Annotated in this window: 108 protein-coding genes and 1 pseudogene (2 of these 109 cut by a window edge); 48 read left to right on the top strand and 61 right to left on the bottom strand. The window is 72.2% G+C overall.

All coding sequences use genetic code 11. From position 1 onward, the window contains the following. From secD to ruvC, 5 genes are all read right to left on the bottom strand, one after another. Positions 1–647: the 5' portion of a protein translocase subunit SecD gene (gene secD, locus ACGFH8_RS16665; protein WP_393367794.1), read on the bottom strand. The gene continues 1,282 nt to the left of window position 1, outside the view; only the first 647 of its 1,929 coding nucleotides appear in the window; the start codon lies at positions 645–647; its stop codon lies beyond the left edge, outside the window. 278 nt (positions 648–925) lie between these two features. Beyond that, positions 926–1,264 carry a preprotein translocase subunit YajC gene (gene yajC, locus ACGFH8_RS16660; RefSeq protein WP_393367792.1) on the bottom strand — a complete coding sequence of 113 codons (339 nt, stop codon included), beginning with the start codon at positions 1,262–1,264 and terminating at the stop codon, positions 926–928. A 140-nt stretch (positions 1,265–1,404) separates the two neighbouring features. After that, on the bottom strand, positions 1,405–2,472 hold the full coding sequence (gene ruvB, locus ACGFH8_RS16655; RefSeq protein ID WP_393367791.1) for a Holliday junction branch migration DNA helicase RuvB: 1,068 nt from the start codon (positions 2,470–2,472) through the stop codon (positions 1,405–1,407). An 85-nt stretch (positions 2,473–2,557) separates the two neighbouring features. Then, the gene (gene ruvA / locus ACGFH8_RS16650) at positions 2,558–3,160 is read right to left on the bottom strand and encodes a Holliday junction branch migration protein RuvA (RefSeq protein ID WP_393367789.1); all 603 of its coding nucleotides are present in this window, start codon (positions 3,158–3,160) and stop codon (positions 2,558–2,560) included. Next, on the bottom strand, positions 3,157–3,684 hold the full coding sequence (gene ruvC / locus ACGFH8_RS16645; RefSeq protein WP_357245262.1) for a crossover junction endodeoxyribonuclease RuvC: 528 nt from the start codon (positions 3,682–3,684) through the stop codon (positions 3,157–3,159). Before ruvC ends, ruvA begins: the two co-directional genes overlap by 4 nt. A 304-nt stretch (positions 3,685–3,988) precedes the next feature. Between ruvC and ACGFH8_RS16640 the strand changes: the two genes are divergently transcribed. Further along, on the top strand, positions 3,989–4,771 hold the full coding sequence (locus tag ACGFH8_RS16640; RefSeq protein WP_393367787.1) for a 3-hydroxybutyrate dehydrogenase: 783 nt from the start codon (positions 3,989–3,991) through the stop codon (positions 4,769–4,771). A 14-nt stretch (positions 4,772–4,785) separates the two neighbouring features. After that, positions 4,786–6,699: a helix-turn-helix domain-containing protein gene (locus ACGFH8_RS16635; protein WP_393367785.1), complete on the top strand. Its 1,914-nt coding sequence runs from the start codon at positions 4,786–4,788 to the stop codon at positions 6,697–6,699. 12 nt (positions 6,700–6,711) lie between these two features. On the opposite strand, the gene ACGFH8_RS16630 is transcribed toward ACGFH8_RS16635, so the two are convergent. From ACGFH8_RS16630 to ACGFH8_RS16600, 7 genes are all read right to left on the bottom strand, one after another. Next, complete coding sequence (locus ACGFH8_RS16630) at positions 6,712–7,320, bottom strand: TetR/AcrR family transcriptional regulator (RefSeq protein WP_393367783.1); 609 nt, start codon at positions 7,318–7,320, stop codon at positions 6,712–6,714. 11 nt (positions 7,321–7,331) lie between these two features. Further along, a complete protein-coding gene (locus tag ACGFH8_RS16625) occupies positions 7,332–8,900 on the bottom strand; it encodes an MFS transporter (RefSeq protein ID WP_393367781.1) in 1,569 nt (522 codons plus the stop codon). An 82-nt stretch (positions 8,901–8,982) separates the two neighbouring features. Further along, entirely contained in the window at positions 8,983–9,654 is a 672-nt protein-coding gene (locus ACGFH8_RS16620) for a transcriptional regulator (RefSeq protein ID WP_393367779.1), read from the bottom strand. A gap of 149 nt (positions 9,655–9,803) precedes the next feature. After that, positions 9,804–11,078 (bottom strand): FAD-dependent oxidoreductase, encoded by a 1,275-nt coding sequence (locus tag ACGFH8_RS16615; protein ID WP_393367778.1) that lies wholly within the window; start codon positions 11,076–11,078, stop codon positions 9,804–9,806. Further along, the gene (locus ACGFH8_RS16610; protein WP_393367776.1) at positions 11,071–11,601 is read right to left on the bottom strand and encodes a TetR/AcrR family transcriptional regulator; all 531 of its coding nucleotides are present in this window, start codon (positions 11,599–11,601) and stop codon (positions 11,071–11,073) included. Before ACGFH8_RS16610 ends, ACGFH8_RS16615 begins: the two co-directional genes overlap by 8 nt. Before the next feature lie 173 nt (positions 11,602–11,774). After that, entirely contained in the window at positions 11,775–13,151 is a 1,377-nt protein-coding gene (locus ACGFH8_RS16605; RefSeq protein WP_393367775.1) for a permease prefix domain 1-containing protein, read from the bottom strand. Beyond that, complete coding sequence (locus ACGFH8_RS16600) at positions 13,148–13,513, bottom strand: PadR family transcriptional regulator (RefSeq protein WP_393367774.1); 366 nt, start codon at positions 13,511–13,513, stop codon at positions 13,148–13,150. The genes ACGFH8_RS16605 and ACGFH8_RS16600 overlap by 4 nt, the downstream gene beginning before the upstream one ends. A 142-nt stretch (positions 13,514–13,655) precedes the next feature. Between ACGFH8_RS16600 and ACGFH8_RS16595 the strand changes: the two genes are divergently transcribed. After that, positions 13,656–13,943, top strand: coding sequence for a hypothetical protein (locus tag ACGFH8_RS16595; protein WP_393367772.1), 288 nt, complete (start codon positions 13,656–13,658; stop codon positions 13,941–13,943). A gap of 124 nt (positions 13,944–14,067) precedes the next feature. After that, positions 14,068–14,805 (top strand): phosphotransferase family protein, encoded by a 738-nt coding sequence (locus ACGFH8_RS16590; protein WP_393367770.1) that lies wholly within the window; start codon positions 14,068–14,070, stop codon positions 14,803–14,805. Positions 14,806–14,844: 39 nt separating this feature from the next. On the opposite strand, the gene ACGFH8_RS16585 is transcribed toward ACGFH8_RS16590, so the two are convergent. The 3 genes from ACGFH8_RS16585 to ACGFH8_RS16575 all read right to left on the bottom strand — a co-directional run bounded on the left by ACGFH8_RS16585 (position 14,845) and on the right by ACGFH8_RS16575 (position 18,170). Beyond that, complete coding sequence (locus tag ACGFH8_RS16585) at positions 14,845–15,972, bottom strand: alcohol dehydrogenase catalytic domain-containing protein (RefSeq protein ID WP_393367769.1); 1,128 nt, start codon at positions 15,970–15,972, stop codon at positions 14,845–14,847. Further along, entirely contained in the window at positions 15,969–17,432 is a 1,464-nt protein-coding gene (locus tag ACGFH8_RS16580) for an aldehyde dehydrogenase family protein (RefSeq protein WP_393367767.1), read from the bottom strand. Before ACGFH8_RS16580 ends, ACGFH8_RS16585 begins: the two co-directional genes overlap by 4 nt. 81 nt (positions 17,433–17,513) lie before the next feature. After that, a complete protein-coding gene (locus ACGFH8_RS16575; RefSeq protein WP_393367765.1) occupies positions 17,514–18,170 on the bottom strand; it encodes a TetR/AcrR family transcriptional regulator C-terminal domain-containing protein in 657 nt (218 codons plus the stop codon). Positions 18,171–18,323: 153 nt separating this feature from the next. Between ACGFH8_RS16575 and ACGFH8_RS16570 the strand changes: the two genes are divergently transcribed. Next, on the top strand, positions 18,324–19,496 hold the full coding sequence (locus tag ACGFH8_RS16570; protein ID WP_393367763.1) for an acyl-CoA dehydrogenase family protein: 1,173 nt from the start codon (positions 18,324–18,326) through the stop codon (positions 19,494–19,496). A 320-nt stretch (positions 19,497–19,816) separates the two neighbouring features. Further along, the gene (locus ACGFH8_RS16565) at positions 19,817–21,226 is read left to right on the top strand and encodes an FAD-dependent oxidoreductase (RefSeq protein ID WP_393367762.1); all 1,410 of its coding nucleotides are present in this window, start codon (positions 19,817–19,819) and stop codon (positions 21,224–21,226) included. Positions 21,227–21,389: 163 nt separating this feature from the next. Here the strand turns inward: ACGFH8_RS16565 and ACGFH8_RS16560 are convergent, their stop codons facing one another. The 5 genes from ACGFH8_RS16560 to ACGFH8_RS16540 form a co-directional block, all read right to left on the bottom strand. Further along, positions 21,390–22,427 carry an aminotransferase class V-fold PLP-dependent enzyme gene (locus ACGFH8_RS16560; RefSeq protein ID WP_393367760.1) on the bottom strand — a complete coding sequence of 346 codons (1,038 nt, stop codon included), beginning with the start codon at positions 22,425–22,427 and terminating at the stop codon, positions 21,390–21,392. A 61-nt stretch (positions 22,428–22,488) separates the two neighbouring features. Further along, entirely contained in the window at positions 22,489–23,025 is a 537-nt protein-coding gene (locus ACGFH8_RS16555; protein WP_393367758.1) for a SigE family RNA polymerase sigma factor, read from the bottom strand. Next, positions 23,025–23,633, bottom strand: coding sequence for a permease-like cell division protein FtsX (locus tag ACGFH8_RS16550; protein WP_393367756.1), 609 nt, complete (start codon positions 23,631–23,633; stop codon positions 23,025–23,027). The genes ACGFH8_RS16555 and ACGFH8_RS16550 overlap by 1 nt, the downstream gene beginning before the upstream one ends. A gap of 61 nt (positions 23,634–23,694) precedes the next feature. Next, a complete protein-coding gene (locus tag ACGFH8_RS16545; RefSeq protein WP_393367755.1) occupies positions 23,695–25,899 on the bottom strand; it encodes an FUSC family protein in 2,205 nt (734 codons plus the stop codon). 84 nt (positions 25,900–25,983) lie between these two features. Further along, complete coding sequence (locus ACGFH8_RS16540) at positions 25,984–27,810, bottom strand: alpha-galactosidase (protein WP_393367753.1); 1,827 nt, start codon at positions 27,808–27,810, stop codon at positions 25,984–25,986. A 146-nt stretch (positions 27,811–27,956) separates the two neighbouring features. On the opposite strand from ACGFH8_RS16540, the gene fxsT reads away from it, so the two are divergent. The 3 genes from fxsT to ACGFH8_RS16525 all read left to right on the top strand — a co-directional run bounded on the left by fxsT (position 27,957) and on the right by ACGFH8_RS16525 (position 32,831). After that, positions 27,957–31,055, top strand: a complete 3,099-nt coding sequence (gene fxsT, locus ACGFH8_RS16535) for an FxSxx-COOH system tetratricopeptide repeat protein (RefSeq protein WP_393367751.1) — start codon at positions 27,957–27,959, stop codon at positions 31,053–31,055. Between the two features lie 147 nt (positions 31,056–31,202). Then, positions 31,203–31,625 carry a hypothetical protein gene (locus ACGFH8_RS16530; RefSeq protein ID WP_393367749.1) on the top strand — a complete coding sequence of 141 codons (423 nt, stop codon included), beginning with the start codon at positions 31,203–31,205 and terminating at the stop codon, positions 31,623–31,625. Between the two features lie 243 nt (positions 31,626–31,868). Further along, the gene (locus ACGFH8_RS16525) at positions 31,869–32,831 is read left to right on the top strand and encodes a helix-turn-helix domain-containing protein (protein ID WP_393367747.1); all 963 of its coding nucleotides are present in this window, start codon (positions 31,869–31,871) and stop codon (positions 32,829–32,831) included. A 1,162-nt stretch (positions 32,832–33,993) separates the two neighbouring features. On the opposite strand, the gene ACGFH8_RS16520 is transcribed toward ACGFH8_RS16525, so the two are convergent. Beyond that, positions 33,994–35,382, bottom strand: a complete 1,389-nt coding sequence (locus ACGFH8_RS16520) for a cation:dicarboxylate symporter family transporter (RefSeq protein WP_393367745.1) — start codon at positions 35,380–35,382, stop codon at positions 33,994–33,996. Positions 35,383–35,481: 99 nt separating this feature from the next. Between ACGFH8_RS16520 and ACGFH8_RS16515 the strand changes: the two genes are divergently transcribed. From ACGFH8_RS16515 to ACGFH8_RS16485, 7 genes are all read left to right on the top strand, one after another. Then, complete coding sequence (locus tag ACGFH8_RS16515) at positions 35,482–37,068, top strand: ATP-binding protein (protein WP_393367743.1); 1,587 nt, start codon at positions 35,482–35,484, stop codon at positions 37,066–37,068. Then, entirely contained in the window at positions 37,065–37,760 is a 696-nt protein-coding gene (locus ACGFH8_RS16510; RefSeq protein WP_393367741.1) for a response regulator, read from the top strand. The genes ACGFH8_RS16515 and ACGFH8_RS16510 overlap by 4 nt, the downstream gene beginning before the upstream one ends. 82 nt (positions 37,761–37,842) lie before the next feature. After that, positions 37,843–38,289, top strand: a complete 447-nt coding sequence (locus tag ACGFH8_RS16505; RefSeq protein ID WP_393367740.1) for a hypothetical protein — start codon at positions 37,843–37,845, stop codon at positions 38,287–38,289. After that, entirely contained in the window at positions 38,286–38,672 is a 387-nt protein-coding gene (locus tag ACGFH8_RS16500; protein ID WP_393367738.1) for a hypothetical protein, read from the top strand. The genes ACGFH8_RS16505 and ACGFH8_RS16500 overlap by 4 nt, the downstream gene beginning before the upstream one ends. 52 nt (positions 38,673–38,724) lie before the next feature. Then, a complete protein-coding gene (locus ACGFH8_RS16495) occupies positions 38,725–39,798 on the top strand; it encodes a sensor histidine kinase (protein ID WP_393367736.1) in 1,074 nt (357 codons plus the stop codon). After that, complete coding sequence (locus ACGFH8_RS16490; protein ID WP_393367735.1) at positions 39,795–40,442, top strand: response regulator; 648 nt, start codon at positions 39,795–39,797, stop codon at positions 40,440–40,442. The genes ACGFH8_RS16495 and ACGFH8_RS16490 overlap by 4 nt, the downstream gene beginning before the upstream one ends. A gap of 97 nt (positions 40,443–40,539) precedes the next feature. After that, entirely contained in the window at positions 40,540–41,313 is a 774-nt protein-coding gene (locus ACGFH8_RS16485; protein WP_393367734.1) for a DUF2306 domain-containing protein, read from the top strand. Positions 41,314–41,491: 178 nt separating this feature from the next. Here the strand turns inward: ACGFH8_RS16485 and ACGFH8_RS16480 are convergent, their stop codons facing one another. Together ACGFH8_RS16480 and ACGFH8_RS16475 are read right to left on the bottom strand one after the other, a co-directional pair. Then, the gene (locus tag ACGFH8_RS16480; RefSeq protein ID WP_393367733.1) at positions 41,492–41,806 is read right to left on the bottom strand and encodes a helix-turn-helix domain-containing protein; all 315 of its coding nucleotides are present in this window, start codon (positions 41,804–41,806) and stop codon (positions 41,492–41,494) included. Further along, a pseudogene (locus ACGFH8_RS16475) lies at positions 41,806–42,199 on the bottom strand (type II toxin-antitoxin system RelE/ParE family toxin). Before ACGFH8_RS16475 ends, ACGFH8_RS16480 begins: the two are co-directional and overlap by 1 nt. Positions 42,200–42,475: 276 nt before the next feature. Between ACGFH8_RS16475 and abc-f the strand changes: the two are divergent. After that, on the top strand, positions 42,476–44,113 hold the full coding sequence (abc-f, locus tag ACGFH8_RS16470; RefSeq protein WP_393367731.1) for a ribosomal protection-like ABC-F family protein: 1,638 nt from the start codon (positions 42,476–42,478) through the stop codon (positions 44,111–44,113). Positions 44,114–44,157: 44 nt separating this feature from the next. Here the strand turns inward: abc-f and dnaE are convergent, their stop codons facing one another. Continuing rightward, positions 44,158–47,688 (bottom strand): DNA polymerase III subunit alpha, encoded by a 3,531-nt coding sequence (dnaE, locus tag ACGFH8_RS16465; protein ID WP_393367729.1) that lies wholly within the window; start codon positions 47,686–47,688, stop codon positions 44,158–44,160. 179 nt (positions 47,689–47,867) lie between these two features. Here dnaE and ACGFH8_RS16460 point away from each other — a divergent pair, with 179 nt between their 5' ends. The 3 genes from ACGFH8_RS16460 to ACGFH8_RS16450 all read left to right on the top strand — a co-directional run bounded on the left by ACGFH8_RS16460 (position 47,868) and on the right by ACGFH8_RS16450 (position 49,721). After that, positions 47,868–48,488, top strand: coding sequence for an L-threonylcarbamoyladenylate synthase (locus ACGFH8_RS16460; protein WP_393367727.1), 621 nt, complete (start codon positions 47,868–47,870; stop codon positions 48,486–48,488). A gap of 98 nt (positions 48,489–48,586) precedes the next feature. Next, positions 48,587–49,123, top strand: coding sequence for an RNA polymerase sigma factor (locus ACGFH8_RS16455; RefSeq protein WP_393367725.1), 537 nt, complete (start codon positions 48,587–48,589; stop codon positions 49,121–49,123). Between the two features lie 37 nt (positions 49,124–49,160). Beyond that, positions 49,161–49,721 (top strand): hypothetical protein, encoded by a 561-nt coding sequence (locus tag ACGFH8_RS16450; RefSeq protein ID WP_393367723.1) that lies wholly within the window; start codon positions 49,161–49,163, stop codon positions 49,719–49,721. 5 nt (positions 49,722–49,726) lie between these two features. Here ACGFH8_RS16450 and ACGFH8_RS16445 read toward each other — a convergent pair whose 3' ends face one another. Next, a complete protein-coding gene (locus tag ACGFH8_RS16445) occupies positions 49,727–51,271 on the bottom strand; it encodes a protein kinase (RefSeq protein ID WP_393367722.1) in 1,545 nt (514 codons plus the stop codon). Between the two features lie 120 nt (positions 51,272–51,391). Between ACGFH8_RS16445 and ACGFH8_RS16440 the strand changes: the two genes are divergently transcribed. From ACGFH8_RS16440 to ACGFH8_RS16410, 7 genes are all read left to right on the top strand, one after another. Continuing rightward, on the top strand, positions 51,392–51,991 hold the full coding sequence (locus ACGFH8_RS16440) for a hypothetical protein (RefSeq protein WP_393367720.1): 600 nt from the start codon (positions 51,392–51,394) through the stop codon (positions 51,989–51,991). Between the two features lie 128 nt (positions 51,992–52,119). Next, positions 52,120–52,461 (top strand): PadR family transcriptional regulator, encoded by a 342-nt coding sequence (locus tag ACGFH8_RS16435; RefSeq protein ID WP_393367719.1) that lies wholly within the window; start codon positions 52,120–52,122, stop codon positions 52,459–52,461. Continuing rightward, positions 52,458–53,405, top strand: coding sequence for a permease prefix domain 1-containing protein (locus ACGFH8_RS16430; protein WP_393367717.1), 948 nt, complete (start codon positions 52,458–52,460; stop codon positions 53,403–53,405). Before ACGFH8_RS16435 ends, ACGFH8_RS16430 begins: the two co-directional genes overlap by 4 nt. Before the next feature lie 122 nt (positions 53,406–53,527). After that, entirely contained in the window at positions 53,528–54,916 is a 1,389-nt protein-coding gene (locus ACGFH8_RS16425) for a sensor histidine kinase (RefSeq protein ID WP_393367715.1), read from the top strand. After that, positions 54,913–55,632 (top strand): response regulator, encoded by a 720-nt coding sequence (locus ACGFH8_RS16420; RefSeq protein ID WP_393367714.1) that lies wholly within the window; start codon positions 54,913–54,915, stop codon positions 55,630–55,632. The genes ACGFH8_RS16425 and ACGFH8_RS16420 overlap by 4 nt, the downstream gene beginning before the upstream one ends. An 80-nt stretch (positions 55,633–55,712) precedes the next feature. After that, positions 55,713–56,606, top strand: coding sequence for an ABC transporter ATP-binding protein (locus ACGFH8_RS16415; RefSeq protein WP_393367712.1), 894 nt, complete (start codon positions 55,713–55,715; stop codon positions 56,604–56,606). Next, positions 56,603–57,664 carry an ABC transporter permease gene (locus ACGFH8_RS16410; RefSeq protein WP_393367710.1) on the top strand — a complete coding sequence of 354 codons (1,062 nt, stop codon included), beginning with the start codon at positions 56,603–56,605 and terminating at the stop codon, positions 57,662–57,664. The genes ACGFH8_RS16415 and ACGFH8_RS16410 overlap by 4 nt, the downstream gene beginning before the upstream one ends. A gap of 102 nt (positions 57,665–57,766) precedes the next feature. Here ACGFH8_RS16410 and ACGFH8_RS16405 read toward each other — a convergent pair whose 3' ends face one another. Further along, positions 57,767–58,414, bottom strand: coding sequence for a DUF402 domain-containing protein (locus ACGFH8_RS16405; RefSeq protein WP_393367708.1), 648 nt, complete (start codon positions 58,412–58,414; stop codon positions 57,767–57,769). 27 nt (positions 58,415–58,441) lie between these two features. After that, positions 58,442–59,218, bottom strand: coding sequence for a GntR family transcriptional regulator (locus tag ACGFH8_RS16400; protein WP_393367707.1), 777 nt, complete (start codon positions 59,216–59,218; stop codon positions 58,442–58,444). A gap of 509 nt (positions 59,219–59,727) precedes the next feature. Between ACGFH8_RS16400 and ACGFH8_RS16395 the strand changes: the two genes are divergently transcribed. Next, positions 59,728–60,000, top strand: coding sequence for a hypothetical protein (locus ACGFH8_RS16395; RefSeq protein ID WP_393367705.1), 273 nt, complete (start codon positions 59,728–59,730; stop codon positions 59,998–60,000). A gap of 88 nt (positions 60,001–60,088) precedes the next feature. Here the strand turns inward: ACGFH8_RS16395 and ACGFH8_RS16390 are convergent, their stop codons facing one another. Further along, the gene (locus tag ACGFH8_RS16390; protein WP_393367704.1) at positions 60,089–60,841 is read right to left on the bottom strand and encodes a YebC/PmpR family DNA-binding transcriptional regulator; all 753 of its coding nucleotides are present in this window, start codon (positions 60,839–60,841) and stop codon (positions 60,089–60,091) included. A 230-nt stretch (positions 60,842–61,071) separates the two neighbouring features. Next, the gene (locus ACGFH8_RS16385) at positions 61,072–61,731 is read right to left on the bottom strand and encodes an NADPH-dependent FMN reductase (RefSeq protein ID WP_393367702.1); all 660 of its coding nucleotides are present in this window, start codon (positions 61,729–61,731) and stop codon (positions 61,072–61,074) included. Positions 61,732–61,835: 104 nt separating this feature from the next. On the opposite strand from ACGFH8_RS16385, the gene ACGFH8_RS16380 reads away from it, so the two are divergent. After that, positions 61,836–62,687 (top strand): helix-turn-helix transcriptional regulator, encoded by an 852-nt coding sequence (locus ACGFH8_RS16380; protein ID WP_393367979.1) that lies wholly within the window; start codon positions 61,836–61,838, stop codon positions 62,685–62,687. Positions 62,688–62,703: 16 nt separating this feature from the next. Here ACGFH8_RS16380 and pdxT read toward each other — a convergent pair whose 3' ends face one another. From pdxT to pgsA, 6 genes are all read right to left on the bottom strand, one after another. Next, positions 62,704–63,309 (bottom strand): pyridoxal 5'-phosphate synthase glutaminase subunit PdxT, encoded by a 606-nt coding sequence (gene pdxT / locus ACGFH8_RS16375; protein ID WP_393367701.1) that lies wholly within the window; start codon positions 63,307–63,309, stop codon positions 62,704–62,706. 2 nt (positions 63,310–63,311) lie between these two features. Continuing rightward, positions 63,312–64,229: a pyridoxal 5'-phosphate synthase lyase subunit PdxS gene (gene pdxS, locus ACGFH8_RS16370; RefSeq protein ID WP_393367699.1), complete on the bottom strand. Its 918-nt coding sequence runs from the start codon at positions 64,227–64,229 to the stop codon at positions 63,312–63,314. A 137-nt stretch (positions 64,230–64,366) separates the two neighbouring features. After that, the gene (locus ACGFH8_RS16365) at positions 64,367–64,870 is read right to left on the bottom strand and encodes a hypothetical protein (RefSeq protein WP_393367697.1); all 504 of its coding nucleotides are present in this window, start codon (positions 64,868–64,870) and stop codon (positions 64,367–64,369) included. Between the two features lie 84 nt (positions 64,871–64,954). Then, the gene (locus ACGFH8_RS16360) at positions 64,955–66,115 is read right to left on the bottom strand and encodes a glycosyltransferase family 4 protein (RefSeq protein ID WP_393367696.1); all 1,161 of its coding nucleotides are present in this window, start codon (positions 66,113–66,115) and stop codon (positions 64,955–64,957) included. Between the two features lie 58 nt (positions 66,116–66,173). Continuing rightward, positions 66,174–67,106, bottom strand: coding sequence for a phosphatidylinositol mannoside acyltransferase (locus ACGFH8_RS16355; RefSeq protein ID WP_393367694.1), 933 nt, complete (start codon positions 67,104–67,106; stop codon positions 66,174–66,176). 46 nt (positions 67,107–67,152) lie between these two features. Next, complete coding sequence (gene pgsA / locus ACGFH8_RS16350; protein ID WP_393367692.1) at positions 67,153–67,782, bottom strand: phosphatidylinositol phosphate synthase; 630 nt, start codon at positions 67,780–67,782, stop codon at positions 67,153–67,155. Between the two features lie 249 nt (positions 67,783–68,031). Between pgsA and ACGFH8_RS16345 the strand changes: the two genes are divergently transcribed. Beyond that, positions 68,032–70,185, top strand: a complete 2,154-nt coding sequence (locus ACGFH8_RS16345) for an elongation factor G-like protein EF-G2 (protein WP_393367691.1) — start codon at positions 68,032–68,034, stop codon at positions 70,183–70,185. Between the two features lie 308 nt (positions 70,186–70,493). On the opposite strand, the gene ACGFH8_RS16340 is transcribed toward ACGFH8_RS16345, so the two are convergent. Further along, positions 70,494–71,552 (bottom strand): aldo/keto reductase, encoded by a 1,059-nt coding sequence (locus tag ACGFH8_RS16340; protein ID WP_393367689.1) that lies wholly within the window; start codon positions 71,550–71,552, stop codon positions 70,494–70,496. A gap of 151 nt (positions 71,553–71,703) precedes the next feature. Beyond that, positions 71,704–72,216 (bottom strand): HIT domain-containing protein, encoded by a 513-nt coding sequence (locus ACGFH8_RS16335; protein ID WP_355028900.1) that lies wholly within the window; start codon positions 72,214–72,216, stop codon positions 71,704–71,706. Positions 72,217–72,394: 178 nt separating this feature from the next. Here ACGFH8_RS16335 and ACGFH8_RS16330 point away from each other — a divergent pair, with 178 nt between their 5' ends. Then, positions 72,395–73,123, top strand: coding sequence for a D-Ala-D-Ala carboxypeptidase family metallohydrolase (locus ACGFH8_RS16330; RefSeq protein WP_393367687.1), 729 nt, complete (start codon positions 72,395–72,397; stop codon positions 73,121–73,123). A gap of 61 nt (positions 73,124–73,184) precedes the next feature. Here the strand turns inward: ACGFH8_RS16330 and thrS are convergent, their stop codons facing one another. After that, on the bottom strand, positions 73,185–75,194 hold the full coding sequence (gene thrS, locus ACGFH8_RS16325; protein ID WP_393367686.1) for a threonine--tRNA ligase: 2,010 nt from the start codon (positions 75,192–75,194) through the stop codon (positions 73,185–73,187). 188 nt (positions 75,195–75,382) lie between these two features. Here thrS and ACGFH8_RS16320 point away from each other — a divergent pair, with 188 nt between their 5' ends. Next, on the top strand, positions 75,383–76,282 hold the full coding sequence (locus ACGFH8_RS16320) for a DUF1775 domain-containing protein (RefSeq protein ID WP_393367685.1): 900 nt from the start codon (positions 75,383–75,385) through the stop codon (positions 76,280–76,282). A gap of 308 nt (positions 76,283–76,590) precedes the next feature. On the opposite strand, the gene ACGFH8_RS16315 is transcribed toward ACGFH8_RS16320, so the two are convergent. Next, a complete protein-coding gene (locus ACGFH8_RS16315; RefSeq protein WP_393367683.1) occupies positions 76,591–77,511 on the bottom strand; it encodes an ADP-ribosylglycohydrolase family protein in 921 nt (306 codons plus the stop codon). A 73-nt stretch (positions 77,512–77,584) separates the two neighbouring features. On the opposite strand from ACGFH8_RS16315, the gene ACGFH8_RS16310 reads away from it, so the two are divergent. Then, positions 77,585–78,274 carry a response regulator transcription factor gene (locus ACGFH8_RS16310; protein WP_355028791.1) on the top strand — a complete coding sequence of 230 codons (690 nt, stop codon included), beginning with the start codon at positions 77,585–77,587 and terminating at the stop codon, positions 78,272–78,274. A 29-nt stretch (positions 78,275–78,303) separates the two neighbouring features. Further along, positions 78,304–79,707 (top strand): ATP-binding protein, encoded by a 1,404-nt coding sequence (locus ACGFH8_RS16305; protein WP_393367681.1) that lies wholly within the window; start codon positions 78,304–78,306, stop codon positions 79,705–79,707. A 223-nt stretch (positions 79,708–79,930) separates the two neighbouring features. Here ACGFH8_RS16305 and ACGFH8_RS16300 read toward each other — a convergent pair whose 3' ends face one another. Beyond that, positions 79,931–80,953: an adenosine deaminase gene (locus ACGFH8_RS16300; protein WP_393367680.1), complete on the bottom strand. Its 1,023-nt coding sequence runs from the start codon at positions 80,951–80,953 to the stop codon at positions 79,931–79,933. Next, entirely contained in the window at positions 80,950–81,744 is a 795-nt protein-coding gene (locus ACGFH8_RS16295; RefSeq protein WP_393367678.1) for a trans-aconitate 2-methyltransferase, read from the bottom strand. The genes ACGFH8_RS16300 and ACGFH8_RS16295 overlap by 4 nt, the downstream gene beginning before the upstream one ends. Positions 81,745–81,826: 82 nt before the next feature. Here ACGFH8_RS16295 and ACGFH8_RS16290 point away from each other — a divergent pair, with 82 nt between their 5' ends. Both ACGFH8_RS16290 and ACGFH8_RS16285 read left to right on the top strand, forming a co-directional pair. Then, a complete protein-coding gene (locus tag ACGFH8_RS16290) occupies positions 81,827–82,810 on the top strand; it encodes an aldo/keto reductase (protein ID WP_393367676.1) in 984 nt (327 codons plus the stop codon). Positions 82,811–82,960: 150 nt separating this feature from the next. Then, positions 82,961–83,155 carry a hypothetical protein gene (locus ACGFH8_RS16285; protein ID WP_387194818.1) on the top strand — a complete coding sequence of 65 codons (195 nt, stop codon included), beginning with the start codon at positions 82,961–82,963 and terminating at the stop codon, positions 83,153–83,155. A gap of 124 nt (positions 83,156–83,279) precedes the next feature. On the opposite strand, the gene ACGFH8_RS16280 is transcribed toward ACGFH8_RS16285, so the two are convergent. The 7 genes from ACGFH8_RS16280 to ACGFH8_RS16250 form a co-directional block, all read right to left on the bottom strand. Beyond that, a complete protein-coding gene (locus tag ACGFH8_RS16280) occupies positions 83,280–83,483 on the bottom strand; it encodes a cold-shock protein (RefSeq protein WP_030338233.1) in 204 nt (67 codons plus the stop codon). A 287-nt stretch (positions 83,484–83,770) separates the two neighbouring features. Next, positions 83,771–84,043 (bottom strand): DUF4235 domain-containing protein, encoded by a 273-nt coding sequence (locus ACGFH8_RS16275; RefSeq protein ID WP_357202603.1) that lies wholly within the window; start codon positions 84,041–84,043, stop codon positions 83,771–83,773. After that, positions 84,040–84,414 (bottom strand): DUF3618 domain-containing protein, encoded by a 375-nt coding sequence (locus tag ACGFH8_RS16270; RefSeq protein ID WP_393367674.1) that lies wholly within the window; start codon positions 84,412–84,414, stop codon positions 84,040–84,042. The genes ACGFH8_RS16275 and ACGFH8_RS16270 overlap by 4 nt, the downstream gene beginning before the upstream one ends. Further along, positions 84,411–84,845 (bottom strand): phage holin family protein, encoded by a 435-nt coding sequence (locus ACGFH8_RS16265; protein ID WP_393367672.1) that lies wholly within the window; start codon positions 84,843–84,845, stop codon positions 84,411–84,413. Before ACGFH8_RS16265 ends, ACGFH8_RS16270 begins: the two co-directional genes overlap by 4 nt. Before the next feature lie 315 nt (positions 84,846–85,160). Then, on the bottom strand, positions 85,161–86,348 hold the full coding sequence (locus ACGFH8_RS16260) for a mechanosensitive ion channel family protein (RefSeq protein WP_393367671.1): 1,188 nt from the start codon (positions 86,346–86,348) through the stop codon (positions 85,161–85,163). An 83-nt stretch (positions 86,349–86,431) separates the two neighbouring features. Then, positions 86,432–87,253 (bottom strand): DUF1206 domain-containing protein, encoded by an 822-nt coding sequence (locus tag ACGFH8_RS16255; protein WP_393367669.1) that lies wholly within the window; start codon positions 87,251–87,253, stop codon positions 86,432–86,434. Positions 87,254–87,312: 59 nt separating this feature from the next. Further along, the gene (locus ACGFH8_RS16250) at positions 87,313–87,678 is read right to left on the bottom strand and encodes a hypothetical protein (RefSeq protein WP_393367667.1); all 366 of its coding nucleotides are present in this window, start codon (positions 87,676–87,678) and stop codon (positions 87,313–87,315) included. Between the two features lie 97 nt (positions 87,679–87,775). Here ACGFH8_RS16250 and ACGFH8_RS16245 point away from each other — a divergent pair, with 97 nt between their 5' ends. Further along, positions 87,776–89,002, top strand: coding sequence for a cysteine desulfurase-like protein (locus ACGFH8_RS16245; protein ID WP_393367665.1), 1,227 nt, complete (start codon positions 87,776–87,778; stop codon positions 89,000–89,002). Next, positions 88,999–89,286 carry a GNAT family N-acetyltransferase gene (locus ACGFH8_RS16240; RefSeq protein ID WP_393367663.1) on the top strand — a complete coding sequence of 96 codons (288 nt, stop codon included), beginning with the start codon at positions 88,999–89,001 and terminating at the stop codon, positions 89,284–89,286. Before ACGFH8_RS16245 ends, ACGFH8_RS16240 begins: the two co-directional genes overlap by 4 nt. Positions 89,287–89,295: 9 nt before the next feature. Here the strand turns inward: ACGFH8_RS16240 and ACGFH8_RS16235 are convergent, their stop codons facing one another. After that, positions 89,296–90,786, bottom strand: coding sequence for a glycoside hydrolase family 3 protein (locus ACGFH8_RS16235; protein WP_393367661.1), 1,491 nt, complete (start codon positions 90,784–90,786; stop codon positions 89,296–89,298). Further along, on the bottom strand, positions 90,783–90,923 hold the full coding sequence (locus ACGFH8_RS16230) for a hypothetical protein (RefSeq protein ID WP_393367660.1): 141 nt from the start codon (positions 90,921–90,923) through the stop codon (positions 90,783–90,785). Before ACGFH8_RS16230 ends, ACGFH8_RS16235 begins: the two co-directional genes overlap by 4 nt. Positions 90,924–91,002: 79 nt before the next feature. Here ACGFH8_RS16230 and ACGFH8_RS16225 point away from each other — a divergent pair, with 79 nt between their 5' ends. From ACGFH8_RS16225 to ACGFH8_RS16210, 4 genes are all read left to right on the top strand, one after another. Further along, the gene (locus ACGFH8_RS16225) at positions 91,003–91,128 is read left to right on the top strand and encodes a hypothetical protein (protein ID WP_334628212.1); all 126 of its coding nucleotides are present in this window, start codon (positions 91,003–91,005) and stop codon (positions 91,126–91,128) included. Positions 91,129–91,227: 99 nt separating this feature from the next. Continuing rightward, complete coding sequence (locus tag ACGFH8_RS16220) at positions 91,228–92,178, top strand: TIGR03557 family F420-dependent LLM class oxidoreductase (RefSeq protein WP_393367658.1); 951 nt, start codon at positions 91,228–91,230, stop codon at positions 92,176–92,178. A 105-nt stretch (positions 92,179–92,283) separates the two neighbouring features. After that, on the top strand, positions 92,284–93,915 hold the full coding sequence (locus ACGFH8_RS16215) for a RecQ family ATP-dependent DNA helicase (protein ID WP_393367656.1): 1,632 nt from the start codon (positions 92,284–92,286) through the stop codon (positions 93,913–93,915). Between the two features lie 87 nt (positions 93,916–94,002). Then, positions 94,003–94,506, top strand: coding sequence for a hypothetical protein (locus ACGFH8_RS16210; RefSeq protein WP_387175506.1), 504 nt, complete (start codon positions 94,003–94,005; stop codon positions 94,504–94,506). Here the strand turns inward: ACGFH8_RS16210 and ACGFH8_RS16205 are convergent. Next, positions 94,496–96,085 (bottom strand): MFS transporter, encoded by a 1,590-nt coding sequence (locus ACGFH8_RS16205; RefSeq protein WP_393367654.1) that lies wholly within the window; start codon positions 96,083–96,085, stop codon positions 94,496–94,498. The two genes, ACGFH8_RS16210 and ACGFH8_RS16205, sit on opposite strands and share 11 nt — an antisense overlap. A gap of 82 nt (positions 96,086–96,167) precedes the next feature. Between ACGFH8_RS16205 and ACGFH8_RS16200 the strand changes: the two genes are divergently transcribed. Then, positions 96,168–96,929 (top strand): TetR/AcrR family transcriptional regulator, encoded by a 762-nt coding sequence (locus ACGFH8_RS16200; RefSeq protein ID WP_393367652.1) that lies wholly within the window; start codon positions 96,168–96,170, stop codon positions 96,927–96,929. 9 nt (positions 96,930–96,938) lie between these two features. Further along, entirely contained in the window at positions 96,939–97,694 is a 756-nt protein-coding gene (locus tag ACGFH8_RS16195; protein WP_393367650.1) for a helix-turn-helix domain-containing protein, read from the top strand. A gap of 145 nt (positions 97,695–97,839) precedes the next feature. On the opposite strand, the gene ACGFH8_RS16190 is transcribed toward ACGFH8_RS16195, so the two are convergent. Genes ACGFH8_RS16190 through ACGFH8_RS16155 form a run of 8 tightly spaced genes read right to left on the bottom strand, consistent with a single transcriptional unit; the run spans position 97,840 to position 106,438 of the window. Then, positions 97,840–98,823, bottom strand: coding sequence for a DNA topoisomerase IB (locus ACGFH8_RS16190; protein WP_393367649.1), 984 nt, complete (start codon positions 98,821–98,823; stop codon positions 97,840–97,842). Further along, positions 98,807–99,760, bottom strand: coding sequence for a glycosyltransferase family 9 protein (locus tag ACGFH8_RS16185; RefSeq protein ID WP_393367647.1), 954 nt, complete (start codon positions 99,758–99,760; stop codon positions 98,807–98,809). The genes ACGFH8_RS16190 and ACGFH8_RS16185 overlap by 17 nt, the downstream gene beginning before the upstream one ends. Then, entirely contained in the window at positions 99,757–100,458 is a 702-nt protein-coding gene (locus ACGFH8_RS16180) for an SDR family oxidoreductase (RefSeq protein WP_393367645.1), read from the bottom strand. Before ACGFH8_RS16180 ends, ACGFH8_RS16185 begins: the two co-directional genes overlap by 4 nt. After that, the gene (locus ACGFH8_RS16175) at positions 100,455–101,879 is read right to left on the bottom strand and encodes a PfkB family carbohydrate kinase (protein ID WP_393367643.1); all 1,425 of its coding nucleotides are present in this window, start codon (positions 101,877–101,879) and stop codon (positions 100,455–100,457) included. Before ACGFH8_RS16175 ends, ACGFH8_RS16180 begins: the two co-directional genes overlap by 4 nt. A gap of 17 nt (positions 101,880–101,896) precedes the next feature. Continuing rightward, the gene (locus ACGFH8_RS16170) at positions 101,897–102,577 is read right to left on the bottom strand and encodes an SIS domain-containing protein (protein WP_393367977.1); all 681 of its coding nucleotides are present in this window, start codon (positions 102,575–102,577) and stop codon (positions 101,897–101,899) included. Beyond that, positions 102,574–103,791: a glycosyltransferase gene (locus ACGFH8_RS16165; protein ID WP_393367641.1), complete on the bottom strand. Its 1,218-nt coding sequence runs from the start codon at positions 103,789–103,791 to the stop codon at positions 102,574–102,576. Before ACGFH8_RS16165 ends, ACGFH8_RS16170 begins: the two co-directional genes overlap by 4 nt. Continuing rightward, positions 103,776–104,750: a glycosyltransferase gene (locus ACGFH8_RS16160; RefSeq protein WP_393367640.1), complete on the bottom strand. Its 975-nt coding sequence runs from the start codon at positions 104,748–104,750 to the stop codon at positions 103,776–103,778. The genes ACGFH8_RS16165 and ACGFH8_RS16160 overlap by 16 nt, the downstream gene beginning before the upstream one ends. Next, entirely contained in the window at positions 104,747–106,438 is a 1,692-nt protein-coding gene (locus ACGFH8_RS16155; protein WP_393367638.1) for an HAD-IIIA family hydrolase, read from the bottom strand. The genes ACGFH8_RS16160 and ACGFH8_RS16155 overlap by 4 nt, the downstream gene beginning before the upstream one ends. Positions 106,439–106,593: 155 nt before the next feature. Here ACGFH8_RS16155 and ACGFH8_RS16150 point away from each other — a divergent pair, with 155 nt between their 5' ends. From ACGFH8_RS16150 to ACGFH8_RS16140, 3 genes are all read left to right on the top strand, one after another. Continuing rightward, complete coding sequence (locus ACGFH8_RS16150; protein WP_393367636.1) at positions 106,594–107,040, top strand: SRPBCC family protein; 447 nt, start codon at positions 106,594–106,596, stop codon at positions 107,038–107,040. Then, entirely contained in the window at positions 107,037–108,038 is a 1,002-nt protein-coding gene (locus tag ACGFH8_RS16145) for an SDR family oxidoreductase (protein ID WP_393367635.1), read from the top strand. Before ACGFH8_RS16150 ends, ACGFH8_RS16145 begins: the two co-directional genes overlap by 4 nt. Before the next feature lie 295 nt (positions 108,039–108,333). Next, positions 108,334–109,101 (top strand): polyprenol monophosphomannose synthase, encoded by a 768-nt coding sequence (locus ACGFH8_RS16140; protein WP_393367633.1) that lies wholly within the window; start codon positions 108,334–108,336, stop codon positions 109,099–109,101. Positions 109,102–109,301: 200 nt separating this feature from the next. Here ACGFH8_RS16140 and ACGFH8_RS16135 read toward each other — a convergent pair whose 3' ends face one another. Continuing rightward, positions 109,302–110,909 carry a phytoene desaturase family protein gene (locus ACGFH8_RS16135; RefSeq protein WP_393367631.1) on the bottom strand — a complete coding sequence of 536 codons (1,608 nt, stop codon included), beginning with the start codon at positions 110,907–110,909 and terminating at the stop codon, positions 109,302–109,304. A 72-nt stretch (positions 110,910–110,981) separates the two neighbouring features. Here ACGFH8_RS16135 and ACGFH8_RS16130 point away from each other — a divergent pair, with 72 nt between their 5' ends. Beyond that, the gene (locus ACGFH8_RS16130; RefSeq protein ID WP_393367629.1) at positions 110,982–112,415 is read left to right on the top strand and encodes an aldehyde dehydrogenase family protein; all 1,434 of its coding nucleotides are present in this window, start codon (positions 110,982–110,984) and stop codon (positions 112,413–112,415) included. A gap of 93 nt (positions 112,416–112,508) precedes the next feature. Here ACGFH8_RS16130 and ACGFH8_RS16125 read toward each other — a convergent pair whose 3' ends face one another. After that, positions 112,509–112,838: the 3' portion of a ChaB family protein gene (locus ACGFH8_RS16125; protein WP_393367627.1), read on the bottom strand. Its footprint extends 72 nt past the window's final position; the window shows 330 of its 402 coding nt (coding positions 73–402); its start codon lies off the right edge, out of view — the gene reads right to left on this strand; its stop codon occupies positions 112,509–112,511.

The raw sequence follows: 112,838 nt of genomic DNA, 5'->3' as shown, positions 1-112,838 counted from the left end.
TCCGCGCTGGCACTGGCGCTGGGCGCGGCACTCGCCGAGGGCGAGGCGGACGCGGAGGGAGTGGGCGTGGCGCTGGGCGCCGGGGCCATCCCACCCTGACCGCCGCTGGGCGACGAGGTCACCTTCGGCGCGCCGCTGCCCGACGGGGTCGGGGTCGCGCCGGCGGACGGAGTCGCCCCGCCGGAGGGGGTCACGCTGCCAGGCGGGGCGGCCGTGGCCGGTGGCGGCACGGCCGCCGTACCGCTGCCGTCGGCGCCCTTGAGCACCTTGCGGAAGCGCAGCTCGGCGGCGTTGCCCACGTTGTCCAGGTTGCGGTTCTCACCGGGCAGGGAGATGACGATGTTCCGGTTGCCCTCGGTGACCACCTCGGCCTCGGCCACGCCGAACGCGTTGACCCGGCTCTCGATGATCTGACGAGCCTCCTCGAGATTCTCCGCCGTCGGGGCCTTGCCGCCGATGCTGTTTCTCGCCTCCAACGTCACCCGGGTGCCGCCGATCAGGTCCAGACCGAGCCGAGGCTCGAGCCGGTCCTGGAAGCTGCCCTTGGCGCCGCCGGAGAAGAACACCAGAAGATAGAGGACGACGAAGATGAACCCGAGCACGGCGAGCTGCCGCCCGGGGCGCATCTGTCCCTGAGGTGGTGCCACGGCTGTCCTGTCTCCCTGTGCGGTCGCGCCGCTGTGCGCAGCGGCGGCGGTGTCGGGCCGGGGGTCCCGGCTGACGGGTCTGACCTGGGCCGACGAGATGCCGACACGTGGCCCGGACACGCCAGCGTGGAACGCCGCTGGTCACGGGAACGTGCCGACGCCCGGCGTCGACCCAACTATCCAGTTTTACTGCCTGGTCCGCTGCCCCGTCGGGCGCGGTGGCCCGGAGGTCGGCCGACCGGCCGTACGCCGGACCCGCCATTCCCCGGGAGCAGGGGTCATTCCTTGATGGTGTCGGCGTCCTCGCTGACCGGCTCGCTCGGCAGCTCCGCGCGGGTGGTCACCCGGGCGATGGCGGCGCGGGCGTAGCGGGTCTGCACGCCCGGGGCGACCTCGATCAGGACGGTGTCGTCCTCGATGCCGGTGACCGTGCCGTAGAGCCCGCCGATGGTGACGACCTCGTCGCCCGGGCCGAGCCCGGACTGCATCGACTCGGCCTCACGGCGGCGCTTCTGCTGGGGTCGGATCATCATGAAATACATGACACCGAAGAGCAGGACGATCATCAGGATCGGCGTGATGCCGCCGCCTGAGGGGCCCGCTGCTATGTAGTTCACGGTTACTGACCTTCCCACTGGCCACCGGCCCGGCGCTTGGGGCGCCGGAGCGGAGGCGGAATCTCACGTCCTGTACAGACCGCGGCGAAGTCTAAACCCTGCGCCTGAGAACGCCGAATGCGGCACAGATCACGTTCCTATCACGGCTGATCGGTATCCATCGAGAACAGATCGGGCACAGGCGGACTATCCATGCCAAAGGTACCATTCGGCGGAGTACGCCCCAGATGCCGCCAGGCGGCCTCCGTGGCCACCCGCCCCCGCGGCGTACGGGCCAACAGACCGGCGCGGACCAGGAACGGCTCGCAGACCTCCTCGACCGTGTCCGGCTGCTCCCCCACCGCCACGGCAAGGGTGGACAGACCCACCGGGCCACCCCGGAACGAGTCGACCAACGCGGTCAGCACCGCACGGTCCAGCCGGTCCAACCCGAGCGCGTCCACGTCGTACACGATCAACGCGGCACGGGCGGTGTCGACATCGACCACGCCGTCGGCCCGCACCTCGGCGTAGTCGCGGACCCGGCGCAGCAGCCGGTTGGCGATCCGCGGCGTGCCCCGGGACCGACCGGCGATCTCGGTCGCGCCCTCGGGGGTGATCGGCACACCGAGGATCCGCGCCGACCGGTGCAGCAGCGTCTCCAGATCCGCCGGGGCGTAGAAGTCGAGGTGGGCGACGAACCCGAACCGGTCCCGCATCGGCCCGGTCAACAGACCCGAACGGGTAGTCGCGCCGACCAGGGTGAACGGCTCGACGTCCAGCGGGATCGCCGTCGCCCCCGGCCCCTTGCCGACCACCACGTCGACCCGGAAGTCCTCCATCGCGCTGTAGAGCAGCTCCTCGGCCGGACGCGCGATGCGGTGGATCTCGTCGATGAAGAGCACGTCCCCCTCGGCGAGACTGGTCAGGATCGCCGCCAGGTCGCCGGAACGCTCGATCGCCGGGCCGCTCGTCACCCGGATACCCGCGCCCAACTCGGCGGCGACGATGTTGGCCAGACTCGTCTTGCCCAGGCCGGGTGGACCGGAGAGCAGGATGTGATCCGGCGGCGAACCCCGCCGCATCGCGCCCTGCAACAACAGGTCGAGCTGATCACGCACCCGGTTCTGGGCGATGAACTCGGCCAACCGCCTCGGCCGGACCGTGGCCTCCGCGTCCCGGTCGGCGTCACTGACGTACGCCGAGACAAGCCCGTCGGTCTCGCTCACCGTGCCCTCTTCACTCGCGACCGCGGGGCTCGCGACCCCGACGCACTCCTCGCGCGCACCGCGCCACCCTCCGCCGCCGGGGCGCTCATCGGGTCCGACCCAGCAGGCGGATGGCCTGCTTGAGCAGGACCGGCACCGGCGGCGTCTCACCCTCGATCGTCTCGGCCACCGCGGCCACCGCCTGATCGGCCTGGCCGGCCGTCCAACCCAGGCCGACCAGCGCCTGCCGGACCTGGTCGGGCCAGCTGCCGCGGGTCACCCCGGCCACCCCGTCGGCGCCGATCGGCACCGGGCCGATCCGGTCGCGCAGCTCCAGCACCAGGCGCTCGGCGCCCTTCTTGCCGATCCCGGGCACCCGGGTCAGGGCTGCCGTGTCGGCGTTGGCGATCGCCTTGCGCACCGCGTCCGGGCTGTGCACGGCAAGCACCGCCTGCGCCAGTCGCGGCCCCACCCCGCTGGCGGTCTGGAGCAACTCGAACAGCGACTTGGCGTCGTCGTCGGCGAAGCCGTAGAGGGTGAGCGAGTCTTCCCGCACGATCAGGCTGGTGGCGAGCCGGGCGACCTGGCCGACCCGCAGCTCCGCGAGGGTGCCGGGGGCGCAGTGCACCGCGAGGCCGACACCGCCGACCTCGATCACGGCCTGGTCCGGACCCGTCGCGGTCACCGTGCCGCGCACGCTGGCGATCATCGTGCTCCTCCTCGTCGTGCCCGGTCGGCTGCCGCGGCCAGCTTCGAGCGGGTCCCGCCGCGCCACACGTGGCAGATGGCCAGGGCCAGCGCGTCGGCGGCGTCGGCCGGCTTCGGCGGCTCGGCCAGCCGCAACAGCCGGGTGACCATCGCGGTCATCTGCGCCTTGTCCGCCTGACCGGAACCGGTCACGGCCGCCTTCACCTCGCTCGGCGTGTACGTCTGCACCGGCAGCCCGGCACGCGCCCCGGCCAGCACCGCAATGCCGCTGGCCTGCGCGGTGCCCATCACCGTACGCACGTTGTGCTGGCTGAACACCCGCTCGACGGCGACGCTCTCCGGCTGGTGCTCGGCGACCAACTTGTTCAGCGACCGGTCCAGGTGCAACAGGCGCAGCGCCAGGTCGTCGGCCGGGTCGGTGTAGACCACGTAGTAGGCGATCAGAGTGCAGGGACGCCCCGGCACACCCTCGACCACGCCCACCCCGCACCGGGTCAGCCCCGGGTCGACCCCCAGCACCCGCACGCCGCCCCCTCCCCAGCCGTCAGCAGTACGTGTGTTCGACACCCTAACCGGCGCTCTTCCCACCAGCCCCACGGGACACGCCCTCCCGCCCCGCGCTCGACCGGCCGGGAGCGGGGTTCCGGAGCGCCAGCCGCAAGGTCACGCTCGATCCGGGATGTAGTGGCAACGAAGCACCAGGAGACAACTACGTCCTGGATGCTGCGCGATCTTGCGGCGGGGGGCGGGTGGGCCACACAGCTTTGGGACGGAGTATGTGTCGCTGGCCCATGTGCCGGGGAGCACACAGCTCGTAACTTCTTGCGCCATGACGGCAGAACCCGTGGCGGTCCCCCACGTCGTGCAGATCGACCTCGCCGGTCGGACCGCCCTGGTCACCGGGGGTGGTAGCGGCATCGGGCGGGCGTGTGCCAGGCGGCTGGGGGCGGCCGGCGCCACGGTGCTCGTGGTGGATCGCGACCTTGCGGCGGCCAGGGCGGTGGCCGCCGAGGTCGGTGGCCGGGCCGAGGGTGTGGACCTGTCCGACGCCGCGGCGGTGGACCGCCTCGACGTGGACGTGGACATCGTGGTGAACAACGCCGGGCTCCAGCACGTCGCACCGCTCCAGGACTTTCCCGTCGAGCGCTTCGAGTACATCCACCGGGTGATGGTGGAGGCGCCGTTCCTGCTGATCCGCCGGGCGCTGCCGCACATGTACGCCCGGGGCTGGGGTCGGATCGTCAACATCTCCTCGGTGCACGGGCTGCGCGCGTCGCCGTACAAGGCGGCCTACGTCTCGGCCAAGCACGCCCTGGAGGGGCTGTCGAAGGTGGTGGCGCTGGAGGGCGCCGCGCACGGGGTGACCGCCAACTGCATCAACCCGGCGTACGTACGCACCGCGCTCGTGGAGAGCCAGATCGCCGACCAGGCGGCCAGTCACGGCATCGACGAGGCCGAGGTGATCGAGAAGATCATGCTGGCTCGGGCCGCGATCAAGCGACTGATCGAGCCGGAGGAGGTCGCCGAGCTGTTGGCGTACCTCTGCTCGCCGCCGGCGGCGTTCATCACCGGCGCGTCGATCGCCCTCGACGGGGGCTGGACGGCCAACTAGTGGGGCTGAGCACAATGTCGACCATGTCATCGCCGGTGGAGTTCCTGGAGCTGCTCGCCCGTGAGGCCGCGGCGGTCGAGTTCGAGGGACCGCTGGTGGCCGCGCGGGCCGCGGGGCTGCCGCCGGAGCGGCTGGCCGAGCTGGAGCAGGCCAGGTCGGTGGCGTTGCGGGTCCGCGCGCTGTTGGAGCGTCGCCGCCGCCGGGAGACCGAGCTGTCCGGCCTGTACGACACGGTCAGCGACCTGGCCGGGCTGCGCGACCTGGACGACGTGTTGCGGGCGATCGCGCACCGGGCCCGCAACCTCCTCGGCGCGGACGTGGCCTACATGACGCTCAACGACGACGAGCGCGGCGACACCTACATGCGGGTGACCGACGGGTCGGTCTCGGCCCGCTTCCAGCGGCTGCGGCTGCCGATGGGCGCCGGCCTGGGCGGTCTGGTGGCCCAGTCCGGCGCGCCGTACGTGACCGCCAACTACGGGGAGGACGCGCGCTTCCACCACACCGGTGAGATCGACGCCGGGGTCGGCGAGGAGGGCCTGGTGGCGATCCTCGGGGTGCCGCTGCGGCTCGGTTCCACCTCGATCGGCGTGCTCTACGCGGCCAACCGTTCGGCCCGGCCGTTCGTCCGGGAGGAGGTGGCGCTGCTGGTGTCGCTCGCCGCGCACGCCGCGGTGGCGATCGACACCGCCCGACTGTTGACCGAGACCCGTTCGGCGTTGGCCGAGTTGTCGGCGGCGAACACCACCATCCGGGCGCACAGCAGCTCGGTGGAGCGGGCCGCCGCGGCACACGACCGGATGACGGCGCTGGTGCTGCGCGGCGGCGGCGTGGAGGACGTGGCGGCGGCGGTGACCGAGGTGCTGGGTGGGGCGCTGCTGGCGTTGGACGCCGAGGGTCGCCGGCTGGCCCGGGTGGGTGAGATCGAGGAGCCGGACCGCGCGGACATCGTCGAGGCGGTGGCCGCGTCGCGGACCGAGGGGCGCAGCGTACGCCGGGGTCCGCTCTGGTACGCGGCGGTGGTGGCGGGCGCGGAGAATCTGGGCGCGCTGGTGCTGCGTCCGGACGACGAGTTGGTCGACGCCGACCAGCGCATCCTGGAACGGGCCGCGCTGGTGACCGCGCTGCTGCTGCTGTTCCGCCGGACGGTCGCCGAGGCGGAGGGGCGGGTCCGGGGCGAGTTGCTGGACGACCTGATCGCCCGTCCGCTGCGCGACACCGACGCGTTGCGCGGCCGGGCCCGACGGCTCGGGGTGGACCTGGACGCACCGCACGTGCTGGTGGCGGTGGGCGATGACGCGATCGCCGCGACCGGTTCGGCCCGGCAGCGGGTGCTCTCCTGGGCCACCACGTACGCCTCGGCGCGCGGCGGGCTCGCCGCGGCGCGCGACGGTCGGGTGGTGCTCATGCTGCCGGGGCTGGACGCGGGCGGCAGTGCCCGTGCGGTCGCCCGGGACCTGTCCCGGGTGACCGGCCGTCCGGTGACCGCCGGGGCGAGCGGCCCGTCGAACGGGCCGGCGGCGCTTGCCGGGACGTTCCACGAGGCGGACCGCTGCCTGACGGCGCTGGGCGCGTTGGGCCGGGCCGGCCAGGGGGCGAGCACCGCCGAGCTGGGCTTCGTCGGGCTGCTGCTGGGCGCCGTCGGTGACCGGGGCGAGACGGACGTGGCCCAGTTCCTCCGCACCACGGTCGGGCCGGTGGTCGACTACGACGCCCGGCGGGGCACGGCTCTGGTGCGGACGTTGGAGGCGTACTTCGGGGTGGGTGGCAGTCTGGCCCGCGCCGCCGAGCAGTTGCACGTGCACGTGAACACGGTGACCCAGCGGTTGGAGCGGGTCGGGCAACTGCTCGGCGCGGACTGGCAGCGGCCCGAGCGGGCGTTGGAGGTGCAGCTCGCGCTGCGTCTGCACCGGCTGCGCGCCGGCTGAGCCGCGTCACGTTCAGCGGACCTGGATGCCCTCCAGCACGGCGTCGACGACCCGCTCGGGCAGGGTCTGCTCGTCCAGCTCCGGATTCCACTGCAGCACCCGTTGGATCAGCATCGGCCCGGTGAGCAGCGCCATCGTCACCTCGACGTCGATGTCGGCCCGGAGCACTCCCTCGTCGATGCCGCGCCGCAGCACCTCGCGCATCAGCTGCCGGCGGGGCGAGATGATGTTCTGGTAGAGCTGGAACTGGTCCGCACTGCGGTTCACGGCGGGCGCCAGGCAGGGCATGATCTTCGCCGCGCGCGGGTCGACGTTCTTGCCGATCGCGCCGACAAGCAGCACCAGGTCCTCGCGGACGGAGTGTCCGGTCGGCTGGGCCAGGACGCCCTTGAGCCGACGGAGCGCGTCCAGCAGCAGGGCGTCCTTGCCCGCCCAGCGGCGGTAGATGGTGGCCTTGCCGACCCCGGCGCGGGCGGCGATCGCCTCGATCGAGAGCGCCTCGATGGTGCTGCCCTCGGCGAGCAGGTCGAGGGTGGCCTCGATGATCGCCTCGTCGGCGCGGATGCTCCGCGGTCGCCCAGGCGACCGCGGAGCATCGGCGGTGGACGTCATGTCCGACATTCTTCCCGCACCTACGCCGTACCGGCCAACTCGGGCTCGGCGACCGGGGCCGCCGGGGCGACGCTGGTTTCCTCCCGACCCGGCATCCAGCGCAGCACCACGATGATCCCGAGTGCGGCGATCACCGCGGAGAGCCCGGCCGCCCAGTGCATGGCGGTGACGAAGGCGTCGTTGGCCGCCGAGATCAGCGTCGGCGCCGCCGGGCCGAGCTGGCCCGCCGCCGCGTACGCGCCGGAGATCGACTCGTTGGCCGCGTCGCGGGCCTGCGGAGGCAGGCCGGTCAGCGCGTCGCCGATGTCGCTGCGGTAGACCGCGGAGAGCACCGAGCCGAGGACGGCCACGCCGAGCGCGCCGGCCACCTGGCGGATGGTGTTGCTGACCGCGGAGCCGACGCCGGCCTTCTCCCGGGGCAGCGCCGACATGATCGACTCGGTGGCGGGCGGCATGATGTTCGCCATTCCGGCGCCCTGGATGAGGAAGACGAGCAGCACGATCCAGATCGGGGTGGAGGCGCCGATGAAGACGAAGGCGCCGAGTGACACCACGGTCAGCGCCAGCCCGACGGTGGCGACGGCCTTGCCGCCGTAGCGGCGGACCATCGCGGCGCTGCGCGGCGCGAAGATCAGCTGGGCGCCGGCGAAGGGCAGGAAGAGCAGACCGGTCTGCAGCGGGCTGTAGTCGCGCACGAGTTGCAGGTAGAACGAGCCGAAGAACATCGAGCCCATGGCGGCGAAGAACACCAGGCCGACGATCGCGACCGGCGCGGCGAAGCGGGGCACCCGGAACAGCCGGACGTCCAGCGACGGGTGGTCGCTGCGCCGCTCGTGCTGCACGAACCAGGCGAGCACCGCGATGCCGACCAGGATCGAACCCCAGGCCAGCGGGCGGTCGAAGCCGTGCTCGCCGCCGTCGATGATGCCGTAGGAGAGGGCGACCAGGCCGACCACGGAGAGCAGGACGCCGAGCACGTCGATCCGGCCCGGTCGCGGGTCACGCGACTCCGGGACCAGCAGTCCCACCAGCACCACGCCGGCGACGACCACCGGCACGTTGATCAGGAAGACCGAGCCCCACCAGAAGTGCTCCAGCAGCGCGCCGCCGAGGATCGGGCCGATGGCCACGGCGAGACCGACGGCGCCGGCCCAGACACCGATGGCCCGACCGCGCTCGCGCGGGTCGAAGACGTTGGAGATGATCGAGAGCGTCACCGGCATGATGGCCGCGCCGCCGACCCCCATCAGGGCGCGGGCCGCGATGAGCTGTCCGGGGCTCTGGGCGTACGCGGACAGCAGCGACGCCAGGCCGAACAGCACCAGACCGATCATCAGGAAGCGCTTGCGGCCGGCACGGTCGCCGAGCACCCCGAAGGTGAACAGCAGGCCGGCGAAGACGAGCGTGTAGGAGTTGATGGACCACTCCAGCTCGCCCTGGCTGGCGCCGAGGCCGTGCACCGGGTCGGCCAGGGTGCGCAGGGCGACGTTCAGGATCGTGTTGTCGAGAACGACCACGAGGAGGCTGATCACCAGCACCCCCAGGATCGCCCACCTCCTCGGGTGGCCGGTGTTGTTGTGCAGCTCCATGCCTGGTTTTCCCCCCACGCTTTTCCCGCGCCGCAATACGATACGGGTCAGACTCGTAACGCGAGTCAGCCTACGGCGCGCATTAACGATACGGCACCGATCCGTATCGTATGTGGTGGGCGTCACGCCCGGGAGCGGCGGCCAGACAGGCGGTGACGGCGCTCGGCAGCGAGTCGAGACGCCGCGCCGGCGCGGTGAGTGGCTCGATCCAACCCGGCCCCGCGCCGTACACCCGCAGGCGGGGGAAGTCCCGGGCAAAACGCACCAGACGGTACGCGCGGCCGGTGACCGGCGTCTGCGACCAGAGCACCACTGTGTGCGGGCTGGCCCGGTACACCGCACGGGTCAGCGCCGGCCAGGGCAGCGCGGGACCGAGATGCAGACAGCCACGACCCTGCTCGCGCAGCGCGGCGGCGAGCGCGTGCAGACCGAGGCAGTGCGCCTCCTGCTCGGCGCCGGCCACCAGCACCCCGCCGGTGGGCAGCGACCGGCCCGGCTCCCGGCGGTACACGTCCAACCCGACCCGGACGCCCTCGCAGAGAGCGTGCTCGACGGCGACCTCGGCGGCGGTACGCCCCGGCAGCCGGGCCAGCAACGGACGACAGACCTGCTCCCAGAGCGCCGGCACGCCCCAGGCCTCGGCCAACTCCAGCATCAGCGTGGCGACGGCGTTGCCGTCCAGGTCCTCGGCAGCCAGCGAGACCTGCTTGTGCGCGATCTCCACGGTCTCCGCCGGCATCGGCTCGGTCAGCACCAGACGTACCCCCGGATAGACGTTCCCTACCCGGGGGTTCGCTGAAACGGGGCGCGGTGGATGCGCCGGCGCGGGATTTACCGACGGCGGGTCGCCGGCCGGTGGCCTCCGCGACGGCGCTGCCCCGGCTGCCGAGCGGGATCGGCTGGTCAGACGGCGGCGGCCCGCTCCCAGTGGCGGGGAGCGCTGATCCTGGCCCAGCTCGGGCCGAAGGTCATCCGGCGCAGCGGTGCCACGACGTCGCAGAGGCTGAACCAGCCCCGGGTCAAGCCCACGTTCACCGGGTTGCTCATCATGCCCTGCTGGAGGGTCCGCAGAGCCAGGTCGACGGCTTGGAAGCCGTACTCGCGCATCTCGGTCTCGTACTCGCCGATCGCGTCCAGCAGCGGCAGGTGGCCGGTGCCGGCCAGCGACAACTGGCGGGTGAGCAGGGCGGCGTCGCGCAGTGCGGTGTTGGCGCCGTTACCGCCGGCCGGCGGCATGCCGTGCACGGCGTCGCCGAGCACGGTGACCCGTGCGGGCGCCCAGGGCGCGGGACGGTCGGACGCCTGGAACGGGAACGCGCTCACGTCCTCCGGTGGGCACGCGGCGATCAGGTGGCGGAGCGCGGGGTGCCAGTCCGTGATCAGCCCGGCGATGTAGGCCTTCAACTGTGTGCCGTCGAGGCGCTCCGGACGTGAGGGGAACAGTTCGGTACTCGCGACGAACGCGCACAGCAGGTAGTCGTCCCCCACCGGCTGCTGGCGTTCGAACACGGAGGTGAACAGGAAGTGCGGCGCACCGGTCAGGACGAGGTTCATGCCGTGGGCCAGCCGGACGGGCAACCAGGCTCGGGTGTCGTCGTCCAGCGGCAACTTGAGCCCGACGCCCACCGCACCGGTGTCCCGCTGGGTGGCGGCCGGCAGGTACTGCGCGCGTACCCGGGAGTTGATCCCGTCGGCGCCCACCAGGACGTCGCAGGTGACGGACGTCCCGTCGGCGAAGTGCGCGGTGGGGCGACCGTCCGCGGCGAGCTCGTAGCTGTCGAATGTCTTGTCGTAGTGGACGGTGTCGTCGAGTCCGTCGAGGAGAACGCCGCGCAGCGTCTGACGGTCGACCGGGTAGGCCCGTTCCGCGGGGTCGGGATCCTCGGGATACATGAGCGCGTCCTCGACGAGGACCAGCGTGCGCAGGTCCGTGCCCAGGAAACCGAAACCGCCGCCGGGGCGGCCCGTGGTGTCGGTGAACGCCTGCCACTGTCGGTCGGGCAGGCAGGCGCGCAGCGACCGGCTGCCCGCCGGGTTGATCGCGAGCCGGTAGCGGTCCGCCCGGTCGTCGCGGCGCCGGTCCCGCTCGTACACCGCGACGGTGATGCCGTGTTTGCGTAGACCCTGGGCGAGCGCGAGGCCGCCGATGCCACCGCCGACGATGAGTACGTCAGTCATGCGTGAGCCTTTCTGGTGAGAGGAGGTCGCACAGTTGGTTGACAACCGACTCGGCCTTCTCCGGACGCAGGCGAATGCCCTTGACGGTGGCGATCACCAGCTCGACGCTGGCAGCGACGTCGAGGTTCACCGACCAGACCTGGTGCTCGATGCCTTCGGTGAAGATCGCCGCCAGCGCGTCGCGCCAACCCTGTTCGTCGCGCTCGATGTCGGCCCCGGTGGACCCGTCACGTCGCGCGCGGAGATCGAGTTCATCGAGCACGACGAACAACTCGGGTCGTTCCGCGACGGCCGCGGCGATCTCGCTGAGGTGGCGCCGCAACCGGGCGGCGGGTTCCAGATCGTTGTGCATCGTCGCCTCGAATTGGCTTGTCACGTGCTCGAGCACCGCGGCGATCAGATCGGCCTTGGTCCGGAAGTAGTGGTGCAGGGTGGAGTGGTCAATGCCCGCCGCAGCGGCGATCGGTCGCAGCCGGAACCCCTCGAAGCCGCTCTCGGCGATCGCCGAGAAGGCCGCGTGCACCAGGGCCTGCCGGCGGTCGAGCTGTTCAGTCATCCCTCAGCCCATCCCCAACCAAGTGGTTGGTTGATAGTTCAGCATCTGTGTCACCACGTGTCAACCACATGGTTGGTGGGCACCGTCCGAACCGGGTCGGACGGTGCCCGGGTCGGACCGGCGTACAAAGTCGAGCGCGACTAGGCGTAGTTGAACAACGGCGGGAAGACGAGGACCACGATCCAGGCCCACGCCGCGTACACCGGCAGGTAGCCGGTCTGCCACCGTTCGAGCGTGGCGAACGGCGTACGCCGACGGATGAAGGTCAGCAGGAGCCACGCCGACCACGCGAGGTTGACCAGCAGGATCACGTTCTCGCCGAGCGCGGCCGCCCGGTTGGGTGTGCTGCCGTACTCGTCGGTGATGCGCCCGGTGATCTCCAGCAGCACCAGCACGTCGATGGCCAACGCACTGACCACGAGCGCGAGTTGGAGTTTGTCGAACGGACCGGCCGGGGCCAGCGGATCACGGGCCGAGAGGGAGTAGAGCAGCAGCCCCAGCACCACGACCAGCAACAGGTCGAACAGGATCAGCGCCTCGCGCTCGACGTCGATGCCGTGGCTGGTCCAGACCACGGCGACGAGGAAGGCGAGCAGGGCGGCCGTGAAGAGCGGCGTGAACAGCCGGGTCAGCACCGGCGCGATGTTCTCGACGACGCTCTGCTTGGCCTCGACCAGCCACCCGGCCACCACGACCGCGGCCGCGGCGCCGCTGGGCAGGAGCCACTGCGAGACGAACACCTCCGGGACGATTCCGATGGCCGCGAAGGTGTTGAACAGGAACGCCGCGAGCACGCCGCCCCCGAGGGCCATCAGCACGAAGTAGATGAACCACTCGCCGGTGAAGCGGATGAAGTCCATGCGTCGACGAGACGAGCGCCAGTCGTCGGCGACGTAGGCCAGACCGACCACGAGCCAGAGGGCGATGGGCAGGTGGACGCCGGTGACGACCACGGACTGCGAGTCGTCCGCCACCGAGTAGGCGTTGGCCGCCACGGCGCCGAGGGCGAACAGCGCCACCAGCACCGCGATCACCGCCGGTCGGGCCTGCCGGCGCCAGGCCAGGAACGCCGCCAGCCAGGGCAGCGCGAACAGGGTGGCGTTCCGGGCGTAGAACGAGCCGTCGTCGTCGAAGCTCAGCCCGAACAGCGCGGGCGCCTTGACGGACACCACCGCGCCCGCCGCGCAGCCGAGCATGACCCACAGGGTGCGGCGGGAGCGCGTGCCGGCGACCGGGCTGTCGGAGTCGCCGGTCAGCACCAACTGCTTCCACAAACGGTCCGAATGCTCCCGGGCGAACTCGCGGGAGAGGTCGTCGAGGCTGCCCATCCGTTTCACCGCGACCAGGAACGCCTCGTCCGGGCTCAGGCCAGCGGTGATGAGCTCGTCCACGGAGCCGCGAAGGTGGTCTTCCAGCTCGTCGGCGTCCACCGCGTGCAGCTCCCTGCGGCGCAGCACGTACTGACGCCACTGCGCGAACTGCGCTTCCAGCTCCTCCGGCCCGTCGTGTGTCGTCATGCGAGGCCCCCCAGCGGGTGCGCCGTCAGCGGAGCGCGGTCGTGCCAGATCTCCTTGAGCGCGCCCACGACCGTGTCCCACTGCCGGCGCTGCTCGGCCAGCTCGGCCAGACCCCGGTCGGTGATGCGGTAGTACTTGCGCCTGCGCTCACCGGCGACCGCCTGCCAGCTCGACTCGAGATAGGCGAGGCGCTCGAGCCGGTGCAGCAACGGGTAGAGCAGCCCCTCGGTCCAGTCCAGCTCACCCCCGGACAGCTCGTTGATCCGTCGGAGGATGGCGTAGCCGTAGCTGTCACCCTCGGCCAGGATGCCGAGCACCATCGGTGTCGCCGAGGCGGCGACCAGATCCTTGGCGACCTTCATGAAGCCTCCCACCCCTAACCCTAGAAGTACGATGCATCGTACTGCTAGGTATCGCGTCGGCGGTAACGGGTGGTGTCCGAATCGCCGGCACCGGCGGCTGCGGTGCCCCGAACGGGCGCGGTCCGGGTTAGCCTTGGCGCATATGGCTACCTTTCGCAGCGCCTCAGTGCTCCTCTCCGCAGACGGCACCCGCACTCCCGGGACCGCCGCGCTCTTCGCCGAGCCCGCCCGCAAGGGCGGAACTCCGCCGTGGGCAGGCGACTTCCGACCCGCCAACAGCGCCGGCAACGGCCCCAAGAACGCGATCGGAAAGACCTTCACCCTGGAGCTGCCCGACGGCAGCACCGGCAAAGTCGTGGTCCAGGGCCTCAAGAGCGGCAAGGGCGGCGTCGTCCTGGCGCTGATGGGCGAGGACGCACCACCCTTCTGACCTGTCGCTCGGGCGCCCAGGGTTGTCCCCCGTCCGGGGTCGGCCCGGGGCGCCTGACCACCCAGGTTCTGTCGCCCCGAAAAACCGCTGGGGCTGTCGATGGGTCGGACGCGACAATGGCGCTGTGCCGGAGGTCAAAGTCGTCGTCGCCCATCAGGAACGCGCGACCCTGCGCGTCGGCGACGTCTTCCTGAAGATCGACGCTGACCCGGGGCGTACCGACGTCGAGGTCGAGGCGATGGCGCTGGCGCCGGTCCCCACCCCCGACGTCCTCTGGCACCGGCCGCCCGTGCTCGCGCTCGCCGCCCTGCCCGGTGCGGCGCTCGGTCGCCTCGGCGAGCCGTCGACCGCGTCGCCGGCGGCGTGGGCCGCGTCCGGCGCCGCCGTGCGCACGCTGCACGACGCGCCGCTGCCGCCCTGGCCGGGCCGCAGCCTCGACGAGTTGGCCGCGCGGCTCGACGCCGAGTGCGAGTGGCTCGTCAGCAACCGCGTTCTTCCCACCGACCTGGTCACCCGCAACCGACACGTCGCCGAGGCGGCGCTCCGCCCGTGGACCCCGGTCTTCGCGCACGGTGACCTGCAGATCGCCCACGTGTTCGTCGACGGTGACGAGATCACCGGCGTGCTCGACTGGTCCGAGGCCGGCGCCGGCGACGCCCTCTTCGACCTCGCCACGTTGACGCTCGGGCACGAGGAGCACCTCGGCGACGTCCTGGCCGGCTACGGTGCCGACGTCGACGTCGACGTGATCCGGGCGTGGTGGTCGATGCGCAGCCTGCTGGGCATCCGTTGGCTTGTCGAACACGGTTTCGACCCCTCGTCGCCAGGCTGCGAGGTCGACGTGCTGCGGGCGCGGATGTGACACGCGTCAGGCTGAGCTGCCGCGGCCGACCCACCCGCCTCAGTCCAGTGTGACCACCCAGCGGGCACCCTCGCCGCGTGCCAGCCGGGCGAACGCCGTGGGCGCCTCGTCGAGCGGGAACGTGCCGCTGACCAGCACACGCAGATCCAGCGCACCGTCGGCCAGCCCGGCGGCCAGCACCGGCACCTCCCGCTCCGGGTCGGACGAGCCGTACACCGAGGAGCGCAGGGTGCGGGCGGAGTGGAAGATGTCCAGCGCGCCGAGGCTGACCATGTCGTCCTTGGCGCCCATGCCGACCACCGTCACCACTCCCCCGCGCCGGGTCAGCCGCCAGGCAGCGCGGATGGTGGCGGCGCGGCCGACGCACTCGAAGGCGTGATCGACGCCCCGACCCTCGGTGCGCGCCCGTACCTCCTTGGAGAGCCGGTCGTCGGAGAGCAGGAAGTCGGTCGCGCCGGCGGCGAGCGCCAGGTCCCGTTTGGCCTCGGCGACGTCGACCGCGAGGATCGTCGTGGCGCCGGCCCGGCGGGCGGCGCTGAGCACGGCGAGCCCGACCCCGCCGAGCCCGATCACCGCGACCGACTCACCGGGCGCGACCCGGGCCGTGTTGTGGACCGCGCCGACACCGGTGAGCACCGCGCAGCCGAGCAGCGCGGCCCGCTCCGGAGGCAGGCCGGCGGGGATCGGGATGACGGCGTTCTCGGGCACCACCACCGCTTCGGCGAGCGCGCCGAGGCCGAGGGTCAGGTGCAGCGGTTGGCCGTCGTCGGTCTCGCCGCGCGGCACCGTCGGGGCCGTGGTGTCGGCGCAGAGCCACGGCTCGCCGTTGCGGCACCACCAGCAGGCCCGACAGGCCGGCGCCCAGTTGAGCACCACCGGGGTGCCGACCCGCAGGCCGCTGCCGGGCCCGACCTCGGCGATCACGCCGGTCGCCTCGTGCCCGAGCACCAGCGGGAACCTCGCGGCGATGGTGCCGTTCACCATGGACAGGTCGGAGTGGCAGACGCCGGCGGCTCGGATCGTCACCCGCACCTCGCCGGGTCCGGGCGCGGGCAGGCGTACCCGCTCGATGCGCAGCTCGGCACCGGCACCGCGCGCGACGAGCGCGCGGACGGTGACCGGCTCGCCGCCGCCCGGCACGGCCGGGGACCGCTCGGGGGCGCTCATCGCTGGATCGCCTTCAGCTCGCAGAACTCGGCGAGCCCGTGCACGCCCAGCTCCCGGCCCAGGCCGGACTGCTTGTAGCCGCCGAACGGGGCGAGCGGATTGAACGGGGCGCCGTTGATGTCGACCGCGCCGGTGCGCAGCCGCCGGGCCACCGCGAGCGCGGCCTCGGTGTCGGCCGACCAGACCGCACCGGCCAGCCCGTAGCGCGAGTTGTTGGCGATGGCGACCGCCTCGTCGGTGTCGTCGAACGGGAGGACGGCGAGGACCGGGCCGAAGACCTCCTCCTGGGCGAGCGCGCTGTCGGGGTGCACGTCGGCGAAGACGGTCGGGGCGACGAAGTGCCCCCGGGCCGGCACCGGGGCGTCCGGGCCGCCGGCGACCAGCCGGGCGCCGTCGGCGAGGGCTCGGTCGACGTGGCCGCGTACCCGCTCGACCTGGGCGGCGGAGACCAGCGGGCCGAGCCGCGTGGCCGGATCGAACGGATCGCCGAGCCGGTAGCCGGCCACCGCCGTGGCGACCAGGTCGAGTGCTTCGGCGTACCGGTCGCGGTGCACGAGCATCCGGGTCCACGCGGTGCAGGTCTGCCCGGAGTTGAGCAGGGCGTTGCCGACGCCCACCTTCACCGCGCCGGCCAGGTCGGCGTCGCGCAGGATCACGTTCGCGGACTTGCCGCCCAACTCCAGCGCCACCCGGGCGATCCGGTCGGCGGCGACCCGCATGATCCGGGCGCCGGTGGCGGTGGAGCCGGTGAACGAGACCAGGTCGACGTCGGGGTGCCCGGCCAGTGCCTCGCCGACCGCCGGCCCGGTGCCGGGGACCAGGTTGAGCACCCCCGGCGGCAAGCCGGCCTCGGTGACCGCGTCGAACAGCAGGTACGCGGTCAACGGGGTCAGCTCGCTGGGCTTGAGCACCACAGTGCAGCCGGCGGCCAGCGCGGGCGCCAGCTTCGCCAGCACCTGGTGCAGCGGATAGTTCCACGGGGTGATCGCGCCGACCACGCCGATCGGCTCGCGGACGACGAGTGAGTTGCCGATGCTCTCCTCGACGGGTGGTCGGGCGGCGAGCGCGACGTGGTCACGCAGCACTGTCAACGGCAGCCCGACCTGGACCCGGGTGGCGAACCGGAGCGGCGAGCCCAGCTCCACGGCGATGGTGCGGGCGAGGTCGTCGACGCGGGCGGCGAGCGCGGTGTGCAGCCGGTCGAGGTGGGCGGAACGCTCGGCGGGAGCGGTGGCCGCCCAGCCGGGGAAGGCGGCACGGGCCGCGGCGACGGCGCGATCCACGTCGGCCGGGGTGCCGGCGGGAACCTGCCCGACCGGCTCACCGGTGCTCGGATTCTCCACGTCGAGCACGTCGAGCACGTCGGTGCCGGCGGGAGAGGTCCACTCGCCGCCGATGTGCAGGTGACGCCGGAGGCGCAGGGTGTCGGGTAGCTGCGACGGCGGGGCGGCGAGGTCCATGGCGTCCCTTCGGGGGGTGGTCGACGGGCGATGGCGACGGGGTCGCGACGGGCGATGAAACTAGCGCTGGGAGTTTGGACGCTACCCGTTGGGTCGCCCGGACTCCACCGTGGCGACGCTGCGGGCGTACTCGGCGGCCAGACCGTGCAGCAGCGCGTCCAGGCCGAGGGCGAAGGCGCCCTCGTCCACGCTCTGCTGGTGCTCGGCGAGCCGGTGCGCCTGCCGCAGGTGCGGGTAGTGCGCGGCGTACAGCTCCGGGTCCTCGACGAAGCCCCGGGCGAACGAGCCGAGCGCCGACCCGGCCACGAAGTACCGCAGGGCGGCCCCGATGTGGGTGGCGCGGGCGGGCGGCCAGCCGGCGCGTACCAGACCGCCGTAGACGGCGTCGGCCATGGTCAGCGCGGCCGGTCGACGGCCCGGCCCCTGCGCCAGGTACGGCACGATGTTCGGGTGCGCGGTGAGCGCCCGCCGGTACGACCAGGCCCAGTCGCGCAGCGCGGCGGCCCAGTCCCGGCTGGCGAAGCCGCTGGTGTCGACGGCGCCGGTGACCGTGTCGGCGACCGCGTCGAGGATCTCGTCCTTGGTGGCGAAGTGGTTGTAGAGCGAGGGGCCCTGCACTCCCAGGGCGGCGGCGAGTCGGCGGGTGGAGAGCGCGCCGAGCCCGTCGGCGTCGATGAGCGCGAGCGCCGTCTCGACGATCCGGTCGCGGGTGAGCAGCGGCCGTAGAGGTCGGGGCACGTCGGACCTCCTCGGTGTGCGGCGTCCCTCCCCGTGGGAACCGCCTGTTCACGCACCCTATCGGGGACCACGGGCGGGCAGGGGTCTGGACGAATGAAAACTTACACCGCTAGTTTAAGGGTGACCGGCAGCTCCGACGCCAGGAGGACCACAGTGGATTTTTCGCTTACCGACGAGGAGCGGGCGGTGCGGGACACCGTCCGGTCGTTCATCAGCCGCGAGGTGATGCCCCTGGAAGCCGAGGTGCTCCGCCGGGAGCGGGCGCACCAACCGGGTCTGGACCACTCCGAGGTGCGCGAGCTGCAACTCAAGGCCCGCAAGTTCGGCTTCTGGGGCCTGGCCACCCCCGAGGAGTACGGCGGAATGAACCTGCCGGCCGTACTCCAGTCGTTGATCTGGACGGAACTGGGCCGCACGTTCGTGCCGTTCCGCTTCGGCGGCGAGGCCGACAACATCCTGTTCCACGCCACCGAGGAGCAGAAGCGGGAGTTCCTCGTCCCGACCATCGAGGGCGAGCGGCGCTCCTGCTTCGCCATCACCGAGCCGGGGGCCGGCTCGGACGCCGCGAACATCCGGCTCTCCGCGCGCCGCGACGGCGACGACTGGGTCCTGGACGGCGAGAAGACCTTCATCACCGGCGGCCACGACGCGGACTTCGCCATCGTGGTCGCGGTCACCGACCGGGAGAAGGGCGCCCGCAACGGTGGGGCCACCGCCTTCCTGGTGGACCGGACGATGGGTTGGCGCTCGGAGTTCATCCAGACGATGGGCGAGGGCGGGCCCGCGTCGCTCATCTTCGACGGCGTCCGCGTGCCGCACCGCAACATCCTCGGCGAGATCGGGCAGGGCTTCACGCTGGGCATGGAGTGGATCGGCAAGGGCCGCTACACCATCCCGTCGCACGCCATCGGCATCGCCGAGCGGGTCCTGCAGATGGCCATCGACTACGCCAACACCCGGGAGACCTTCGGCGCGAAGATCGGCACCAACCAGGCCATCCAATGGATGATCGCCGACTCGGAGACCGAGCTGGAGGCGGCCCGGTGGCTGGTGCTGCGCTCGGCGTGGACCGTCGATCAGGGCCTGGATCCCCGGCACGCGTCGTCGATGGGCAAGCTCTACGGCGCCGGCATGGTCAACCGGGTGGTCGACCGGGTGCTGCAGATCCACGGCGGCATGGGCTACACCCGTGAGCTGCCCATCGAGCGCTGGTACCGGCAGGTCCGGCTCTACCGGATCTTCGAGGGCACCGACGAGATGCAGCGACTGATCATCTCGCGGGACCTGCTGCGCGGGTACACCAAGATCGGCGGCCACCTGGCGTGAATCGGCCCCCGGCCCATCACCTTTCCCGCCGGCCGCAACACCTGATCGGCCAGGTCTACCGGTCGTCCTTTCGGCGCTCCGACCGATGGGGAATCGTGACCGGTAAACGACTGAGACGTCGGTCACCCTGCGGTCGGTGAGACCGCGACACGTGCCCTGATCAGGGTTTTCACCTGACAGAAATCCATTCGTGGGCCGTTCGGAAATGGCGGTACGGCCGGCGGGACATCGACTGTCAGCTAGCCGTCCGCTAATTCGCTTTCGCGGCGGTGGTGCCATGCCGCTCACTGTTGACATCCAATTGATGAACGGAGTCAACCGTGTCCACCACCAATGAGACCGGGCCGGCAATCGTCCTCGGCGGCAGCATCGGCGGCCTGCTCGCCGCACGGGTGCTCAGCGAGTCGTACGCGAAGGTGACCGTCTTTGATCGCGACGAGCTGCCGACCGAGGCCGCCGACCGCAGGGGCGTGCCGCAGAGCGGACACTCGCACGGCCTGCTCGCCCGGGGACGCCAGGTCCTCGACGAGCTCTTCCCCGGCCTGACCGCCGACCTCGTTGCCCAGGGGGCCGCCGCCATCGACATCCAGCGGGACTGCCTCTGGGTCAACGACGGCCACCGCATCCCCCGGGTCGCCTCGGGGCTGGAGGGGCTCTGCGTCAGCCGGCGCGCCCTGGAGGCGTACGTCCGGGACCGGGTCCGGGCACTGCCCAACGTGGAGATCCGCGACCGGTGTGAGGCGTTGGGGCTGCTGGCCGACGACGGCACGGTCACCGGCGCGCGCATCCTGCCCCGGGGTGGCGCGGAGGAGCACCACGACGCCGACCTGGTCGTCGACGCGACCGGTCGCGGCAACCGCGGCCCCACCTGGCTCACCGAACTGGGCTACCAACCGCCCGTCGAGGACCGCGTGGACCCGCGGACCGTGTACGTCTCCCGCGACTACCGCCGTGTCCCGGGCGACACCAACTGGTCCGCGTTCATCAGCAGCCCGTCGCCGGCCGCACCGTACGGCGGGGTGGCCATCGCGGCGGAGGGCGACCGGTGGATGGTCACCCTGCTGGGCATCGGCCCGGAGCAGGCCCCGCCCACCGACGGTGAGGGTTATCTCGCCTTCGCCGGGCGACTGCCCGCCTCGGAGCTGCACGCGCTGCTGAGCCGGGCGGAGCCGCTCGGCCCGCCCAAGCGGATGCGGCTGCCCACCAGCGTGCGCCGTCGCTACGAGCACCTCACCCGCCTGCCGGAGGGCTTCATCGCGGTGGCCGACGCGATGTGCAGCTTCAACCCGGCGTACGGGCAGGGCATGACGGTCGCCGCGGTGGAGGCCATGGTGCTGCGTGACTGCCTGCGGCAGGGCCGGCGAAACCTGCCCCGCCGTTTCTTCGCCGGGGCGGCGAAGGTGGTGGACGTGCCGTGGGACATGGCCGTCGGCGCGGACCTGCGCCACCCCACGGTCGTTGGGCCGCGCAGCCGCCGGACCCGCTTCCTCAACGGGTACGTCACGCGGCTGCACGTCGCCGCCGCGCGGCACCCCGCCGTCGGACAGCGCTTCCTGAGCGTCGCGAACCTGATGACGCCGCCGCCGGGGCTCTTCGCGCCGGGGATCGTGGCGCGGGTGCTCCTCTCCGGCCGGCCCGGCACGCCTCAGCTGGTCCGTCCGGTGCCGACGACGCGTGTCGAGGAGCCGGCGGACCGGGTCGAGGAATTGGCGGTCTCGTCCTCTCGGTAACACCGGCGTCGGTCACCGTCGGCCAGGGCTACGGCAGGGGCTCCGGCATCGGGACACAGGGCCGGCCCCGCAGCGGGCCGGCCCGAAGGCGGCCGGGCCGCGACCCTCCGCGGGCGCGGCCGGCCCTCCCATCCGGAAACCGTGCGGGATCTCGTCTGCCGTCTCAGCCGGTCAGAGCCGTCAGGGCGGCATCCACGTCGGCCTCGGTGGAGTACACGTGGAAGGAGGCGCGGACCCGCCCGGCGCGGACCGCCGCGCGGATGCCGGCTGCCGCGAGGCGCTGCTCGGCGTCCGGCACGTCCACGCTGACGATGGCGCTCTCCCCCGGCGGCCGGCCCAGCCCGGCCAGGAACCGGTTGGCCAACGCCACGTCGTGCTCCCGGATCGCCGGCACGCCGATCTCGGCGACCAGCTCCAGGGCGGGCGCCGCGCCGACCCAGCTGAACCAGGCCGGCGAGATGTCGAACCGGCGGGCGTCGTCGGCCAGCCGCAGCGGCGGACCGTAGTAGGAGGCGTGCGGGTCGCGGCCCGCGTACCAGCCGGCGGCGTCCGGGCGCAGCCGGTCGCGCAACGCCGGGGCCAGATAGGCGAACGCGGTGCCGCGCGGGTTCATCAACCACTTGTAGCCACCCACGGCCACCACGTCGGCCCGGCTCCCGTCGAACGGCAGCCAGCCGCACGCCTGGGTCGCGTCCACCACCACCAACGCGCCGTGCGCGCGGGCCGCGGCCACGATCTCGTCGTACGCCGCCACCGCCCCGTCGGCCGACTGCACCAGGCTGAACGCGACCACGTCGGTGTCGGCGTCGATGGCCTCGACCAGGGCGTCCAGCGGCACCGTACGGACCGTGATCCCGCGCTCCTCCTGCACCAGCCACGGAAACAGGTTCGAGGTGAACTCGACCTCGGGGACGACCACCGTCGCCCCGGCCGGCAGTGCCGCCGCGACCGGCGCGAGGATCTGCGACACGGCCGCGCCCACCGCGACGTCACCGGCCGGCACCCCGATCAGGTCGGCGAACGCGGCACGCGACCGGTTCACCGCCTCGCCCCAGCCCTCCCACGACGTACGGCCGACCCGCCACGCGCCCAGCGCGTCCTGTAGTGCCGTCCACGCCGGCTCGGGCGGCAACCCGTAGGACGCGGTGTTCAACCAGCCGGGCTCCGGCTGCCACAGCTTCTGCGCCTGCTCGATCTCCATCTCGTCGACGCTAGGCGAGGCGGCGTCGGACGGGCACGGCCAATCGGCGACCGGCGGCCTGTCAGACCCGGACGAAGTCCTGGCCGAGTACCGCCCGCAACCTGGTCAGCGCGCGGGCGTTCTGCGTCTTGACCACCGAGACGGAGACGCCGAGGGTGCTGGCGACGGCTTCGACGCTCTGGTCCTCCCAGTGCCGGAGCACGACGATGGCCTGGTCGCGGAGGGGCAGGGTGGCAAGCGCCCGCAGCAGGGTGACGTGCAACTCCGCGGTGTCGTCGGGCCGTTGGGGCGACGCCTCGGGCAACTCGGCCAGCACGAGCTCGGTGGCGCTGCGCCGCTTCGCCTGGTCGAACACGACGTTCATGAGGACGCGCCGGCCGTACGCGTCGAGGTTCGCGGTGTGCCGGATCCGGCCCCAGTTCGCGTACATCTTCGCGAGGGTGGTCTGGGTCAGGTCCTGCGCCAGGTGCCAGTCGCGGCACATCAGGTACGCGGTCCGTCGCAGTCTCGGTGCGGTGGTCTCGACGAAGGCGGTGAACTCCGCCTGCCGGGCGGTCTGCTCGCGCCGTCGGGCCGCGCCCCAGCGGACACCCGCCATCAGTCGACCGCCGACGCGTTCGTGCCGGCCGGGCAGTCGATGCCGATGATCTCGTCAACCCCGGGCATGCGTTCGACCGGGACGCTCAGCTTGGTGAACTGCTCCCGCGCGACGAGGGTGATCCGGTACGACTCCGGAAATTGACGGGCCTCGACGCTGGCGACAAGATCGGGCGCGTCCGCGTACATCTTCTGGAACGTCGCCAGCGCCTCCTCGCGACTCTTGAACACCACGACACGGACCGCCGGATCCGCGTCCAACGCACGTTTGACCTCGTCGCGCTGCTGATCGGTGACGTTGTCGGCAAGGAAGACCACAGCGTCGGTCACGGTCGTCCGGGCGGGAAACTCGCACACCCTGTTCACCAGCATGCCGAACGCCGCCGGCACGACCGTCGGTTCCGGGGCCTGTTGCTGCGGTGCCGCCACGTTCACCGCCCCGACCGCCGCGAGGGCGGCCACTGCTGCCGCGCCCGCCATCACCAGGCGCTGTCGGCGCCGGCGCAGGCCGGTGCCCGCGACCATCGCCGCGCCGGCCAGGTCTGTCGACGGCAGTGCGGGCTCGTCGACGATCGCCCGGTCGAAGAGCACCCGCAGGTTCTGATCCATGATTCACTCCCGTGGTCCGGTGGACTCCCACACTCCATGACTGGTTGGGGCACCGGATCGGTCACACAGGAGTCTCGTCGCCCGCCGGTGGACGGATTCGGGCGAGGCTGGCCGCGAGGCCGGTGAGCCACCTGTCGACCTCCACGAGATGCCGGACCGACCGCGAGTCCTTTCCGCCGAGCAGTGGGCGGACCCGGTCCAGTTCGTCGGCGCAACCGCCGGTCGGGTCGGACGTCGGGCCCGCGGCCCGGTCGTGTGCCACCTCGCGGGCGACGTCGTCGTACGCCGAGCGCAGGCGCGCGGCGGAGTCCCGCAGCAGGGTCGCCGCCGCCGGCCAGCCGGCGAGGCAGCCGGGCGGGTTGCGGCGCAGCAGCGACTCCGCGCCGGGCACCACGTGGTGCCCGGCGCTCAGGACGGCGTCCCAGTTCACCTGCTGTCGGTGCGGATGGTGCCGCTCCGAGTGGTACTGGCAGTACGACGAGTCGACGAGGATCATTCGGCGTCGGACCCGGTCGAGGGCACGGTCGGGAGCCGGAGCGCCGCCGAGGATCGCCAGCACGGTCTGCTCGACGGCGTCCGCGCTGGCCCCCAGATAGCCTGTCGCGTTGTGCCGCAGGTCGTGGCTCGCGCCACGCGGCCACATCGCCACCCCGGCGAGCACGCCGATCACCGCGCCGAGCAGCACGTCGACGAGGCGGGTCTCGGCGAGCCGCCACCCTTCGGTGCTGAGCTGGGCGAAGACGACGGTCAGCAGCAGGGTGAACAGCGCCTGCTGCCACACCGGACCGAGCAGGCGACCGACGCCGAAGGCCAGCAGCAGGGTGACCGGCAGGACGACGGCGTACACGATCGGCGTGTCGACGACGAGCATCAGCCCGCCGCTGATCACGGCGCCGACGATCGTGCCCAGCACGGCCGGCCGCAGGGCGGTGCGGGTGTCGGCGGCCGAGGTACGCAGGACGGTCAGGGTGGCCAGCAGCACCCAGAAACCGTGGGTCAGGTTCAGCACCCCGGCGGCGACCCGGGCGATGGTGAGCGCCACGGCCACCCGGAGGGAGCTGTGCAGGTGGGCTGAGCGGGGTGCCAGGTGGGAGCGGAACTGCCACCAGTACAGCCGCCACGGGCTGTGCCCCGCGTACGCGAAGAGCCCCGTCCGGGCGTCCTCGCCCTCGGGCCGCGACCCGGTGGCGACCCGGACGCCGACGGCGAAGACCCGGGTCTGGTCGGCGAGGGCCAGCGCCGTCGCGTCCCGGCACAACCGGGACACGTCCGGCGGGTGGTGGCCGTCGCCCTCCGCGGCGAGGTACGCCGTCTCGGCTCGCCCGATCGCGGCGTCCAGGTCGTCGAGACCCACCGCCTGGGCACCCGGTGTCAGGGTCCGGCCGGCGGCGCGGGTCGTGTCCGCGCACGAGCGCAGCAGACGCGCCACCGCCGGGTCCCCACGCGGTGCGGGCGGGGCGTCCGCCGCCAACCGGTCCGCCTCGGCGAGCGCCTCGCGGAGCGCGGACGCGCAGATCCGCAACGCCCGATCCTGTGCGCCCGCCGCGCTCGGTGCCCACTCCGGCGGGTTGCGGCCCAGTGCGATGGCGGCCACCAGGCCGTACGCGCGCTCGCGCCGCGGGTCCCGACCACCCGGACCGGCGTGTGGGTCGGTAGACCTCTCGGCGGCGACGTCGAGGAACGCCGCGACGCCGTCCGCCGCGACGGCGAGGCGCTGCCGGTAGGTGACCGGCACCGGATCGGGCCAGAGGAGCACCTCCGCCGCGGCGAGCAGCACGACGGCGAGCGTGACGCCGCCGAGTCGCTCCGGCAGGGTGCCCGGCTGGTACGGCGGGAAGGACGCCAGGATGTAGAAGAGTTGGAACGCGCTGGCCAACCCCACCAGGCGCGGGTTGCCCACCCCGGCGAACGCCACGACGAACCCGACGACAAGCATCCCGCTGGCCGCCGCCCACGTGCTCCACGCCAACAACGAGCCCACGGTGATCAGCGCCCAGGCGGCCGGCAGTGCCGTGACGAGGATCCGCGCCCGTTGCGGCGCCGGCCCGGGCAACTGCGCGAACGACCCGGCGGCGATCGTGCCGAACAGGCCGTAGGTGGCGAGCACCGAACTGCCCGCGCCGTAGCGGCAACCGTAGAAGACGACGGACGCGACGAGGGTCAGCCGTGCCGCCCGCCGCAGGACGGCATCGCCCGGGTCACGGCGGCGGAGCCGGCCGAGGACGCCGGTCGCCCGTACGCCTGCTCCCCCGGTTCGTCGCGGCACCCCTCATTCTCGCCCCGGACCCGCTGGTGGCGGCGGGTTTCGCGGACGATTCCCCGCGTGGTGGGGGCACGCCGCCGGTGAGCGCTACACGGTGGTGCGCCGCCATTGTTGGCTGGCGCCGGTGCCGCAGGTCCACTGCACGGCCTGGGCGCCGTCGGCCGTGGCGGCGTTCAGCACGTCCAGGCACTTCCCGCTGTGGCGGGCGACGAGCCGGACGTAGCCGGTGCCGAGATCCTCGACGCGCCACTGCTGGTTGGTGCCGCCGTTGCAGGCCCACTGGATGACCCGGACGCCGTCGGCGGTGGCACTCGCGCCGCCGTACACGTCGAGGCACTTGCCGCTGCTGAGGCTCGTCACAGTGGAGTAGCCGCCACCGGTGTCGGCGAACCGCCACCGCTGGTTGGCCTGCCCGTTCGCGCCCCACTGCACCACGTTCGCGCCGTCCGAGGTGGACGCGTTGGAGACGTCGAGGAGCTTGCCGCTGTGCCGGGCGGCCACCGTGTAGGTGGTCGGCGTGGGGGTGGTGGTCAACGGCGCCAACCGGTACAGCCCGCTCCCGTGTGCGGGAAGGGACCGGGTGAGCGTCCCGGTGGCGGTGCCGAGGCCGGCACCGGACCACAGGTCGGTGACGGTGGCGGAGCCGATGCCCAGGTCGGCCAGGTTCACCGAGACGTTCGCGGTGGCGCTCTCACGGTTGAACAGGGCCACGTACCTGTGGTCGGTGCCCGGCACGTCGGCGGTCCACACCTGCCGGGTGCCGCCGACGAGCTGCCGGTTGTTGGCGCTGTTCTGGTCGACGGCGAGCACCGCCGCGTTCGTCATCAACGCCAGCTCGGCGGCACGGTTCTCGACCAGGTTGCCGCCCCACATCAGCGGCGCCCGGTTGATCGCCCAGAGGGTCATGAGGGTCCGCTGCTCGTCGGCGGTGAGCCCGGAGTAGCGAGGTGAGCCGACCGGGCCGTACTTCGACAGCCGCCCGATCGGGATCATGTCCGGATCAGGCCAGGCACCGGTCGTCCGGTACGGCGTCCAGTTGCGCAACTGGTCGAAGAGCGCGTCGAGCGACGACCAGTTGTCCCACAGGTCGTTGACGATGCGCCACATGTGCGCGTTGTCCCGCACGTGCCCGCCGCTGGCCAGCGGTGTCGCGCCGGGCGAGAGGCTCAGCACCATCGGCCGACCGCTGTGCTGGATCGCGGTCCGGTAACCCTCGACCTCGGCCTGCCGGTAGGTCGGGGCCGCGATGTCGTCCACCTTCACGAAGTCGACACCCCACTCGGCCAAGAGTTGGAAGACCGAGTCCAGGTACGCCTGCGCGCAGGCGTTCGACATGTTCAGGCCCCACATCAGGTTGAGCCAGTTCGCGGTGGTGCTGTTGTTGATCTGGTTGGCTCGGCAGTTGGTGCCGAGGATCGGCACGTTGTCGGCGACCGCCTGGCGGGGAATGCCGCGCATCAGGTGGACGCCGAACTTCAACCCCTGGGCGTGCACGTAGTCGGCGAGGGGCTTGAACCCGTTGCTGCCCGCGGCCGAGGGAAACCGTGTGGTGTCCGGCAGTAACCGCCCGTTGGCGTCCATCCGCAGCCGGGGGTTGAGGTTGGCGTCCTGGTTGGGGCTGTTGTTGTGCTGGCCCGGGTAGTACCAGGCCCAGTCGATGACGACGTACTGCCAGCCGTGCTGGCGCAGGTTGTCGCGCATGTAGTCGGCGTTGGCCCGGACGTCGGACTCGGTGACGCGCCAGTTGAACGAGTCGTAGCTGTTCCAGCCCATCGGCGGGGTGTCCGCCGTGCCGTTGTCCCACGCCGCTGCCGGCTTCCCGGAGATGACGGTGAGGCCGACGGCGAGCAGCACGACGAGAGCCGTGAGCCCGGCCATCCGACGTGCGGTGGAACGCGCGAGGACGAGCGTCATCGGACCTCCCGGACAGGCAGTGGTGGTTGTCGATGTTAACGTTCACACCTGGCCTGTCAAGCGCAGGGCGCTCCAGGCACCGCGGTGTCGGCACAGCGACAGCTGGGCGATGGGTTCGCTGATCGTGTTGTGGTAGGTCTGTTGGCGTGACAACAGAAGCCAGTGCCGCAACCGGGGAAAAGCTGTTCATTTCCTACGCCGGCCCCGACCGGGCCTGGGCGGAGTGGGTTGCCTGGCACCTGGAACACGCCGGGTACGCGGTCGAACTGGACCTGTGGGACTGGGCCGCCGGCGACAACTCGGTGATGCGCATCAACCAGGCGTTGGAGCGGGCCGACCGCATGGTGGCGCTGCTCTCCGAGGCCTACTTCGAACACCAGCGGTTCACCACCGATGAGTGGACGTCGGTCATGTCCGGGCGCGACCGGCAGGGCCGGCTGATTCCGCTGCGCCTTGGAGACGTCACTCTCCCCACGGTGTTGCGCCCGCTCATCGCGCCGAGCCTGGCCGAAAGGTCGGCCGAGGATGCGCACCGGGTCCTGCTCAAGGCGGTGCAGGGAGCACAGCGGCCCACGACCGAGCCCGGGTTTCCCGGCGCGCAGGTGCCCCGGCAGCGACCGGCAGCCGAGGCACCCCGGCTGCCCGGGGGCCATCAGCCCACGCTGTGGCAGGTCCCGAGTCGCAACGCGGACTTCGTCGGGCGGGACCGTGACATCGACGCCGTCCGTCGAGAACTCCGGCCGGGCCGACCCGTGGTGGTCCAGTCGGGCGTTCCGCTCGGTGGGGTCGGCAAGACCCAGGTCGCGGTGGAGTACGTCCACCGGTTCGCCGCCCAGTACGACCTCGTGGCGTGGATCAACGCCGAGGAGCCGCAGCTGGTGCCGGCGCAGCTCACCGCGCTCGCCGCCGAACTGGGGCTGGTCGTCGAGCATGATGAGGCGGGGGCACTGCCCGCGTTGCGGCGGCACTTGCAGCAGCCGAAACGGTGGCTGCTGGTGTTCGACAACGCGGAGACCGCGGAGGCAGTCCAGCCCTGGGTCCAGGCTGGCGTCGGCCACGTCCTCATCACCTCGCGGTCCCGCGACTGGTCCGAGTTCGCGCGGGTGAACCTTGAGCTGCTGACACGGCGAGAGTCGGTGACGCTCCTGCGCAATCGAGTCCCGGAGTTGTCGGCCGAGGACGCCAACCTGGTCGCCGACAAGCTGGGTGACCTTCCGTTGGCCTTGGTCCAGGCGGCCAGCGTGCTGTCCACGATGCCAGCCGAGCTGTACCTGCAGGCGCTGGACACCGATGCCGACGAGGTGCTCAACGAGGGACTGCCCCGGTCCTATCCGCGGTCGCTCGCGGCGGCCCTGCGCGTCTCGATCAACGGGCTCGCCGATCGCGGTGAGGCTCTGGCCCTGCTTCACCTCTGTTGCGTCCTCGCGTCCGAGCCCATCCCGATGGCGTTGCTCAGCGCGGCACCCGGTGCCGTTGAAGAGTCACTGCGTTCGGTGGTGGTCAGCCCGATGCGGCTGTACCGGACCGCGACACAGCTCGGCGACCTGGTCCGCCTGTCACAACGCGGCATCCAGGTGCATCGCCTGGTGCAGACGCTCGTTCTCAGTCAGCTCGATGCGTCCACGCGTGCCGACCTCCGCCGTCAGGCGGGCAGCCTGTTGGCTGCCAGCCACCCCGGCGACCCGGCCTCCGCCTCGACGTGGCCAGCCTGGTCCAAGATCATGCCGCACCTGCTGGCCCTCGATCTGGGTGAAACCGAGGAGGACGAACTCCGCGATGCGGCCTGCGACGCGATGCTCTATCTGCTCTACAGCGGCAACACTGACGCGGGTTTCGGCCTCGCCCGCGATCTCTACGACAGATGGCGACAGAAGTTGGGACCGGATAGCCGCCACACCCTCGTGGCCGCCTCCGAACTCGCACACGCCCTTCACAACCAAGGGCGCGACCGGGAAGCTCTCGACCTGACCGAGGACACCCTGGCCCGCCGGCGCAGGACCCTTGGCCCCAACGACCCTGCCACCCTGCGCTCCGCCAGTGACTACACAGTCGTCATAGCTGCCCTCGGAAGATTGAACGAGAGCATCGACAGAGCCGAGGACCTGCTGGCTCGCCGTACCGAGGTTCTCGGTGCCGACCACCAGGACACACTGACCACTCGTGGCCAATTCGCCGCGATACGGGGCGAGACTGGAAACCTGAGCGCCGCCGCTTCCGGGCTCGATGAACTGCTCACCGACCAACTGCGCGTCCTCGGCCCCAACCACCCCGACACACTCAGCACCCGCAGCAACATCGCCACCTGGAAAGGCAGAGCCGGCGACCACCACATCGCCATCACCGACTTCGATGAACTCCTCACCGACCAACTGCGCGTCCTCGGCCCCAACCACCCCTCCACACTCAACACCCGCGGCAACCTCGCCGGCTGGAAAGGCGAAACCGGCGACCACCACACCGCCATCACCGACTTGGAGGAACTGCTCACCGACCAACTGCGCGTCCTCGGCCCCAACCACCCCTCCACACTCAACACCCGCGGCCACCTCGCCGGCTGGAAGGGCGAAGCCGGAGACCACCACACCGCCATCACCGACCTGGAGGAACTCCTCACCGACCAACTGCGCGTCCTCGGCCCCAACCACCCCGACACACTCAACACCCGCAGCAACATCGCCATCGGGAAAGGCAGAGCCGGCGACCACCACACCGCCATCACCGACCTGGAGGAACTACTCACCGACCAACTGCGCGTCCTCGGCCCCGACCACCCCTCCACACTCAACACCCGCGGCAACCTCGCCACCGGGAAAGGCGAAGCCGGAGACCACCACACCGCCATCACCGACTACGAACAACTACTCACCGACCAACTGCGCGTCCTCGGCCCCAACCACCCCGACACACTCAACACCCGCGGCAACCTCGCCGGCTGGAAGAGCGAAGCCGGAGACCACCACACCGCCATCACCGACTACGAACAACTACTCACCGACCAACTGCGCGTCCTCGGCCCCGACCACCCCGACACCCTCAGGACTCGCGGCAATCTGGCGCACATCCTGCTAGGCCGAGGTGCAGTGCTGGCAGCACGAACCCAGATCACCGCGAGGCTCGAAGTAGAGAGGCGCCTGTTCGGGCGGGGCGACCGCCGAACACAGCAGACACAGGAACGACTCAACGAGATCAAACGTCGCATGGGCGGCCGAGCGGGCCCATCAGGTGTCAAACGCAAAAAGCGCTGACGAGGACGTCTGGTACGACGATTCACTCCTCGACATCTGAGCAGACATCGGTCTACGTCACCTGACGGCTCGGACGTCCCTGCGGCGCGCCGTCGATGCCCTGACCGCGTCCGAGTCACGCCGACCGAGGATGGGTAGGTAGGACCGATGACCTACTTCGCCGACCTGACGCCGTACACCTACTTCGAGCGGCAGGAGGACGAGCCGGGGGTAGCCGACGAGCCGTGGCCGGACCTGCCGCTGCTCAACGTCGGCTGGCTGGACGCCGCGCATCCGTTCCCGACCGGCGCTCCCCCGGACGGGTTGATGCCAGCCCTGACCGACCTGGCCAAGACGCGTGTCCGCCAGACCCGCGGATACCACTTCTGCGAGATCTGCATCCGGGACATCGGCGGGGACGCCAGAGAAGCCATTCGGCAGAGCGCGATCGCCCGCGAGAGCGCCGAGTTCCAGGTCCAGGGCGACGGCGTCGTGTACGCCGCACCTCAGCTCCTGCTCCACTACGTCGCCGCCCACGAATACCTGCCACCAGCCGAATTCTGTAGGGCGGCCCTGGCGGGAACAATCTGACGCGGGTCGGCCCGTCACCCGAGACGTTGGACGCGGACCTTCGGATGCTCGTTCCGGTGGCGAGGTCGCGGTGCTCCTCGGGGACCTCCAGGTCTCTGAGGAACTCGGCGAGGGCCGAGAGCCTGAGTCGGGGTTAAGGTGATCTTCTCATCTCGGTCGGCGGCGCTGCCGTCACCGCGTCGCCGACATCGACGGAAATCGAGGTAACCAGTGCTCACCGTAGGCTCGGCGGACACGACCTCGGTGCCCGCGAGTGAGCGATTCGGTTACTGGCACGACCTGGTGGCGCGCGAGTCGGTCCCGATGCAGATCCACAGCGCCCACGCGGCAAACTTCCAGGCCCGGGCCGAGGTCATCAGTCTGGGTGAGATCGTGCTGTCGTCCTGGCAGTACCCGTCCCTGGACATGCAGCGGACCAGCACGTTCATCCGCCGCAGCGACCCGGAGATGTACGAGTTCGCGCTGCCCTTGTCCGGGCACGGCGGGGTGGAACAGGAGCGGCGGACGAACCTCTTCACACCGGGGAAGTTCACCGTCGTCGACACGTCGCGACCGCATCAGTCGTCGCACCAGGGGCGGTCGCGGCACGAGGGCCTGTTGACGACGCTGACGGTCCTCGTGCCGCATGGTCTCGTACCGCTGCATCCCAACAAGATCGCGCAGCTCCTCGCCACGGACATCTCTGCCGCCGAGGGGATGGGCGCACTGCTCAGCAACTTCGTACGGCAGGTGTTGACCCACCCGGAGCAGTACCAGGAGAGCGACCTTCCACTCCTGGACACCATCGCCCGGGACCTCATCTCCGCGACGCTGGCCCAGCGTTTGGACCTCAGCGAAGCCCTACCGACCGAGGTACGCGGGCACAGCCTGCGCGCACGCGTCAAGGCGTTCATCGACGAGCACCTCGGCGACCCGGCCCTCTCCCCCGGCACTGTGGCGGCCGCGCACCACGTCTCGCTCCGCAGCCTGCACCGGGCGTTCGAGGCCGAGGAGCAGACCGTCGCCGAGATCATCCGGACGAGGCGCCTGGACCGGTGCGCGCGCGACCTGCGCGATCCCCTGCAACGCGGGCGGCCCATCCACAGCATCGCCGCCCGCTGGGGCTTCCCCTCCCAGGCCCACTTCAGCAGGGCCTTCACCGCCGCCTTCGGCATGTCTCCGCAAGCTTTCCGCAACGACCCCTCAACGCCCGACCGGCGTCGCTGACGAGACCCGCCGCAGGCATCAGGTGCAGCCCGACGAGGGCGGCGATGGTCGCGGCACTCGCCCCGGAGATCATGGGCGGGACCAACGAAGCACAGGCAGTAGGCCAGGTCGCTGGGGTTGCTGATGCTGCGGCGGATCAGCAGCCAGTGGCGGTATCTGTCGACTGTGCCGGGAGCAGAGGCCACCGCCCAGTCGTAGAGGCGTAGCCTTTTGGCGCCATCGCAGCTGCGCCGCTTCCACGCCAGGGCCGGCGCGTTTGCGGCGAGGACCTTACCGGTCGTCGCGGCCGGGGACGTGGTTGGCAGCCAGAATCGACTGGGTGTCCAACACCACCGCGCTCGGGTCCGACCGACGAGGCGGTACCGCCAATGAGCACTCAACCTATTGCCCGTAGCCATGAGCACACGTACGGTAACGGCAACGTCGGCCGGGGCGACTCCCCCCGTGGTCGCCCCGACCGACCTGCAGAGGCGTCAAAGTCGCGTGTGCGAGCAGGCAACCGCGAGGACATAGCCGAGCTGATGCCCGAATGCGCCGGGAAGAGTCAGAGAGCAGTCCGCAGCTCAGCGTGAGTCGATACCGGCTGGTGCGGTTGAGTGCGTGACGGCGAGCCGGCCACTCCTCATGATCGGGTTCATCAGCCTGCCGTCAGCCCGCGCGGCGAGGTTGTCCGCCCGCGCGAGTCGGCGCAGGGCGGCAAGGATGTGTCTTTCTCGACGGAGGTGGTGTGGGGGTCGATGAATCGGTCGCGCACGGCCCTTAAGAAGCACTTCCATCGCCGTCGCCGCCGGCACCTCTGACGGCGACGGTGCCTGTAGGTCAGCGGGGTGAGGGCACGCAGGGCAGCACCAAGTGGGAGGTCCAAGGCCGCGCAGAACGCCCGCACCTTGGGCAGCCCCGGATGGTCGAGCCAGTCATCCGAGAGCCACCGGAAGATGGTGGAGCGTCCGACGCTCACGATCTCGCTGATTTGTGCCCGATCTGTGCCGACCGATCTTGGCCGGCGGGTTCCCCCGGGTAAAGATCGTGCTGGTGGAGCTGAGGGGATTTGAACCCTGACCCCGCCAAAGCTGATTTCGACGCTCAGGTTGGCGACGTACAACACCTGCCTCCTGCCCGGGAGATGCGCTGACACACCCCCCGGGCCTGGCAAGGCCGTGATTCAGGCCGACACTCCCGCCGTCGCGGGCTTCTCCTCATCCGTACGCCGCGCCGTCGCATCGTCGTCGTCGTGTTCGTCCAGCATCGTGGCCTCGTCGAACGGGTCGTCGCCGCGCAGCACGCCGACGGCTCGCTCCCGGTCGAACTCGCCTGTCCAGGTGCCCACCAGCACGGTCGCCACCGCGTTGCCCGCGAAGTTGGTAAGCGCCCGTGCCTCCGACATGAACCTGTCGATGCCGACGATCAGGCCGACCCCGTCAACGAGGTCGGGTCGGTGCGACTGGAGACCACCGGCAAGCGTCGCGATGCCCGCGCCGGTCACGCCCGCCGCGCCCTTCGACGCAATGATCATGAACAGCAGCAGCGAGATCTGCTCGCCGATGGAGAGCGGGTTGCCCAGCGCGTCGGCGATGAACAGCGACGCCATGGTCAGGTAGATCGCCGTGCCGTCCAGGTTGAACGAGTATCCGGTCGGCACCGTGATGCCCACGACCGGCTTGCTCACGCCGAAGTGTTCCATCTTCGCGATCAGTCGCGGCAGCGCCGACTCCGACGAGGAGGTCGACAGGATCAGCAGGAACTCCCGGCCGAGGTAGCGCAGCAGCGAGAAGATCGAGATCCGGGCCACGAACCAGAGCAGCGCGCCCAGGAACACCAGCACGAAGATCAGGCAGGTCGCGTAGAAGCCCAGCATGATCTGGGCGAGGCTCTTGAGGGCGTCCACGCCTGTCGCGCCGACCACTGCGGCCATGGCACCGAACGCCCCGACCGGCGCCAACCACATGATCATGGCGAGGACCTTGAAGACGACCCGCTGGATGACGGCGATCGCGCCGAGCACCGGCTCACCGCGCCGGCCCATCGCCTGGACTGCGAAACCGACGAGCAGGGCCACCAGCAGCGTCTGGAGCACCTCCCCCTCAGTGAGCGCGGAGAGCATCGTGGTCGGGATGATCCCGAGCAGGAACTCCGTCGTACCGGCGGCCTCGTCGCCGGCGGCGGCCTTGCCCGCGCCCGCGAGGTCAGCGCCCAGGTTGAGGCCGGAGCCGGGGTGGATGAGGTTGCCGACGACCAGGCCGATGGCGAGCGCGACCGTCGACATGGTGAGGAAGTAGCCCAGCGCGAGGCCGCCGACCTTGCCGACCTTCGCGGCCTGCCGGACCGAGCCGACGCCGAGCACGATCGTGCAGAAGATGACCGGGCTGATCATCATCTTGATCAGGTTGACGAAGCCGGTGCCGATCGGCTTGAGTTCCTTGCCGAAATCGGGGGCGACCAGGCCAACCACGATGCCGGCGAGCACGGCCACGATGACGGCGAGATACAGGTAACGGGTACGGTCCCGGCGGACCGCCGGTGCCGGTGTGGTGGCGGATGCGGTGGTGTCCATGTCGACAATGTGAACCGTGTCTCACCCGTTGACAGCCTTGCGGTCATTCTGTTCACCGCGAACCCGAGACGGCGGCGGCGCGACGAGGAGGTGGTGACGGTGGCCCGACGGCAGTGGAGCATCGCGGGGCAACTCTTCGCCCTCCAGGCGATGGTGGTGACGCTGCTCGTGCTGGCCGGCGCGGCGGGCGCCGTCTGGCTGGCCCGCGTCGACTCCCACCAGGCCGCGCAGGAGGAGGTGCTCGCGGTGGCGCAGACCGTGGCCAACTCCCCCGACGTCCGCGCGGCCCTCACGACCGCCGACCCGGCGAGCGTCCTCCAGCCGTACGCCGAATCGACCCGGAAGGCGACGGACACCGACTTCGTGGTGGTGATGGCCCCCGACCGCACCCGTTTCTCGCACCCCACCCGAAGGCTGATCGGCGAGCCTTTCGTCGGTGACATCGGGCCCGCCCTGGCGGGCCGCCCGTTCACCACCACGAACGTCGGGACGCTCGGCGAGTCGGTGCGCGCGGTGGTCCCGGTGTACGACGAGCAGAGGCGCATCGTCGGCCTGGTCTCGGTGGGCATCACCACCCGCGCCATCAACCGTAAGCTGCTGCGCCAGCTTCCCGTGCTGCTGGGCGTCGCCGCGCCGGCTCTCGCGCTCGCCGCGACCGGCTCCTGGCTGCTCAGCCGCCGACTGCGCCGCCAGACCCACGGCCTGGGCCCGGCGCAGATGACCCGGATGTACGAGTACTACGACGCGGTTCTGCACTCCGTACGCGAGGGTCTCGTCGTGCTGACCACGGACCGGCGGGTCGCGTTGATCAACGACGAGGGTCGCCGGTTGGTGGGGCTCGACGTGGACGCGCCGGTGATCGACCAGCCGGTCGCCGGGATCGACCTGCCGCCCGCGGTGGCCGACCTGCTCGGCTCCGGGCGCGACGCCCTCGACGAGCCCGTCCTCGCCGGTGACCGGGTGCTTGTCGCCAACCAGCGGACCACCCGCTTCGAAGGCGCGGTGCTCGGCACCGTGTTGACCCTGCGCGACCAGACCGAGCTGCGCACCCTGGCCAGCGAGTTGGACTCGGTCCGCGCGCTGACCGAGGCGTTGCAGGCGCAGACCCACGAGTCGGCCAACCGGCTGCACACCGTGCTGACGCTCGTGGAGCTGGGCCGCGCCGACGAGGCCGTACGACTCGGCACCCGGGACCTGGCCCTCGCCCAGCAATTGACCGACCGGGTCGTCGGCGCGGTGACCGAGCCGGCGATGGCGGCACTGCTGCTCGGCAAGTCGGCACAGGCCGCCGAGCGCGGGGTGGACCTGGTCATCGAGCCGGACTGCCGCCTCGACGACAGCCCACTGCCCACGAACGACCTGCTCACCGTCGTCGGCAACCTGGTCGACAACGCCCTGGAGGCGGTCGCCGGCACGCCCCCGCCGCGCACGGTACGGGTCTTCGTCGGCGCCGTCGACGACGAGCTGCTGGTACGGGTGGCCGACAGCGGCCCCGGGCTGGCCGCGGACCGGGTGGCGGACGCGTTCCGGCGCGGCTGGTCCACGAAGAGCACCGGACGGGGGCTCGGTCTGGCGCTGATCGGGCAGGTGGTCCGCCGCCACGGTGGCCGCTACGAGGTGGCCCGCGCGGACGACGGCGGCAGCCTGTTCACGATCTACCTGCCGGTCGGTGGTGCCCCGCGATGACCGACATCCGGGTGCTTGTCGTCGAGGACGAGCCGCTGCTGGCCGAGGCGCACTCCGCGTACACCGAACGGGTTCCTGGTTTCGTGGTGGTCGGGGTGGCGCACACCGCGCGGGCGGCGATGGCGGCGCTGCGCGCGGGTGGCGGCGGCGACGTGGACCTCGTACTCCTGGATTTTCGGTTGCCCGACCTGCACGGCCTGGACGTCTGCCGGGCGCTGCGCGCGGCCGGCAGCAGCGTCGACGTGCTCGCGGTGACCAGCGCCCGGGACCTGGCGGTGGTGCGGACCGCGGTGTCCCTCGGGGTGACCCACTACCTGCTCAAACCGTTCACCTTCGCGGCGTTCCGCGACAAGCTGGAACGCTACGCCGACTACCGCGCGCAGGCGCTCGCCGACGGGGAGGTCGCCGCCCAGCACGAGGTGGACCGGATGTTCGCCACCCTGCGCGGCACCGCCGGGCACAGCCTGCCCAAGGGCCTCGACGCGCAGACCCTCAATCGGGTACGCGCCGCGCTCACCGACGGGACCGACCCGCGGGTGGGACTGTCCGCGACCGAGGTGAGCGCGGCGACCGGCATCTCCCGGGTGACCGCCCGCCGCTACCTGGAATACCTGGTGACCGTCGACCGGGCGGTCCGCAGCCCTCGCTACGGCACCCCCGGCCGCCCCGAGGTCGAATACCGGCCCCGGTGAGCGGCCGGCTACGCAGATTTGCGTAGAGCCGAGCCCTCCGTGGGCTGACGTCGATCCCGCCTGGGCGGCGGATAGTCGAGCCGTGACCGATCAATCCATGGCAAAGACGGATCGTCGCCGCTGGGCCGTCGCGGCCTGTGCGGCGCTGGTCGTGGCGGCGATCGGCGACGCCGGTCCCGAGATTGTGGAGTCCCGCAGCCTGATAGCCGGTTACGACGGCCCGGGGCCGCTGATCTACCTGGGGGTGGCCGCCCTGGTGGCGGCCGTCAGGTGGCGGTTCCTGCCGTTGCTGGCGGTGGTGACGGGCGCCTTGTTCCTGCTCGGCGGATTCTCCGACGCCTCCTTCGTGGACCGGCTCGGTACCCCGGCGGAACCCGTTCAGTTCTGCGCGGGATGGCTCCAGGTGGCCGGATTCGCCGCGGCTGTCGCGTTCGGGGTCGCCGCCGTCTGGTGGCACAGACCCGTGCCGGCCCGGACGGCTGATCCAGACGAACGACAGGACACGGATACGGAAGGACCTCGACGGTGAGCGCGATCGTGGCGAGAGTGGCGGCGGCATCGAGAAGCACACGGTTGTCGCTGTGTGGGCTGGTGGTGGGCATCCTGGGACTGCTCATCCAGTGGATCGCCGACCCCGACACGTTCCCCCTGTTCCCGCCGGGGATCGTCTTCATCGTGGTGTGCGGCGCGCTGGTGTTCACCGTCCGGCGCTGGTGGGCACCGGTGTTCGCGGTGTTGATCTCGCTGTGGATCGTCCTCGGCGGGTGGGCGGCCGGCCAACTGACGCCGAATTTCCGGTCGGACAATGCGGGGACTGTCGCGGGCAACGTGGTGATGACACTCGGGCTGGCGTTCGCCGCGGTCACGGGGATCATGGCGATGCTCGGAGCGTGGCGGGCTCGTGGGAGGTGACGAACACGACGGGCGACCCGGGCTCCGGCGGTTCCGATGTCTGACGGACCTGATGTGGACGGTCGGGGCGGCGGCGGTGCTCGTCGCCGGCACGATCGGTGCGGCCAGCGGGCAGGGCACCGCGGATGCGGACCTGGACTTCTGGGGGATTTCGCTGGTCTCGGCGGCGGCACTGGCGACGGTGGGATCGCGCCGAGCGCCGCTCTGGGCACTTGCCGGAGCCATGCTGAGCGTCAGCGCATACCTGCTGGCCGGCTACCCGTACGGGCCGGTGCAGTTGTGCATGGTGGTCGCCATGTTCGAGGTGGCCAGACGCCGGCCGCTGCGACTGTCAGCCCCCGCCTGCGGGATCGCGGCGCTTGCCGCCTCGGCAACTGTGCTGCTGCGCGCGATGCCGCACCTGCACCAGCCCGTCGTGCTCGCCATGGGATGGACTGGTTGGGTGGTGCTGCCGTGGTCGCTGGGCGCGCTGGCGCACCTCACGACGGTGGCCCGGGAGCGGGCCAGACGTGATCTCGTCGCCCGGGCAGCCGCGGCCGAGCGGGTACGGCTGGCCGGCGAGGTGCACGACGTCGCCGGACACGGCTTCGCGCTGATCGCGATGCACGCCGGGATCGCGCTGTTGGTGCTCGACGAGCGCCCCGACCAGGCGCGCGCCTCGTTGCAGGCGATCAAGGCCACCAGCGGCGTGTCGTTGGCCGGTCTTCGCGGCATGCTCGACGCGTTCCATCCGCCTGACGGGGAGGCGGGGCTGGCCGGTGTCGCCGCCCTCGTCGGCGAGATCCGCGCGGCCGGTCTGCCGGTGGAGGTGACGATGACCGAGGTGACGCTGACCGACGAGGTCGACGCGGTGGCGTACCGGGTGGTGCAGGAATCGTTGACGAACGTGCTGCGGCATGCCGGACCGACCACGGCGGATGTCCACGTGACACCGGCCGACGGCGACGTGTTGGTGCGGGTCGGTGACCGTGGGCGCGGTGCCGCCGAGGGTGCCCCGACGGGGGGACGGGGGTTGGTGGGGCTGCGCCGCAGAGTCGAGGCTGTCGGCGGTCGATTCACCGCCGGCCCGCGGACCGGCGGTGGTTTCCAGGTCACGGCGTGGCTACCGGTGGGAGGTGCCGGATGATTCGGGTGGTCCTGGCCGACGACGAGGAACTGGTGCGGCTGGGTCTGCGGGTGCTCATCGACCGGGAGGACGACCTGGCTGTGGTGGGTGAGGCAGCGTCCGGGCACGACGCGCTGCGGGTGGTACGCCACGTGCGGCCGGACGTCCTGCTGCTGGACGTCCGAATGCCCGGCCTGGACGGCCTGGCGACGCTACGGGCGATCGCGGCCGAGCCTGACCTCGCGTGTACCCGGGTGATCGTGGTGACCACCTTCGAGATCGACAGGTACATCTTCGAGGCGCTGCAGGCCGGGGCCGCTGGCTTCGTGCTGAAGGACACCGAACCGGCGGACCTGGTTCGGGCGGTCCGGGTGGCGGCGGCCGGCGAGGCGCTGCTGTCGCCGTCGGTAACCCGGCGGGTGGTGTCGCTGTTCAGCCAACCAGGCGGCGGCGTCACCCGCATCGACATGCTGACCGACCGGGAGCGGGAGGTCGTCGCCTGGGTGACCACCGGTCGCACCAACGAGGAGATCGCCCGAGAACTCTCGCTGAGTCCGGCAACCGTACGCACCCACGCCAGTCGGGCGATGATGAAACTGAACGCCCGTACCCGGGCCCAACTCGTCGTCGTCGGCATCCGCGCCGGCCTCACCGTGGACCGCTGACGCCGGCAGGGCCGGCCCCTGGCCGTACGCCGCTCGACGTACGCGTCGGCCGTCGTGGGGCGGACGCGGGAAACGGCGTCGTCGGACACGCTGAGGCATGCAGAAACGAATGCCCTGGCTGATGCTCGCCGCCGCCGTCGTCTTCAGCCTGGTGCTCGTGTACCCGTACCTGGCCCTGGACATCCAGAAAAGCCGCATCGACGTCAGCGGGGCCCTGCGCTACGGCGTGCTCGTCACGCACATCTTCACCGCCGCGGTCGCGCTGGTCCTCGGCCCGCTCCAATTCTCACCGAAGGTACGCGCCCGTCCACGGATCCACAGGTCCATCGGCCGCTGCTACCTCGCCGTCGGAGTTGTGCCGTCCGGCCTCACCGCGATCCCGGTCGCGGTGTGGTCCGGTCGCCTCCTGACACAGGTCAGTCTCAGCACCGCCGCCGCCCTGTGGCTGATCACCGGCGGTCTCGGGTACCGGGCCGCCCGACGGCGGGACTTCGCCGCCCACCGGGACTGGATGATGCGCAACTATGCGCTGACCTTCCTCGCCGTCACGGCCCGCATTTTCGTACCCCTGCTCCTGCTGGTGCAGATCCCGTTCGGCCGGGTCGCCGCGGGCGAGATCGGCACACAGGCACCCTCGATGATTCCCCTCGGCCAGACCCTGGCCTGGATCGTCAACCTGGCCGTGATCGAGGCCGTCATCCGAACTCGGCGACGTCGGAAGTGGAAGGATCGAGGACAACCCGATATGCAGGAGGTGAGCCGTGACGTCGAGCAATGCAGAACGGATGCCCGAGTGGCCGACGGCCGAGCACGTACCCGCCGAGGATTTGGCCCGTCGTCAGGGCATCCGGCCGGTCGCCTCCGTGGATGACCTGGCCCGTCCGGGCCTGTTCGGGTCGGACGAGGAACTGGACGAGTTCCTCGTCGATCTCTACACCTCTCGGCGGGCCGGCGCCGCATGAGCTTTGTCGTTCTGGACACGGACGTCGCGTCAGCAATCCTCCAAGGGCGGCTACCTGAGCGTCTGGACGCACCTGATTATCGCCGGATCAAGCGATCTGGCGAAGATCATCGCCGTAGTCGAAGATGATCCGCATGCGGGCCCCGAGCGCCCGTGCGTATCGGCTCAGCGTCGCGACCTCGTTGGCCTCTAGGTCGCCGTTCTCGATCTGACTGACTCGACCGGGTGTGACACCCATCAGCTCGGCCACCTGCCGCTGGGTCAGGCCCAGCCGCTTCCGCTCTTCGGCAAGGTGGAACGCGCTGACCCATGCCTCGGTGCGGGCCCGCTCCGCATCGAGTGCTTCATCGTCTCCATCGTGCAGCTCAGCCCGAATGTCGTCCCAGTCATGGAAGTCGCTCATCAGCCCTCCCTCCGTTTCCTCTCGAAGGCCAGCCAACCCTCGTACGCGATCTCAGCGACCGGGATCGCTTTCTCGTACCATCGAATCCAATCTCCCGCCTTGTTACCGGCCACCAGCAGCACGGCCTGGGACCAGGGATCGAAGACGAACAGGACCCGTACGGCAACGTCCCTTCCGGACCTTCGGCCGGAGTTCCTTGAGATTGCTGATGGTTGAACCCCTGAGGGTGTCAACCAGTGGACGCCCCAGGCCCGGACCGGTCTCCGCAAGCATGTCGATCGCCACGTCGACCGACCGGTACGTCGCCGGGTCGGTCTGCCGCAAAGATCGCAACCAGTCGCGGACATCGGTTGTCGCCCTGATCGCCCAGCGACGCGGCGGCTCATGAGAAATGGGACAACTATAGCCTGGGCTATACACGGAGCGGGTGCGCCTCTTTCCGGTGGCGGACGGAAGATCCGTTGTTAGACTGTGCGGAGTTGGGTTAGCGGTACGACCAGGGAGACCAGACATGGCGGGTGACGACGACATCTCCGGGTGAGACCGGACATGTTCGGCCACCGGTTCGGCGCGCGCAGGCGCAGCCGCCGTGGCCATGCCGTCGTTCCACAGGTCCCCGTGTCGTCGGGCGGCTTAGGCGCGCCCACCCCACCCTTTGAGGTCACTCGCATGTCTGATGCGTTCATCGTCTGCTCGAACCTGTCCTTCTCCTGGCCGGACGACACTCCGGTCTTCGCGGAGCTGTCCTTCACCGTCCCCGGCGGTCGCACCGGCCTGGTCGCGCCCAACGGCGCCGGCAAGAGCACCCTGCTGCGACTGATCGCCGGGGAACTCACGCCCAGCGGCGGCAGTGTCACCGTCGACGGCGTGCTCGGCTATCTCCCGCAGACGCTGCCGCTGGTCGGCGACCTGACCGTGGCGCAGGTGCTCGGCGTCGCCGAGCGGATCGCGGCGCTGCACGCCATCGAGGCCGGCGACGCCGCCGAGGCGCACTTCGCCACCATCGGCGACGACTGGGACATCGAGGAGCGCACCCGCTCCGAGTTGGACCGGCTCGGCCTCGGCGAGCTGTCCCTCGACCGGCGGCTGCACACCCTCAGCGGCGGCCAGGTGATCTCCCTCGGCCTGGCGGCGCAACTGCTGCGCCGGCCGGACGTGCTGCTGCTCGACGAACCGACGAACAACCTGGACGTGGAGGCGCGGCACAAGCTCTACGACGTGCTCACCGACTGGTCGGGGTGCCTGCTGCTGGTCAGCCACGACCGGGAGTTGCTGGACCGGATGGACCGCATCGCCGAGCTGGAACGAGGCGAGATCACCTGGTACGGGGGCAACTTCACCGCGTACACCGAGGCGGTGCAGGCGGCGCGGGAGGTGGCCGAGAGCAACCTGCGCAACGCCGAGCAGGAGGTCAAGCGGGAGAAGCGGGAGATGCAGCAGGCCCGGGAGCGGGCCGACCGGCGGGCCAGCAACGCCTCCAAGAACCTGAAGAACGCCGGGCTGCCGAAGATCTTCGCCGGCACCATGAAGCGCAACGCGCAGGAGTCCGCCGGAAAGTCTCACGAGACACACTCCGCCCGGCTCGGTCAGGCCAAGGCCCGCCTCGACGAGGCCGGCCGGGCGGTCCGCGACGAGGACAGCATCACCGTCGACCTGCCGGACACCACGGTCCCGGGCGGGCGCACGGTCTTCTCCGGCCAGGGCATGCGGGCCCGCTTCGACGACCGGGACCTGTTCGGCGGCGACGGCGCCGACCTGGTGATCCGGGGACCCGAGCGGATCGCGCTCACCGGGGCGAACGGCGTCGGCAAGTCGACCCTGCTGCGCCTCGTCAACGGCGACCTCGCGCCGTCCGACGGCGAGATCAAGCGGGCGGACGGGCGGATCGCGTACCTGTCGCAGCGGCTGGACCTGCTCGACCTGGACCGGACGGTGGCGGAGAACTTCGCCGCGTACGCGCCGAGCCTGCCGGACGCGCGGCGGATGAACCTGCTGGCCCGGTTCCTGTTCCGGGGCTCGCGGGTGAACCTGCCCGTCGGGGTGCTCTCCGGCGGTGAGCGGCTGCGCGCCACGCTCGCCTGTGTGCTGTGCGCCGAGCCGGCGCCGCAACTGCTGCTGCTCGACGAGCCGACGAACAACCTGGACCTGGTCAGCGTCGCCCAACTGGAGAGCGCGCTGTCCGCGTACCAGGGGGCGTTTGTCGTGGTCAGCCACGACGAGCGGTTCCTCGCCGAGATCGGCGTGCAGCGCTGGTTGCGGCTGGCCGACGGCCAGTTGCGCGAGATCAGCGCCCCCGACCGGGGCTGAGCCGGAAGGCCCGGCCGGCTTCCGCCGGCCGGGCCGTGGCGCGGTCAGCTCACGTTTGCCGGGCCGAGGACGCTCTTCAGGTCACCCATCAGCGCGGTCGTCGCCGCCACCCGGAACGGGCCCAGCCGCAGGGTGGTGGTGCGCCCACCGTTCTGGAGTTTGACGTGCACCTCGGTGTCGCCGGGGTGCAGCACCAGGGTTTCCTTGAGCTTCTCCACGAGCGGTGGTGTGCACCGGTGCACCGGGATGGTGAGGGTGACCGGCTTGTTCGTGGCGCTGGTGCTGACGTCCGGCATGGACATGTCCATCGCCATGATCCGTGGGGTGTCGTCGCGGCGGTCGACCCGGCCCTTGACCACGACGATGGCGTCCTCGGCGATGTACTGCCCGATCACCTCGTAGGTGTTGGGGAAGAACAGCGTCTCCACCCCACCGGCCAGGTCTTCCAGGGTGGCCGAGGCCCAGGCGCGGCCCTGCTTGGTGACCCGGCGCTGCACCCCGGACAGGATGCCGGCGAGGGTGACGACCGCCCCGTCGGGCACCGCGCCGTCCTCGGCGAGGGAGGCGATCGTGGTGTCGGCCGCCGCGCCGAGGATGTGTTCCAGGCCGAACAGCGGGTGGTCGGAGACGTACAGGCCGAGCATCTCGCGCTCGAACGCCAACTTGTCGCGCTTGTCCCACTCGCTGTCGCCGATGGTCGGCATCACCGTGGTGCTGCCGGTGTCGGCGTCGCCGAAGCCGGCGCCGAAGAGGTCGTACTGGCCGACCGCCTCCTTGCGCTTCACGTCGGCGTACGCGTCGATGGCGTCCGCGTGCACCGCGAGCAGGCCCTTGCGGGGGTGGTCGAGGGAGTCGAACGCGCCGGCCTTGATCAGCGATTCGATCGTCTTCTTGTTGCAGACCACCGCGTCGACCTTGGACAGGAAGTCGTAGAAGTCGGCGTAGTCGCCCTTCTCCTCCCGGCACCGCATGATCGAGGCGACCACGTTCGCGCCGACGTTGCGCACCGCGGCCAGGCCGAAGCGGATGTCCCTGCCGACCGGGGTGAACGGCCCGGCCGAGGTGTTCACGTCCGGTGGCAGCACCTGGATGCGCATCCGGCGGCACTCGGACAGGTAGAGCGCCATCTTGTCCTTGTCGTCGCCGACGGACGTGAGCAGCCCCGCCATGTACTCGGCCGGGTAGTGCGCCTTCAGGTACGCGGTCCAGTAGGAGACCAGCCCGTACGCGGCGGAGTGCGCCTTGTTGAAGGCGTAGCCGGCGAACGGCACCAGGACGTCCCACACCGCCTGGATCGCCTCGTCGGAGTAGCCGCGCTCGCGGCAGCCGTCCCGGAACGGGATGAACTCCTTGTCGAGGATCTCCTTCTTCTTCTTACCCATGGCCCGGCGCAGCAGGTCCGCCTGACCGAGGGTGTAGCCGGCGAGGATCTGCGCGGCGCGCTGCACCTGCTCCTGGTAGACGATCAGGCCGTGGGTCGGCGCCAGGATCTCCCGCAGCGGCTCCTCCAGCTCCGGGTGGATCGGGGTGATCTCCTGGAGGCCGTTCTTGCGCAGCGCGTAGTTGGTGTGCGAGTCGACGCCCATCGGGCCGGGCCGGTACAGCGCCAGGACGGCAGAGATGTCCTCGAAGTTGTCCGGCTTCATCAGCCGCAGCAGCGAGCGCATCGGCCCACCGTCGAGCTGGAACACGCCCAGGGTGTCACCGCGGGCCAGCAGCTCGTACGCGGCCGGGTCGTCCAGCGGCAGGCCCAGCAGGTCGAGCTTGAGCCCGTGGTTGAGCTCGATGTTCTTGACGGCGTCGTCGATGATCGTCAGGTTGCGCAGGCCGAGGAAGTCCATCTTCAGCAGCCCGAGCGACTCGCAGGTCGGGTAGTCGAACTGCGTGATGATCGCCCCGTCGGCGTCGCGGCGCGTCAACGGGATGTGCTCGATGATCGGCTCGGCGGACATGATGACGCCGGCGGCGTGCACACCTGTCTGCCGGATCAGCCCCTCGATGCCCTTGGCCGTGTCGATCACCTTGCGGACGTCCGGGTCGGAGTCGTACAGGCCGCGGATCTCGCCGGCCTCGGCGTAGCGGGGGTGCTTGGTGTCGAAGATGCCGGTGAGCGGGATGTCCTTGCCCATCACGGCCGGCGGCATCGCCTTGGTGATCCGGTCGCCGACCGCGTACGGGAAACCGAGCACCCGGGCGGAGTCCTTGATCGCGGCCTTCGCCTTGATCGTGCCGAAGGTCGCGATCTGGGCGACCTTGTCCTCACCCCACTTGTCGGTAACGTACTTGATCACCTCACCGCGCCGGCGCTCGTCGAAGTCGATGTCGACATCCGGCATCGAGACGCGCTCGGGGTTGAGGAACCGCTCGAAGATCAGGCCGTGCTGGATCGGGTCCAGGTCGGTGATGCCCAGCGCGTACGCGACGAGGGAGCCGGCGGCCGAACCACGACCCGGACCGACCGAGATGCCCTGGCTCTTGGCCCACTGGATGAAGTCGGCGACCACGAGGAAGTACGACGGAAAGCCCATCTGGTTGATGACGCCCAGCTCGTACTCGGCCTGGACGACGTGCCCCTCCGGGATGCCGTTCGGGTAGCGGCGGGCCAGGCCGGCGAACGTCTCCTTGCGGAACCAGGACTCCTCGGTCTCCCCGTCGGGCACCGGGAAACGCGGCATCAGGTTGTGGAACTCGAACATGCCCTTCGGGTCGACCTTCTCGGCCACCAGCAGGGTGTTGCGGCAACCCTCCTGCCACAGCTCCGACGAGTCCACCGCGCGCATCTGGTCGGCGCTCTTGACGAAGTAGCCGCCACCCTCGAAGCGGAACCGGTTGGGGTCGTCGATGTTGCTGCCGGTCTGCACGCAGAGCAGCACGTCGTGGGCGGTGGCCTGCGCCTCGTGGGTGTAGTGCGAGTCGTTGGTGACCACCGGCGGGATGTCCAGCTTGCGGGCGATCTCGGTGAGCCCCTCGCGGACCCGGCTCTCGATGGAGAGGCCGTGATCCATGATCTCCAGGAAGTAGTTGTCCTTGCCGAAGATGTCCTGGTAGCTCGCCGCGACCTTGAGCGCCTCGTCGAACTGGCCCAGCCGCAGCCGGGTCTGCACCGCGCCGGACGGGCAGCCGGTGGTGGCCATGATCCCCTCGGCGTGCTCGGCGATCAGCTCCATGTCCATCCGGGGCCACTTGACGTAGTGCCCCTCCATGGACGCCCGCGAGTTGAGGGTGAACAGGTTCTTCAGGCCGCGCGCGTTCTTCGCCCACATGGTCTTGTGGGTGATCGCGCCGTTACCCGAGACGTCGTCGCTCTTCTGCTCCGGCCGACCCCACTTGACCCGCGCCTTGTGGTAGCGCGACTCCGGCGCCACGTACGCCTCGACGCCCAGGATCGGCGTGATCCCGGCGGCCATCGCCTGGTTGTAGAAGTCGTTCGCGCCGTGCATGTTGCCGTGGTCGGTGATCGCCACCGCCGGCATGCCCAACCGGTTGGCCTCGGCGAACAGGTCCTTGAGGCGGGCCGCTCCGTCGAGCATCGAGTATTCGGTGTGCACGTGCAGATGCGCGAACGAATCGGCCATGCCTGGCGCCCCCCGGCGGTGTGGATCTTGGTGGTCGGAGCCGACCGGGACCTACCCTACCGAGGTGATCTCGACGGCTCCACCGTCCGCGCCGACGGCCGTGGCCCTCGTCTCGTCAGCCGGGCAGTCCACCGAGCCCGCGTCTCCGCGGGACGGCAAATGAGCCTAGGCTCATCAGCATGGCGAGGTACTACGACGTGCACCCGGAGAACCCGCAGCCCCGGATCATCGGCCAGGTCGCCGACCTGATCCGCGGCGGTGGGCTGGTCGCCTACCCGACGGACTCCTGCTACGCGCTCGGCGTCCAGCTGGGCAACGCGGACGGGCTGGACCGGATCCGCCAGATCCGCCACCTCGACGACCGGCACCACTTCACGCTCGTCTGCCGGGACTTCGCGCAGCTCGGCCAGTTCGTCCAGATCAGCAACTCGGTCTTCCGCCTGGTCAAGGCGTCCACCCCGGGCAGCTACACCTTCATCCTGCCGGCCACCAAGGAGGTGCCCCGCCGGATGCTGCACCCGAAGAAGCGCACCGTCGGGGTGCGCGTACCCCGACACACAGTCACCCAGGCGCTGCTGGCCGAGCTGGGCGAGCCGCTGGTGTCGAGCACCCTGGTCCTGCCCGGCGACGACGAGCCGATGACCCAGGGGTGGGAGATCAAGGAACGGCTCGACCACCAGCTCGACGCGGTGCTCGACGCCGGCGACTGCGGCAAGGAGCCGACGACGGTGATCGACCTGTCCGGCCCGGAGCCGGAGATCCTGCGCCGGGGCGCCGGCGACGTGTCCCGCTTCGAGTAGCGCACGGGACCGCGTCGGGTGCCGGACCGAACGGGGGCGCACCGGCGTCACCGGTCGTACGCTCGGGGATCGGCACCGGCGAGCATTGGACACCCGGCATGCCCGACGCGGACGACATCGACGCCCTGGCCCGGTCCGCCGCGCACGGCGACCCGGCGGCGCTGGACGCCCTGCTGCTCGCGGTACGCCCCGAGGTGCTGCGGCTGTGCGCCCGGTTCCTGCCCAACCGGGAGGACGCCGAGGAGGCCTGCCAGGACACCCTGCTGGCGCTGGCCAACGGCATCACCCGGTTCGAGGGGCGCTCCTCGTTCCGCACCTGGCTGCACCGGCTGACCGCCAACCGGGCCCGCTCGACGTACCGCACGCTGCGCCGCCGCTGGCGCGTCGAGGCCGGCGGCGTACCCGTGCCCGAGCAGGCCGACCCGCGACGGACGAGCGTGGTCGCGGGCACCCGCCTCGACCTGCTCGACGCCTTCGACGCCGTCCGCCCCGACCTGGCCGAGGTGGTGGCCCTGCGCGACGTCCTCGGGCTGAGCTACCCCGAGATCGCGGCGCTGCTCGACGTGCCGGTGGGCACGGTGAAGTCCCGGCTGCACCTGGCCCGCCGACAGGTCCGGCAACGACTCGGCGGCTGAGCCAGCCATCGGCGATCGCGACCGGAGAGGGGGCCGCATGATCTCGCTGCGCCGTACCGTCGCCAGCGCCGTCACCGCCGTCGCGGCGACCGTGGCGGTCACCGCCTGCGGCACCGACGCGGTCTCGCCGTTGCCCGCCCAGCCCCGCGGTCCGTCCTCGCCAGCGGCGTCGGTGTCGGCGGGCACGACGACGCCGACGACGCCGGTGGCAACCGGCCGCACCGGGTCGCCCACCCGGCCGCCGTCGAGCGCCGGGCGGCCCGTGCCGCCGCCGCCCATCCCGACCAGGACAAGGGGTACGCCCCGCACGACTCCCCCGCCGACCGACGTGACGCCCGCCTGCCAGGGTGCGGTCCGCTACGACCTGCCGCTCGCCGAGACCGAGATCGAGTTGCTGAAATCGCTCTGCTTCGCCACCGGTGCGGTGCTGCGGATCCAGGGCATCGGGCCGGGCCTCGTCACCGTGGACCACCCCGAGCTGGTCTCCCAGCAGTACGAGGCGGGCGTGGTGGACATCCGCTTCGTGCGACCCGGCACCGTCGCCGTGACGATCCCCCAGGAGGGCCGGGAGCACACCATCACCGTGGTGGTCCGCTAGTGCGCCTACCGCAGGCGTACGCCGGCGAGCAGGGTGTCCACGAAGTCGGGTCCACTCTCCGCCGGCGGGGCGATCTGCACGTACACCAGGGCGGGTCGACCGGGGTGCAGGGCGGCCGACTCGACGATCTGCGGCCGACCCCGGTCGCAGCGGTACGCCACCACGGTCCACTCGACGCCGGCCTGCCGGGTGGCACGGGCCGGCGCTTGCGTGCAGTCGTCGTGCGTCCGCTCGGCCAGGAACCCGGCGGGTGTGGCGCGGGCCGCCGTGCTGGCGGAGAGGCCCACGAACGCGCCGGGCAGCCGGGGATCGGCGGCCCAGCGGCGGGGCTGCGGCGACATCACCAGCGCCGGTTCCGGTTCGCCGTCGGCACCGTACTGACCGGCCCAGGTCGCACCCGCGGCGGACCAGCCGGGCGGCACCGTCACGGTCAGCGGCCCGGTCGTGTACGTGCCGCCGACCGGGCGATCCGGCCCGACGCCACCCGGCTCGGCGGCCACCAGGCCCAGGACGGCGGTGGCCACTACGGCGGCCCCGGCCAGCCGCGACCGGTAGGAGCGGTGGCCCCGCGGCCGGGGTGCCGGCGGCTGCCGCACGGGACCCACCGCGGCAGGTCGTCCCACCGGGCCGCTCGCGCGGGCCGGCGCGGCAGGTCGTCCCACCGGGCCGCTCGCGCGCGCCAACGCGGCGTGCAGGGCCGCGGCGTCGGGATAGCGGTCGGCCGGGTGGTGGGCGGTGGCCTGGGCGAGCACCGCCGCGACCGCCGGCGGCACGTCCTCCCGCAGTCGCATCTCCGGAGCGTGCCGCGGCGGGTCGGGTCCGGCCGCAACACGCGGCGGGTCCGGCCTGGCCGCAACACGCGGCGGGTCGGGCCTGGCCGCAACACGCGGTCGGTCGGTTCCGGCGGCGGCACTCGGCGGGTCGGTGCCCAGGAGCCGGATGCCGAGTCGGCCGAGCCCGTACACGTCGGCGCGGGTGTCGACCACCGCGCCCGGGTCGTCCTGTTCGGGGGCCATGTAGCCGGGGGTGCCGGCGCGGGCGGTGAGGCCGGAGGCGGCGGCGAGCGCCTTGGCCAGGCCGAGGTCGGCGATCAGCACCCGTTCGGCGTCGGCGGGGTCGGCGGAGCGGAACAGGATGTTTCCCGGGGTGAGATCGCGGTGCACGACGCCGTGCCGGTGCAGCACGGCGACTCCGGCGCAGATCTCGCCGAGCAGCCGCAACGCGGCAGGCGTGGGGATCTCACCGGCGGCCAGGCGGTCCCGCAGGCTCCCGCCGTCGGCCCAGGCCAGGACGGCGTACGGCCGACCGTCGGGCAACTCACCGAGAGCGTGCACCCGGATCAGCCGCTCGTGCTCCAGCCGGCGCAGCAACCGGGCCTCGTCCAGGAACCGTTCCCGGACCCGCAGGTCGTGGCTCCAGTTCTCGGCCAGCACCTTGATCGCCACGTGCCCGTGGAGCAGCGGATCGTAGCCCAGCCAGACGGTCGCGAACGAGCCGACGCCGAGCAGTCGCTCGACGGCGTACGGGCCGATCCGCTGCGGAGCCGTCACCGCGTCACCCCCGGCCGGCGTTTCTCTGGAGAGTAGACCGGGTCGGTCGCGAACCCGACGAACCGTTGGCCCGGGCGCGGTGACTAACAGGGCAGGAGACCCACCACCGAAGGAGCCATCATGAACCGTCCCACGATCCTGCTCACCAGCGCCGCGTTGGCGTTCGGGACGCTCGTCGGCGTGACCGCCGCCGGCCCGGCGGCGGCAGCGCCCCGCACCGGCGGCACCGCACCCGCCTCGGCGCGCGGCCCGCTCGCCGCCGCTGTCGAGCACAGCCACCCGCAGGTGCTCAGCGTCGCCGGCGCCGGTGTGTACCGGATCGGCGCCAGCCTGAGCACGCTCACCGCGAACGGGCACATCGGCTGGACCGCTCCTGCCTGTGGCGGGGTGGTGCACGCGGGCTCGACCGGTTCCTGGGCCGGCGTGTTCGTGCTGGCCTTCCGCGACGGCCGGCTGGTGGAGGTGGGTACGGCCACCGCCCCGCCGCGGTCCCCCGCCGGGGCGGCGGTCGGCATGTCCTTCGCCGAGTTGGAGGAGATCTACGGCCGGCGGGGTTCGTTGATCCGCAACGACGCGGGGGACGCCGAGGCGTACCTCGTGCGGGTGGGCTCGCGGGTGGAGTTGTTCACCGGGCACCCGATCCGGCCGGGCGTGGGCTACTTCCAGGTCGGTCCGGCCAGCTTCGTCGAGCGGAACTTCCGGCAGGGTCCGGCCTGCTGAGCAGCGTCACCGTCGGGGCGTCCGGTTCGTCGCCGGGCGCCCCGCGTGCTGCCCGGCGCACCGGTCTGCGACCGACACGATGATGTCTCGCTAGACAACACTGTGTGGCACACAGTATGGTGTGACACATGGTTAGCGAGGACGTTCTACGGACGCACCTACAGGAGTTGCGTCGAGGCACCGTCGTGGTGGCCAGCCTGGTCGCGCTGCGCCGACCGAACTACGGCTACGCACTGCTGCAACGGCTCACCGACCACGGCTTCCCGGTCGACGCCAACACGCTCTACCCGCTGCTGCGCCGCCTGGAGGACCAGGGGCTGCTGACCAGCGAGTGGAACACCGCGGAGAGCCGACCGCGCAAGTTCTACCGGACCAGCGACGAGGGCGAGTCGATGCTGAGCCGGATGCTCGACGACCTCGCCGCCGTGCAGGCCTCCATCACCGGGCTGATCCAAGGAGTGGACCGATGAACACCCTGACCAACCGCTACCTCGCCGCCACCCTGCGCTCGGTGCCCGCCCAGCGCCGCGACGAGATCGCCACCGAGCTGCGGGCCTCCATCGACGACATGATCGAGGGCCGCACCGACGGCGGCGCGGACCCCGTCACCGCCGAGCGGGAGGTGCTCACCGAACTGGGCAACCCGGACGTGCTGGCCGCCCGGTACGCCGACCGCCAGCTTCAGCTCATCGGCCCGACCTACTACCTGCTCTGGCTGCGGCTGCTGAAGCTGCTGCTCAGCTTCATCCCGGCACTCGCCGGCACCGTCGTCACCGTCGTCGAAGCCGCCGAGGGCAAGGGCTTCGGGGCCATCGGACCCGGCCTCGTCGTCGCCCTGCACGTGACAGTGCACATCTGCTTCTGGCTCACCCTGGTCTTCGTCCTCATCGAGCGCTCCCAGTCGGGTGTGGACGTGCCGGAGTGGAACCTCGACGATCTGCCCGACACCCCGGTGCGCCGGGGCATCCCGCTCGCCGACACCATCGCGTCGGTGATCATGTCGGTGGCGACCATCGGGTACGTCTTCCTGCAGCACTTCCAGTCCTGGGTGCCCAGCACCGACGGCGACAACGTTCCGATCCTCGACCCGGACCTGTGGTCGTTCTGGCTGCCGGCGCTGATCGTCGTGCTGGTCGCCAGCGTGATCTTCGAGGTCGTCAAGTACCGGATCGGGCGCTGGACCTGGGCCCTGTTCGGCACCAAGGTCCTGCTCGACCTGGCGTTCACGGTGCCGCTGGCGTGGCTGGCGCTCACCGACCGGCTGCTCAACCCGGCCCTGGGCCTGCGCCTGACCTGGTTGGCCGAGGCGGACAACCGGGAGTCCCTCGGCCTGGCCATCGCGGTGGGTGCGGTAGCGGTCGTGGTCTGGGACCTGGTCGACACCGCGATCAAGACCCGCCGTCAGACGGCGTGACCGACGCCCGACACCGGTGGCCCGCCGCGTACCTCGCGTCGGGCCACCGCCCGTTGGCCCGGTCCGACGGCACCGGTCCGCCCACTCGCCGGCCGTGGCGGGCGGCGTGGCATCGTTCCCGGATGACCGTGGCACCGCGAGACGAATGGCGCCGTCCGGCTCCGACCGCCCGGCAGCGCCGCCACGACCTCTGGATCGGTCTGGGGATGAGCGCGCTGGCGCTGGTCAGCCTCACCCTGGCCCGCAGCACCGGGGCGTTCCTGCTGGGCCCGCCGCCGTCCGGGGCGGAGCAACTGTTCTGGGCCGTCGCGGTGACGCTGCCGCTGATCTGGCGGCGGCGCTGGCCGGTGGCGATCCTGCTGATCGTCTCGATGGCGTTCATCGCCGCGCAGGCACGATCGGCCCCGGAGACCCAGTGCTCCGCCTGGGCGTTGTTCTGCGCCCTCTACACCGTCGGCGCCTGGGGGCAGGACCGTCGACGGGCCCGCCGGGCGCGGATCGGCGTGATCGCCACGATGTTCACCTGGCTGGGGATCTACTACGCGACGATGATCGACCACATTCCACCCGGGACCTTCGACGACGCGGTCGGGCCGGTGCCACCCGTGCTCGCCGCGATGGTCACCGGCGCCCTGCTCAACGTGCTGGTCTTCGGCTTCGCGTGGTTCTTCGGTGAGACCGCCTGGGTGGCCGCGTGCCGCGAACACGAGCTGCGCACCCAGGCCGAGGACCTGCGTCGGTCGCAGACCGAGTCCCGGGAACGGGCGGTGCTCGGCGAACGGGTCCGGATCGCCCGGGAGCTGCACGACGTGGTCGCCCACCACGTGTCGGTGATGGGAGTGCAGGCGTCCGCCTGCCGCCGGGTGTTCGACCGCGACCCCGGCAAGGCCCGCACCGCGCTCACCGCCATCGAGCAGAGCGCCCGCACCGCCGTCGACGAGCTACGCCGGATGCTGGGCGTGCTGCGGACCACCGGCACCGTCGGCGCCGGGCCGCCGGCCGGCGGCGGCGTCGACCGGATCGGCGAGCTTGTCGAACGGGCTCGGGCCGCGGGCCTGACGGCAACCCTCGGGGTGTACGGCGACCCGGTCGCGCTGCCCGAATCGGTCTCCCAGGCGGTGTACCGGGTGACGCAGGAGGCGGTGACGAACACCCTGAAGCACGCCGGTGCGGACCTGCTGGACGTGCGGGTCCGCTACCTGGCCCGGGAGGTGGAGGTGGACGTGACCGACAACGGACGAGCCAGCGGCCGGGTCGCCGCCGTCGGGCTGGGCCTGATCGGGATGCGCGAACGGGTCGCCGCACACGACGGCGACCTGGAGGCCGGGCCGCGGGCCGGCGGCGGATGGCGGGTACGCGCCCGCTTCCCGCTGGCGACGGCCGACCCGCCCGGCGACGCGCGACGGGAACCGCACCACGAGCGGGAACCGCACCACGAGCCGGAACCGCACCACGAGCCGGAACCGCGCTACGAACGCCAGCCGGCCGTCGACGCGAAGCTCCCGGCATGAGCGCCGCCCCAACCCACGAGACGTCGGATCCGGGTCAGAGGATCCGGGTGCTACTTGCCGACGACCAGCATCTCGTCCGCACCGGCTTCCGGGTCATCCTGGAGGTGGAGGACGACATCGAGGTGGTCGGCGAGGCCGCCGACGGCGAACGAGCCGTCGTCATGACCCGGGCCACCCGCCCCGACGTCGTACTCATGGACGTGGAGATGCCCGGGATGGACGGCCTGGAGGCCACCCGGCAGCTCACCGCCGACGGGCCCGGTGGGCCCGCGGTGCTGATCCTCACGACCTTCGACCGCGACGACTACCTGTTCGCCGCCCTGCGGGCCGGGGCCAGCGGTTTCCTGTTGAAGAACGGCACACCGGAGGAGCTGATCGAGGCGATCCGGGTGCTGGCCAGGGGCGATGGCCTGCTCGCCCCGGAGATCACCCGCCGGGTGATCTCCACGTTCGCCCGTCCCGGAGACCCGGCGGGCACCGCCCACCGGGGGCCGGAGGCGGACGCCGCGCTGGCCGGGCTGACTCCACGGGAACGGGAGGTGCTGGTGCTGCTCGCCGCCGGGTCGAGCAACGCGGAGATCGCCGCGGCCATCCACCTGGGCGAGGCGACCGTGAAGACACACGTCAGTCGGGTGCTGGCCAAACTCGGCCTGCGCGACCGGGTGCAGGCGGTGGTGTTCGCGTACGAGAACGGGGTGGTCCGGCCCGGCGGGTGACCACCATCCGTCGCACGGCGGACCGCCCGCTCACCCATCGGGCGGACGGCGGGGCGGGGTATTCGATCTAGCGTGGGACCGTGACCAGATCGCTTCGCCTCGACGGCATCGACCGCAGCTTCGGCGACCGGCAGGTGCTCAGAAATGTGTCCTTCGAGGTGGTCGCCGGCCGGATGACCGGCTTCGTGGGCGCCAACGGCGCCGGCAAGACCACCGCCATGCGCATCATCCTGGGTGTGCTCGCCCCCGACGCCGGTGAGGTGAGCTGGGGTGGCGCCCCGCTGACCCGCCAGGACCGGCGACGCTTCGGCTACATGCCGGAGGAGCGGGGCCTCTACCCGAAGATGACGACCCGGGAGCAGGTGACGTACCTGGGCCGGCTGCACGGCCTGGACGCACCCGCCGCCCGGCGGGCCACCGACGCTCTGCTGGACCGGGTCGGCCTCGGTGAACGCGGCGACGACCTGCTGGAGACGCTGTCGCTGGGCAACCAGCAACGCGCGCAGATCGCGGCCGCGCTCGTGCACGACCCCGAGGTGCTGGTGCTCGACGAGCCGTTCTCCGGCCTCGACCCCCTCGCTGTCGACACCGTCGTCACCGTGCTGCGGGAGCGGGCCTCGGCCGGTGCGCCGGTGCTCTTCTCCAGCCACCAGCTCGACGTCGTGGAACGCCTCTGCGATGACCTGGTGATCATCGCGGACGGGGTGATCCGGGCCGCCGGCGGCCGCCAGCAGCTACGCGACTCGTACACCGTGCCCCGCTACGAGTTGGTGGTGGCGAACGACGCCGGTTGGGTACGCGACCAACCCGGGGTGACAGTGGTCGAGCTGGACGGCCCGCGCGTGGTCTTCGACCTGCCGGCCGGCGCCGACGAACAGCCCGTGCTGCAGGCGGCCCTCGCGCGCGGTCCGGTGCGCGCCTTCGGCCCGGTCAGCCCCTCGCTCACCGAGATCTTCCGAGAGGTCACCCAGTGAACATCACCCAGGCCACCCGGCTGGTCGCCGAACGGGAGATCCGCGTCAAGCTGCGCGACCGCACCTTCCTGTTCGGCACACTCTTCTTCCTACTGATCGCGGCGGCGGGCACCATCCTGCCGCCGCTGCTCTCCGGCGGGCCGTCCACGGTGGCGGTGACCGAGAGCGCGGCCGGTCCCCTGCGCGCCGCCGGCCTGGAGGTCCGGGTGGTCGCCGACGACCGGGCCGCCGAGCAGGCCGTCCGCGACAACGACGTGGACGCCGCGGTGGTCGCCGGACCGGCGGTGCTGGCCATGGAGGAAGCCCCCGACGACGTGGTGAAGGCCCTGAGCAGCCAGCCCACCGTACGGCTGCTCGACCCGGACGCGGTGGACCCGGTGGTGGCGTTCCTGGTGCCGTTCGTCTTCGCGTTCGTCTTCTTCATCACCTCGCAGACGTTCGGGGTGCAGATCGCGCAGAGCGTCATCGAGGAGAAGCAGACCCGGATCGTGGAGATCCTGGTCGCCGCCGTGCCGGTACGCGCGTTGCTGGCCGGAAAGGTGGTGGCCGGCGCCATCCTGGCGTTCGCGCAGATCGCGTTGATCGCGGTGGTGGCGGTGATCGGGCTCCAGATGGGCGACAGTGGCGGTCTGCTCAGCCTGCTCGCCCCGGCGATCGGCTGGTTCGTGCCGTTCTTCCTCGTCGGTTTCGTGCTGCTCGCGGCGATGTGGGCGGCGGCCGGCGCGCTGGCCAACCGGCAGGAGGACATCGCGGCGGTGTCGACGCCCGTGCAGTTCGCCGTGATGCTGCCGTTCTTCGCGGTGATCTTCCTGAACGACAACGACACCGCGATGCGGGTGCTGTCCTACCTGCCGTTCTCGTCGCCCACGGCCATGCCGCTGCGGCTGTTCACGGGTGACGCCGCCGGGTGGGAGCCGGTCGTCTCGCTCGTCATCCTGCTGCTCGCCGCCGGCGCGTTCCTGCTCGCCGGCGCCCGGGTGTACGAGGGCTCGCTGCTGCGCACCAACGGCCGGACCTCCCTGCGGACCGCGTGGCGGGAGCGGGAGACGATCGGCTGAGCCGTCAGCCCCGGCGGGCGTCGGTGTCCTGGTCGGACGCCGACGCCCGTTTCGGGCTCAGCGGGCCGGCGGCACCTGGTCGCAGCGGGCCGGGAGACCTGGTCAGCGGGTGGGCGGCACCTGGTCCCAGCCGGCCGGCAGTGGGGGCGCCGACCAGGACGGGTCGGGCTGCCACGTCGCCCACGCCGGGTCCCACCAGCGCTCCCCCGCGTCGAGCAACGCCGCGATCCGGTCACCCTCGGCCTGGATGGCATCCCCCATGCCCGGGTAGCGCCCCTCGACGAGGCGCTCGGCGAAGATCTCCACGTCCTTCCAGACGTAGGCGTCGGCGTCCGCGCCCCACCACAGGTCCAGCTCGTGGTCGAGAGTGTCCACCCCGATCGGCGTACGCCGGAACGGGTCCTGGAGGTTGAAGTACCAGCCGGCGAAGTCACGCCCGGGGCCGGTCCAGAACACGTCGACCGAGTGCGCCTCGCCGGGGCGTTGCAGCATCAGCTTGCCGTGCCCCGACCACGAGCGGTGCCCGGCGGTCTCCCACGGGTGGCGGCCACACGGGAAGACGCCTGTCGTCGGGAAGCCGAACTCCGCCCCCGGCGGGAGGTAGAGGGCGAGCAGGTCGGGCGAGTCCTCGACGCAGATCGTCGGACAGCCGAACCACACCTCGCCGCGCAGGATCTCACGCCGGACGACCACGTCACCCGGCGCGAACCGCTGTGCCACCAACTCCCCCACCTCCACGTTCGCCGGCACCGCCTGGTCAACTCGGCAGCGCGACGCTTAACTGAGATCAATCCAGTAGTCCAAGTCGACCAGGTCGGCACGCCTCACAATGTGTGCCACCTCGACCACCCGCTCACCGACGTACGTCTGTCGAGTGATCACTACTACGTGAACCCCGGCAGGAATGCGTAGGGCTTCAGCCTCATCAGACGAAGGCAGCCTCCATCGTGGACGTTCACGGACGCCCGTGATGGTGTGCCCGAGGCTGTAGAGCTGCGACGTATTGCCGCCCGGCCATGGCTCGTTATCAGGATCGGCAACCGGAGTGCCAGCGACCATGTCGAGCAGTAGGCATGAGACGGACATCTGCTGCGGCGCACCATGAGTGCGGAAGCGGAGATGACGTTCGAGAAGCATCGTGCCTGGCTCTACGCCGAACAACTCTGCTACCGCCTCGGTAGCCGGCACCTCGCGGAAGTCCTTGTCCAGGCTGTACGCAGCCCAGTCGACCTGCTGATCAGCGGTGAAGGACGTACCAAGCTCACCACTACGAACCTGCTCAAGCTCCTTGCGATACCGCTCAGAAGCGAGTCTCCGCACAGGCATCACCGGCCTGGCGTAGGTTCCACGTCCCACTTCGGTCAGAACCAAGCCTTCGGACCGCAGCAGCGCCAGGGCTTCACGAACGGTTCCCCGTGCGACTGAGAACTCAGCCATCAGGGTCGATTCACTGGGCAGCAAGGAGCCAGGTGGGATCACGCCAGCCTCGATGCGGCGGCGCAGTTCGTCGGCAACCAGCCGGTATCGGCGGGGTGGTACGTGCGGGGTAGGCACGCCCGTCACCGTACTCCCGATCTTCTTGAGCCCTCACTTGCCACGACACGAACAGTACCTGTCTAGACAGGCTGCATAGACAGGCTTACCGTTGCGAGTGTGGCCGGCACGCAGAGTGATCTAGGGGTAGGCACTCCGTGCCGGCCACCCAGGGACTCTCGGGAGGCAGAACCGTGCGCCGTTGGAAGTGGTTTCAGAGACCTGATGAGCCGATCGACGTCGTTGAGCGCTCCGCCTATCAGCCCGTAGCGTGCGTTTCTCCCGCGCCACGGGAGAAGCCGGACGAAGTCAGCACCAGGCGGCAAGTGCTCAAGCGTCGCAACCAGCGAGACGGGCGGCACGATGCTTGAGGAATATCGACCCGAACCGCCCTTCACCGTGATCATGGCAGGGTTCATCGTTGACCTTCACAACCGCGGACGTTGCCCGAGCTGCACGCCCGTCGGCTTCTGCCCCAGGCTGAGCGAAGCAGGCAGGACCTTGAAGATCTGGCGTGCAAGGAAGGCCGGATGAAGGCCGGTGACCTCCTACGGCTCGACCGGGCGACAAGCGTTCAGTTCATGATCCCCATCACCGTCCGAGTCATCAGGAAACTCGACTGGATCACCTACGACGGTTGGTGCTGGATCGACTGCTACCAGCTCGACGACAAGGGCGACGCGATAGCCCGACGCTCCCTTTTCCTGATGCCTGAGCACGCGACATACGTGCCACCTCCACCACCGAGGCAAACCCCCGTCGGGCGCAAACCTCTAGCCAGGAAACCGCTCAAGGTTGGCTAGACACAGGCGGGCCCCAGCCTCGGTGTGAGGCTGGGGCCCGCTGCTGCATTTCCCGGAGCTCAGCCGTACCTTGCTCGCCTCGACCGCCTCAGGCGTCGACCGCCGCCATCACGTCGTCGCTGACGTCGAAGTTGGCGTAGACGTTCTGCACGTCGTCGCAGTCCTCGAGGACGTCGATCAGCTTGAAGATCTTGCGGGCGCCCTCCTCGTCCAGCGGGATGTTCATGCTGGGGACGAGAGACGACTCGGCCGACTCGTACTCGATGCCGGCGTCCTGGAGCGCGGTCCGCACCGGGATCAGGTCGGTCGGCTCGGAGACCACCTCGTACGCCTCACCGAGGTCGTTGACCTCCTCGGCGCCGGCGTCGAGGACGGCAAGCATCACGTCGTCCTCGCTGGTGCCCTCCTTGGGCACGATCACCACGCCCTTGCGGGAGAACATGTACGACACCGAGCCGGCGTCGGCGAGCGAGCCGCCGTTGCGGGTCAGCGCGGTGCGCACCTCGGTGGCCGCCCGGTTGCGGTTGTCGGTGAGGCACTCGATGAGCATGGCCACGCCGTTCGGGCCGTACCCCTCATACATGATCGTCTGCCAGTCGGCGCCGCCGGCTTCCAGGCCGGAGCCACGCTTGACGGCGCGGTCGATGTTGTCGTTCGGCACCGAACTCTTCTTCGCCTTCTGGATCGCGTCGAAGAGTGTCGGGTTGCCGGTGGGGTCGCCGCCGCCGATCCGCGCGGCCACCTCGACGTTCTTGATCAGCTTGGCGAACATCTTGCCGCGCTTGGCGTCGATGACGGCCTTCTTGTGCTTGGTCGTCGCCCACTTTGAGTGGCCGGACATCTTCTACCTCCGTTGCTAGCCGCCGGCTGCATCGACCGCACCGCTCGCGCCCCGCTCCCGCCGGCGCACGCGGAGGTGCCGGTCAGCTCTGGTGGAAGCCGTGGCGGGCAGATGGCCCTGCCGAATCCCCGCAATCCTACCGACGTCCCCCGGGTCGCTGTCATGCACCGCGCGCGACGACCTCCCCACGCCCGCCCGAAACGGGCATACGCGGGGAAAACACTGTCAGATCAGCCCACCAGCTCCGCGGTGCCGACCGCCACCCCTGCCGGGTCGACCGGGCGCAGCGCTCGGGACCAGGTCACGACCTCGGCGAGCATGGTGGACAACTCCGCCTCCCGGCCGTCACCCGGCGCGAAGCGGCCGGCGGTGGGGTCACCCGGGTCGGCACCTGTGAAGTCGAAGTCGGTGAAGATCGACAGTGCCACTCCGGTCGGCACCACAAGCGTCCGTACCTCGGTCAGAATCGTCCGCAGGTGGTCGGCTGCCCGGTTGCCACCCTGCACGCCGTAGCTCAGCACCCCGGCCACCTTGTCGGTCCACTCCGCGTACAGGTAGTCGATCCCGTTCTTGAGCGCGGCCGGGATCGAGCGGTTGTAGTCCGGGGTCACGAAGACGAAGGCGTCGCAGGCGTCCACCACCGCCGCCCACCGCCGGGTGTGCGGGTGCCGGTAGTCGCCGAACAGCGCCGGCACCGGCTCGTCGAGCAGCGGCAACTCCTGCTCCGCGAGGTCGACAAGCGTGCAGACGGCGTCCCCGGCGCGTACCGCCTCGTGCCGCTCGGCCACCTCCATCGCCCACCTGGCGATCGCCGCGCCCCGCCGGCCGGGACGGGTGCTGCCCACGATCAGGCCGATCCGCAGCGGTCCTGTGCTCTGTGCGTCAGTCATGACCACGATCCTGTGGCCGACGGGACGGGCCGGGGAGACCGCCGCGAGGATGGCCCTGCCAGGGCCACCCACCGGCCGGTGCCGGCTGCCAGACTGAGTCGGTGATGGACGGAGAGCTGGGCGCGTTCCTGCGCAGTCGCCGCGGGGCGCGGCGGCCGGCCGACGTCGGCCTCGCCGAGGGCCCCCGCCGACGCACCCCCGGCCTGCGCCGGGCCGAGCTGGCGACGGTGGCGCAGGTGAGCGTCGAATACCTGACCCGGTTGGAGCAGGGCCGCGACACCCGGCCGTCGCCGGAGATCCTCGCCGCGCTCGCCGACGCGCTGCGCCTGGACAGCGCCGACCGCGACCACCTGCGCCAGCTCGCCTCGGCCCAACACGCCCGACAGCTCTGCGCGGGTGACCGTCCGACGGTCTCCCGCACCGTCCGGCCAACGGTCCGCGCGATGCTCGACGCGCTGCGCGACACCCCGGCGTACGTGCTCAACCGGCTCGGCGACGTGCTGGCCTGGAACGAGCCGTTCGACGTGCTCGCCCGCCCACTCGGCCTGCTGGACGGGTCGCGACCGAACCTCATCTGGTTCGTGCTGACCGACGAGCGGGCCCGTGAGCACTATCCGCAGTGGTCGGCGCTGGCCGACCAGCAGGTCGCGGAGCTGTACCTGCTGCGCCGCGGCGATCCGGCCAGCGACGTCTTCGCCGAGCGGCTGGCCCGCACGGTGGGTGCGCCGTTCGTCGACAGGTGGCGGCGGCGACCGGTCACCGCCGCGCGGGGCGGCCCGCTGACGGTACGCCACCCGGCGGTGGGGCTGTTGCGCCTCGACGTCGAGACCCTGGAGCTGGCCGAGGCCGATCCGCAGCGACTCGTGGTGCAGTTGCCCGCCGACGCCGCCACGGCGGCCGCGCTCGACCAGCTCGCGGGACGCCGCCCGGGGCACCTGCGGGCGGTCGCCGGCTGAGCGACGGGTCCCCCGGTCAGGAGGTGGCCCGCACCAGGTCCACGAAGTACGCGTGCACGCGCAGGTCGCCTGTCAACTCGGGGTGGAACGAGGTGGCCAACAGGTTGCCCTGCCGCACCGCCACGATCCGGTCGGCGGCCGGGCCGTCGGTCACAGTGCCGATCACCTCGACTCCGGCGCCGACCCGTTCCACCCAGGGCGCGCGGATGAACACCGCGTGGAACGGCTCGCCCTCGACTCCGGTGATGGTCACCGGCGCCTCGAACGAGTCGACCTGCCGGCCGAACGCGTTGCGCCGGACGGTCATGTCGATGCCGGCGAAGCCACGCTGGTCGGGTCGGCCGTCGAGCACCTCGGTCGCCAGCATGATCATGCCCGCGCAGGAGCCGTAGACCGGCATGCCGCCGGCGATGCGCTTGTCGATCGGCTCGCGCATCTCGAAGATGTCGGCGAGCTTGCTGATGGTGGTGGACTCGCCGCCGGGGACGACCAGGCCGTCCACCGCGTCCAGTTCCGCCGGACGACGGACCGGGCGGGCGTCCGCGCCGGCCGCCGCCAGTGCCGCCACGTGCTCGCGGACGTCCCCCTGCAGCGCGAGGACTCCGATGGTGGGCGCGCCCATGCCTACCAACCGCGCTCGGCCAGGCGGTGCGGCTGCGGGATCTCGTCGACGTTGATGCCGACCATGGCCTCGCCGAGACCACGGGAGACCTTCGCCAGCACGTCCGGGTCGTCGTGGAAGGTGGTGGCCTTGACGATCGCGGCGGCCCGCTGCGCCGGGTTACCCGCCTTGAAGATGCCGGAGCCCACGAACACGCCCTCCGCGCCGAGCTGCATCATCATCGCCGCGTCGGCCGGGGTGGCGATCCCGCCTGCGGTGAACAGCACGACCGGCAGCTTGCCGCTCTCGGCGACCTCCTTGACCAGCTCGTACGGGGCCTGCAACTCCTTGGCCGCGACGTACAGCTCGTCGGCCGGCAGCGAGGACAGCCGGGCGATCTCCTGACGGATCCTGCGCATGTGGGTGGTGGCGTTGGAGACGTCGCCGGTGCCCGCCTCACCCTTGGAACGGATCATGGCCGCCCCCTCGGTGATCCGCCGCAGCGCCTCACCCAGGTTCGTCGCGCCACAGACGAAGGGCACCGTGAACGCCCACTTGTCGATGTGGTTCGCGTAGTCGGCCGGGGTCAGCACCTCGGACTCGTCGACGTAGTCCACGCCCAACGACTGGAGGATCCGCGCCTCCACGAAGTGGCCGATGCGGGCCTTGGCCATCACCGGGATGGAGACCGCCTCGATGATTCCGTCGATCATGTCGGGGTCGCTCATCCGGGAGACGCCGCCCTGCGCGCGGATGTCGGCGGGCACCCGCTCCAGGGCCATCACCGCGACCGCGCCGGCGTCCTCGGCGATCTTGGCCTGCTCGGCGTTGACCACATCCATGATCACGCCGCCCTTGAGCATCTCGGCCATGCCGCGCTTGACGCGCGCGCTGCCGACGACGGGGGCCGGACCGGTGTTCGGGGCGGTGTTCTCGGGCACGGGTCATCGCTCCTTGGACGTGCGCTGGGGGTGACAGCGAAAATGCTACGCGCGGGTCAACGCCGGACCGACAGCCAATCAGACCCCCGGTGGCCTGCCCTGTGGCCCTGGTCACCGGCTCCCGGCGACCGCCCGGGTCAGCTCGCGGGGACGTCCGCCGGCACCGTGAGGGTCGGGTCGTCGATGTCGAAGTAGCGCGGCCACTCCTGACCCCGTCCCATCCGCAACACCCGCACCAACGGTCGGCTACGCGCCGAGCGGGCGTCGCGGACCAGGTCGGTGTGCACCTGCCGGGACAGCGCGAGCCGACGACTGGCGGCGATGACCGCCCCACAGTCCGGATCGCCCGGATCCAACTGGACGCCCCGCAACTGCCGGGTCAGGTCGTTCTCCGCCGCCTCCCGCTCGTCCGGGCTGGCGTCCAGGGCGATCCGGGCGGCCGCGTACAGCTCGACGCCGAACCGCCGCTCGGCCAACACGGCGGCCGCCGCGGCCCGACGCAGCAGGTGCGCGTCGAGGGCCCGGGCCGCCAGTTCCGCACGGCCCTGCAGCCGCTCCACCCGGCCGGCGGTCCAGACAAGGTACGCCGAGACCAGCCCCACGACCACGATCGCGGCCACCACCCACCACATGTGCGGCATCGTAGTGCTGCTCCGTTTCGCCTCCGATTGGGCGCGGCACCACCGGTCACCCCGGTCGTCGTCCGCACCATGCGTCCCACCGGCTCAGCCCAGCCCCACCCACTCCTGGTCGATGACCCGCCCGTCGGTTGCCTCGATCGCCGCTGCGTATACCTCCACAACGCGTCGAGCAACCACCGGCCAGTCGAAATTCGCCACCACCTGATCGCCGCACTCGGTCAACGCGGCCCGCCCGGCGGGGTCGTCCAGCAGCTCGGTCACCGCGTCGCGCAACCCCACCGGGTCACCCGTGGGAAAGAGCCGGCCGGCGCGCCCACCGTCGAGCACCCGCCGGAACGCGTCCAGGTCGCTGGCGATCACCGTCGTACCCGCCGCCAACGCCTCGGTGAGGATCATGCCGAACGACTCGCCACCGGTGTTCGGCGCCACGTAGAGGTGCACACTGCGCAGCATCCGCGCCTTGTCCGGTTCGGTGACCAGCCCGAGGAACGTGATCCGCTCGTGCAGGTCGGCCGGGAACTGGTCGTACAGGTCGTCGGGGTCCCCCGGGCCGGCGACGAGCAACCGCAGCCCGGGCCGGGTGGCGGCCAACGCCACGAACGCGTCGCGCAACACCGGGAAGCCCTTGCGCGCCTCGGTGAACCGGCCCAGGAAACCCAGGGTGCCGCCGCTGCCCGGGGCGCACTCCCCCGGCCAGCCCGGCAACGGCTCGGCGTCGGCGAACTTCGCCACCGCCACCCCGTTGGGGATCTCCACCGCCCCGCCGTCCATGTGCTCGACCTGCACCTTGCGGGCCAGCGCACTGACCGCGATCCGGGCGGTGATCCGCTCCAGCACGATCTGCAACACGCCCTGCGCGGCGGCCAGCACCCGGGAACGGGTCATCGCGGTGTGGAAGGTCGCCACCACCGGGCCGCGCGCGGAGAGCACGGCCAGCAGGGACAGGCTCAGCGTGAGCGGCTCGTGCACGTGCAGCACGTCGAAGTCGCCGTTGATGATCCAACGCCGGACCCGAGCGGTGGAGACCGGGCCGAACGCGATCCGGGCCACCGAACCGTTGTACGGCAGCGGCACGGCACGACCGGCGGACACCACGTACGCCGGCAACGGCGAATCCTCGTCGGCCGGCGCGAGCACGCTGACCTCGTGGCCGAGCGCGATCAACGCCTCGGCCAGGTCCATCACGTGGTTCTGCACCCCGCCGGGGACATCGAAGGAGTACGGGCACACGATGCCGATCCGCATGCGTCAGCGCCCCCCGCCCACGACTGCGGCACACCGTCCCACCGTGCCCACCACCTCCTCAGGCCGGACCGGCGGCCGAGGATGGCAGCGCCGTGCCGTCCGCCGACCCCCGCTGGTCCAGCCACATCCGCTGCAACATGTGCCAGTCTTCCGGATGCCGGGCGATACCCGCCGCCAGACCGTCGGCGATCAGCTGGGTCAGCGACCGGACCCGCTGGTCCAGGGGCCCCGCCTCGGGCCCCGGCACCGGCAGCGGGCCGGCGAGCGACGCGCACGCCGCATCCGATTCGTACCACATCGAGGCCACGTAGAGGGGCGCACCGCTGTGCAACGCGAGCAGCGCCGGCCCGGCGGGCATCCGGGTCCTACCGCCGAAGAAGTCCACCTCCACCCCCCGGGCGGAGAGGTCCCGGTCGGCGAGCAACGGCACCACGGCACCGGCACGAACGCGCTCCAGCAGCACGTCGAACGCCGGACGTGGCCCGCCGTGGGTGGGCAGGATCTCCATGCCCACGCTCCCCCGGAAGGCCACGAAACGCTTGTACACGCCCTCCGGCTTGAGCCGCTCCATCACCGTGGTGATCGGCCAGCCGTTGGCCGCCACCCAGGCGCCCGCGGCGTCGTAGTTGCCGGCGTGCGGCAGCGCCACCACCGCGCCCCGGCCGGCTGCCACGTCGGCGGCGAGCAACTCCGCGCCGTCGAGCCGGAAGCCGGACAGGATCTGCGCGCGGCTCAGGGAGGGCAGCCGGAACGCCTCCATCCAGTACCTGGCGTACGAGCGCAGCCCTCGCTTGACGAGATCGTCCAGCTCGGCCTCGGACAGCTCCGGGCCGACCACCCTGCGCAGGTTCGCGCGCAGTCGGGCCGTACCCCCTCCGGCGCGGCGGTGCGCGCGGTCCGCGCCCGCCTGGAACGCCGCCGCCACCAGCGGCCGGGGTAGCGCGCGGACCACCCGCCAGCCGGCGACGTAGCCAAGCTCGGTGAGGTTCACGCGGCCCGGCCGCCGGTCGTCCGACGCCGGGTCGTCGGCCCGCCCCTCACGCCTGGCCGTTCGGCTGGAGCTGCTGGGCCTGGCGGTAGACGTGCGCCATCCGCTGCCCCACCGTGAAGATCGACACCGCGGCGAGCAGCCAGAGCGCGATCTCCAGCGCGGGCTTCACGTCCAGGCCGGTGAGGATCCCGCCGACGCCGACGATCAGCAGCCGTTCGGTGCGCTCGGCGATGCCCACGTTGCAGGTCATGCCGAGCCCCTCGGCGCGCGCCTTGACGTAGGACACCAGACTGCCGGCGGCCAGGCAGATCAACGCGGCGGCTACACCGGAGTGGTCGCCCTGGGTGGCCAGCCAGTACGCGACCGCGCCGAAGACGGCACTGTCGGCGACCCGGTCCATGCTCGAGTCGAGGAACGCCCCGAACCTGGTGGACCCGCCGCTCATCCGGGCCATCGTCCCGTCGAGCAGGTCGGTGAGCGCGAAAACGGTCACGATCAACGCGCCCGCGACCAGATGGCCGCGGGCACCGAAGCCGAGCGCGCCGACGAGCACACCAACGGTGCCCGCGACGGTGACGGCATTGGGGGTCACGCCCGCGCGCAGCAGGGCGCGGGCAATCGGCTCGACGACGCGGGTCATCCCCGCGCGGGCCGACACTTGGAAGATCTTCGCCATGGCGGTCCCCACGATAACGGTCCGCCCAGGTCCGGCGATACGGCCGCCCCTCCGACCCGCCCGGGAGAGGCTTGTGCCTACCCGACAACGGGTGTGAGATCGAGCTGGAGGGTGAGCCAGCTCACCCGCTCACCCGTCCCGTTCCCGCTGAGCACGAGACCACCGGAGGATACTGCCGCGCACTCGCCCCGGGCCGCTTACCGTCGCGCGGCGGTCGCCACCCACCACCGGCTGAGGGAGGTGCGCCCCATGGCGCAGAAGCACGAGAAGGGTTCCACCGGCGGCGCGCCGGTGGTGACCGAGCCCGAACAGGTTCGCAACGTGGTGCTCGTCGGGCACTCCGGGGCGGGCAAGACGACACTCGTCGAGGCCCTGCTCGCGGCGACCGGCACGATCAGCCGGGCCGGCGCCGTCGTCGACGGCACGACGGTCGGCGACCACGACCCCGCCGCCGTCCGCCAACAACGGTCGGTCAGCCTGTCCTGCGCTCCGCTGCTGCACAACGGCATCAAGGTCAACCTGCTGGACACCCCCGGGTACGCCGACTTCGTCGGTGAGCTGCGCGCCGGGCTGCGGGCCGCCGACGCCGCCCTCTTCGTCGTCTCCGCGGCCGGCGGCATGGACGCGGCCACCGTCGCCCTCTGGGAGGAGTGCGCGGCTGTCGACCTGCCCCGCGCCGTCGCGGTCTCCCGCCTGGACCAGCCCCGCGCCGACGTCGACGAGACGGTGGCGCTCTGCCAGCGCCTCTTCGGCGACAACGTGATGCCCCTCTACCTGCCGATGCTCGGCGACGACGGGGTGTCCACCGAGGGTCTGCTCGGCCTGATCACCCGTCGCGTCTTCGACTACTCCGCCGGGCTGCCCGCCGACGTCCGCGACCCGGACCCGGAGCACCAGCGGGCCATCGACGAGTCCCGCGACGAGCTGATCGAGGGGATCATCGCCGAGAGCGAGGACGAGACCCTCATGGACCGCTACCTCGACGGTGAGGAGATCAGCGACGAGGTGCTCATCGACGACCTGGAGAGGGCCGTCGCCCGGGGGCACTTCTACCCGGTGGTGCCGGTCTGCGCCCAGACCGGTGTCGGGCTGGACGTGCTGCTGGAGGTGCTGACCGCCGCGTTCCCGTCGCCGCTGGAGCACGAGCTGCCGGCGGTCGCCGGCGTGGACGGCTCCCCCCGCCCGCCGCTGACCTGCGACCCGGCCGGGCCGCTCGTCGCCGAGGTCGTCAAGACCACAGTCGACCGGCACGTCGGCCGGGTCTCGCTGGTCCGGGTCTTCTCCGGCACGCTGCGCCCCGACCAGACCGTGCACATCTCCGGGCACGGCATGACCGAACGCGGCCACCCCGACCACGACGCCGACGAGCGGGTCGGGCACATCTACACCCCGCTGGGCGCCACCCTGCGGGAGGTGCCGCTCTGCGTGGCCGGCGACATCTGCGCGATCACCAAGTCGGGCACCGCCGAGACCGGCGACACCATCTCAGCCAAGGACGACCCACTGCTGATCGCCCCCTGGGAGATGCCGGAGCCGCTGCTGCCGGTGGCGGTCGTCGCCCGCAGCCGCGCCGACGAGGACGCCCTGGCCCGCAACCTCGCCCGCCTGGTCGCCGGCGACCCCACGCTGCGCCTGGAGCGCAACCCGGAGACCCACCAGCTGGTGCTCTGGTGCATGGGCGAGGCGCACGCAGACGTGGTGCTCGACCGGCTGCGCGCCGGCGGCGTCGAGCTGGACACCGAACCGGTGAAGGTTTCCCTGCGCGAGACGCTCACCGTGCCCGCGAACGGGCACGGCCGGCACGTCAAGCAGTCCGGCGGGCACGGCCAGTACGCGGTCTGCGACATCGAGGTCGAGCCCCTGCCCGCGGGCAGCGGCAACGAGTTCGTCGACCGGGTCGTCGGCGGCGCGGTGCCACACAACTACATCCCGTCCGTGGAGAAGGGCGTCCGGGCCCAACTGGAGCGCGGCCTGGTCGCCGGCCACCCGGTGGTGGACCTGCGGGTGACACTTGTCGACGGCAAGGCCCACAGCGTCGACTCCTCCGACGCGGCCTTCCAGACCGCCGGTGCGCTGGCCCTGCGGGACGCCGCCGACCGTGGTCAGCCCGCGCTCCTGGAGCCGATCGACGAGGTCACCATCCGGGTGCCGGACGGCTCGGTGGGCGCCGTGCTGGGCGACCTGTCCGGCCGCCGCGGTCGGGTGCTCGGCACCGAAGCGGACCCGGACACCGAGGGCCGCACCCTCGTCCGCGCCGAGGTGCCGGCGACCGAGTTGCTGCGCTACGCCGTCGAGCTGCGTTCCATGACGGCCGGCACCGGCACCTTCCGCCGCCAGTTCGTCCGCCACGACCCCATGCCGGCCCACCTGGCCGACCAGATCCGCAAGGAACACACCCCCTGAGCCTCGCCCCGCCGCGCCCGGTCCTCGCGAGGCACCACAACTCGTGATCGACAGGGCCGGGCGAGGCGGGTGGCCTGCCATGTTCGCGTCCTGTAGAGCTGCCCCAGATCTGGGGCGGCTCTACCGGCGCGCCGAGACCCGACCGGGCCACCGCCCAGGCACACCGCAGCTCCACACGCCACCACCCGACCAGGCCACCGCCCCACAAACGGGGCAGCTCTACAGCAGGCCCGCACCGACCTGGTTGGGGTGAGCACCCGGGTCGGGACGCGACGGCAGCGCGGACCGGACGGGTGCCACTGCCCCGCTCAGGGGTGGGTGGTGGGATGGGTGGGAGGGGGCCAGTGGGGGCGGTCGGCGTCGCGGAGGGCCGCGGTGCGCAGGGCCGCCAACTGGCGCTCCACCTCGACGAACTGGTCCGCCGGCAACGGCCCCCGGTGCAGCGCGGCGGCGTTCTCCTCGACCTGGGCGACCGTACGACAGCCGGGGATCGGGATGGTGCGGCCGCTGCGCGCCCAGATCCAGCCCAGCGCCCCCTGGGCGAGGGTGCGCCCATCGGCGGTGAGCGCCGCGCGGACCGCGCCGACCCGGCGCAGCCACTCCGGCGCGGGCCGGCCACCGCGGAACCACTCCAACCAGCCGGGGGCCGACCCGCGGACGTCGTCGCGGGGCAGCACCGAGCCGGCCGAGTACTTGCCGGTGAGCAGCCCCATCCCCAGTGGGCCGCGGTTGACGCTGGCCAGGTCGTACTTGCCGCAGACGGCGAGCAGCTCGGGGGCGTCGCGCAGCACCGACAGCGTGTGCTGCACGGCGGTGGCACCGGCGGCGCCGTGACCGAACGCGGTGGCCCGGTCGACACGGTCGGTGCTCCACCCGTACGCCCGGATCAGCCCCTCGGCGACCAGGTCCTCGCAGGTGCCGACGAGCGCCTGCGCCCTCGGCACCGACAGGTCGGCCAGGTGTAGCTGGTAGAGGTCGATCCGATCGGTGCCCAACCGGCGCAGCGAGTCCGTCACGGCCCGACGCAGGTACGCGGGCGACGCGTCCTCCCCGGTGGCCTGTCGCCTCGCCTCGTCGAAGGTGTAACCCCACTTGGTGGCGATCACGGCCTCGTCCCGGCGGCCCGCGAGCGCTCGGCCGAGGACCCGCTCGCCGTGCCCGGCGCCGTACGTGTCGGCGGTGTCGAACAGGGTGATGCCCTCCTCGAGCGCCCGGTGGACCGCCCGTACCGACTCGTCGTCGTCAACCGCGCCCCAGCCCAGCGGTTGGGCGCCCTCCGCCCAGGGCCCGCCGATCGCCCAGCACCCCATGCCGAGGGCGCTGACCTCGATGCCGCTGCGCCCCAACGTCCGTGTCGTGACTGCCATCGGCCGATCGTGCCACCTTCACCCGGTCGGGACGTGCTGCTCCCCCACGTACACCGGGTGGAGAGCTGGCCGGAGCCGACCCCGCTGCTGCGCGCAGACTGACCGTGCCCCGCGCGGACGCCGCGTGGCGGGACGCCCGCGTGGCCGGTGGTCAGGACGGCCAGGCGCGGGCGAGCAGGTCGCGGGTGTCGCCGAGCAGTTGCGGCAGGACCTTCGTGCGGCCGATCACCGGCATGAAGTTCGCGTCGCCGCCCCAGCGCGGGACCACGTGTTGGTGCAGGTGCGCGGCGATGCCGGCGCCGGCCACCCCGCCCTGGTTCATGCCCAGGTTGAAGCCGTGCGCGTTGCTCACCTTGCGGATCACCCGCATCGCGGTCTGGGTGTACGACGCCAGCTCGGTGGTCTCCGGCACGTCCAGGTCGGTGTAGTCGGCGACGTGCCGGTAGGGGCAGACCAGCAGGTGCCCCGGATTGTACGGATAGAGGTTGAGCACCACGAACACGTGCTCGCCACGGGCCACCACCAGGCTGTCCTCCGGCGGCAGCTTGGGCGCCCGGCAGAAGGGGCAGCCGGTGGGCTTCTCGTAGCCCTCGGCCGGACGGTCCTCGCCGGAGATGTAGGTCATCCGGTGCGGCGTCCAGAGCCGCTCCAGGCCGTCCGCCATGCCATCCGTGTCCGTGTGCCGTTCCGCCCCTGTCACGAGCCGATCCTACGGAGCCAGCCCGTGCAGCCGCGACACCCGTCGCCGGGAAAACTCTTGGTGCACATTCTTGACGGATCAATGTCCAAACCTGAAGATTCCATGCATCCATAACCGCGCATGTATCGATGGAGGGTCACCCATGATCCGTCGGCTCGGCCGGCTCCTCGCGGCACTCGCCCTGACCGCCGCCACCACAGTGGCCGGCATCACCCTCACCGCCGGCGCCGCACAGGCGGACGGCTGCTACACCTGGGGTCGCACCCTGTCCCAGGGGGCGTCCGGCGACGACGTCCGACAACTCCAGATCCGGGTCGCCGGCTACCCCGGCTACGGCGCGGTGCTCACCATCGACGGCGCGTTCGGCCCCGCCACCCGCTCGGCGGTGATCCGCTTCCAGCAGGCGTACGGGCTACCGGCGGACGGCATCGCCGGCCCGCAGACGTTCAACCGGCTCTACGCCCTGCAGGACGACGACTGCACACCTGCCAACTTCAGCTACCCCGAGCTGAACAGGTGCAACAGCGACTGGTCCGGCGGCGCGGTCGCGGCGAGCACCGCACGGGCCAACGCGCTCGTCTCGATGTGGAAGCTCCAGGCCCTGCGGCACGCCCTCGGGGACGTGGCCATCTCGATCAGCAGCAGCTTCCGCAGCTACGCCTGCAACAGCGCGGTGGGCGGGGCGTCCAACAGTCGACACCTGTACGGGGACGCGGTGGACCTGGTCGGGTCACCGTCGTTCTGCCGGCTGGCCCAGCAGGCCCGCTACCACGGCTTCGGGCAGATCCTCGGCCCCGGCTACCCGGACCACAACGACCACACCCACGTGGCCGCCGTCGGCGGCTGGTCGGCCCCGAACTGCGGCATCTGACCGCCAGCGCGGCCCCGCGTCGCGGTTGCCGGGCGCGGCCCTCGGGCCGCGCCCGGTTCCGTTACTCCGCGGCGGCGGAGGGGCCGATGTTCGTGCGCGAGCTGACCACGTCCAGGATGTGGGTCACCGCCTCGGCGGTCGGCACCCCGTTGCGCTGCGAGCCGTCGCGGTAGCGGAAGGACACCGTGCCGGCGGCCACGTCGTCGTCTCCGACGATCACCATGAACGGGATCTTCTGCTGCTGCGCCGTACGGATCTTCTTCTGCATCCGGTCGTCGCCCGCGTCCACCTGGGCCCGGATCCCCTCGGCGCGCAGCGCCGCGACGAAGCCGTGCAGGTAGTCGGTGTGGTCCTCGCGGATCGGGATGCCGACCACCTGCACCGGGGCCAGCCAGGCCGGGAACGCGCCCGCGTAGTGCTCGGTGAGCACCCCGAAGAACCGCTCGATCGACCCGAACAGCGCCCGGTGGATCATCACGGGCCGCTGGCGGGTGCCGTCGGCGGCCTGGTACTCCAGACCGAACCGCTCCGGCTGGTTGAAGTCGACCTGAAGGGTGGACAACTGCCACGTCCGGCCGATCGCGTCCCGCGCCTGCACGGAGATCTTCGGCCCGTAGAACGCCGCGCCGCCCGGGTCGGGCACCAGGTCCAGGCCGGAGGTCTCGGCGGCGGTGCGCAGCGCCTCGGTCGCCTCGGCCCAGTCCTCGTCCGCACCGATGAACTTGGGCGAGTCGTCGCGGGTCGACAGCTCCAGGTAGAAGTCGTCCAGGCCGTAGTCGCGCAGCAGGTCCAGCACGAAGCTGAGCAGCGTGGTCAGCTCACCGGCCATCTGCTCGCGGGTGCAGTAGATGTGCGAGTCGTCCTGGGTCAGGCCGCGCACCCGGGTCAGGCCGTGCACGACGCCGGACTTCTCGTACCGGTAGACCGTGCCGAACTCGAACATCCGCAGCGGCAGCTCCCGGTACGACCGCCCGCGCGCCCTGAAGATCAGGTTGTGCATCGGGCAGTTCATGGCCTTGAGGTAGTAGTCCGCGCCCTCCAACTGCATGGGCGGGAACATGGTGTCCGCGTAGTACGGCAGGTGACCGGAGGTCTGGAACAGCTGCGCCTTGGTGATGTGCGGGGTGTTGACGAACTCGTACCCCGCCTCCTCGTGCCGACGCCGCGAGTAGTGCTCCATCTCGCGGCGGATGATGCCGCCCTTGGGGTGGAAGACCGCGAGGCCGGAGCCGATCTCGTCGGGGAAGCTGAACAGGTCCAGGTCCGCGCCGAGCTTGCGGTGGTCGCGCCGGGCGGCCTCCTCCAACAGCTTCAGGTACGCCTTGAGCTCGTCGCGGGTCGGCCACGCGGTGCCGTACACCCGCTGCAGTTGGGGGTTCTTCTCCGACCCGCGCCAGTACGCGGCGGCGGAGCGCATCAGCTTGAACGCGCCGATCAGTCGGGTGGTCGGCAGGTGCGGGCCCCGGCAGAGGTCCGACCAGCAGACCTTGTCCTCCTTGGCGTCGAGGTTGTCGTAGATGGTCAGCTCGCCGCCGCCGACCTCCATCACCTCGTCGGTGTCCAGGCCCTCGCCCTTGACCTCGATCAACTCCAGCTTGAACGGCTCGTCGGCCAGCTCGGAGCGCGCCTCGTCCAGGCTGCCGAAGCGGCGGCGACGGAACCGCTGCCCGCTCTTGACGATCTCCTGCATGCGCTTCTCGATCTTGCTGAGGTCATCGGGCTGGAACGGCTTGGCGACGTCGAAGTCGTAGTAGAAGCCGTTCTCGATGGGCGGGCCGATGCCCAGCTTGGCCTCGGGAAAGACGTCCTGCACGGCCTGGGCGAGCACGTGCGCGGTGGAGTGACGCAGCACGTTGAGCCCGTCGGGTGAGTCCAGGCTGACCGGCTCGACGGTGGTCTCCTCGGCCGGCGCCCAGTCCAGGTCGCGCAACTGACCCTGCGGGTCACGGACCACGACGATCGCCTTGGGGCCGTTCGCGGGCAGTCCGGCCGCGGCCACCGCGTCGGCCGCCGTGGTCCCGGCGGCGACGACGACGGGGTCGGCCACGGCGGGGGTACGGGGTGCGGACACGGTGACTCCTCCAAGCGGTACGAAACGGTGCCGATCCTCGGCTCCTGCCGATGCTATCGGTCGCGCTGTCCCCGACCGGGAACGGCACCTTCCTCACGGCCGCGTTGAACCTTTCGCACCTCGGAGCCGAACTAGAAGGTGTGGTCGGAAACCGGTGCCGGTCGCGTCGACAGGGATGGGGACACAAGATGGCGAGCACGCACGGTGGTGGACGTCGGCGGCGGATCGCGGCGGTGACCGCGCTGACCGCCGCCGGACTGCTGCTCTGGCCCGGCGCGGCGCGGGCGGCGGACGTGACGACCACCCCGACGGAGGCCCGGCAGGGCGACGCCGTACGCCTGGAGTTCACCGTCCCCGAGGAGCGGGCCGGCACGAAGACCAACCAGATCGAGGTCCGGTTGCCGGCCGACGCGCCGATCGCCGAGGTCTACCCGATGTCGGTGAACGGTTGGGCGCCCCGGATCAGCTCCCGCACGCTGGACGAGCCGGTGGCGGGCATCCACTCTTCCGGGGTGAGCACGGTGACCACCGCGGTGACCTGGGTCCGGGTCGGCGAGAGCGACCCCGGCCCGGCCCGGCTGGCGCTGTCCATGGGGCCGATGCCGCAGGCGGAGCGGCTCACCTTCGAGGTCGTCCAGACGTACGCCGACGGCACGGTGGTCCGCTGGGCGGACGCCGCCGGCCCGCACCGTGCCCCGGCGATCACCCTGCTGCCGGCGGCGCCCGGCGCGGCGGGTCCGGCCGCCCACGGCGGGCACGGCGGCCCGGCGGCCGGTGCGCCAGCCGTCGCGGACAACGGTGTCGACGCCCCGCCGGCCGCCGACGCGGGCGAGGAGTCCGGCAACGCCGACGGGATGCTGGCCGCCGGCCTGCTGGCCGGGCTGGGCGGCGGCGCGGCGATCGGTTGGCTGGTCAGCCGGTGGCGCCGACGCGACCCGGACGAGGCCACGGCCCTCGCCGAGATGACCGGCGGCCCGGACGAGGACGCCACCCTCGCCGAGATCACCGGCCGCACGAACGACACCGCCGCGCCCACCGACCCCCGGTCCGCCGATCCCCAGGCCGCTGTGCCCGCAACGTCGCGGTGATCGACTCGGGTTCCCGGAAACCGCGGCATCCAGGCCGCACGGACAGCCCGATTTAGCGGTGATCCACTCGACTTTCCGGAAACCGCGGCATCCAGGCCGCACGGACGCCCCGATTTGCAGGAAGCCGAGTTGACCATGGGCAGGCCAGCTCACGCAGACGCCGGCCAGCCCGCACGCGTCGCGCCGCCCGCCCGCACGCGCAGGGCAGCCCGCACGCGCAGGGCAGCCCGCACGCGCAGGGCAGCCCGCACGCGCAGGGCAGCCCGCACGCGCAGGGCAGCCCGCACGCGCAGGGGTAACCCGGGCGGTCAGGGGAGCCAGGTGGGTAGCGGCTCGCGGGCGGACAGCCACGCCTCGGGCACGCCGCCGGGGGTGCCGACACCCGTGTACGCGGCCACGATCGCTCCGACGATCGCGGCGGTGGTGTCCATGTCACCGCCGGCCAGGACGCATCTGCGGATCGCCGCCGGGTAGTCGTCGAGGTGGGTGGCGGCCACCCAGAGGGTGAACCCGACGGTGTCCTGGGCGGTCACCCGGGAGCCGTTGCCGAGTTCCGCCACCACCCGGTCCACTGGTCGGCCGAGCAGCCCGGCCGCCCGGTTCACGCTCCGGTGCACCTCGGTGCCCGGGTCGAGCGTGGCGGCGATGCCGGCGAGCAGGCGCTCCGGAGCCGGCCGGTGCCCGTCGAGGCGGCCCCGGGCGGCCAGGGCGGCGGCGACGGCCACCGCGACGGCGCCGGCGATCCCCTCGGGGTGCGCGTGGGTCACCTCGGCCGAGGCGCGGGCCTGGGCGGCGGCACGTGCGGTCGAGTCGGCGAAGTACGCGCCCAGCGGGCCGACCCGCATCGCCGCGCCGTTGCCGCAGGAGCCCTGGCCGTCGAAGGCGGACGCGGCGGCCAGCGGCCACGGGGTGCCGGTACGGATCAGCTCCAGGATCGCCGTCGCACCGGCCCCGTAGCCCCGGTGCGGAGCACACCGCTCGGCGAAGGCCAGGGCCAGCCGGTCGGGGTCGATGCCGCCGGAGTGGGCCAGCTCGGCGAGGACCGAGCAGGCCATCTCGGTGTCGTCGGTCCACTCCCAGGGGGCCGGCGGCAGTGCGCCCGCGGCGAGATCCGAGGGCGCTGCCCGCGGCAGGAAGTACTGCGCGCCGAGCGCGTCGCCGGTGGAGAGGCCGGCGAGGCTGTCCCGGGCGAGCGACAGACGGGCATCGACGAACAGGGTGAACGACATCGTCGTACCAGCTTGCCCGCTCGCCAGGCACGTCGCAATGCGATCAACTTGCCAGGCCAAGTACGGTCTTGTCGTGGCCTCCGTGCTCCTGGTCGAAGACGATCACGTCGTACGCGGCGCGATGCTGCGGTCCCTCACCGACCGGGGGCATGCCGTGCACGCCGTGGGTACGGCGTTGGACGCCCTGCGTCGGGTCGCGGCGGAGACACCCGACCTGGTGGTGCTGGACCTCGGCCTGCCCGACCTGGACGGCTCGGACGCGCTGCGGATGCTGCGGGGCATCACCGACATCCCGATCATCATCGCGACCGCCCGGGACGACGAGCAGTCGGTGGTCAAACTGCTGCGCGCCGGCGCCGACGACTACATGGTCAAGCCGTTCACCGGGGCGCACCTGGACGCGCGGATCACGACGGTGCTGCGACGGGCCGGACGGGCCAGTCGTACGGTGCAGCCCGCGGTGCACAGTGTGGGCGGGCTCCGGGTGGACGTGGGTGAGCGCAGCGCCCAGCTCGACGGGGAGCCGCTGGCGCTGACCCGTAAGGAATTCGACCTGCTGGCCTATCTCGCCGCACGACCCGGGCGGGTAGTGTCCCGCCGGGAACTCTTGGAGGAGGTATGGCGGCAGCCATCGGTCGGCGAGGATCAGACCATCGACGTTCACCTGTACTGGCTCCGCAGAAAGATGGGCGAGTCCGCGGCGAAGCCGCGCTACCTGCGCACCGTGCGGGGGGTCGGATTCCGGCTGGTGGCACCGGACTGAGGACGGCGCTGGCCCTGCTCACGGCCGGCATGTGCAGTCTCGTCGCGCTCGCGTTCCTGATCCCGCTCGGGCTCAGCCTGCGGGAGCAGAGCCGGGACGAGGCGATCGCCGACGCGGCCCGACGCAGCGCGTTGGTCACCGGCGCGCTGGCGGTGAGCACCGATCCGGCGGTCGTCGAGCGGGCCGTGGTGGCGAGCGCCGAGGGTGCGCCGACCCGGCCCGTGGTGCACGGTCTGGGTCTGGACGAGTCCGCCGGTCGAGCCACCGGTGGCGACCTGGACCGGGTCCGGGCCGACCGGCGGTCGCGGGTCGTCGACGTGGACGGGGGCGTGCTCCGGCTGGACCCGGTCGTGCTCGGTGACCGGACGGCAGTGGTCGAGGTGTTCCTCCCGGACTCGACGCTCGGCGAGGGCGCCGGTGGCACCTGGCTGCTGCTGTTCGCGGTCGGCGCGGCGATGGCCGGCGCGGCGGTGCTGGTGGTCGATCGGGTCGCCGCCCGCGCGGTGGACTCGACCCGGGGTCTGGTCCGGGCCGCGCTGTCCATCGGCGACGGCGACCTGGGCGTACGCGTCGAGCCGACCGGTCCGCGCGAGCTGGCCGAGGCCGGGTACGCCTTCAACCGGATGGCCGACCGGCTGGACGCGGCCCGCACCGACGAGCGGGAGCTGGTGGCGGATCTGTCGCATCGACTGCGTACCCCGTTGACGGTGCTGCGGTTGGACGCGGAGGCGTTGGAGTCCGACGACACGAGCGTGGGGTCGTTCAGCCCGGCGGAGCTGGACCGGCTTCGCGGCATCCGGCGGATCCGGCAGGCGATCGTCACCCTGGAGGGTGAGATCGACGTGTTGATCAAGACGACCCGTAAGTCGGTGGCGCTCGAGGCCGGGCCGGCGATGTGTGACGTCAGCGAGGTGGTCCGGGACCGGATGGTGTTCTGGGCGGCCCTGGCCGGCGACCAGAACCGGCCGCACCGGGTGAACGGCGCGCAACTGCGCATCCCCGCGCCGGTGCCACGGGCCGAGTTGGCCGCCGCGCTGGACGCGGTGATCGGCAACGTATTCCGGTACACGCCGCAGGGCACCGCGTTCGAGGTGGCCGTGTCCCGGCGCGACGGGTACGTGGCGATCCGGATCGACGACGCCGGCCCCGGCATCGCCAACCCGGACCGGGCGCTGCGCCGGGGCACCAGTGACCAGGGCTCGACCGGGCTCGGCCTGGACATCGCCAAGCGGGTGGCGTTGCAGGCCAACGGGTCGGTGAGCATCGACCGGGCCCGGTTGGGCGGGGCGAGCGTGGTGATGCTGCTCGCCGATCCGGAGGCGACGCCGCGGCAGGTCAGCCGCTTCGGTCTGGTCGGCCGGATGGCACGCGACGCCCGCGACACCAAGGGCGCCGGGCGTCGCTGGCCGCGCCAGCGCCCCACCGACGACTGACCGGGTTGTGGCCCGTCGCAAGTCTTCCTTAGATCGCGGTTAACGAGCGGGCTGGACCGGCCGCGAGCTGACAGGATCAGAACGCGAACCCACCAGTTTCACCGGTCGAGCGCCTTCGCGCACCCACGGCCGGTGAAGCCGCGCGCGCGGCGGGAGTCACAGGTCCCCCCACACCCACGCTCCCGCCGCGCGCCCCGCTCCTCCGGACCCGCCCCTCGCTCGCTCAGCCGGCGGTGGCGAGGTACGCGTCGATTTCGGCCGTGATCCGCTGCTTGCCCTCGGCGTCGAGGAAGGACGCGGTCACCGCGTTGCGGGCCAGCCCGGCCAGACCCTCGGGGCCGACCCCGAGCAGGCGGGCCGCCACCGCGTACTCGTCGTTGAGGGTGGTGCCGAACATCGGCGGGTCGTCGGAGTTGATGGTGACCAGCAGCCCGGCCTCGACAAGCCGGGGCAGCGGGTGCTCGTCGAGGGTGGCCACCGCCCGGGTCCGGACGTTCGACGTCGGGCAGATCTCCATGCCGATCTGCCGCTCGGCCAGGTAGGCGAGCAGCTCCGGGTCCTGCGCGGCGGAGATGCCGTGCCCGATCCGCTCGGCGCCCAGCTCGTGCAGCGCGTCCCAGACGGTCTGCGGTCCGGTGGTCTCCCCGGCGTGCGGCACCGAGCGCAGCCCGGCGGCGCGGGCCTGGTCGAAGTAGGGCCGGAACTGCGGTCGGGGTACGCCGATCTCCGGGCCGCCCAGACCGAAGCTGACCAGCCCGTCCGGGCGCTCGTCCAGGGCGATGCGCAGCGTCTCCTCGGCCGCGGGCAGGCCCGCCTCGCCGGGGATGTCGAAGCACCAGCGCAGCTCGATGCCGAAGTCGGCCGCCGCGCGCTTGCGGGCGTCCTCGATGGCCTCGCAGAACGCCGGCGCGGGGATGCCCCGTCGCACGTGCGAGTACGGGGTGATCGTCAGCTCCGCGTACCGGACCTGTTGGCGGGCCAGCTCCCGGGCCACCTCGTGGGTCAGGATCCAGACGTCCTCCGGGTCGCGGATGAGGTCGACGACGCTCAGGTAGATCTCGATGAAGTGCGCGAAGTCGCGGAACTCGAAGTAGGCGGCGAGGGCCTCCGGGTCGGCCGGCACGGGGGTGCGTCCCTCGTGGCGGGCGGCCAGCTCGGCGACGATCCGGGGCGAGGCGGAGCCGACGTGGTGCACGTGCAGCTCCACCTTGGGCAGGCCGGCGATGAAGGCGGACGGGTCGGTCACGGACTCTCCTCTGCACGGTCGCCGGTGCGGGCGACGACGAAGACGCGGCGGAACGGGAAGTACACCTGACCCTGCCGGACCGGGTAGGCGGCGGTGAGGCGTACCCCCAGCTCGGCCCGGAAGGCCGACCAGCCGGCGGCGTCCAGCGCGGCCCGGACCGGACGCAGCGCGGTGCCTTCCATCCAGGCCAGCACCGGGTGGTCGCCGGTGGGCCGGGCGGGCAGCAGGTGCACGTAGGTAGTCTCCCAGGCGTCCGCCGCGCAGCCGGCGGCGGTCAGCAGTGCCGCGTAGTCGGCCGGGTCGTCGACCGGGTCGGCGCGCAGCAGCGGGGCGACCACGGCCCGCCAGGCCGGCAGGCCGGCGACCTCGCGCAACGCGCGGTGGGAGGGTGCGGCGAAGTTGCCGGGGACCTGCAGGGCGAGCCACGCGCCGGCGGGCAGTTCGGTTGCCCAGCGACGGAGCAGCTCCTGGTGGCCGGGCACCCACTGGAGCGCGGCGTTGCTGACCACCACGTCCTCGTCGCCGGTGGGATGCCAGTCGCGCAGGTCGGCGACGGCGAAGTCGACAGGAGCACCGAGGGCGGTGGCCCGGTCGATCATGTCGGGCGAGGAGTCCAGGCCGCGCACCCGGCTCGTCGGCCAGCGTTCGGCGAGGGTGGCGGTGAGCTGGCCGGGGCCGCAGCCGAGGTCGACCACCGCGCGGGGCCGGTCGGCGGGGATCCGCGCGACCAGGTCGTGGAACGGCCGGGCTCGCTCGTCGCCGTAGCGCAGGTAGGTCGTCGGATCCCACATCTCTGCCTCCCAAACCGTACGTCCGTCTTGCTACCGTACGGCTCGCGTGGCAGGCCGGCAACCCGATCACTAGGCTCGGGGCATGGAACAGCGCAGCTTCAACCGGCTCGGCCGGACCGTCGGGGCGGTCGGCCTGGGCGCCTGGCAACTCGGCGCAGACTGGGGCACCGTCAGCGAGGCCGACGCGATGGCGGTGCTCGCCGCCGCCGTGGAGGACGGGGTCACCTTCCTCGACACCGCCGACGTGTACGGCGACGGCCGCAGCGAGCAGCTGATCGGCCGCTTCCTGCGTACCCGACCCGACGCCGGGCTGACCGTCGCCACCAAGATGGGCCGTCGCGTCGAGCAGCGGCCGGAGGCGTACACCCTGGACAACTTCCGGCAGTGGACCGACAGGTCCCGGGCCAACCTGGGCATGGAAACCCTGGACCTGGTCCAGCTGCACTGCCCACCCACCGCCGTCTTCTCCTCCGACGAGGTCTTCGACGGCCTGGACACCCTCGTCGCCGAGAAGGCCGTCGCCGGGTACGGGGTCAGCGTCGAGACCTGCGACCAGGCGCTCACCGCGATCGCCCGGCCGGGGGTGGCGAGCGTACAGATCATCCTCAACGCGGTCCGCCACAAGCCCCTGGAGCGTGTCCTTCCGGCGGCCGCCGCCGCGGGGGTGGGCATCATCGCCCGGGTGCCGCTGGCCAGCGGCCTGCTCTCCGGCCGCTACGACGAGCACACCGAGTTCCCCGCCGACGACCACCGCAACTACAACAGGCACGGCGCGGCCTTCGACGTCGGGGAGACGTTCTCCGGGGTCGACTACGAGCGGGGCCTGGCCGCCGTACGCCGGCTGGCGCCGCTCGTCGACGCGGACCGCACGATGGCCCAGTTCGCCCTGCGCTGGGTGCTGGACCAGGCGGGCGTCACAGTCGTCATCCCCGGCGCCCGCGACGCGGAGCAGGCCCGGCGCAACGCCCAGGCGGCGGCCCTGTCGCCGCTCACCGACGGCCAACTGGCCGCCGTACGCGAGATCTACGACGAGCTGATCCGCCCGCAGGTGCACGACAGGTGGTGACCGGCACGCCCGGGGCGCTCGCGCCGCGCCGCCCCGAGCAGCGATGCTAGGGCGTGTGTCGAAGCCTTCGGTCCGGCGCAGGCCGGCCAGGGGCTTTGACACGCGCCCTAGACGACGGCGTGCCGCTCCGGGCGGCGGAGAGGGGATGCGATGAGGGGCTGGCTTTCGCTCACCCTCGGCCTGTTGGCCGTGGTGATCGGTGCGGTGTGGACGGTGCAGGGCCTCGGCTACGTCAGCGGCAGCGTCATGACCGACGAGAAGATCTGGGCGGTGATCGGCCCGCTCGTGGCGTTGGCCGGGCTCGTGGTGCTCTGGCTCGGCCTACGCTCGCGCCGCCGGAACTGACCCGCCGGTCCACACTGGCACCGGCCCCACCACGGGCAAAGCCCCGTATCCCGAAAGGGATACGGGGCTTCGCAACGACCCGGACCGAATCGTCCCACCGGCCGGCCGGAGCCGACCGTCTCACTCAGATGGGACGGACCTGCTCGGCCTGCGGGCCCTTCTGACCCTGTGCAATCTCGAACTCCACCCGCTGGTTCTCCTCCAGCGAGCGGTAGCCGCTGGTCTGGATGGCCGAGAAGTGGACGAACACGTCAGCACCCCCACCATCGACGGTGATGAAGCCGAAGCCCTTGTCAGCGTTGAACCACTTCACGGTTCCCTGAGCCATGTGTATCTCCTTCTAAAACTGGTGGCCGTGCACGCCGTGCGGCCAATTGGCCGTTTTCGAGCAGCGGCGTCTGAGGCGGCCCCACGAAGGAGACTTCTCTCAACCCACGCCGTCTCGCAACAGCGTGGAACAGCAAATCACGGAGGCAAAAAGTCTGTCACGACCTCTGCGACGAATTTCTCCGACATGTGACCTGACGGATGCCTCAGTTCCGCTGGGCGGCGTCGGAAGCCATGCGAAAGCCCCCTTCCCATGGATGCGGGAAGAGGGCTGACGTCGTCGGGTGGTCAGTCCGGCCAGCTGCCGGTCATCCGGCGGACGCCGACCGCCCCGCCTCGGTCCACAGCGGCCCGGACGACCGCGAAGATGGCCCCCTGCAACGCCGCGGCGGCCAGGATCTCGCCCCAGCCGCGATCCTCGTCGGTGGCGTTGGGCGCCTCACCGTCGCCCGCGGTGACCTTCCAGACCTGCCGGAAGATCGCCCCGGCCACCGTCCCCGCGGCGATACCCAACAACACGCCGACGGGCCGGTACGCGACCCTGCCGATTTTCTTGCTCACCTACGCCTCCCCCGCACGATCATCAACACCACCACTGTCGCCACCGCACCGGCGGCGACAACCGCCCACGGTACCGGGTTGCGGCGTACCAACTCGCCCTTGTCGTGCGCCTGCGCGCGCACCAACCCGCCCTTCTCGTAGGCCTGCGCCCGCGCCATCCCGGCGCCCCGCACGGCCTGCCCGCGAACCCGGGCGACGGTCTGCGCCGCCTGCTCGCGCATCCGCTCCTTCGCCTGCTCGGCGGACTCCCTGAGACGGGCCTTGACGTCGGCCTTGGCGGCCAACGCCTCCATCGTCTCGCCCAACTCGACACGGGTGCGACGGATCTCCTCGCGGAGGGCCTCCGTGTCGCCGGTCCCGTTGCCCGTCATTGCCGCCCCCTGTCCTTCACCGCGGCGGTGACGGTGTCCATGTCGGCCCGGAGGCTGCGGACCGTGGCCGCCGGCACCGGCGGGACGGCCCGACTGACCTGTTTCTTGCCCACCAGGGCGAGAACGCCGGCCACCAGGAAGCAGGCCACCGCCACGATCAGCGCGGCGGCCCAGGCGGGCAGCACCAGGTCGAGCAGCAGGATCGCCGTGGCGACGAGCGCGCCCAGGCCGAAGAACGCCAGCGCGCCGCCGCCGCCGAACAGACCGATCCCGATGCCCGCGTGCTTGCCCTTCTGGGTCAACTCCGCCCGGGCCAGCGTCAGTTCGTCCCGGATCAGGCGAGAGACCTGCTCGGTGGCCCGCTGTACCAACTCTGCGGTGGAGGGCTCGCTCCCGTTGTGGGATGTGCGGGCGTTCGCCACGTCAGCCATGCTGTCCTCCTTTCCCTATCACCGCGCTGTATGCCCGGAGTTGCCGCCCGTCAATCCTAAAACGCGACGAGCGGCCCACCGTTCCCGTTGTCCGAACGCCGCGCCGACAGACCCACTCGGCAGGCGTCAGAGATGTCCGGCAGCACATCCCCCACCCAAGCCCGAACAAACCTCTCAACCCGCCCGAGCCCACCCGGCACCCGCGTTGATCATGAGGTTAGCGGCACGACACGCCGATGGCGGCGGCAATAACCTCATGATCAACGCGGGTTACCCCGGGGGGAGGGGGGTGGGGATGGGGGTGGGGTGGGTGGGTTAGGTGCGGGCTTCTTCGGGGCCTACGAAGGCTTCGCTGCGGGCGTCGCCGTCGTCGCTGCCGCCGAAGACGCGGGCGTCGTCGGGCGCCTCGGTCTCGGACGGACGGCGTGCCGGCCGCCGCGGCTGCACCCACTGCCAGGGCAGGTTGCTGTTGGCGTCGCCCAGCTCGGTACGCAGTCGGGGCATCGCCGTCGGGCGGTTGTCCCGGATCCAGGCGACCAGGTGCTCCCGGACGAGACAGCGCAGGTCCCACAGGCTGCCCGCGTCGGCGGCGCTGACCAGAGCCCGCAACCGGACCGTCCCGCCGGTGGCGTCGGTGACCTGCAGGACGCAGACCCGCCCGTCCCACAGCTCGGTGCCCTCGACCAGGCGGCGCAACTCCTCGCGCATGGTCTGCACCGGCACCGCCCAGTCCACGTCGAACTCTGCGGTGCCGAGCACCGCCGCCTCCGTACGGGTCCAGTTCTGGAAGGGCTTGCTGGTGAAGTACGAGGTGGGCAGGATCAACCGGCGGTCGTCCCAGATCTGGACCACGACGTAGCTGAGGGTCAGCTCCTCGATCCGACCCCACTCCCCCTCCACGACGACCACGTCGTCGAGCCGGACGGCGTCGCTGAAGGCGAGCTGGAGACCGGCGAAGACGTTGCCGAGCAGGCTCTGCGCGGCGAGCGCGGCCACCACACCGACCACACCGGCCGAGGTCAGCACACCGGCGCCGATCCCACGCACGCTGGGGAACGTCATCAGCATCACACCGACGGTGAGGATGACGATCACCGCGATGGTCAGTCGGCGCAGCATCACCACCTGGGTCCGGACCCGGCGGGCGTGCCGGTTGTCCGGTACGTCGACCCGGAACCGGGCCAGCGCGGTGTCCTCCACGACGACCAGCAGGGAGGCGACCAACCAGGCGGTGGTGGCGATGACGCCGAGGACGAGCAGGTGCAGCAGCAGCCGCCGCCAGCTCTCGCCGACCGCGTACCCGGTGCTGAAGCGGACGGCGAACTGCACGGCGACGACCACGCCGGCGACCTGGAACGGGCGGTGCGCGTGGTCGGTCAATTCGGTCAACAGCAGTGATCGGCGGCCGAACCGCCGGGTGAGTCGGTGGACGATCTCCACCAGGAACAGGGCGACCGCCGCCGCGACGAACGCGGCGACGGCCGTTTCGAGGTAGTTCCGCACGGCTTCGATGCTCCCCTTCGACAAGGCGTCGGGCACTCTGGGCAAAAGCCCAAGAGTGCCCGACGGCCCGCGTATCGACCAGCTCAGACCTTGCGGTACCGGGACTGGAGGAAGCAGTAGACGCCGAAGCAAGCGATGCCCAGAGCGACAAGGGTCAGCAGGAACACGCCGTACGACTGCTCGCGCAGCGCGTGCAGGGCGGCGTCCAGACCACGGGCCTTCTCCGGGTCGTAGTTCACCGCCGCCACGATGACCAGCAGACCGGAGATGCCGTACGCGACACCCTTGGCGATGTAGCCGGCCATGCCCAGCCGGCGGGCGAGCTGGCGGGTCTTCGGGCTCATCTCGCCCTTCTTCAGGTGCTTCTCGAACCGCTTGACCGCCCCGTAGATGACCAGGCCGACACCGATCGCGGCGAGCACCAGCCCGGCCAGGCCGACAAGCCAGCGACCACCGCTGGAGGTCATCAGCTTGCCGGTCAGGGCCTCCTGCTGGTCGGCGCTGTTGGAGCCGGCGTCCTTGAACACCTTGAAGGCGGTCCAGGCGAAGTAGAGGTAGACGGTGGTCCGGCCCGCCGAGGCGAGCCGTTCGGTGACCCGCTCCTTGCCGCGCTCGGCGCGGTGCCCGACCGCCGCCTCCAGCGCCTGCCAGATCGCCATGGCGAGCAGGCCGACCGCGACGGCGATCACCAGGAACTTGCCGAGGGGCTGTGCGGAGAGGGTACGCAGCGCGCCGGACTGGTCGCCGTCGTCGGACGACGTGCCGAACGCGATCTGCAACGCCAACCAGGCGAAGAGGAGGTGGACGATGCCGTAGCCGATGAAGCCGGCCCGGGCGAGGAGTTCCAGCCACCGGCTGTCCGCCGTACGGGAGGCGGTGGCTTCGGCGCTACGGGTGAGTGACATGGCGTCACAATCTCCGATTTCGGAGATTCCCAAACGTCAGCCACCGCCGCCCGCCCAGGTCAGCTGCCCGGGTTGCGCGATACGCGGATCTTGACCTGCTGGTCGGTGACGCTGTCCAGGGTGACCGCGAAGCCGCCGGCCTCGGCGGCCTGCTGCCCCATGGTGAGGCTGAGCTGCTCCCCGGCGACCTCGACGGTCACCTGGTCACCGTCGGCGCCGACCAGCTTGGCCTCGACGCCCAGGATGGTGGCGCTCGCGTCGACACCCCGCTCGAAGGTGACCGTGCAGGCGTCCAGCCCGCAGTCGGTGGAGGCGCCCTGGGAGCTGCACCCGGCGAGCACGGCGAGGCCGAGCGCCAGACCGGCGAAGAGACCGGCGGCGCGACGGACGGGGGGAATGGGCATGGTGGCGGGTCGGTTCGTCACCTCGCCAAGAGTACGAGACGGCGGCGACGGCCCCGTCCGTTGGTGATCCACCCGCCGGCCGAGGAGGGCAGCGGGAGCACCGGCTAGGGTCCGGGACATGCCGTTCGACATCGCCCGCACCCGGGCCGCCTACCCCGCCCTGACCGAGGGATTCGTGCACTTCGACGGGGCCGGGGGCACCCAGACCGCCATCGGTGTGATCGACGCGGTCACCGATGCCATGCGGACGGCCGTCGGCAACCGCAGCGCCGCGTTCGTACCGGGTCGTCGGTCGTTGGAGCTGGTGGCCGGAGCCCGCGCGGCGGTGGCCGACCTGCTCGACGCCGACCCGGCCGGGGTGGTGCTGGGCCCGAGCGCCACCGCGCTGACGTACACCCTGGCCCGCACGCTCGGCGCGACCTGGCGCCCGGGTGACGAGGTGGTGGTGTCCCGGCTCGACCACGACGCGAACATCCGGCCGTGGGTGCAGGCCGCCGAGGCGGCCGGCGCGACGGTGCGCTGGGCCGAGGTCGACAGGCACACCGGCGAGCTGCCCGCGGCCCAGTACGCGGACCTGGTCGGCGAGCGGACCCGCCTGGTCGCGGTGACCGCCGGCAGCAACGCCATCGGCACCGTGCCGGACGTGCCGGCGATCGCCAAGACCGCGCACGCGGTCGGCGCGCTGGTCTGCGTCGACGGGGTGCACTCGGTGCCGCACGGGCCGACCGACCTGGCCTCGCTCGGCGCCGACGTGCTGGTCACCAGCGCGTACAAGTGGTCCGGGCCGCACCTGGCGGCGATGGTGGCCGACCCGGCCCGGTGGGCGGCGTTGCGCCCGGCGAAGCTGGTGCCGTCCTCCGACGCCGTGCCGGACCGGTTCGAGTACGGCACCCCGAGCTTTGCGCTGCTGGCCGGCGTGACCGCCGCGGTGGACCACCTGGCCGGGCTGGACCCGGACGCGGTCGGGGACCGGCGGGCGCGGGTGCGCGCCGGGCTGGCCGCCGCGCAGGCGCACGAGGAGGCGCTGCTGGACCGGCTGCTCGCCGGGCTGGCGCGGCGGCCCGCGATCACCGTGTACGGCTCGCCGGCGCGGCGCTGCCCCACCGTGTCGTTCCGGGTCGCCGGGATGTCGCCGGCGGCCACCCAGCAGGCGCTTGGCGACGCCGGGTTCTGCCTCTCCGTCGGCGACTACTACGCCTACGAGTACTTCCAGGTGATGGGTCTGCGCGACAGCGGCGGCGCGGTGCGGGCCAGCATCTACCACTACAACACCGCCGACGAGGTGGACCTGTTGCTCGCCGAACTGGACGCGGTGGTCGACGGTGCGGGGAGAATGGCCGGATGAGCACCCTGGTCGAGGACAACCCGGCGAAGCACCGCTTCGAGATCCTGGTGGACGACGCGCTGGCCGGCTTCACCGCGTACCTGATGCGCGGGGAGGTCCTGGTCTTCACGCACACCGAGGTGGACCGGAGCTTCCAGGGCAAGGGCGTGGGCAGCACGCTGATGCGGGGCACCCTGGACCAGGTCCGCGCCCAGGGCGCCACGGTGGTGCCGCAGTGCCCGTTCATGGCCGCGTTCATCGACAAGCACCCCGAGTACGCCGACCTGGTGGCCGACCTGCCGTAGGCGCTCGGCTCAGCGGGCCCCGGTCAACACCTCGGCGGCGGCCCGACCACTGGCCCGGGTCGCGCCGTGGGTGGCCAGGTGCACCGCACCGGTGACCACCTCGGGCACGCCCAGCTCGACCACGACCGCGTCCGGCCGGGTCGCGAGAGCCCGTCGCACGGCGGCGCGCATCCAGTCGTGGCGGTGCAGATCCCGGACCACCAGGACCAGGGGGCGGGCCTCCGCTCCGGCACCCGGGTCGGCCGGCACGTCGGGTTCGGCGTAGCGGACCGTGCTGGTGCCGGGCAGCAGCTCGCCCAAAGGCGCGCCGATGCCCCACGGGGTCTCCGCGCCGATGGCGATGTTGCGCAGCGGCTCGAACTCGACGACGTGCGCCGCGCGGGTCAACGGCAGCGCGTCCGGCGCGGTCCCGGTGGCGGTGACCCGGACGGCCCGACGGGCGGCGACGAGCCCGACGTCGGCGGCGCCGCGTGCGCCGGCCGGACCGCTGGTGCGTGCGGCCGTCGTCCAGGCGGCGAGTTGGCCGACGCGCTTGGCCGCCTCGGCGAGGCGCTCCTCGGGCAGCGCACCGGCTACGACGGCCGCCACGATGGCGTCACGCAGTTCGAGGGCCGCCTGCTCGTCGGCCCGTTCGCCGCCGATACAGATCGCGTCGGCCCCGGCGGCGAGGGCGCGGACGGTCGCCCCGGCGAAGCCGTACCGGTCGGCGACCGCGCGCATCTCCATCGCGTCGGTGACCACCACGCCGGAGAAGCCCAGCTCGTCGCGGAGCAGCCCACCCAGGATGCGCTGGCTCAGGGTGGCCGGCAGGTGCGGGTCGAGCGCCGGCACCAGCAGGTGGCCGGTCATCACCGCCTGCACCCCGGCGGCCACGGCGGCGCGGAACGGGGCCAGTTCGCAGGCGTCCAGCCGGGCCCGGTCGGCGGTGATCCGGGGCAGGTCGTGGTGGGAGTCGACGCGGGTGTCGCCGTGCCCGGGGAAGTGCTTGGCGCAGGCCGCCACGCCGCCGGCCTGGAGCCCGCGAACCCAGGCGGCGGTGTGCCGCGCGACCAACGCCGGGTCGGCGCCGAACGAGCGGACGCCGATCACCGGGTTGGCGGGGTTGGAGTTGACGTCGGCGTCCGGGGCGTAGTTGAGGGTGACCCCCGCCGCGGCCAGCTCGACGCCGAGGTCCCGGGCGACCGCCTCGGTCAGCTCGGGGTCGTCGACCACCCCGAGGGCGAAGTTGCCGGGCCGGGAGCTGCCGTGGGCCGATTCGAGTCGGGTGACGTCGCCGGCCTCCTCGTCGATCGCCACGATGACGTCCGGACGTTCGGCGCGCAGCGTCGCGGTGAGTGCCGCCACCTGCTCGGGGTCGACGACGTTGCGGGCGAAGAGCACCACCGAGCCGAGGCCCTCGCCGAGCCAGCGGCACACCCAGGGTGGCGGGGTGGTGCCGACGAACCCGGGTTGGAGGACGGCGGCGGCGAGGGCCGGGAGGTGCCCGGTGGGTGTGGTCACGCCACCGCCTCCTGGCGCTCGACGTCGATCACCGGCGTCGGTGCGCCCCCGTCGGCCCACTGGTTGCGCTCGCTCATGCGGCCCCCGTACCCCATCTCTCCCGCGCCCTCGGCGCACCGCCACCGGCAGGCGGTCATGCCATGGTCACACCGGGCGATTCAATAGTCAATAAACCTTACAGTTGCCTGGCGGCCCGCTCCCCGGGAGAGTGCGGGGATGGACCCCGCCCTGCTGGCCGACGCGACGAGCCCGGCCGACATCCCCGGCGTACGCCTGCTCGGCCTGGTGGTCGGCGCCCTGCTGCTGCTCGCCGCGATCCGGGCGATGTTCGGCAAGCGCTGAGCGTCCCGCACCGATCCCGGCCCGGCGCGCCGTGTGTGGCCGACCGCGACCGGGGTACGGCATTCCCCATCAGCAGGTCCGCGTGCCGAAGGGGAAACCATGAAGATCGGATATTTTCTGTCCAGTGAGGAGTTCACGCCGGCCGAGCTGCTGGAGCAGGCGCGCGGTGCCGAACGGGCCGGCTTCGAGGCGCTGTGGATCTCCGACCACTACCACCCCTGGGTGGACGCACAGGGCCAGAGCCCGTTCGTCTGGTCGATGATCGGCGCTCTCAGCCAGGTCTGTTCACTACCGGTGACGACCGCCGTGACCTGCCCGACGGTACGGATCCACCCGGCCGTGATCGCCCAGGCGGCGGCGACGAGCGCGGTGCTGCACGGCGGGCGCTTCGTGCTCGGCGTCGGCACCGGCGAGGCCCTCAACGAGCACATCTTCGGCGACGCCTGGCCGTCGGCCGACGTCCGGTTGGAGATGCTGGAGGAGGCCGTCGGGGTGCTGCGGGAGCTGTGGGGCGGCGGCTTCGTCAGCCACCGCGGCACGCACTACACAGTGGAGAACGCCCGGATCTACACGCTGCCCGACACCCCGCCGTCGATCTACGTCTCCGGCTTCGGCCCGAAGGCCATCGACCTGGCCGCCCGGATCGGCGACGGCTACGTGAGCACCATGCCCGACGGCGACATGGTCCGCCGCTTCCGCGAGAACGGCGGCGGCGACAAACCGTGCCAGGCCGGCTTCAAGGCGGCGTACGCCGACAGCGAGGACGAGGCCGTCCGCATCGCGTACGAGCGCTGGCCCAACGCCGGGGTGCCCGGTGAGCTGTCCCAGGTGCTGCCCTCGCCGCGGCACTTCGAGCAGGCCGCCGAGCTGGTCACGCCGGACATGGTCAAGGAGGCGTTCGTCTGCGGCAACGGCGTCGACGCGCACCTGGAGATGATCGACAAGTACGCCAAGGCCGGCTTCGACGAGGTCTACGTCGCCAACACCGGCCCGCACTACCAGGGCCTGTTCGACCTCTACCAGCGCGAGGTGCTGCCCCGGCTGCGCTGAGTCCGGGATCAGCCGAGCCGGCTACCCGGGAACATGGCCGATGCCCCGCCCATGACCGTCCGAATGTGTTTCGGCGGTCATGGGCTCGGGTACCTCCGGCCCTCGATGAAACTGTCCACGCATTCGATGACGTTGCGCCGCGCCGCCCGCAGCCTTTTCGGCTGGAAGGCGCTGCGGCCCAACCAACTGGCCGCCATGCGCGCGGTGATGAAGCGACGTGACGCTCTGGTGGTGTTGCCCACCGGCGCCGGCAAGTCGGCCATCTACCAGATCCCGGCCAGCCTGATCCCCGGCCCGACCGTGGTGATCTCCCCGCTGCTGGCTCTCCAGCAGGACCAGATCGCCTCGCTCAACGAGCGGCAGCGCCCGGAGCTGCGGGCGGTGCGGATCAGCTCGAACGAGTCGCCAAACCAACAGGCCCAGGCGATCACCGAGGTCCGCGAGGGCCGGGCGGAGTTCCTGTTCATCACGCCTGAGCAGCTGAGCAACCCGGAGCGGATGGCGGAGGTCGCGGCGCTGAAACCGGCGCTCGTGGCGATCGACGAGGCGCACTGCATCTCGGCCTGGGGGCACGACTTCCGGCCCGACTACCTGGCGCTCGGGCACCTGATCGACGGCATCGGCCGGCCGCCGGTGGTCGCGCTGACCGCCACCGCGTCCCCGCCGGTACGCGACGACATCATCGCCCGGCTGCGGCTGCGCGACCCGGAGGTGGTGGTCTCCGGGCTGGACCGGCCCAACCTGTTCATCGAGGTGGCGCACTGCCCCGCCGAGGACTACCGGTGGCGGCGGCTGATGACCCTGCTGCGCGACGAGGGACGGCCGGGGATCATCTACGTGCCGACCCGCCGCGCGGCCGAGGAGTTGGCCACCCGGCTGACCGACGCCGGCTTCCCGGCGCAGTTCTACCACGGTGGGATGCCGGCCGGCGCGCGCGCGGACCTGCACGAGGCGTTCCTCGCCGACCAGGTCCCCATCATGGTGGCGACCTCGGCGTTCGGCATGGGCATCGACAAGCCGAATATCGCCTGGGTGGTGCACATGGCACTGCCCGACTCACCGGACAGCTACTTCCAGGAGATCGGCCGGGCCGGCCGCGACGGGCAACCGGCCCGGGTGCTGCTGCTCTGGCGGGCCGAGGACGTCGGCCTGCAACGCTTCTTCAGCGGCGGCCTGCCGGACGCGGACGAGCTGCGGGACCTGGCCGCGCTGCTGCGGCGCAAGCCGGCCACCAAGACCGAGCTGCGCGAGACCACCGGCCTCGGGCCGCGCAAGCTGGGCCAGTATCTCTCCCTGCTGGAGCAGATCGGCGCGGCCGAGCCGCGGGCCCGGCAGCGCATTGGCGCACCGCGCTACTCCCCCGACCCGACCGAGGCCGCCGCGGCGGCGTTGGCCGAGGCGGAGCGGCAGCAGACGGTGACCCGCTCCCGCACCGACATGATGCGGGCCTTCGCCGAGACCAACTCCTGTCGGATGCAGACCCTGCTGGCCTACTTCGGTGAGCAGATGACCGAGGTCTGCGGGCACTGCGACAACTGCCACGCCGGCACCAGCGTCGCCGACCAGGGCGCGGTCGGGCCGTTCCCGGTGCACAGCCACGTGCGCCACCCGGAGTGGGGGCCCGGCATGGTGCTCTCCTACGAGGAGGACAAGATGACGGTCCTCTTCGAGGAGGTCGGGTACAAGACGTTGTCGGTGCGCGTGGTGTCCGAACAGGGCCTGCTGACCCTGGACTAGCCTGACCCGGGCACCGGTTCCGGGCCCGGTGGATCGACAAGCAGAGCATCGATTGACCAAGCAGAGCAGGGCGGAAGGGGCGTTGTCGTGATCGAGCAGCCGGCGTACACCGGGTTCGGTTTCTCCGACGGGGAGTGGGGGTTGCTTGTCGGCCTGCCGCAGTCGGTGCTGACCGCGGCGAGCGCCGCCGAGTCCGACGGCACCCGCCGGACCATGGCGGAGAACGCGGCCGGGCTGGAGACCATCGCCGCCGGCCGGGAGTCGGCCAGCCCGCTGGTCGCCGCCGTGGCCGGCGAGATCGTCACCCGGGTCGGTGACCCGGACACGGGCGAGGAGTTGCCGGCCATCGCGCCCGCCGACCCGGGGGCGTACATCGACGACGTACTGCTGCGGGCCGGCGAGGCCGGCGCGTTGCTGGCCGCGCGGGTCGACGAGGGTGAGGCCGGCGCGTACAAGCACTGGCTCGTGAAGATCGCCGAGCAGGTGGTGGGCGCCGCGTCCAGCGGTGGGCTGCTGGGCATCGGCGGCGAGTCGGTCAGCGACTCCGAGCGGCGCTTCCGCGACCGGCTCGCGCACGTGCTCACCGACTGACCGACGACAACGAGGCATCGGCCGGACCGGCCGGCTCGGCGGCGAGCGCCGTGGGGTCGGCCGGCTGGACGCCGCGCAGCGTGACCAGGGCGGTCACCGCGCCCGCCACCATCGCCACCATCGCGGCCATCGCGGCCAGGTGCATCCCGTCGGTGAACGCGAACCGGGCCGCGTGCAACACCACGTCGCGCAGGTCGGCGGGGAGCCCCTCGGCCACCGCCAGCGCACCGCCCAACGTCTCCCGCGCCGTGTCGCGGGCGTCCGCCGGCAGCCCGGCGGGCAGCCCGTCCAGGACCTCACGCCGGTAGACCGCCGCGCCCACGCTGCCGAGGATCGCCATGCCCAGCGCGCCGCCCAGTTCGCTGCTGGACTCGGTGAGCGCCGACGCGACACCCGCCTGCTCGGGCGGCGCCGCGCCGAGGACCAGCTCGGTGACGAGCGACATCACCATCACCAGGCCACCCGCGTAGACGCTCGCGCCGACGAGCAGCACCCACAGCGCCGAGTCCGGCGTGACCTGGGTCAGCAGCACGAAACCGAGCACGGCGATCGCGAACCCCGCGCCGATCAGGTACGCCCGCTCGACCCGCCGGGCGAGCACGGCGGCGGCCGGCGCGACCCCGCCCACGGCGAGCGACGGCACCAGGCTCCACAGTGCCGCGCGCAGCGGGCTCAGGCCGAGCACCAACTGGAGGTGCTGGGTGGTGAAGATGGCGAAGCCGACGATGGCGAACATCGCCAGCAGGTTGACCGCGAGCGACCCGGCGAAGCCAGGGCGGCGGAACAACCCAAGGTCGATCATCGGGTACGCCCGGGTCCGCTGCCGGTGCAGGAACAGCGCGCCCACCAGCAGGCCGGCCACGATGACGAGCACCCGCGGCGCGGTGACGCCGTCGCGGGCCATCTCCTTGATGCCGTAGATCACCGGCAGTAGCGCGCCGAGCGACAGCGCGGCGCTCAGCAGGTCGAACCGCCCGGTGCTCGGGTGGCGGAACTCGGGCACCAGGAGCGGGACGAGCAGGAGCAGCATCAGCATCGCCGGGATGTTGATCAGGAAGATCGAGCCCCACCAGAAGTGCTCCAGCAGGATGCCGCTGAGCACCGGCCCGATCGCGATGCCGCCGGTGAGGGTGGCGGTCCAGATGCCGATCGCGGTGCCGCGCTGCTTGACGTCGTGGAACATGTTGCGCACCAGGGCGAGCGTGGAGGGCATCAGGGTGGCCCCGCCGACGCCGAGCACGGCGCGCGCGGCGATGAGCGTGGCCGCGCTGTCGGCGTACGCGGCGAGCAGTGACGCCGCCCCGAACGCGGTGGCGCCGATGAGCAGGAGCCGGCGGCGGCCGATGCGGTCACCGAGAGCGCCCATGGTGATGAGCAGCCCGGCCAGCACGAAGCCGTAGATGTCGAAGATCCAGAGCTGCTGGGTGCCGGTGGGCCGCAACTCCGCGCTGATGAACGGGACGGCGAAGTAGAGCACCGACACATCCATCGAGACCAGGAGCAGCGGCAACATCAGCACCGTGAGCCCGATCCACTCCCGCCGACCCGCCCGCGGCACCGGTGTGGTGGTGATCGTCATGATCAGTTTCCCCTCTGCGTATGTCGTACGCTGTTATGCGTAGACCATACGCAGAACTAGGATGGCAAGGCAAGGAGGACATGTGGCGGCGAAGACAGACGAGAGCGATCCGGTGCTCCCACCGGCCATCGAGAGCGCGTGGGGGCTGCGGGAACGACCACCCAAGGGCCCTCGGCCGGGAATGAGCGTGCCCGCCATCGTGGACGCCGCCGTCCGGGTGGCCGACGCCGACGGCCTGGCTGCCGTCTCGATGAGCCGGGTGGCGAAGGAGCTGGGCGCCGCGACCATGGCCCTCTACCGGTACGTCGGCTCGAAGGACGAGCTGCTGCTCCTCATGGTCGACGCCGGTTACGGCCCGTCGCCCGGCCCGCCCCCGCCGGAGACCGACTGGCGCGCCGGGCTGACCCGGTGGGCCTGGGCCGAACACGACGTGCTGCGGCAACGATTCTGGCTGCTGCACGTGCCCATCACCGGCCCGCCGATCACCCCGCAGCAGCTCGGCTGGATGGAGGACGGGCTGCGCTGCCTCGACGGCACCGCGCTCACCGAGGGCGAGAAGATGTCGACGCTGCTGTTGCTCACCGGGTACGTCCGCAACGAGGCCACCCTCGCGTCCCAGATCGCCGAGGGCAGTCGGGCGACAGGCGCCGACCCGAGCGAGATGATGCCGGCGTACGGCCGGCTGGTGGCCCGACTCATCGACTCGACTCGCTTCCCGGCACTACAACGGGTGCTGGCCGCCGGGGTGCTCAACCAGGACGACGACCCCGACGACGAGTTCGTCTTCGGCCTGGATCGGATCCTCGACGGCGTCGAGGCGCTGATCCAGCGTCGAGCGGACTGAGGGAGTCCGATGCTGCCGAGAGACACCATCGACACCACCGTCCTGCCACCGGGCGAACGGTTCGGCATGTGGCTGGACCTGGTGGCGCGCACCTCGGCACCGCTGCGCATCCGGTCCGCGCACAACGGCGACCGCAGCGAGATCCTGGCCGGCGAGTTCACCTTCTACGACGCGTCCCGGCCGCACGACGTGTGCCGCCACGCGACCGAGCCGGAGCGGGACCAGGCCACCTCGATCATCACGATGATCCCGCACGCGGCGCTGCCGCTGCCACCACAGCGGATGGCCGCCCTCTACGGCGGCCGGATGTCCGGCAGCGAGGGCATCGGGGCGCTGCTGGCGCAGTTTCTGCTCCAGGTGACCGGGCACCCCGAGCAGTACCACGCCGCCGACGCCAGCCGGCTCGGCGCGGTGGGGCTCGACCTGGCCACCACGATGCTCGGCCGGCACCTCGTCGCCGACGCCCACCACATCTCGGTGCGGTCCCTGCACCGGTTGTTCGAGGCCGAGGACACCACTGTGGCGTCGTACGTCCGGGATCTGCGGCTGGCCCGGTGCCGGCGCGACCTGACCGACCCGGCGCTGCGCAGTCTGCCCGTGCAGGCCGTCGCGGCGCGGTGGGGGTTTCCCGACAAGGCGCACTTCAGCCGGGCGTTCCGGGCCACGTACGGCATCACCCCACAGGAACACCGCGACGGTGGCTCGGATTTGGCGCGGATCCTCAACCGCCAGGCATCCACGGTCAACTCGCTGCCGGCAGACTGACACCAACGCGGCCGGCCGACGCCAGGTGGGCCGCCAACGGGGGCCGTGGCGAGGCGCCCGCCGCGTGAGCGGCGGGCGGCCGCCCGGTGATGCCGAGGCTCCGGCCCCGTCGCGCGCATCCCCCCAAAATCGCCGACGGGGTCGGTCAGGCTTTCTCCAGCAACTCCAGGACCACCCGCTCGGCCTCCTCACGGGGCGCCCCCGGACCCACCGACGCCACCACTCCGTCGTGGTACAGGTCGACCACCCGCGGGTCCACGTACGACGCCCGAGCCACCGTCGGGGTGTTGCCCAGCAGCTCGGCCACCTCGCGCATCACGGCGACCACCGCCTTGCGCCGGGCCGTCACCGAGCGGCCCGGGCCGGCGGTGGCCAACTCGGTGGCAGCGAGCACCGTGGCGTGCCAGGTGCGGAAGTCCTTGGCGGTCATCTCCCCGCCGCTGGCGTCCCGCAGGTAGCCGTTGACCTCGTCGCTGCGCACGTCGCGCCAATCCCGGCCGTCCCAGTAGCCGAACAGCCGATCCGCCCGTCGCCGACGACGGCGCAGATTGGCCAACACCTGGCACAGCTCCGGGTCCTCGATCCGGCGTACCTGTTCGATGCCACCCTTGGCCGGAAACACCAGGACCACGCAGCCGCGTCGGGACCGGGCGTGCTCGGGGCGCAACGTGGACACCCCGTACGTCGGGTCGTCGCCCGCCGCGTACTGGTCGCTGCCGACCCGGAACATGCCCATGTCCAACAGTCGGGCCACCGTGGCCAGCACCCGGTCCCGGCCCAGCCCACGGCCGTCCAGGTCACGGCCCACCCGCTCGCGCAGCACCGGCAGCCGTCGGGCCACCTCCAGCATGCGGTCGAACTTCGCCTCGTCCTGCTGCTCCCGCCACTGCGGGTGGTAGACGTACTGCTTGCGCCCGGCCGCGTCGATCCCGATCGCCTGGATGTGGCCGTTCGCGTGCGGCGCGATCCACACGTTCTGCCAGGCCGGAGGGATGACCAGCTCCCGCAGCCGGGCCAGCGTCTCCGGATCCCGGACCGGAGCACCGGTCGGGTCGACGAAGAGCCAGCCCCGACCGCGCCGACGCCGCCCGTACCCCGGTCGACCCGGGTCGCTACGCCGCAACCGCACCGGAGACCCGCACCACCTTGTCCACCTCGGCCACGGCGGCCAGCACCTCGTCGAGGCGCAGAGCCACCATCGTCGGGTGGCTTCCTACCCCGTCCCACCCCGGCCAATCGCCCTCGCCGGCCCAGAGCACCCGGTGCCGGGGCCGGTCCACCGGCGGCCCCCAGCGCGCCGGCGGCACCGGCCCGAAGAGGACCACCGACGCGGTGCCGAACCCGGTGGCCAGGTGAGCCACCCCGGTGTCCCCGCTGACCACCAACCGGGCGTTGGCCACCACCGCGGCGAGCCCCCCGAGGTCGGTCCGGCCGGCCAGCACGGCGTCGGGCGGCAGGCCGGCCGCGTCGGCCACCCGGGTCGCCAGCGCCCGTTCGTCGGCCGAGCCGGTGAGCAGGACCCGATGCCCCTGGTCGGTGAGCGTCCGGGCCAGCGCGGCGAACCGCTCGGCGGGCCACCTCTTCGCAGGGACCTTGCTGCCGGGATGCAGCACTGTGACGCCGGTGGGCAGCCCGGCCGACCCGGGCCGGCGCAGACCGAGGTCGGTGCGATCGGCCGCGATGTCGTACCAGGACAGCAGCCGGCACCACCTGTCCACCTCGTGCTCGTCGACGGACCACCCCGGGCCGTCGACAAAGCCGGCCTCGGCGTTGGCGAAGGCCAGCAGCCGGCCCGGCCGGGTGGCCGCCAGCACCAGGTGCGACCGCGGGCCGCGGCCGTGCAGGTTGACCGCCACCGACACCGCCGACCCGGCCCGCGGGGGCCGATCCAGACCGGCGGTGTCGACCAGCCGGTCGACGCCGCCGACCAGGTCGACAAGCGGCGCCAGCCAGGCGGGCGCGGCGAGCGCCAACTCCCCACCGGGGTACGCGGCCCGCAGCGCCCGCAGCGCGGGCGCCGCGGTGAGCAGGTCGCCGACGCCGAGCGCCCGCAGCACGAGGATCACGGGTACGAGGTCTCCTGCTCGGCGCAGACCACCAGTTCCCGCACCGCGCAGCCGGGCGGCTGGTGGAGCGCGAACATGACCGCGGCGGCCGTGTCGGCGGGATCGTTGAGGATCGCGTCGGGCCCCGGCTTGTACTGCGGGTCGCGCTCGTCGAAGAACGACGTACGCATCCCGCCCGGGATGAGCAGCGTGACGCCTACCTGCCCGGCGAGCTCGGCGGCGAGGGCGCGGGTGAAGCCCACCACGCCGAACTTCGCCGCGCAGTAGGCGGTGGCGTCACTGACCGCCTTGACGCCGAGCGTGGAGGCGACAGTGACGATGCGGCCCCGCGACGTGAGCAGGAACGGCAGGGCGGCCCGGATCACCGCCGCGGTGGCGAGCAGATCCACGGCGATGATCCGGTCCCAGGTCTCCCCCGGCACGTCGGCCAGTCGACCCGGCACGTCCGTGCCGGCGGCGGTGACCACCGCGTCCAGGCCGCCGGCCTGCTCGGCGAGGTGCTGGGTGGCCACCTCGGCGGCCCGGGTGTCGGCCAGGTCGCACTCGGTCCAGGACACCCCGTCGGCCGGCGGCTGCCGGTCCAGCACGATGGGCCGACCGCCGGAGGCGGCCACCGCGGCGACCACCGCCGCGCCGAGCCCGCTCGCGCCGCCGGTGACCAGGACGGTGGGCCCGGCGCCGGGCCGCGCGCCGGTCATCGGGTGCGCTCCCCGATGGAGCGAACGATCAGATCGGTGGTGGAACGACCGTCGAGATACGGCACCACCACCGTGTTCCCACCCCACCGGCGCAGGACCTCCGCCTCCGGCAGGGTGACGGCGGCGTCGCCACCGCCGGTGGCGTAGTCACCACCCTTGACCCAGATGTCCGGTCGGACCCAGGACAACGCCGCGTCCGGGGTCGGCTCGTCGAAGATGAGCACCGCGTCGACGCAGCTCAGGGCGGCCAGCAGCCGACTGCGGTCACCCTCGGACATCACCGGTCGATCCGGCCCCTTCAGTCCGGCCACGCTGGCGTCCGAGTTCACGCACACGATCAGGCAGTCACCGAGCTGCCGGGCCGCCTGGAGGGTGGCCACGTGCCCGGCGTGCAGCAGGTCGAAGCAGCCGCCGGTGGCCACCACCGTGCCGCCCGCGGCCCGTACCTCGCCGAGGAGCGTCGCGACCGCCGCGACGCCCACCCGGTCACCGCCCGGACCGGCGAAGCTCGTCGGCGTCTGACGCACCGGCGGTGGCAGCGCCGCCGCCACTCCCCCACCGGCCACGTACGCGGACGCCTCGGCGACCGCCGCCTGCACCGCCTCGGAGACCAGCGCGCCCTCGGCCAACGCGAGGCTGGCGGCGGCCGCGAACCGGTCGCCAGCCCCGCACGTGTCGCCCTCGGCGCTGCCCGGGGTCGGCACCACAAGCGGTGTCGACCCGGCGTGGCAGAGCAGCGCGCCGTCCCCGCCGAGCGTCACCGCTACCGCGCCGGCGCGCCAGCGTCGCCGCAGCCCCTGGGCGCCACGCGACGCGGCGGCCAGCCGGGAGGCGCCGGGCAGGGCGGGGACCAGTTCACGCATCTCCGACTCGTTCGGAGTGGCCAGGTGCACCCCGGGGACGGCCGCCGGGCCGCGCGGGTGCGGGTCCCACACCACCGGCGCGCGGGTGGCGGCCAACGCCTGGCGCAGCGCCGGCTGCCGGGCCACCCCCCGGCCGTAGTCGCTGACCAGCACCGCGGACGCCGCCCCGATCACCCGGAGCACCTCGTCGGAGGGCTGCCCCGGCTCCCCGGACGTGCCGCCCCGGTCGTGGCGCAGCAGCACCCGACCCCGGGCCCGCAGCCGGATCTTCTCCGGTGTCGCACCGGACAGGGCCAGCGGATACACCCGCACGCCGGCCGCGGCGAGCAGCGCGCTCAGGCGGGCCCCGCCGGCGTCGTCGGCGAGCGCGGTCACCAGCACCACCTCGGCGCCCTGCGCGGCGGCGAACACCGCCGCCAGACCGGCGCCACCCGGTCGGTCGCTGGCGGCGGTCTCGTCCAGGACCGGCACCGGGGAGTCCGGACAGAGCCGGTTCACCACCCCTTCCACGTCCCGGTCGAGCAGGGTGTCGCCGAGCACCACCACCGGTCCTCTCACGCTTGCCTCCCCATCGCTCACGCGTCGACCTGCTGTCCGGACCCACCGTCGAGCACCACTTCGACCCCGCTGCGCACCGGTGCCGGCTCCCCCGCCGCGGAAGGGACGACCACCGGATCGGCGACTGCCGCCAGCTCCTGTTCGAGGTACTCGCAGAGCAGGTGACTGGTCACGAGGTGCAACTCCTGCACGACCTGGGTGTCCGGCGACGCGACGGCCAGCACCTCGTCGCAGGCGTCGGCGAGGGGATTCGGGGCGACGCCGGTGAGAGCCCAGGTGGTCAGGCCCGCCGCGCGGGCGGCCTGCGCGGCGCGGACCAGATTGGGGCTGCTGCCACTGGTGCTCAGCAGCAGCAGGACGTCGCCGGGGCGGCCGTGCGCGCGCACCTGCCGGGCGTACACGTCGGTGTAGCCGTAGTCGTTCGCGATGGCGGTGAGCGCGCTCGTCTCGGCGTGCAGCGCGATCGCCGACAGCGGCTGCCGGTCGTGGTGGAGCTTGCCGACCAGCTCGGCCGTGAGGTGCTGGGCCTCGGCGGCGCTGCCGCCGTTGCCGGCCACCAACAGGCGACCCCCGGCGCCCAGCCGGTGGGCCAGGTCGGCGCCCCAGCGGGCCAACTGCGACTCACACCGCCGGTACGGCACCAGCGCCGCGGCGAGGTTCGTCAGGTGGGTGTCGAGCAGGCTGCCGGCCGGCATCAGGCCACCACCCGGGCCGGGCGGCGAACGGCGGCGACCTCGCTGTAGACCTCGACCAGCCGCTCGGCGGTGGCCGCCCACGAGTACCGCGCGCGGGCCCGCTCGCGGGCCGCCGTGGCGTACGCGAACCGCCTGATCCGGTCGTCGAGCAGGCCCTGGATCGCGCTGGCCAACGCCTGCGGGTCCCGGGCCGGCACCAGGTCACCCGTCGTCCCGTCGACCACGGTGTCCCGGATGCCGCCGACGGCGGTGCCGACCACCGGCACCCCACACGCCATCGCCTCCAGCGGGGTCAACCCGAACGGCTCGTACCAGGGTGCGGCGACAAGCAGGTCCGCCGAGCGGTACCAGCGGCCCATCTCCTCCCGGGGTACCGCGCCGACCAGGTGCACCCGGTCGGCCACCCCGCAGGTCTCCGCCAGGGCCCGCAGCCGCCGGGCGTACGGGTCGGTCTCCAGCAGCCCCTCGGGCGGGCCGCCGACCACCACGCACTCGGCGTCACCGACCAGGGCCATCGCGCGGATCACGGTCTGGAAGCCCTTGCGTTCGACGAGCCGACCCACGGTCAGGATCCGGGCCCGTCCCGGCGCACGGTCGGCGGCCGGCCCGAGCGGGGCGAACGTGGCGAGGTTGACTCCGGAGGGCACCACAGTCATCCGGGACCGGGGTACGCCCATCCGTACCAGCTCGCCCACCTCGTCGCGGCACTGCGCGACGATCCGGTCCACCGAGCGCCCCAACTCGCGCTCGTAGGAGACCCGTCGGGCCGGGCTGGTGTCCTGTACGCCCTGGTAGCGGCGCTTCACGGTGCCCAGCGCGTGGTACGTCTGCACCACCGGCACCCCGGTCTGCCGGCCGGCGGTCAGCGCCGCCAGGCCACTCATCCAGAAGTGCGCGTGGATCACCTCGGGCACCCAGTCCCCGCCCCGCCAGCGCTCGATCAGCCACGCGCTGAACTCGCGCATGTGCGGCAGCAGGGCGTCCTTGGCCACCGGCTCGGCCGGGCCGGCCGGCACGTGCACCACGTCGTACCCGTCCGGGCTGCGGACGGTCACCGGCAGGTCGAGCGCGTCCCGGCGGGTGTACACCCGCACCTCGTGCCCGGCGGCGGCGAGCGCGGCGGACAGCTCCGCGACGTGCGTGTTCTGGCCGCCGGCGTCCTCCCCTCCGAGGACGGCGAGCGGGCTGGCGTGCTCCGAGATCATCGCGATCCGCATACTTCCTCCTCCAGCAGCCGGTCCCAGTCAGCGAGGAAACGGTCGAGGCCGTACCTGTCCCGCGCGGCGGTCCGCGCCGCCGCGCCGGCCTGGCGCGCGGTCGCCGGTTCGGCGATGAACCGGCGGGCGGCATCGAGCAGGGTGTCGGTCCGGGTGGCGAGGGCGCCCGCCTCCGGCGGCACCGCCGTCACCGCCTCGGTGGTGGCGAGCGCGACGACAGGCATGCCGATCGCCATCGCCTCGATGAGGCTGAGCCCGAGCGAGGTCCACCGGCACAGGTGCAGGTACGCGCGCCGCCGGGCCAGTTCGGCGTGCATCCGGTCCTGGGGAACGTCGTCGTGGCTGACGAGCCGGTCGGCGGGCAGCCCGAGGTGGTCGGCCAGGCCGGCCACACCCATCCCGAACACGTCGAGCGGCGCGATCTCGGCGAACCGGGGCAGCAGGTCGGTGCCGGTGACCCGACCCCGCCGGACCGGCTCGTTGATCACCACGGCGAGCCGGTCGAGTTCGCCGGTGTAGGAGACGGCGGGGGCGACGATGCCGTGGTCCACCACCGTGGTGCGGGCGGTCCCGGTGTCCCAGAAGATCTGGTTGAACCCGGTGACGTGGGCGATGAGCAGGTCGTCGCGGTCGGCCATCGGGTGCCGGGTGTTCGGCACGTCGCCCTTCGGGGTGTTGTGCTCGACGTAGATGGCCGGGATGTCACGACCCGGGCGGCGGCGCAGCCACGCCTCGGCCCGCTCGATCTCCTCCGGCCGTTGCAGGATGACCAGGTCCACGTCGGCGCCCGGCAGATCCTCCGGGGTGACCTCGACCGCGCTGTCCGGCCACGGGTAGGTGCGGGCCCGGCCGAGGCCGTACGGGCCGCGGTCGGGTGTGGTGGGGATCAGGTAGCGGTGGCTGCCGTGCACGAACGACGTGGTCCAGGAACCGTGCACGTGCCAGAGCAGGATGTTCATCGCCGGCCACCACCGCTGACGGTGAGCGTCCGCAGCGCGTCGACCACCTCGTCCGGGTCGATGCCGCTCAGGCAGGGGTGCCCGGGGACCGGGCAGTGTGTCGCGCGGGTGTCCCGGCAGGGTGCGGCGGCGTCGCCGAGCCGGACGGTGGGCACCCGGTAGGGCCCCCACTGGCCGAACGGGACGGTCGGCGCGAAGAGACTCACCACGGGCACGCCGGCCGCGGCGGCCAGGTGCGCGGGGCCTGTGTTGCCGACCACGACCGCGCTGGCGTCCGCCATGATCCCGGCCAGCCCGGCCAGGTCGGTCCGGCCGCCCAGGTCGGTGCCGCCGGCCGCCGCCACCCGGGCCGTTACCTCCCGCTCGTCCGGGCCGCCGGTGACGAGCACCCGGTGCCCGGCCGCGGTCAGCGCCCCGGCGATCCGGGTCGCCACCTCCGGCGGGCAGGCCCGGCTGGACGCGGCCGAACCGGGGTGCAGCACCACGTACCCGGGGTCGCCGAGATCGGCCGGGCGCGGCGGCACGACGTCGCGGCGCAGCCGGAGCGCGGGTTCGTCGCCGTCGGGCAGCCGGTGGCCGGCGGCGGCGGCGAGGGAGAGGGCACGTTCGGGTTCGGGGACGCCCACCGGCACCCGGTGCCGGACGTCCAGCAGCGAACCCGGATAGTCGTCGCTGATCGCCGCGATCCGGCCGACCCCCGCCATCCGCAGCAGCAGCGCCAGCGGCAGCGCGGACTGGTGGAACGAGGTGAACACCACCGCCTGATCCGCACCGACCGCGCCCAGCCGCGCGGTCAGACTCCGTACCGTCTCCGGGTCGACCGGCCCCGGCGTGGGGTCGATCCACGGCAGCGGGTGCTCGATGATCTCGTCGACGCCGGGCAACAGGTCGGCGGCGGCCCGGCCACGCGGCCCACACAGCAGCACCACCCGCTGCGCCCCGGCCGCGACGGCGCGGATCGCCGGCCCGGTCACCAGCACGTCCCCCGCCGAATCCGACCGGACCACCAACGCCGTCCGCACCGGGTCGTCCGGCGGGGTCGCGGGTCGCACGGCCTGCTGGCGGCGCAGGATCTCGTCCACCGCCGCCGGCAGATCGGTGGCCAACCAGCCGGCGGCGGCGATCTCCTCCGGTCGTGTCACCGGGGTGGGCACCAGCACTCCCGCCGCCCCTGCGGCCAGCGCGGCGGCGACGTCCCGCCCGATGTCGCCCACCAGCACACACCGGGACGCGGTCGTGCCCAGCTCCCGGGCGGCGGCGTACACCAGGCCGGGCGCCGGCTTGCGGCAGTCACAGCCGTCGGCGTCGTCGTGCGGACAGACGAGCCACGCGTCGAACCGGCCCAGCAGCTCCTCGACGCGGGCGTGCACGGCCCGCATCTGCTCCTCGCTGAAATAGCCCCGGGCCAGGCCCGACTGGTTCGTCACGACCGCCAGGCGCAGCCCGGCCGCCCGCAACCGGTCCAGCGCCGCCCGCGCCCCCGGCACCGGTCGCACCTTCTCCGGGTCGCCGTTGTACGGCACGTCCTCGATCAGGGTGCCGTCGCGGTCCAGCAGCACCGCGTCGTACAGGACGGGTCGGGTGCTCTGGCCGGTGGTGCGCCCGGACCCGGCGGAACCGGCGCGGTCAGCAGCGGCGTAAACCGTGGCTGACCTGCGCTGATACGGATCCCCCTGGTCCTGTCGCACAGCCGGCGGGTTCCCTGCGCCCGAAGGAGTAAACGTCGTCGGTCCAGGGGTGGGCAAGCGCCGCCAGCGGTGCCCAGAGTCGGCCTTACCCGCCGTCCGGGAGAAGCTAACCCGCCGGTCGTTAGCCCGCGCCCGGCCGGGGGTATGGAAGCCCAGTGGCGATTGTGGAGAAAGTGATCGACGCGCCCCCGCAGCAGGTGTTCGACGTGCTCGCCGACGGGTGGACGTACAGCGACTGGGTGGTGGGCACGGCACACGTGCGTGCCGTGGACGACGCCTGGCCCCGGGTGGGCAGCCAACTGCACCACCGGGCCGGGCCGTGGCCGTTCTCCCTGCAGGACGCGTCGACGGTGCTGGTGTGCGAGCCGCCGCACCGGCTCGTGCTGAAGGCGGGCCTCTGGCCGGCCGGCGAGGCGATAGTGGTCTTCACGCTGCAACCCGTCGACGGGGGCGCCACCCGGGTCCGCCTCGGGGAGGACTTCGCCGCCGGTCCGCTGCGCTGGGTCCGCAACAAGGTCAACGACCTGGTGCTGCACCTGCGCAACCGGGAGACGCTGGACCGGCTCGCCGACATCGCCACCCGACAGAAAGGGCAGCAGTGACGTTGACGGTGGTGGTGACCGGAGCGAGCGCCGGCGTCGGTCGGGCCGTCGCCCACGCGTACGCGGCCCGAGGCGCCCGGCTCGCGCTGCTGGCCCGGGGCGAAGCGGGCCTGGCCGCCGCCGAACGGGAGTGCCGACAGCGCGGCGCCGCCGACGTACGCGCGTACCGGGTCGACGTGGCCGACGCGGGCGCGGTGCAGCAGGCCGCCGACGACGTGGTGCACCGCTGGGGCGGCATCGACGTGTGGATCAACAACGCCATGGTGTCGGTGTTCGCGCCGGCCTGGGAGATCCCGGCGCGGGAGTTCCGCCGGGTCACCGAGGTCACCTACCTGGGCACGGTGCACGGCACCCTGGCGGCGCTGCGGCACATGCGGGCGCACGCGCGGGGCACGATCGTGCAGGTGGGTTCCGCGTTGGCCTACCGGGGCATCCCGTTGCAGTCGGCGTACTGCGCGAGCAAGCACGCCATCCAGGGATTCAACGACTCGCTGCGCGCCGAGCTGCTGCACGACTGCCCGGGGGTGAAGCTGTCGATGGTGCAGTTGCCCGCGGTCAACACGCCACAGTTCTCCTGGGTTCGCACCCGGCTGCCCCGGCATCCGCAGCCGGTGCCGCCGATCTTCACACCGGAGCTGGCCGCGCGGGCGATCGTGTGGGCCGCCGACCGGGGCACCCGGGAGCTGAACGTGGGCGGTCCGACGTGGCAGGCCCGGTTGGCCGACATCCTGTTCCCCGGCCTGCTCGACCGGAAGCTGGCCCGCGACGGCTACGACAGCCAGCAGACCGGCGACGAGATCGATCCGCGCGCCTGGCGGGACAATCTCGACCACCCCGGCGACGCCGAGACGGACCGGGGCACGGCGGGCGTGTTCCGCGAACAGGCCCGCAACCGGTCGGCGGCGCTCTGGGTCGGCACCCACAAGCCGGCGTTGTCAGGTGCCGCGCTCGCCGTCGCGGCGCTCGCCCTGACTGCGGCGGCCCGTCGGCGACGCTGACGGCTCTGCCGGCGACAGCGAGTCACCGAGGTTGACCGGTCGGTCGGCGGCCGCGGGTCACCGCCCGCTCGGCGGCGGCGGGTCACCGACGTTGACCGGTCGGCGCCAGCGAGTCGCCGGCGTTGACCGGTCGGCGTGGCCACCTGGCACGTACCGTTCGCGACCAGCGGGATCGATGCGCGCGCCCGGCGTGGCAGCGGCGTCCGCAACGCCCGGAAGGGGTGCCTCTTCAACCCGAATGTGACAACTGGATACCCTTTCCGGGAGCCCCTGTCCGCAAACCGAGGATGTCCGCATGATCGAGCCTGTGCCGCTACCGTCGCCGTGGCGGGACGCACGCCTGACCGTCGTCGTGCCCACCTACAACGAGGCGGGCAACCTGCCCACGCTGGTGGAGCGCCTGCTCGCCCTGCCACTGCCCGGTCTGCGCATCCTCGTCGCCGACGACAACTCCCCCGACGGCACCGGCGACGTGGCCGACAAACTGGCCATCGAGCATCCGGACCGGATCGAGGTCGTGCACCGGGCCGGCAAGGAGGGCCTCGGCCGGGCGTACGTCGACGGGATGACTCGGGCGCTCGATGGCGGCGCCGAGTACGTGGCGCAGATGGACGCGGACCTGTCGCACCCGCCGGAGGCGCTGCCGGGGATGCTGGGCGCGCTGCTGTCCACCCAGGCGAGCGTGGTGATCGGTTCCCGCTACGTGCCCGGTGGGGAGCTGGACGAGAACTGGCCGCTGTACCGCCGGGCCCTCAGCGGCTGGGCGAACCTCTACGTGCACACCCTGTTGCGGGTGCGCATCCGGGACCTGACCGCCGGTTTCAAGATCTGGCGGGCGGACGCGTTGCGCGACATCGGTCTGCACCGGGTGCAGTCCAACGGCTACAGCTTCCAGGTGGAGATGCACTACCTGGCCACCAAGTTGGGCCACACCATCCTGGAGGTGCCGATCCGCTTCGAGGAGCGGCGCGACGGCATTTCCAAGATGACCACCGCGACAAAGGTGGAGAGCGCTCTGATGCCGTTCCGCCTCCGCAGCAAACACCGCAACATAAGCCGCTAACCCACCCCCGGCCCATCCCCAACCCCCGGCCCCACCCCCACCCACCCCACCCAGCCCCGCCGGTTGATCATGAGGTTATAGCGGCGACACGCCGATGCGAGTGGCTATAACCTCATGATCAACGGGCGGCGGCGGGGGGTGGGCGGTGCGCGGGAGGGGTGCGGGGGGTGGGTGGGTGGTCGGCGGGGTGCGGGTTTGGGTTAGGTGGGGTAGATGGCTTGGTGGGCTTTGGTGATGGCTGCGGCGTAGGCGCGGCCGGTGAGGGCGCGGTCGCGGGCCAACGCCGCGCGGGCCGCGTTCGCACCCGGTGCGCCGTGGACACCGCCGCCGGGGTGCGCCGACGCGCTGGCCAGGAAGAGCCGGTCCACCGGGGTGTCCGCTCGGCCCAGGCCGGGGATCGGACGCAGGAACAGCTGCTGGTACGCGGCAGCGGTGCCGCCGCCCAGCGCGCCTCCGACCAGGCTCGGGTTGTCCCGCTCCAGCTCGGCGGGCCCGGCGACGTGTCGGCCGACGACGAGCTGCCGGAAACCGGGGGCCGCCGCCTCCAGCACGTCCTCCATCCGCTGCACGTGCCCAGCGATGTCCTCGGCCCGCCAGTCCCGGCGGAACGGCAGGTGGGTGTACGCCCAAAGCGACTCGGTGCCCGGCGGGGAGTGGCTGGGCTCGGCCACCGACATCTGCCCGACCAGCAGGAACGGGTCGCGGGGCAGCTCACCTCGGGCCAGCTCGCCCGCGTAGTGGGTCAACCCGTCGAGGTCCGCGCCCAGGTGCACGGTGCCGGCGCCGGCCAACTCCCGGTTGGTCCAGGGCACCGGCGCGGAGAGGGCCCAGTCCACCTTCAGCGTCGACCCGTCCCACCGGAAGTGCGCCAGGTCCTCGACCAGCCGCGACGGCAGGGCTGCCGCGCCGACCAGGTCGAGGAACAACGCCGGCGCGGGCACGTCGGCGAGCACGGCCCGACGGGCCCGCCACAACGTGCCGCCCTCGGTACGCACCCCCATCGCCCGGCCCCGGGCGGTGAGCACCCGGTCGACGCGGGCGCCGTAGAGGATCGTCCCCCCGCGCTCCTGTAGCCGGGCCACGAGCGCGTTGGTGATCTGCTGCGCGCCGCCCTCGGGCACCGGCCAGCCGATCTGTTGGCCGAGCATGGCCAGCAGCCAGCCGTACACCCCGGAGCCGGCCTCCTCCGGGGACAGGTCGGTGTGCAGGGCGCAGCCGGCCAGCAGGGCCGGCCCGCCGTCGCCGTCGAAGAGTTCGTCGCCGAGCTTGCGGACCGGCAGGACCAGGCGTCGTGCCAGTCGCAACGCACCGGCGACGCGCAGCCGACGCAGCAGGCCCAGCCCTCCGCGTACGGGTGGGAACGGCGTAGTGATCGCCGTCAGCATGGGCTCGGCCACCTCCACCCAGTCGGTGTAGGCGTTGAGCCAGCGCTTGCCGTCGCCGGGGGCGAACTGCTCAAGCGAGGCGGCCGTGACGTCCGGGTCCCGGTTGATCACCGCGGCCCGACCGTCCGGCAGCAGGTGCGCCAGCACGTCCGGCGCGTGCCGCCAGGACAGGCCGTGCCGACCCAGGTCGAGGCCGCGCAGCACCGGCGAGGCGTACCCCAGGGGGTAGAAGGAGCTGTAGAGGTCGCTCAGGTAGCCGGGCGCGGTCACCTCGGCGGAGCGGATCGCGCCGCCGGGCACCGCCGTGGCCTCCAGGACCACCACCTCCCAGCCGGCGTCCGCCAGCAGGTTGGCCGCCACCAGGCCGTTGTGGCCGGCCCCGACGACGACGGCGTCCACGCTCTGCGCGGCGGTGGTTGTCATCCGATCCGCCTACCCGCCACACAACCGGGCGAAACGCGTTTGCCCTGCCGGGGCCGGGGCATGCAGCGCCGCATGTACACGGTTGCGCAGTTGGTGGGTGGGGTGTGGGGGGCTGGCGGCGACGACGGTGAGCTGGTGGTGCGCGACCCGGCGGACGACTCGCCGGTGAGCACGGTGCCGGTGGCCACCGCCGACGAGGTCGGCAAGGCGACGCAGGCGGCCCGCAACGCGGCCGCGCAGTGGGCGGCGACCGCGCCGGCCGAGCGGGCCGCGGCGCTGCACCGGGCCGCGGACGCGGTGGCGGAGGTCGTCGAGGAGCTGTCCGCGGCGGTCACCGCCGAGATGGGCAAGCCGTTGGCGGACGCCCGCGGGGGCGTCGAGGCGGGCATCGGCACCCTGCGACAGTACGCGGAACTGGCTCCGCTGCGCGGCGGGCGGACGCTCAACGGCGTACCGGACGCGCTGGACTTCATGACCCCGCAGCCCCGCGGTGTGGTGGCCGTGCTCACGCCCTGGAACGACCCGGTGGCGGTCTCCTGCGGGCTGCTCGGCGCCGCCCTGGTGACCGGCAACGTGGTGCTCTACAAGCCCAGCGAACGGACGCCCGCGACGGGTTGGCTGCTGGCCCGGGCACTTGACCGGGCGTTGCCGGCCGGCGTGTTGTCGCTGCTCACCGGCGGTCCCGAGGTCGGTGCTGCGCTGGCCGCCCAGGAGGTCGACGTGGTGGCGCACGTGGGATCCACGGCGACCGGGCGGGCGATCGCCGCCGCGGCGGCTCGCACCGGCGCGAAGGTGCTGCTGGAGAACGGCGGCAGTGATCCGTTGATCGTGGACGCGGGCGTGGACCCGGAGTGGGCGGCGGAGCAGGCCGCGCTCGGCGCGTTCGCCAACGCCGGGCAGCTCTGCGTGGCGGTGGAGCGGATCTACGTGCACCGGGAGGTGGCCGAGGACTTCGTGGCCGCGCTGGTCCGTCGCGCCGGAGCACTGCGGGTCGGGCCGGGCCGGGACCCGGACACCGAGCTGGGCCCGCTCGTCGACAGGCGGCACCGGGATCACGTCCACGGGCAGGTCGTGGCAGCGGTGGCGGCCGGCGCCCGGGTGCGGACCGGCGGCGAGGCGCCGGACGGGCCGGGGGCGTTCTACCCGGCCACCGTGGTCACCGACTGCCGGCACGACATGCCGTTGGTACGGGAGGAGACGTTCGGGCCGGTCGCCCCGGTCGTGGTCGTCGACTCGTTCGACGAGGCGCTGCGCTGCGCCGCGGACTCCCCGTACGGGCTGGCCGCCACCGTGCTGACCACGTCGATGAGTCACGCGCAGCGCGCCTGGCGGGAGCTGCCGGTGGGCACCGTGAAGGTCAACGCGGTGTTCGGGGGCGCGCCGGGCGGGGCCGCGCACCCACGGCGGGGCAGTGGGCACGGCTTCGGTTACGGCCCGGAGCTGCTGGACGAGTTCACCGCCACGAAGGCGGTGCACATCGAGGCGCCGGGCGGCGGGCAGTGGTGAAGCCAGGCCGCGGGCACCAGTGAACGGTACGGGCGGACGCAGGGGTGGCGCGTCCGCCCGTACCGTGTCGGTGTTTTCCACCCGCGGTGGTGGTCAGTCGCCGCGGGCCTTGCGGGTGGCCCGGTCGTTGGCCTTCTCGATCGCCGTGACCAGTTCCGGTTTGGTCATGCTGGACCGACCGGGAACGTCGAGCCTGCGGGCCACCGACATGAGGTGGTCCTTGGTGGCGTTGGCGTCCACTCCACCGGCGGTGGGCGCCCGCCGTTCCGGCCCACCGCCGGCGGCCTGCTCGTCGCTCGGGCCCTTGTGGCCCTTCGGCTCCCAGTGGTCGCCCACCTTCTCGAACTGGTGCTTCACCGCGGCGAAGGCGGTGCGGTGCGACCGCTCCCCCTCGCCGTAGGTCTCCACGGCAGAGTCGTGCGT

Origin of the sequence: Micromonospora sp. NPDC049175, assembly GCF_043197345.1 — a bacterium.
In the GTDB taxonomy this organism is placed as follows: Bacteria; Actinomycetota; Actinomycetes; order Mycobacteriales; family Micromonosporaceae; genus Micromonospora.
The sequence above is the reverse complement of the archived record's forward strand: the minus strand, read 5'-3'. Positions and strand labels throughout refer to the sequence as shown.

Bases quoted from the DNA above. Each gene is read 5' to 3' on its own strand.
- ruvA (WP_393367789.1), bottom strand. From the start codon at position 3,160: ATGATCGCCAGCGTGCGCGGCACGGTGACCGCGACGGGTCCGGACCAG.
- ACGFH8_RS16640 (WP_393367787.1), top strand. From the start codon at position 3,989: ATGACGGCAGAACCCGTGGCGGTCCCCCACGTCGTGCAGATCGACCTC.
- ACGFH8_RS16635 (WP_393367785.1), top strand. From the start codon at position 4,786: ATGTCGACCATGTCATCGCCGGTGGAGTTCCTGGAGCTGCTCGCCCGT.
- ACGFH8_RS16630 (WP_393367783.1), bottom strand. From the start codon at position 7,320: ATGTCGGACATGACGTCCACCGCCGATGCTCCGCGGTCGCCTGGGCGA.
- ACGFH8_RS16625 (WP_393367781.1), bottom strand. From the start codon at position 8,900: ATGGAGCTGCACAACAACACCGGCCACCCGAGGAGGTGGGCGATCCTG.
- ACGFH8_RS16615 (WP_393367778.1), bottom strand. From the start codon at position 11,078: ATGACTGACGTACTCATCGTCGGCGGTGGCATCGGCGGCCTCGCGCTC.
- ACGFH8_RS16605 (WP_393367775.1), bottom strand. From the start codon at position 13,151: ATGACGACACACGACGGGCCGGAGGAGCTGGAAGCGCAGTTCGCGCAG.
- ACGFH8_RS16600 (WP_393367774.1), bottom strand. From the start codon at position 13,513: ATGAAGGTCGCCAAGGATCTGGTCGCCGCCTCGGCGACACCGATGGTG.
- ACGFH8_RS16595 (WP_393367772.1), top strand. From the start codon at position 13,656: ATGGCTACCTTTCGCAGCGCCTCAGTGCTCCTCTCCGCAGACGGCACC.
- ACGFH8_RS16585 (WP_393367769.1), bottom strand. From the start codon at position 15,972: ATGAGCGCCCCCGAGCGGTCCCCGGCCGTGCCGGGCGGCGGCGAGCCG.
- ACGFH8_RS16580 (WP_393367767.1), bottom strand. From the start codon at position 17,432: ATGGACCTCGCCGCCCCGCCGTCGCAGCTACCCGACACCCTGCGCCTC.
- ACGFH8_RS16560 (WP_393367760.1), bottom strand. From the start codon at position 22,427: ATGGAGATCGAGCAGGCGCAGAAGCTGTGGCAGCCGGAGCCCGGCTGG.
- ACGFH8_RS16555 (WP_393367758.1), bottom strand. From the start codon at position 23,025: ATGGCGGGTGTCCGCTGGGGCGCGGCCCGACGGCGCGAGCAGACCGCC.
- ACGFH8_RS16550 (WP_393367756.1), bottom strand. From the start codon at position 23,633: ATGGATCAGAACCTGCGGGTGCTCTTCGACCGGGCGATCGTCGACGAG.
- ACGFH8_RS16540 (WP_393367753.1), bottom strand. From the start codon at position 27,810: ATGACGCTCGTCCTCGCGCGTTCCACCGCACGTCGGATGGCCGGGCTC.
- ACGFH8_RS16530 (WP_393367749.1), top strand. From the start codon at position 31,203: ATGACCTACTTCGCCGACCTGACGCCGTACACCTACTTCGAGCGGCAG.
- ACGFH8_RS16520 (WP_393367745.1), bottom strand. From the start codon at position 35,382: ATGGACACCACCGCATCCGCCACCACACCGGCACCGGCGGTCCGCCGG.
- ACGFH8_RS16510 (WP_393367741.1), top strand. From the start codon at position 37,065: ATGACCGACATCCGGGTGCTTGTCGTCGAGGACGAGCCGCTGCTGGCC.
- ACGFH8_RS16495 (WP_393367736.1), top strand. From the start codon at position 38,725: ATGTGGACGGTCGGGGCGGCGGCGGTGCTCGTCGCCGGCACGATCGGT.
- ACGFH8_RS16490 (WP_393367735.1), top strand. From the start codon at position 39,795: ATGATTCGGGTGGTCCTGGCCGACGACGAGGAACTGGTGCGGCTGGGT.
- ACGFH8_RS16485 (WP_393367734.1), top strand. From the start codon at position 40,540: ATGCAGAAACGAATGCCCTGGCTGATGCTCGCCGCCGCCGTCGTCTTC.
- ACGFH8_RS16480 (WP_393367733.1), bottom strand. From the start codon at position 41,806: ATGAGCGACTTCCATGACTGGGACGACATTCGGGCTGAGCTGCACGAT.
- abc-f (WP_393367731.1), top strand. From the start codon at position 42,476: ATGTCTGATGCGTTCATCGTCTGCTCGAACCTGTCCTTCTCCTGGCCG.
- dnaE (WP_393367729.1), bottom strand. From the start codon at position 47,688: ATGGCCGATTCGTTCGCGCATCTGCACGTGCACACCGAATACTCGATG.
- ACGFH8_RS16460 (WP_393367727.1), top strand. From the start codon at position 47,868: ATGGCGAGGTACTACGACGTGCACCCGGAGAACCCGCAGCCCCGGATC.
- ACGFH8_RS16455 (WP_393367725.1), top strand. From the start codon at position 48,587: ATGCCCGACGCGGACGACATCGACGCCCTGGCCCGGTCCGCCGCGCAC.
- ACGFH8_RS16450 (WP_393367723.1), top strand. From the start codon at position 49,161: ATGATCTCGCTGCGCCGTACCGTCGCCAGCGCCGTCACCGCCGTCGCG.
- ACGFH8_RS16440 (WP_393367720.1), top strand. From the start codon at position 51,392: ATGAACCGTCCCACGATCCTGCTCACCAGCGCCGCGTTGGCGTTCGGG.
- ACGFH8_RS16435 (WP_393367719.1), top strand. From the start codon at position 52,120: ATGGTTAGCGAGGACGTTCTACGGACGCACCTACAGGAGTTGCGTCGA.
- ACGFH8_RS16430 (WP_393367717.1), top strand. From the start codon at position 52,458: ATGAACACCCTGACCAACCGCTACCTCGCCGCCACCCTGCGCTCGGTG.
- ACGFH8_RS16425 (WP_393367715.1), top strand. From the start codon at position 53,528: ATGACCGTGGCACCGCGAGACGAATGGCGCCGTCCGGCTCCGACCGCC.
- ACGFH8_RS16420 (WP_393367714.1), top strand. From the start codon at position 54,913: ATGAGCGCCGCCCCAACCCACGAGACGTCGGATCCGGGTCAGAGGATC.
- ACGFH8_RS16395 (WP_393367705.1), top strand. From the start codon at position 59,728: ATGAAGGCCGGTGACCTCCTACGGCTCGACCGGGCGACAAGCGTTCAG.
- ACGFH8_RS16390 (WP_393367704.1), bottom strand. From the start codon at position 60,841: ATGTCCGGCCACTCAAAGTGGGCGACGACCAAGCACAAGAAGGCCGTC.
- ACGFH8_RS16385 (WP_393367702.1), bottom strand. From the start codon at position 61,731: ATGACTGACGCACAGAGCACAGGACCGCTGCGGATCGGCCTGATCGTG.
- ACGFH8_RS16380 (WP_393367979.1), top strand. From the start codon at position 61,836: ATGGACGGAGAGCTGGGCGCGTTCCTGCGCAGTCGCCGCGGGGCGCGG.
- pdxT (WP_393367701.1), bottom strand. From the start codon at position 63,309: ATGGGCGCGCCCACCATCGGAGTCCTCGCGCTGCAGGGGGACGTCCGC.
- ACGFH8_RS16365 (WP_393367697.1), bottom strand. From the start codon at position 64,870: ATGCCGCACATGTGGTGGGTGGTGGCCGCGATCGTGGTCGTGGGGCTG.
- ACGFH8_RS16360 (WP_393367696.1), bottom strand. From the start codon at position 66,115: ATGCGGATCGGCATCGTGTGCCCGTACTCCTTCGATGTCCCCGGCGGG.
- pgsA (WP_393367692.1), bottom strand. From the start codon at position 67,782: ATGGCGAAGATCTTCCAAGTGTCGGCCCGCGCGGGGATGACCCGCGTC.
- ACGFH8_RS16345 (WP_393367691.1), top strand. From the start codon at position 68,032: ATGGCGCAGAAGCACGAGAAGGGTTCCACCGGCGGCGCGCCGGTGGTG.
- ACGFH8_RS16340 (WP_393367689.1), bottom strand. From the start codon at position 71,552: ATGGCAGTCACGACACGGACGTTGGGGCGCAGCGGCATCGAGGTCAGC.
- ACGFH8_RS16335 (WP_355028900.1), bottom strand. From the start codon at position 72,216: ATGGCGGACGGCCTGGAGCGGCTCTGGACGCCGCACCGGATGACCTAC.
- ACGFH8_RS16330 (WP_393367687.1), top strand. From the start codon at position 72,395: ATGATCCGTCGGCTCGGCCGGCTCCTCGCGGCACTCGCCCTGACCGCC.
- ACGFH8_RS16320 (WP_393367685.1), top strand. From the start codon at position 75,383: ATGGCGAGCACGCACGGTGGTGGACGTCGGCGGCGGATCGCGGCGGTG.
- ACGFH8_RS16315 (WP_393367683.1), bottom strand. From the start codon at position 77,511: ATGTCGTTCACCCTGTTCGTCGATGCCCGTCTGTCGCTCGCCCGGGAC.
- ACGFH8_RS16305 (WP_393367681.1), top strand. From the start codon at position 78,304: ATGTGCAGTCTCGTCGCGCTCGCGTTCCTGATCCCGCTCGGGCTCAGC.
- ACGFH8_RS16295 (WP_393367678.1), bottom strand. From the start codon at position 81,744: ATGTGGGATCCGACGACCTACCTGCGCTACGGCGACGAGCGAGCCCGG.
- ACGFH8_RS16290 (WP_393367676.1), top strand. From the start codon at position 81,827: ATGGAACAGCGCAGCTTCAACCGGCTCGGCCGGACCGTCGGGGCGGTC.
- ACGFH8_RS16285 (WP_387194818.1), top strand. From the start codon at position 82,961: ATGAGGGGCTGGCTTTCGCTCACCCTCGGCCTGTTGGCCGTGGTGATC.
- ACGFH8_RS16280 (WP_030338233.1), bottom strand. From the start codon at position 83,483: ATGGCTCAGGGAACCGTGAAGTGGTTCAACGCTGACAAGGGCTTCGGC.
- ACGFH8_RS16270 (WP_393367674.1), bottom strand. From the start codon at position 84,414: ATGACGGGCAACGGGACCGGCGACACGGAGGCCCTCCGCGAGGAGATC.
- ACGFH8_RS16265 (WP_393367672.1), bottom strand. From the start codon at position 84,845: ATGGCTGACGTGGCGAACGCCCGCACATCCCACAACGGGAGCGAGCCC.
- ACGFH8_RS16255 (WP_393367669.1), bottom strand. From the start codon at position 87,253: ATGTCACTCACCCGTAGCGCCGAAGCCACCGCCTCCCGTACGGCGGAC.
- ACGFH8_RS16245 (WP_393367665.1), top strand. From the start codon at position 87,776: ATGCCGTTCGACATCGCCCGCACCCGGGCCGCCTACCCCGCCCTGACC.
- ACGFH8_RS16240 (WP_393367663.1), top strand. From the start codon at position 88,999: ATGAGCACCCTGGTCGAGGACAACCCGGCGAAGCACCGCTTCGAGATC.
- ACGFH8_RS16230 (WP_393367660.1), bottom strand. From the start codon at position 90,923: ATGACCGCCTGCCGGTGGCGGTGCGCCGAGGGCGCGGGAGAGATGGGG.
- ACGFH8_RS16225 (WP_334628212.1), top strand. From the start codon at position 91,003: ATGGACCCCGCCCTGCTGGCCGACGCGACGAGCCCGGCCGACATCCCC.
- ACGFH8_RS16220 (WP_393367658.1), top strand. From the start codon at position 91,228: ATGAAGATCGGATATTTTCTGTCCAGTGAGGAGTTCACGCCGGCCGAG.
- ACGFH8_RS16215 (WP_393367656.1), top strand. From the start codon at position 92,284: ATGAAACTGTCCACGCATTCGATGACGTTGCGCCGCGCCGCCCGCAGC.
- ACGFH8_RS16205 (WP_393367654.1), bottom strand. From the start codon at position 96,085: ATGACGATCACCACCACACCGGTGCCGCGGGCGGGTCGGCGGGAGTGG.
- ACGFH8_RS16195 (WP_393367650.1), top strand. From the start codon at position 96,939: ATGCTGCCGAGAGACACCATCGACACCACCGTCCTGCCACCGGGCGAA.
- ACGFH8_RS16180 (WP_393367645.1), bottom strand. From the start codon at position 100,458: ATGACCGGCGCGCGGCCCGGCGCCGGGCCCACCGTCCTGGTCACCGGC.
- ACGFH8_RS16165 (WP_393367641.1), bottom strand. From the start codon at position 103,791: ATGCGGATCGCGATGATCTCGGAGCACGCCAGCCCGCTCGCCGTCCTC.
- ACGFH8_RS16160 (WP_393367640.1), bottom strand. From the start codon at position 104,750: ATGAACATCCTGCTCTGGCACGTGCACGGTTCCTGGACCACGTCGTTC.
- ACGFH8_RS16140 (WP_393367633.1), top strand. From the start codon at position 108,334: ATGATCGAGCCTGTGCCGCTACCGTCGCCGTGGCGGGACGCACGCCTG.
- ACGFH8_RS16135 (WP_393367631.1), bottom strand. From the start codon at position 110,909: ATGACAACCACCGCCGCGCAGAGCGTGGACGCCGTCGTCGTCGGGGCC.
- ACGFH8_RS16130 (WP_393367629.1), top strand. From the start codon at position 110,982: ATGTACACGGTTGCGCAGTTGGTGGGTGGGGTGTGGGGGGCTGGCGGC.